This window comes from Microbulbifer zhoushanensis, assembly GCF_021729055.1.
GTDB lineage: Bacteria > Pseudomonadota > Gammaproteobacteria > Pseudomonadales > Cellvibrionaceae > Microbulbifer > Microbulbifer zhoushanensis.
The window spans coordinates 173,015-288,357 of record NZ_JAJSAO010000001.1 but is presented as its reverse complement, the minus strand read 5'-3'; the positions used below and the strand labels follow the sequence as shown (position 1 = coordinate 288,357).

The 115,343-nt window shown below is 61.6% G+C and carries 98 protein-coding genes, 1 tRNA gene and 1 pseudogene (2 of these 100 running past the window's edge); 48 read left to right on the top strand and 52 right to left on the bottom strand.

Translation table 11 applies throughout. From position 1 onward, the window contains the following. On the bottom strand, positions 1-617 hold the 5' portion of the coding sequence (gene serS, locus LVD10_RS01230; protein WP_237061446.1) for a serine--tRNA ligase. 661 nt of this gene lie to the left of the window's left edge; 617 of the gene's 1,278 nt are visible here — the first part of the coding sequence; its start codon is at positions 615-617; its stop codon lies off the left edge, out of view. Between the two features lie 17 nt (positions 618-634). Beyond that, complete coding sequence (gene crcB, locus LVD10_RS01225) at positions 635-1,009, bottom strand: fluoride efflux transporter CrcB (protein ID WP_232942455.1); 375 nt, start codon at positions 1,007-1,009, stop codon at positions 635-637. Positions 1,010-1,179: 170 nt separating this feature from the next. Between crcB and LVD10_RS17885 the strand changes: the two are divergent. Continuing rightward, positions 1,180-1,281: pseudogene (locus tag LVD10_RS17885) on the top strand (SDR family oxidoreductase); the annotation flags it as partial. Positions 1,282-1,347: 66 nt separating this feature from the next. On the opposite strand, the gene LVD10_RS01220 reads toward LVD10_RS17885, so the two are convergent. From LVD10_RS01220 to LVD10_RS01210, 3 genes are all read right to left on the bottom strand, one after another. Continuing rightward, entirely contained in the window at positions 1,348-2,709 is a 1,362-nt protein-coding gene (locus tag LVD10_RS01220) for a replication-associated recombination protein A (RefSeq protein ID WP_237061444.1), read from the bottom strand. Continuing rightward, the gene (gene lolA / locus LVD10_RS01215; protein WP_237061442.1) at positions 2,702-3,313 is read right to left on the bottom strand and encodes an outer membrane lipoprotein periplasmic chaperone LolA; all 612 of its coding nucleotides are present in this window, start codon (positions 3,311-3,313) and stop codon (positions 2,702-2,704) included. The genes LVD10_RS01220 and lolA overlap by 8 nt, the downstream gene beginning before the upstream one ends. A gap of 84 nt (positions 3,314-3,397) precedes the next feature. Further along, complete coding sequence (locus LVD10_RS01210) at positions 3,398-5,740, bottom strand: DNA translocase FtsK (protein WP_232942449.1); 2,343 nt, start codon at positions 5,738-5,740, stop codon at positions 3,398-3,400. 441 nt (positions 5,741-6,181) lie between these two features. Between LVD10_RS01210 and trxB the strand changes: the two genes are divergently transcribed. From trxB to infA, 4 genes are all read left to right on the top strand, one after another. Then, on the top strand, positions 6,182-7,126 hold the full coding sequence (trxB, locus tag LVD10_RS01205) for a thioredoxin-disulfide reductase (RefSeq protein WP_232942447.1): 945 nt from the start codon (positions 6,182-6,184) through the stop codon (positions 7,124-7,126). Positions 7,127-7,282: 156 nt separating this feature from the next. Continuing rightward, positions 7,283-8,011, top strand: coding sequence for a leucyl/phenylalanyl-tRNA--protein transferase (aat, locus tag LVD10_RS01200; RefSeq protein WP_232942445.1), 729 nt, complete (start codon positions 7,283-7,285; stop codon positions 8,009-8,011). Next, entirely contained in the window at positions 8,008-8,727 is a 720-nt protein-coding gene (locus tag LVD10_RS01195) for an arginyltransferase (RefSeq protein WP_237061440.1), read from the top strand. Before aat ends, LVD10_RS01195 begins: the two co-directional genes overlap by 4 nt. A 128-nt stretch (positions 8,728-8,855) precedes the next feature. Then, a complete protein-coding gene (infA, locus tag LVD10_RS01190; RefSeq protein ID WP_010130378.1) occupies positions 8,856-9,074 on the top strand; it encodes a translation initiation factor IF-1 in 219 nt (72 codons plus the stop codon). Positions 9,075-9,159: 85 nt separating this feature from the next. Here the strand turns inward: infA and clpA are convergent, their stop codons facing one another. Both clpA and clpS read right to left on the bottom strand, forming a co-directional pair. Beyond that, positions 9,160-11,436, bottom strand: a complete 2,277-nt coding sequence (gene clpA, locus LVD10_RS01185) for an ATP-dependent Clp protease ATP-binding subunit ClpA (protein WP_232942441.1) — start codon at positions 11,434-11,436, stop codon at positions 9,160-9,162. 112 nt (positions 11,437-11,548) lie between these two features. After that, positions 11,549-11,926, bottom strand: a complete 378-nt coding sequence (gene clpS / locus LVD10_RS01180) for an ATP-dependent Clp protease adapter ClpS (RefSeq protein ID WP_233006747.1) — start codon at positions 11,924-11,926, stop codon at positions 11,549-11,551. A gap of 276 nt (positions 11,927-12,202) precedes the next feature. Here clpS and cspD point away from each other — a divergent pair, with 276 nt between their 5' ends. Continuing rightward, positions 12,203-12,481, top strand: a complete 279-nt coding sequence (gene cspD, locus LVD10_RS01175) for a cold shock domain-containing protein CspD (RefSeq protein WP_305080392.1) — start codon at positions 12,203-12,205, stop codon at positions 12,479-12,481. A 267-nt stretch (positions 12,482-12,748) separates the two neighbouring features. Here the strand turns inward: cspD and icd are convergent, their stop codons facing one another. Beyond that, the gene (gene icd / locus LVD10_RS01170) at positions 12,749-13,999 is read right to left on the bottom strand and encodes an NADP-dependent isocitrate dehydrogenase (RefSeq protein ID WP_232942439.1); all 1,251 of its coding nucleotides are present in this window, start codon (positions 13,997-13,999) and stop codon (positions 12,749-12,751) included. A gap of 153 nt (positions 14,000-14,152) precedes the next feature. Here icd and LVD10_RS01165 point away from each other — a divergent pair, with 153 nt between their 5' ends. From LVD10_RS01165 to LVD10_RS01135, 7 genes are all read left to right on the top strand, one after another. Next, complete coding sequence (locus LVD10_RS01165; protein WP_232942437.1) at positions 14,153-14,740, top strand: pseudouridine synthase; 588 nt, start codon at positions 14,153-14,155, stop codon at positions 14,738-14,740. Between the two features lie 106 nt (positions 14,741-14,846). Next, entirely contained in the window at positions 14,847-15,983 is a 1,137-nt protein-coding gene (gene mnmA / locus LVD10_RS01160; RefSeq protein ID WP_237061435.1) for a tRNA 2-thiouridine(34) synthase MnmA, read from the top strand. Between the two features lie 80 nt (positions 15,984-16,063). Next, positions 16,064-16,699, top strand: coding sequence for a high frequency lysogenization protein HflD (gene hflD / locus LVD10_RS01155; protein ID WP_232942433.1), 636 nt, complete (start codon positions 16,064-16,066; stop codon positions 16,697-16,699). Positions 16,700-16,714: 15 nt separating this feature from the next. Continuing rightward, positions 16,715-18,088, top strand: coding sequence for an adenylosuccinate lyase (gene purB, locus LVD10_RS01150; RefSeq protein WP_232942431.1), 1,374 nt, complete (start codon positions 16,715-16,717; stop codon positions 18,086-18,088). 10 nt (positions 18,089-18,098) lie between these two features. Then, positions 18,099-19,265: a cupin domain-containing protein gene (locus LVD10_RS01145; RefSeq protein WP_237061434.1), complete on the top strand. Its 1,167-nt coding sequence runs from the start codon at positions 18,099-18,101 to the stop codon at positions 19,263-19,265. Between the two features lie 19 nt (positions 19,266-19,284). Continuing rightward, complete coding sequence (locus tag LVD10_RS01140; RefSeq protein ID WP_237061433.1) at positions 19,285-19,704, top strand: GNAT family N-acetyltransferase; 420 nt, start codon at positions 19,285-19,287, stop codon at positions 19,702-19,704. Then, positions 19,697-20,221, top strand: coding sequence for a DUF7931 domain-containing protein (locus LVD10_RS01135; protein ID WP_237061431.1), 525 nt, complete (start codon positions 19,697-19,699; stop codon positions 20,219-20,221). Before LVD10_RS01140 ends, LVD10_RS01135 begins: the two co-directional genes overlap by 8 nt. Positions 20,222-20,360: 139 nt before the next feature. Here LVD10_RS01135 and LVD10_RS01130 read toward each other — a convergent pair whose 3' ends face one another. After that, positions 20,361-22,538 carry a malate synthase G gene (locus tag LVD10_RS01130; RefSeq protein ID WP_237061430.1) on the bottom strand — a complete coding sequence of 726 codons (2,178 nt, stop codon included), beginning with the start codon at positions 22,536-22,538 and terminating at the stop codon, positions 20,361-20,363. A gap of 335 nt (positions 22,539-22,873) precedes the next feature. Between LVD10_RS01130 and LVD10_RS01125 the strand changes: the two genes are divergently transcribed. Next, a complete protein-coding gene (locus LVD10_RS01125; protein ID WP_237061429.1) occupies positions 22,874-24,004 on the top strand; it encodes a cyanophycinase in 1,131 nt (376 codons plus the stop codon). Between the two features lie 78 nt (positions 24,005-24,082). Here the strand turns inward: LVD10_RS01125 and LVD10_RS01120 are convergent, their stop codons facing one another. Next, the gene (locus LVD10_RS01120; protein ID WP_232942420.1) at positions 24,083-25,018 is read right to left on the bottom strand and encodes a LysR family transcriptional regulator; all 936 of its coding nucleotides are present in this window, start codon (positions 25,016-25,018) and stop codon (positions 24,083-24,085) included. A 115-nt stretch (positions 25,019-25,133) separates the two neighbouring features. On the opposite strand from LVD10_RS01120, the gene LVD10_RS01115 reads away from it, so the two are divergent. Together LVD10_RS01115 and aceA are read left to right on the top strand one after the other, a co-directional pair. Continuing rightward, on the top strand, positions 25,134-26,732 hold the full coding sequence (locus LVD10_RS01115; RefSeq protein ID WP_232942418.1) for an isocitrate lyase: 1,599 nt from the start codon (positions 25,134-25,136) through the stop codon (positions 26,730-26,732). A gap of 510 nt (positions 26,733-27,242) precedes the next feature. Further along, entirely contained in the window at positions 27,243-28,577 is a 1,335-nt protein-coding gene (aceA, locus tag LVD10_RS01110; RefSeq protein ID WP_232942416.1) for an isocitrate lyase, read from the top strand. Between the two features lie 56 nt (positions 28,578-28,633). Here aceA and LVD10_RS01105 read toward each other — a convergent pair whose 3' ends face one another. The 5 genes from LVD10_RS01105 to ppsA form a co-directional block, all read right to left on the bottom strand. After that, the gene (locus tag LVD10_RS01105) at positions 28,634-30,859 is read right to left on the bottom strand and encodes an acetyl-CoA hydrolase/transferase C-terminal domain-containing protein (RefSeq protein WP_237061428.1); all 2,226 of its coding nucleotides are present in this window, start codon (positions 30,857-30,859) and stop codon (positions 28,634-28,636) included. Positions 30,860-30,907: 48 nt separating this feature from the next. Continuing rightward, complete coding sequence (locus LVD10_RS01100; RefSeq protein WP_232942412.1) at positions 30,908-33,151, bottom strand: acyl-CoA dehydrogenase; 2,244 nt, start codon at positions 33,149-33,151, stop codon at positions 30,908-30,910. 313 nt (positions 33,152-33,464) lie between these two features. Beyond that, positions 33,465-33,944 (bottom strand): ribonuclease E activity regulator RraA, encoded by a 480-nt coding sequence (gene rraA / locus LVD10_RS01095; RefSeq protein ID WP_232942410.1) that lies wholly within the window; start codon positions 33,942-33,944, stop codon positions 33,465-33,467. A gap of 154 nt (positions 33,945-34,098) precedes the next feature. Continuing rightward, positions 34,099-34,668 carry a L,D-transpeptidase family protein gene (locus LVD10_RS01090; RefSeq protein ID WP_232942408.1) on the bottom strand — a complete coding sequence of 190 codons (570 nt, stop codon included), beginning with the start codon at positions 34,666-34,668 and terminating at the stop codon, positions 34,099-34,101. Between the two features lie 531 nt (positions 34,669-35,199). Continuing rightward, entirely contained in the window at positions 35,200-37,569 is a 2,370-nt protein-coding gene (gene ppsA / locus LVD10_RS01085; protein ID WP_237061427.1) for a phosphoenolpyruvate synthase, read from the bottom strand. A 170-nt stretch (positions 37,570-37,739) separates the two neighbouring features. Here ppsA and ppsR point away from each other — a divergent pair, with 170 nt between their 5' ends. The 7 genes from ppsR (at position 37,740) to LVD10_RS01050 (ending at position 44,378) form a co-directional block, all read left to right on the top strand. After that, complete coding sequence (gene ppsR, locus LVD10_RS01080; RefSeq protein ID WP_232942404.1) at positions 37,740-38,567, top strand: posphoenolpyruvate synthetase regulatory kinase/phosphorylase PpsR; 828 nt, start codon at positions 37,740-37,742, stop codon at positions 38,565-38,567. Between the two features lie 85 nt (positions 38,568-38,652). Beyond that, positions 38,653-39,990 (top strand): aminodeoxychorismate synthase component I, encoded by a 1,338-nt coding sequence (gene pabB, locus LVD10_RS01075; RefSeq protein ID WP_237061425.1) that lies wholly within the window; start codon positions 38,653-38,655, stop codon positions 39,988-39,990. A gap of 164 nt (positions 39,991-40,154) precedes the next feature. Next, on the top strand, positions 40,155-40,457 hold the full coding sequence (locus LVD10_RS01070; protein WP_237056531.1) for a hypothetical protein: 303 nt from the start codon (positions 40,155-40,157) through the stop codon (positions 40,455-40,457). A gap of 179 nt (positions 40,458-40,636) precedes the next feature. Next, a complete protein-coding gene (locus LVD10_RS01065) occupies positions 40,637-41,287 on the top strand; it encodes a TetR/AcrR family transcriptional regulator (protein WP_232942398.1) in 651 nt (216 codons plus the stop codon). Next, positions 41,280-42,332, top strand: a complete 1,053-nt coding sequence (locus LVD10_RS01060) for an HlyD family secretion protein (RefSeq protein ID WP_232942396.1) — start codon at positions 41,280-41,282, stop codon at positions 42,330-42,332. The genes LVD10_RS01065 and LVD10_RS01060 overlap by 8 nt, the downstream gene beginning before the upstream one ends. Continuing rightward, positions 42,322-43,275, top strand: a complete 954-nt coding sequence (locus LVD10_RS01055) for an ABC transporter ATP-binding protein (protein WP_232942394.1) — start codon at positions 42,322-42,324, stop codon at positions 43,273-43,275. Before LVD10_RS01060 ends, LVD10_RS01055 begins: the two co-directional genes overlap by 11 nt. Next, positions 43,272-44,378 (top strand): ABC transporter permease, encoded by a 1,107-nt coding sequence (locus tag LVD10_RS01050; protein WP_237061423.1) that lies wholly within the window; start codon positions 43,272-43,274, stop codon positions 44,376-44,378. Before LVD10_RS01055 ends, LVD10_RS01050 begins: the two co-directional genes overlap by 4 nt. A gap of 10 nt (positions 44,379-44,388) precedes the next feature. Here LVD10_RS01050 and cysB read toward each other — a convergent pair whose 3' ends face one another. The 5 genes from cysB to LVD10_RS01025 all read right to left on the bottom strand — a co-directional run bounded on the left by cysB (position 44,389) and on the right by LVD10_RS01025 (position 51,161). After that, positions 44,389-45,360, bottom strand: a complete 972-nt coding sequence (gene cysB / locus LVD10_RS01045) for an HTH-type transcriptional regulator CysB (protein WP_232942390.1) — start codon at positions 45,358-45,360, stop codon at positions 44,389-44,391. Positions 45,361-45,599: 239 nt separating this feature from the next. Next, on the bottom strand, positions 45,600-46,484 hold the full coding sequence (locus LVD10_RS01040; RefSeq protein ID WP_370636828.1) for a 5'-nucleotidase: 885 nt from the start codon (positions 46,482-46,484) through the stop codon (positions 45,600-45,602). Between the two features lie 20 nt (positions 46,485-46,504). After that, positions 46,505-47,191 carry a TetR/AcrR family transcriptional regulator gene (locus tag LVD10_RS01035; RefSeq protein ID WP_232942386.1) on the bottom strand — a complete coding sequence of 229 codons (687 nt, stop codon included), beginning with the start codon at positions 47,189-47,191 and terminating at the stop codon, positions 46,505-46,507. 132 nt (positions 47,192-47,323) lie between these two features. Beyond that, entirely contained in the window at positions 47,324-49,684 is a 2,361-nt protein-coding gene (locus tag LVD10_RS01030; protein ID WP_237061422.1) for a TonB-dependent receptor, read from the bottom strand. A gap of 169 nt (positions 49,685-49,853) precedes the next feature. After that, positions 49,854-51,161 carry an NAD(P)/FAD-dependent oxidoreductase gene (locus tag LVD10_RS01025; RefSeq protein ID WP_232942382.1) on the bottom strand — a complete coding sequence of 436 codons (1,308 nt, stop codon included), beginning with the start codon at positions 51,159-51,161 and terminating at the stop codon, positions 49,854-49,856. A gap of 220 nt (positions 51,162-51,381) precedes the next feature. On the opposite strand from LVD10_RS01025, the gene LVD10_RS01020 reads away from it, so the two are divergent. Together LVD10_RS01020 and LVD10_RS01015 are read left to right on the top strand one after the other, a co-directional pair. Beyond that, positions 51,382-52,716: a glutamine synthetase family protein gene (locus tag LVD10_RS01020; RefSeq protein ID WP_232942380.1), complete on the top strand. Its 1,335-nt coding sequence runs from the start codon at positions 51,382-51,384 to the stop codon at positions 52,714-52,716. A gap of 447 nt (positions 52,717-53,163) precedes the next feature. Beyond that, positions 53,164-54,999 (top strand): M4 family metallopeptidase, encoded by a 1,836-nt coding sequence (locus LVD10_RS01015; protein WP_237061421.1) that lies wholly within the window; start codon positions 53,164-53,166, stop codon positions 54,997-54,999. A gap of 91 nt (positions 55,000-55,090) precedes the next feature. Here LVD10_RS01015 and LVD10_RS01010 read toward each other — a convergent pair whose 3' ends face one another. The 21 genes from LVD10_RS01010 to LVD10_RS00910 all read right to left on the bottom strand — a co-directional run bounded on the left by LVD10_RS01010 (position 55,091) and on the right by LVD10_RS00910 (position 72,847). Continuing rightward, positions 55,091-56,749 (bottom strand): alanine/glycine:cation symporter family protein, encoded by a 1,659-nt coding sequence (locus LVD10_RS01010; protein WP_232942378.1) that lies wholly within the window; start codon positions 56,747-56,749, stop codon positions 55,091-55,093. Positions 56,750-56,868: 119 nt separating this feature from the next. After that, entirely contained in the window at positions 56,869-57,882 is a 1,014-nt protein-coding gene (locus tag LVD10_RS01005; protein WP_237061420.1) for a D-cysteine desulfhydrase family protein, read from the bottom strand. Between the two features lie 117 nt (positions 57,883-57,999). Continuing rightward, positions 58,000-58,332, bottom strand: a complete 333-nt coding sequence (yajC, locus tag LVD10_RS01000) for a preprotein translocase subunit YajC (protein ID WP_232942374.1) — start codon at positions 58,330-58,332, stop codon at positions 58,000-58,002. Between the two features lie 106 nt (positions 58,333-58,438). Beyond that, the gene (locus tag LVD10_RS00995; protein WP_232942372.1) at positions 58,439-58,885 is read right to left on the bottom strand and encodes a helix-turn-helix domain-containing protein; all 447 of its coding nucleotides are present in this window, start codon (positions 58,883-58,885) and stop codon (positions 58,439-58,441) included. A 565-nt stretch (positions 58,886-59,450) separates the two neighbouring features. After that, positions 59,451-59,927 carry a thioredoxin-dependent thiol peroxidase gene (gene bcp / locus LVD10_RS00990; RefSeq protein ID WP_232942370.1) on the bottom strand — a complete coding sequence of 159 codons (477 nt, stop codon included), beginning with the start codon at positions 59,925-59,927 and terminating at the stop codon, positions 59,451-59,453. Between the two features lie 184 nt (positions 59,928-60,111). After that, on the bottom strand, positions 60,112-60,630 hold the full coding sequence (locus LVD10_RS00985) for a DUF2244 domain-containing protein (protein ID WP_237061419.1): 519 nt from the start codon (positions 60,628-60,630) through the stop codon (positions 60,112-60,114). Between the two features lie 187 nt (positions 60,631-60,817). After that, positions 60,818-61,798, bottom strand: coding sequence for a malate dehydrogenase (locus tag LVD10_RS00980; RefSeq protein WP_232942366.1), 981 nt, complete (start codon positions 61,796-61,798; stop codon positions 60,818-60,820). 87 nt (positions 61,799-61,885) lie between these two features. Continuing rightward, entirely contained in the window at positions 61,886-62,515 is a 630-nt protein-coding gene (locus LVD10_RS00975) for a dUTP diphosphatase (protein ID WP_233006746.1), read from the bottom strand. Positions 62,516-62,542: 27 nt separating this feature from the next. Beyond that, complete coding sequence (locus LVD10_RS00970) at positions 62,543-63,319, bottom strand: TatD family hydrolase (RefSeq protein ID WP_232942364.1); 777 nt, start codon at positions 63,317-63,319, stop codon at positions 62,543-62,545. Between the two features lie 7 nt (positions 63,320-63,326). Further along, complete coding sequence (locus LVD10_RS00965) at positions 63,327-63,677, bottom strand: PilZ domain-containing protein (RefSeq protein ID WP_232942362.1); 351 nt, start codon at positions 63,675-63,677, stop codon at positions 63,327-63,329. A gap of 80 nt (positions 63,678-63,757) precedes the next feature. After that, complete coding sequence (locus LVD10_RS00960; protein WP_232942360.1) at positions 63,758-64,783, bottom strand: DNA polymerase III subunit delta'; 1,026 nt, start codon at positions 64,781-64,783, stop codon at positions 63,758-63,760. A gap of 37 nt (positions 64,784-64,820) precedes the next feature. Continuing rightward, positions 64,821-65,441, bottom strand: a complete 621-nt coding sequence (gene tmk / locus LVD10_RS00955; RefSeq protein ID WP_237061418.1) for a dTMP kinase — start codon at positions 65,439-65,441, stop codon at positions 64,821-64,823. A gap of 2 nt (positions 65,442-65,443) precedes the next feature. After that, entirely contained in the window at positions 65,444-66,541 is a 1,098-nt protein-coding gene (gene mltG, locus LVD10_RS00950) for an endolytic transglycosylase MltG (protein WP_232942356.1), read from the bottom strand. Beyond that, on the bottom strand, positions 66,535-67,296 hold the full coding sequence (locus LVD10_RS00945; protein ID WP_237061417.1) for an aminotransferase class IV: 762 nt from the start codon (positions 67,294-67,296) through the stop codon (positions 66,535-66,537). Before LVD10_RS00945 ends, mltG begins: the two co-directional genes overlap by 7 nt. Positions 67,297-67,359: 63 nt before the next feature. Next, positions 67,360-68,601 carry a beta-ketoacyl-ACP synthase II gene (fabF, locus tag LVD10_RS00940; protein WP_232942352.1) on the bottom strand — a complete coding sequence of 414 codons (1,242 nt, stop codon included), beginning with the start codon at positions 68,599-68,601 and terminating at the stop codon, positions 67,360-67,362. Between the two features lie 196 nt (positions 68,602-68,797). Beyond that, complete coding sequence (gene acpP, locus LVD10_RS00935) at positions 68,798-69,034, bottom strand: acyl carrier protein (RefSeq protein ID WP_067080870.1); 237 nt, start codon at positions 69,032-69,034, stop codon at positions 68,798-68,800. Positions 69,035-69,257: 223 nt separating this feature from the next. Then, the gene (gene fabG / locus LVD10_RS00930; protein ID WP_232942350.1) at positions 69,258-70,013 is read right to left on the bottom strand and encodes a 3-oxoacyl-ACP reductase FabG; all 756 of its coding nucleotides are present in this window, start codon (positions 70,011-70,013) and stop codon (positions 69,258-69,260) included. Between the two features lie 17 nt (positions 70,014-70,030). Next, complete coding sequence (gene fabD, locus LVD10_RS00925; protein WP_232942348.1) at positions 70,031-70,975, bottom strand: ACP S-malonyltransferase; 945 nt, start codon at positions 70,973-70,975, stop codon at positions 70,031-70,033. A gap of 24 nt (positions 70,976-70,999) precedes the next feature. After that, the gene (gene plsX / locus LVD10_RS00920; protein WP_232942346.1) at positions 71,000-72,034 is read right to left on the bottom strand and encodes a phosphate acyltransferase PlsX; all 1,035 of its coding nucleotides are present in this window, start codon (positions 72,032-72,034) and stop codon (positions 71,000-71,002) included. Positions 72,035-72,037: 3 nt separating this feature from the next. Next, a complete protein-coding gene (gene rpmF, locus LVD10_RS00915) occupies positions 72,038-72,229 on the bottom strand; it encodes a 50S ribosomal protein L32 (RefSeq protein ID WP_232942344.1) in 192 nt (63 codons plus the stop codon). A 75-nt stretch (positions 72,230-72,304) separates the two neighbouring features. Further along, complete coding sequence (locus LVD10_RS00910) at positions 72,305-72,847, bottom strand: YceD family protein (RefSeq protein ID WP_232942342.1); 543 nt, start codon at positions 72,845-72,847, stop codon at positions 72,305-72,307. Between the two features lie 108 nt (positions 72,848-72,955). Between LVD10_RS00910 and LVD10_RS00905 the strand changes: the two genes are divergently transcribed. Then, positions 72,956-73,564: a Maf family protein gene (locus LVD10_RS00905; protein WP_232942340.1), complete on the top strand. Its 609-nt coding sequence runs from the start codon at positions 72,956-72,958 to the stop codon at positions 73,562-73,564. 15 nt (positions 73,565-73,579) lie between these two features. On the opposite strand, the gene LVD10_RS00900 is transcribed toward LVD10_RS00905, so the two are convergent. Together LVD10_RS00900 and rluC are read right to left on the bottom strand one after the other, a co-directional pair. Then, complete coding sequence (locus LVD10_RS00900) at positions 73,580-74,224, bottom strand: HAD family hydrolase (RefSeq protein ID WP_232942338.1); 645 nt, start codon at positions 74,222-74,224, stop codon at positions 73,580-73,582. 39 nt (positions 74,225-74,263) lie between these two features. Beyond that, the gene (gene rluC / locus LVD10_RS00895; protein ID WP_237061416.1) at positions 74,264-75,256 is read right to left on the bottom strand and encodes a 23S rRNA pseudouridine(955/2504/2580) synthase RluC; all 993 of its coding nucleotides are present in this window, start codon (positions 75,254-75,256) and stop codon (positions 74,264-74,266) included. A gap of 770 nt (positions 75,257-76,026) precedes the next feature. Here rluC and rne point away from each other — a divergent pair. The 4 genes from rne to betA all read left to right on the top strand — a co-directional run bounded on the left by rne (position 76,027) and on the right by betA (position 83,995). Further along, complete coding sequence (gene rne, locus LVD10_RS00890) at positions 76,027-79,191, top strand: ribonuclease E (protein WP_232942334.1); 3,165 nt, start codon at positions 76,027-76,029, stop codon at positions 79,189-79,191. Positions 79,192-79,347: 156 nt separating this feature from the next. After that, positions 79,348-79,435, top strand: a tRNA-Ser gene (locus LVD10_RS00885). Positions 79,436-80,209: 774 nt separating this feature from the next. Beyond that, on the top strand, positions 80,210-82,276 hold the full coding sequence (gene betT / locus LVD10_RS00880; RefSeq protein WP_232942332.1) for a choline BCCT transporter BetT: 2,067 nt from the start codon (positions 80,210-80,212) through the stop codon (positions 82,274-82,276). 9 nt (positions 82,277-82,285) lie between these two features. Continuing rightward, positions 82,286-83,995, top strand: coding sequence for a choline dehydrogenase (gene betA / locus LVD10_RS00875; protein WP_232942330.1), 1,710 nt, complete (start codon positions 82,286-82,288; stop codon positions 83,993-83,995). 77 nt (positions 83,996-84,072) lie between these two features. On the opposite strand, the gene betB is transcribed toward betA, so the two are convergent. Both betB and LVD10_RS00865 read right to left on the bottom strand, forming a co-directional pair. Then, positions 84,073-85,536, bottom strand: a complete 1,464-nt coding sequence (gene betB / locus LVD10_RS00870) for a betaine-aldehyde dehydrogenase (RefSeq protein WP_232942328.1) — start codon at positions 85,534-85,536, stop codon at positions 84,073-84,075. A 127-nt stretch (positions 85,537-85,663) separates the two neighbouring features. After that, positions 85,664-86,425 carry a TorF family putative porin gene (locus LVD10_RS00865; RefSeq protein WP_232942326.1) on the bottom strand — a complete coding sequence of 254 codons (762 nt, stop codon included), beginning with the start codon at positions 86,423-86,425 and terminating at the stop codon, positions 85,664-85,666. Between the two features lie 221 nt (positions 86,426-86,646). On the opposite strand from LVD10_RS00865, the gene LVD10_RS00860 reads away from it, so the two are divergent. From LVD10_RS00860 to LVD10_RS00820, 9 genes are all read left to right on the top strand, one after another. Continuing rightward, complete coding sequence (locus LVD10_RS00860; protein WP_237061415.1) at positions 86,647-87,357, top strand: TVP38/TMEM64 family protein; 711 nt, start codon at positions 86,647-86,649, stop codon at positions 87,355-87,357. Then, positions 87,357-89,618, top strand: a complete 2,262-nt coding sequence (locus LVD10_RS00855) for a glucosidase family protein (RefSeq protein WP_237061410.1) — start codon at positions 87,357-87,359, stop codon at positions 89,616-89,618. The genes LVD10_RS00860 and LVD10_RS00855 overlap by 1 nt, the downstream gene beginning before the upstream one ends. Beyond that, positions 89,615-90,889 carry a glycosyltransferase gene (locus LVD10_RS00850; RefSeq protein ID WP_237061408.1) on the top strand — a complete coding sequence of 425 codons (1,275 nt, stop codon included), beginning with the start codon at positions 89,615-89,617 and terminating at the stop codon, positions 90,887-90,889. Before LVD10_RS00855 ends, LVD10_RS00850 begins: the two co-directional genes overlap by 4 nt. Positions 90,890-90,908: 19 nt before the next feature. Continuing rightward, on the top strand, positions 90,909-93,368 hold the full coding sequence (locus LVD10_RS00845; protein WP_232942318.1) for an endonuclease/exonuclease/phosphatase family protein: 2,460 nt from the start codon (positions 90,909-90,911) through the stop codon (positions 93,366-93,368). Positions 93,369-93,434: 66 nt separating this feature from the next. Further along, the gene (locus LVD10_RS00840; protein ID WP_237061406.1) at positions 93,435-94,112 is read left to right on the top strand and encodes a Bax inhibitor-1/YccA family protein; all 678 of its coding nucleotides are present in this window, start codon (positions 93,435-93,437) and stop codon (positions 94,110-94,112) included. A gap of 91 nt (positions 94,113-94,203) precedes the next feature. Continuing rightward, positions 94,204-94,596: a sulfurtransferase complex subunit TusD gene (tusD, locus tag LVD10_RS00835; protein WP_232942314.1), complete on the top strand. Its 393-nt coding sequence runs from the start codon at positions 94,204-94,206 to the stop codon at positions 94,594-94,596. A gap of 10 nt (positions 94,597-94,606) precedes the next feature. Next, positions 94,607-94,969 (top strand): sulfurtransferase complex subunit TusC, encoded by a 363-nt coding sequence (gene tusC, locus LVD10_RS00830; RefSeq protein ID WP_237061404.1) that lies wholly within the window; start codon positions 94,607-94,609, stop codon positions 94,967-94,969. A gap of 3 nt (positions 94,970-94,972) precedes the next feature. Continuing rightward, positions 94,973-95,254: a sulfurtransferase complex subunit TusB gene (gene tusB / locus LVD10_RS00825; RefSeq protein ID WP_232942310.1), complete on the top strand. Its 282-nt coding sequence runs from the start codon at positions 94,973-94,975 to the stop codon at positions 95,252-95,254. Further along, entirely contained in the window at positions 95,254-95,589 is a 336-nt protein-coding gene (locus tag LVD10_RS00820; protein ID WP_232942308.1) for a TusE/DsrC/DsvC family sulfur relay protein, read from the top strand. The genes tusB and LVD10_RS00820 overlap by 1 nt, the downstream gene beginning before the upstream one ends. Positions 95,590-95,804: 215 nt before the next feature. Here the strand turns inward: LVD10_RS00820 and LVD10_RS00815 are convergent, their stop codons facing one another. Both LVD10_RS00815 and LVD10_RS00810 read right to left on the bottom strand, forming a co-directional pair. Then, entirely contained in the window at positions 95,805-96,887 is a 1,083-nt protein-coding gene (locus LVD10_RS00815; RefSeq protein WP_232942306.1) for an alkene reductase, read from the bottom strand. A gap of 394 nt (positions 96,888-97,281) precedes the next feature. Next, positions 97,282-97,686, bottom strand: a complete 405-nt coding sequence (locus LVD10_RS00810) for a secondary thiamine-phosphate synthase enzyme YjbQ (RefSeq protein ID WP_232942304.1) — start codon at positions 97,684-97,686, stop codon at positions 97,282-97,284. A gap of 176 nt (positions 97,687-97,862) precedes the next feature. Here LVD10_RS00810 and trmA point away from each other — a divergent pair, with 176 nt between their 5' ends. Continuing rightward, positions 97,863-98,951, top strand: a complete 1,089-nt coding sequence (trmA, locus tag LVD10_RS00805) for a tRNA (uridine(54)-C5)-methyltransferase TrmA (RefSeq protein ID WP_233006745.1) — start codon at positions 97,863-97,865, stop codon at positions 98,949-98,951. Here the strand turns inward: trmA and bla are convergent, their stop codons facing one another. From bla to LVD10_RS00785, 4 genes are read right to left on the bottom strand one after another with little or no spacing between them, the layout of a single operon-like run. Then, positions 98,952-99,827 (bottom strand): subclass B3 metallo-beta-lactamase, encoded by an 876-nt coding sequence (gene bla / locus LVD10_RS00800; protein ID WP_232942302.1) that lies wholly within the window; start codon positions 99,825-99,827, stop codon positions 98,952-98,954. Positions 99,828-99,870: 43 nt separating this feature from the next. Further along, a complete protein-coding gene (locus tag LVD10_RS00795) occupies positions 99,871-100,335 on the bottom strand; it encodes a DUF2489 domain-containing protein (protein WP_232942300.1) in 465 nt (154 codons plus the stop codon). Positions 100,336-100,346: 11 nt separating this feature from the next. After that, positions 100,347-101,279, bottom strand: a complete 933-nt coding sequence (locus tag LVD10_RS00790; RefSeq protein ID WP_232942298.1) for an AEC family transporter — start codon at positions 101,277-101,279, stop codon at positions 100,347-100,349. 6 nt (positions 101,280-101,285) lie between these two features. After that, entirely contained in the window at positions 101,286-102,755 is a 1,470-nt protein-coding gene (locus LVD10_RS00785) for a DNA recombination protein RmuC (protein ID WP_232942296.1), read from the bottom strand. Positions 102,756-102,842: 87 nt separating this feature from the next. On the opposite strand from LVD10_RS00785, the gene murI reads away from it, so the two are divergent. The 7 genes from murI (at position 102,843) to LVD10_RS00750 (ending at position 113,693) form a co-directional block, all read left to right on the top strand. Further along, positions 102,843-103,775, top strand: a complete 933-nt coding sequence (gene murI / locus LVD10_RS00780) for a glutamate racemase (protein WP_237061402.1) — start codon at positions 102,843-102,845, stop codon at positions 103,773-103,775. 46 nt (positions 103,776-103,821) lie between these two features. Then, positions 103,822-106,590 (top strand): PD-(D/E)XK nuclease family protein, encoded by a 2,769-nt coding sequence (locus tag LVD10_RS00775; protein ID WP_237061400.1) that lies wholly within the window; start codon positions 103,822-103,824, stop codon positions 106,588-106,590. Further along, a complete protein-coding gene (locus LVD10_RS00770; RefSeq protein WP_237061398.1) occupies positions 106,587-110,105 on the top strand; it encodes a UvrD-helicase domain-containing protein in 3,519 nt (1,172 codons plus the stop codon). Before LVD10_RS00775 ends, LVD10_RS00770 begins: the two co-directional genes overlap by 4 nt. A gap of 202 nt (positions 110,106-110,307) precedes the next feature. Further along, positions 110,308-111,381: a 3-deoxy-7-phosphoheptulonate synthase gene (locus tag LVD10_RS00765; protein WP_232942289.1), complete on the top strand. Its 1,074-nt coding sequence runs from the start codon at positions 110,308-110,310 to the stop codon at positions 111,379-111,381. A 133-nt stretch (positions 111,382-111,514) separates the two neighbouring features. Further along, positions 111,515-111,970, top strand: a complete 456-nt coding sequence (gene trxC, locus LVD10_RS00760) for a thioredoxin TrxC (RefSeq protein ID WP_237061396.1) — start codon at positions 111,515-111,517, stop codon at positions 111,968-111,970. A gap of 137 nt (positions 111,971-112,107) precedes the next feature. Continuing rightward, positions 112,108-112,251: a DUF3096 domain-containing protein gene (locus LVD10_RS00755; RefSeq protein WP_232942285.1), complete on the top strand. Its 144-nt coding sequence runs from the start codon at positions 112,108-112,110 to the stop codon at positions 112,249-112,251. A gap of 449 nt (positions 112,252-112,700) precedes the next feature. Next, on the top strand, positions 112,701-113,693 hold the full coding sequence (locus tag LVD10_RS00750) for an endo alpha-1,4 polygalactosaminidase (protein WP_237061394.1): 993 nt from the start codon (positions 112,701-112,703) through the stop codon (positions 113,691-113,693). A 74-nt stretch (positions 113,694-113,767) separates the two neighbouring features. Here the strand turns inward: LVD10_RS00750 and nfuA are convergent, their stop codons facing one another. Beyond that, positions 113,768-114,370 carry a Fe-S biogenesis protein NfuA gene (gene nfuA / locus LVD10_RS00745; RefSeq protein ID WP_232942281.1) on the bottom strand — a complete coding sequence of 201 codons (603 nt, stop codon included), beginning with the start codon at positions 114,368-114,370 and terminating at the stop codon, positions 113,768-113,770. 296 nt (positions 114,371-114,666) lie between these two features. On the opposite strand from nfuA, the gene metH reads away from it, so the two are divergent. Then, positions 114,667-115,343, top strand: the beginning of a protein-coding gene (metH, locus tag LVD10_RS00740; protein WP_237061392.1) for a methionine synthase. It continues 3,019 nt past the right edge of the window; 677 of the gene's 3,696 nt are visible here — the first part of the coding sequence; it begins with the start codon at positions 114,667-114,669; the stop codon falls past the right edge of the window.

Genomic DNA, 115,343 nt, shown 5'->3' with positions numbered 1-115,343 from the left:
CCGAACAGCGAGTCGCTGTTGACGATCACCGGCACGTTGGCCTCGCGGTAACCGTGCTGATCAATGTGCACATCCAGCATGAACTGGGCCAGTGCGCGGTGCAGCTTGGCTACCTGGCCGGTCATTACCGCGAAGCGGGAACCGGTGAGCTTGGTTGCAACCTCAAAATCCAGGCCGTTCAGCTGGGCTCCCAGGTCGACATGGTCGCGAACTTCGAAGTCGAAGCTGCGGGGCGTGCCCCAGGTGCGGACCTCGACATTGTCGTCCTCAGTCTCACCCTCCGGTACGGCGTCATCCAGCAGGTTGGGGATCGCCGACAGGATCGCGTCCAGTTCCTCCTGCAGTTCGCCGAGCGCCTCCTTGGCCTCACCCAGCTGGCCGCCCAGGGACTCAACCTCCTTCAATAGCGGGGCGATATCCTCGCCCTGCGCCTTGGCCCGACCAATGTTCTTCGATTTGCTGTTGCGCTCACTCTGCAGGCTTTCGGTGCGAACCTGTAGTTCCTTGCGCCGCTCCTCCAGCTCCTGGAGGCGGGCAGTATCGAGTTCGAAACCGCGCTTTTTCAGAGTCGCGGCCACTTGGTCCATCTGGGTGCGAATGAGTTTGGGGTCGAGCATGGTGCTTTGATTACCGCTTATAGATATTTCATTGTCAGGGCGATAGCCGCGCCGGTGGCAGCCAGGCAGAGCACCAGGCTGATCAGAATATAGGCAAGGGCCATCAGGGGCTGGTTATTGTGCCACAACAGCAGTGTTTCCAGCGAGAAGGTGGAGAAAGTGGTGAGGGCGCCGAACAGCCCGGTCATCAGCAGCAGGCGCCATTCCGGGGAGAGCAGGCCCCGCTCGATGATCGCCACATAGACCACACCGATCAGGAAAGAGCCCATGATATTGACGATCAGGGTGCCGAGCGGAAAGCGCCCCTCGAATACCGGATAGCTCCAGACGCTAACCAGGTGGCGGATCAGGGCTCCGACCGCCCCACCCACTGCAATTGCCAGCCACTGCATTCGACTTTCCCGTGTCTATCGACGCTGTAGGGGAGAGAGCGCCGCCGTTGAACCCCCTGCCCGATTCCGGGCCGGTCATATGACCCGAATTCTACCGGAATTCGCCGCCACGGACACCGGGGCGGTCCGAATCGGCCGCCTGCTGTTACCCCACTGCCACCCGGTGCTTCATGGCACTGAAGCGCCATGGCCGCCCGGAAGAAGTGGCCGGGGTGGTGGCATTCCTGGCGGGACCGGAAGCAGCCTTCATTACCGGTTCGCACTACGACGTCGATGGCGGCTTCAAAGCCTGGTCGACCTTCCCACTCCTTCATCGAGGGGCCCGCATGTGCGGGCCCTTATTGTTTCTGCTGGTCTCCGCCATCCCGGCCATATCGCTGTTGTGCGCTGTCGCGGTTCAGCTGCCTCAATTTCTCCAGCTTGTCGCCGATCTTCAGCTCCAGCCCGCGGGGCACCGGGTGGTAGTAAACTCGCTCGTGGATTTGCTCGGGGAGGTAATTCTCGCCTGCGGCAAAAGCGTCGGGCTCGTCGTGGGCATAGCGGTACTCCGCCCCGTGCGCCATGCTCTTGGCCAGCTTGGTGGGGGCATTGCGCAGGTGAATCGGCACCTCGTAGCTGGGGTCCCGGCGCACGTCCGCCAGCACCCGCTTGTAGGCGCTGTAGACGGCATTGCTTTTCGGGGCAACCGCCAGGTAGGCAATTGCCTGCGCGATGGCCAGCTCCCCTTCCGGGCTGCCCAGGCGCTCCTGCACATCCCAGGCACCGAGGGCGACCTGTAATGCGCGCGGATCGGCGTTGCCGATGTCCTCGCTGGCCATACGCACTGCCCGCCGGGCGACATAGAGCGGGTCGCAGCCTCCGTCCACCATGCGCGCGAACCAGTAGAGCGCGGCATCCGGGTCCGAGCCGCGCACCGCCTTGTGCAGCGCCGAGATCTGGTCGTAGAAATAGTCGCCGCCCTTGTCGAAGCGCCGCACATCGGCGCTCAATACTTCCGCCAGTACCGCCTCGTCGATCACGTAGCGGCCGCCCTCTTCCCGCGACAGGTCACAGGCGATTTCCAGCAGGTTCAGGGCACCGCGGGCATCGCCATCGGCAGCCCGCGCAAGCTTGGCCAGTATCTCTTCGCCGATCTGTGGTTGCAGCATTTGCAGTGCCTCGTCTTCCGCCAGGGCGCGGTGCAACAGTTGCAGCAGTTCTTCTTCCGATAGATTGCGCAACATATAGACGCGACAGCGGGACAGGAGCGCGTTGTTCAGCTCGAATGAGGGGTTCTCCGTGGTGGCGCCGACAAAGGTGACAGTGCCCTCTTCCACGTAAGGCAGGAATGCATCCTGCTGCGCCTTGTTGAAACGGTGCACCTCATCCACAAACAGGATGGTGCCGCGGCCGGTCTGGGCCCGCTGCTGCTCGGCCTGGGCCACAGCCTGGCGGATATCCTTGACCCCGGCCAGCACCGCGGAAAGCGTGGTGAAATGGGCATCGCACTCCTCAGCCAGCAGGCGGGCAAAGGTCGTCTTGCCCACTCCCGGCGGCCCCCACAGGACCATAGAGTGCAACTGTCCCCGCTCCACCGCTTCCCGCAGTGGTTTTCCCGGGCCCAATAAATGCGTCTGGCCCATATACTGGGCCAGGTTGCGGGGCCGCATACGCGCGGCCAGGGGCTGGTTTTTCGGGGCGGACTGGAACAGGTCACTCATCGCGAATAATGTCGGTCCCGGCCGGTGGCTCGAAATTGAACAGGGCAGCGGCGAGGCTCGGGTTGGCCTTTACGCGACTGAATTTGATTTTAGTGGTCTGCCCCATGCTGTCGCGCACGGTCATCGCTGCGGGCAACCCGCTGTCGGCAAAGCGGATTTCCATGGCGCGGAAGGGTGCCGAGGCGCTTTTCGGGGTGAGCTGGAAGGCACCATCCTTACTCGCCACATTGAATGAGCTACGGATCTCACCGACCTTGCCACCCAGCAGCAGGGCCGGTGTCTCTTTCATGCGCTTGTCGACCGGGCGGATGGTTACCTGTTCCAGGTCCGGGTCATACAGCCACAACTTCTTGTTGTTGGTCACCAGGAGCTGCGGAAATGGCTCGCCGGTTTCCCAGCGCAGTTTCCCGGGACGCTCCACGGAAAAAGTGCCGCTACTTTTCTGCAACACCTCACCGCGCTCGTCGGTGAGGGTCTGGTGGAATTTACCCGAGATGGAAGCCAGGGGCTGCAGCAGCTGGCTCAGCTCGGCAGTGGCATCGGCCCAGGCAGAGCTGGCCTGTAATGCCGCGGAAGCCGCGAAGGCAGTGACAAATCGTTTCATAGCGAGACTCCAGTGCTGGTATTTTCCCTAAAGCCTAGCCGCCGGCATGTGAACAATAACTGAACCCGGCGGCCAGGCCGGCTATCAGGCGGGTGGCGGCGCCAGCACTTCGCGGTTGCCGTTGTGGCCGGCAGGGGAAACGACCCCGGCCGCCTCCATGGCGTCGATGATGCGGGCCGCGCGATTGTAGCCGATACGCAGCTGGCGCTGCACGGAAGAGATCGAGGCCTTGCGCGACTTGGTCACAAAGGCGACGGCCTCGTCGTAAAGCGCGTCTGTTTCCGGATCGTCGTCTTCACCGCCCTCGGACTGTAGCCCCGGCACCGGGATGCTGTTGTTGCTGTCATCGATGATGCCGTCGATAAAGTCCGGCTCGCCGCGGCGGCTCCAGTCAGCCACGACCTTATGCACTTCGTGGTCATCGACAAAGGCACCGTGCACCCGTACCGGCACGCCACTGCCCGGAGGCAGGTAGAGCATATCCCCGTGGCCCAGCAGCTGCTCGGCCCCACCCTGGTCGAGGATGGTGCGGGAATCCACCTTGGAGGAGACCTGGAAGGCCATCCGGGTGGGCACGTTGGCCTTGATCAGGCCGGTGATGACATCCACCGACGGGCGCTGGGTGGCAAGCAGCAGGTGGATACCGGCGGCCCGTGCCTTCTGCGCAATCCGCGCAATCAGCTGCTCCACTTTCTTGCCGACGATCATCATCATGTCGGCGAACTCATCGATTACCACCACGATGGCCGGCAGCGGCTTGAGGTGCGGCGGGGTCTGCTCCGCCTCCGGTACGCTGGAGGCCGGGTCCGGCTGCCAGGTGGGGTCCACCAGCGGCTCGCCGGCGTCGATCGCCTCGCGTACCTTGCGGTTGAAGCCGGCCAGGTTGCGCACACCCATGGCCGCCATCAGCTTATAGCGCCGCTCCATTTCGCCCACACACCAGCGCAGGCCATTGGCGGCATCGTTCATGTCGGTGATCACCGGCGTGAGCAGGTGGGGGATCCCCTCGTACACCGACAGCTCCAGCATTTTCGGGTCCACCAGGATCAGGCGTACCTCATCCGGTGTGGACTTGTACAGCAGGCTGAGCAGCATCACGTTGATGCCGACGGACTTACCGGAACCGGTAGTACCCGCTACCAGCAGGTGCGGCATCTTGGCCAGGTCCGCCACCACCGGCTGGCCGGAGATGTCATGCCCCAGCGCCAGGGTCAGCCGGGACTTGGCGTTGTCGTAGACATCCGCCGACAACACCTCGGAGAGGCGCACCATCTGGCGGTTCTCGTTGGGAATCTCGATACCCACCACGGATTTGCCCGGGATTACTTCCACTACCCGCACACTGATGACCGCCAGTGAGCGCGCCAGGTCCTTGGCCAGGTTGCTGATCTTGCTGACCTTCACACCCGGTGCCGGCTGGATTTCAAAACGCGTCACCACCGGGCCCGGCAGCACCGATACCACCTCTGCCACCACGCCGAAATCCTTGAGCTTGAGCTCCAGCAGGCGCGACAGCGCTTCCAGTGACTCGCGGGAGAAACCGGCTTTCTTGTTCTTGTCCGGGGGGTCCAGCAGCGACAGCGGCGGCAGTGTGCCGGTCACCGGTCCGCTGGAGAACAGCTCGCCCTGCTTTTCCTTGGCGGCCCGCGGACTGGGCTTGGGCGCTGGCAACGTGGGTTCGATTTTCGGTGGGATACGTTTCGCGGTGCGCTGCTTCTCCTCAGCCACCGCCGCTTTGCGCACCACGACAGCCTGCTGCGCCGCCCGCTTCTCCGCACGTTCCTGGCGCGCACGCTGGTAACGCTGGCCAAGCCAGGCGAGCAAACCCAGCAGGTTGCGGCCAATACTGTCCGCCAGCTTCAGCCAGGACAGGCCGGTAAATACGGTAATGCCAATGGCGAACAGCGCCAGCAGCAGGATGGTGGCGCCGACATACCCGAGGCTGGTTTCCATTGACTGGGCCATCGCCGCCCCGACAATCCCGCCATTGGAGAACGGCAGGGGATCCTCGGCCTGGGCAAAACAGAGGGTGGCGAGGCCGGCGCCGGTGGCCAGCAACACCGCCAGTCCGGTGACGCGCAGCGTGAAGAGGGGCCCGTGAAAGCGGGCGTTGCGATCCCGCAGGATCCCGAATGCGCGCCAGCCGATCAACAGGGGAAAGAGGTAAGCCATCCAACCCAGCAGGGACAGGCACACATCCGCCAGCCAGGCTCCGGTCGGGCCGATGGCGTTGTGTACCGACCCGCCCTGCCCGGTGTGGGACCAGCCCGGGTCCTGGGGGCTGTAGCTTGCCAGGCTGATGGCCATCAACAGGGCCCCGGCCAGCAGTGCGATCAGGGCACCCTCGCGCAAAAGCCGGGCGATCAGCGACTCGGGCAGGCTTCCGTCCTCGGTATCTGTTTTATCGGTTGCGCTCTGGGCCTTCACTGGCGTACCTCGATGATTCTTGTATTGGCCCCGGGGCATCGCCAGCCCCGAGGAAGTGCTCTGTGTACTACAGAGACGCCTGAAATACCACTCTCATGCTGCCTGAGAGTTTACTTTAAGATAGTTTTAATTCATACAAATCAATACGTTAGGGGATTTTCCTAAGTAGAATTGTGAGACAGTTCAACAAGTCTCTCGCCCGGCCCCACTGCTGCCCCGGGCTGCGGCCCCGAATGCGGCCATGCCGGCTGGCGCCGGGTTACCAACAGCGGGATAGTGGCGTGCAATCATTGAAATTGAGGCAAACTATTTCGCTACCCCCTGCCCTTCCCCTATGATACCGCTCAACCTGATAGCCTCGGCTGATCAATTATTGGCCGACTGCCGCCCGCATAACGGAGCGGATACACTGTTGTTAACGGATTTGTTGAAGAGCCATTTATGAGTGACAAGCATCATCAGCTGATTATTCTCGGTTCCGGCCCGGCCGGTTACACGGCGGCAATCTACGCCGCTCGCGCCAACCTGAAGCCGGTGGTAATTACCGGCATGCAGCAGGGTGGCCAGCTGACCACCACCACAGAAGTCGAGAACTGGCCGGGCGGTGTTGCCGAGCTACAGGGCCCCGACCTGATGGTGCAGATGCAGCAGCATGCCGAGCGCTTCGAGACCGAAATCATTTTTGACCATATTGATTCGGTAGACCTGAAGCAGCGCCCCTTCACACTCAAGGGCAATGAGACCTATACCTGCGATGCCCTGATCATCGCAACCGGCGCCTCCGCCCAGTACCTGGGCCTGCCGTCGGAGGAGGCGTTCCAGGGCCGCGGCGTTTCCGCCTGTGCGACCTGCGATGGCTTCTTCTACCGCGACCAGAAGGTCGCCGTGGTGGGCGGCGGCAATACCGCCGTGGAAGAGGCGCTCTACCTGTCCAACATCGCCAGTGAAGTTACCCTGATCCACCGCCGCGACGAACTGCGGGCCGAGAAGATCCTGCAGGATCGCCTGATGGACAAGGTCGAGAACGGCAATATCAATGTCTGCTGGCACAACACCCTGGACGAGGTACTGGGCGACGACAATGGTGTGACCGGTGTGCGCCTGCGCAGCACCAAGGACGACAGCACCCGGGAGCTGGAGGTTTCCGGTGTGTTTATCGCCATCGGCCACAAGCCGAACACAGACATCTTCGCCGACCAGCTGGAAATGAACGGTGGTTACATCATTGTCCAGAGCGGCCTCGACGGGAATGCTACCCAGACCTCCATCCCGGGCGTATTTGCCGCCGGCGATGTGTCGGACCACATCTACCGCCAGGCGGTCACCTCTGCCGGGACCGGCTGTATGGCTGCGCTCGACGCGGAGCGCTTCCTCGACAGCCTCTGAGCGCATCCCGGCGGCGCCGGTAAACGCAAACCAGTTAAAGGGCGATCTTTGTGATCGCCCTTTTCTTTTGTACGCTTTAGGTAATACAACGCCAGGTAATACAACGCCGCCAGCTGGCATTGTGCGACCAGTCCCGAGGAGCACATACGGAAAGAGATGACCGCGAACAGTGAAGAGCGCCTGAGCCTGCTGGGAGATGGGCAGCCGGAGTTCCCCCCCACCCACCTGGCACTGCGGGAGCCGAATGGCCTGCTGGCCGTCGGGGGGCGACTGAGCCCGGAATGGCTGCTGGCCGCCTACCGGCGTGGAATCTTCCCTTGGTATTCGGATGGCCAGCCAATCCTGTGGTGGTCCCCGACCCCGCGCTGCGTGGTGCTACCCGACCAGTACTCGATCGGCCGCAGCCTGCGTAAGACCCTGCGCCGGGGCCGCTATTCCGTAACCTTCGACCGCTGTTTCAGTGATGTGATCGATGCCTGCAGTGAGCCCCGCGCGGACGATGAGGGCACCTGGATAACCGGCGAAATGCGTGACGCCTATGTTGAGATGCACCGGCTTGGCCACGCCCACTCCGTGGAGACGTGGGAGGGAGACCGCCTGGTCGGCGGGCTTTACGGGCTTGCCATCGGCCGCGTATTCTTCGGTGAATCCATGTTCCACCGGGCTACCGATGCCTCCAAAGTGGCTTTTGCCCACCTGGTCCGCCAGTTACAATCCTGGGACTGCCCACTGATTGATTGCCAGGTAAGCAATCCGCACCTGGCCAGTCTCGGCGCAGTGGAAATCGAGCGCACGGCATTCGAACGGCTTCTGGCCAGGGGAACAGCAATGAGTGGGTTCCCGCGCCCCTGGACACTGTCGTGGAATATTGAGCAGGACTTATGAGCACGTACTCCCAGCTGGATTCGGTGCGGTTACTGGCCACCCTGCCCCACCCCTGCGGCTACCTGCCGGGGCGGGAAGCAACCACGGTATTTATCGACCCCCAGACGCCGGTCAACCAGCGACTATACAGCCAGCTCTCAGAGCTGGGCTTCCGGCGCAGTGGCGAGTACCTGTACCGGCCGCAGTGCGCCAGCTGCAAGGCCTGTGTCCCCGCCCGGGTACCCGTAGGCCTGTTCGTGCCCGACCGCAGCCAGCGGCGCTGCTGGAAGCGCAATCGCGACCTGGATGTCTTCCATGTCGACACCATCGATACCGACGAGCACTACCAGCTGTACGCACGCTACATTGAGCAGCGCCACCGGGATGGGGAAATGTACCCTCCCAGCCGGGACCAGTTCCGCGACTTCCTGTCCCCCGCCTGGGGCAGCACCCGCTATATCGAGTTCCGCGCCCGCGGACGCCTGGTGGCCACTGCGGTGACCGACCTCCTCACCGCGGGGCTGTCAGCGATCTATACTTTTTTCGACCCGGACGAGACCCGGCGCAGCCTGGGCAGTTACTGCATCCTCTACCAGGTCGAATGGGCCCGACGCCTGGGCCTGCCGAGCCTGTACCTGGGCTACTGGATCGAGGAATGCCAGAAAATGGCCTATAAAACCCGCTTTGAACCGGTGGAATTGCTGCGGGATAACCGCTGGCGCCTGAAGTCGGGCTAGCGGTCCCGGCACGGGGTTTTGCCCTGCCGTCTTTTTTCGTGCAAAATACGCGCCCGTCGCACCGCGGCCCGGCCTGTGTGCCGCCGGGGTAAAAGGTCAGATAAAGTTATTTTGAAGGTTACTGCCGCATGGCGAAAGACGATTACATTGAGATGGAAGGCGAGGTGATCGACACCCTGCCGAACACCACTTTCCGCGTAAAGCTCGAAAACGGACACGTGGTGATCGCGCACATCTCCGGAAAAATGCGCAAGAACTACATCCGCATCCTCACTGGCGACAAGGTCAAGGTAGAGCTGACTCCCTATGACCTGAGCAAGGGCCGCATCACTTACCGCGCCCGCTGAGGAAGCCGGTAACAGGCATGAAAAAGGCCACCCCTGGTGGCCTTTTTCGTTTGGGGGGCGTCGCCCCGCCCGGTCCGGGACCGGTTCAGGCGGGCACAGCGGTCTTGATCTGCAACTCGTCGTTCTCGACAGTGACCTCGACGCGACCGCCCTCCTCGGACAGGTCCCCGAACAGCACCGCCTCTGCCAGGGGCTTGCGCACCCTATCGCGGATCAGCCTGGCCATGGGCCGGGCACCCATTTTCTCATCGTAGCCATGGCGTGCCAGCCACTCCCGGGCCTCCTCGCTGACTTCCAGCGTAACGCTGGACTCATCCAGCTGGGCCTGCAGCTCCACAATAAACTTGTCCACCACGGTCTTCACAACATCGAAACTGAGTGCGCCGAACTGGATGATACTGTCCAGGCGGTTGCGGAACTCCGGGGTAAACATCTTCTTGATCTGCTCCATACCGTCGCTGGAGTGATCCTGCGAGGTAAAGCCGATGGACCGGCGGCTCATCAGCTCGGCACCGGCATTGGTGGTCATGATCAGGATGACGTTGCGGAAATCCGCCTTGCGGCCATTGTTGTCGGTCAGGGTGCCGTGATCCATGACCTGCAGCAGCAGGTTGAAGACCTCCGGATGGGCCTTCTCGATCTCATCGAGCAAAACCACACTGTGCGGGTGCTTGGTGACCGCATCGGTAAGCAGGCCACCCTGGTCGAAGCCCACGTAACCGGGGGGCGCGCCGATCAGGCGGGACACCGTGTGGCGCTCCATATACTCTGACATATCGAACCGGATCAGCTCGATACCCATCACCTTGGCCAACTGACGGCACAGCTCGGTCTTGCCCACACCGGTGGGGCCGGCGAACAGGAAAGAGCCGATGGGCTTCTCTTCTGCACCCAGGCCGGCACGGCTGAGCTTGATCGAGGTGCCCAGTGCACCGATCGCCTCGTCCTGCCCGAACACCACCATCTTGAGGTTGTCATCCAGGCGCGCCAGCTGCTCCTTGTCGGATGCAGACACACTCTTCGCGGGGATCCGGGCAATCTTGGCAATGACCGCCTCGATATCCTCTACCCCGATGACCTCCTTGCGCTCTTCCGCAGGGAGCAACGCCTGGAAGGCGCCTGCCTCATCGATGACGTCGATTGCCTTGTCGGGCAGGAAGCGCTCGGTGATATGGCGGCTGGACAGCTGGGCTGCCGCCTCCAGGGCGCCATCGGTGAAGTGCACCCGGTGATGATCCTCGAAGCAGGTCTTCAGGCCGCGCAGGATCTGTACCGTTTCCTCGATCGACGGCTCATTGACGTCGATCTTCTGGAAGCGCCGCGAGAGGGCCCGATCCTTCTCGAAGATGCCCCGGTACTCGGTGAATGTGGTTGAACCGATGCAGCGCAGGTGGCCACTGGAAAGCAGCGGCTTGAGCAGGTTGGATGCATCCATTACCCCGCCCGATGCCGCACCGGCACCGATGATGGTGTGGATCTCGTCAATGAAGAGGATGGCCTGGTCCCGCTTGCGCAGCTCGGCCAGCAGGGCCTTGAAGCGTTTCTCGAAATCACCCCGATACTTGGTGCCGGCCAGCAGCGAGCCCAGGTCGAGGGAGTAGATGGTGGCATTGCGCAGCGTCTCGGGCACGTCCTCGTCCACAATGCGGCGTGCAAGGCCTTCGGCGATGGCTGTCTTGCCCACGCCGGACTCGCCCACCAGCAGCGGGTTGTTCTTGCGCCGGCGTGCCAGCACCTGGGTTACCCGCTCTACCTCGGGGCCACGCCCGACCAGGGGGTCGATACGGCCCAGTATTGCCTCCTGGTTGAGGTTGGTAGCATAACTTTCCAGGGGGTCGGAGCCACCGGGCTCGCCGCCCGGAGCCAGATCCTCGTCCGTCTGCTCGGGAGAGGGTTCCGCGCTGTGGGTGTTGTTGCCACTGGAGCCCACCCGGGAAATGCCGTGGGTAATGTAATTCACCACGTCGATCCGGGCCACGCTCTGTTGCTTGAGGTAGTAAACGGCCTGGCTCTCCTGCTCGCAGAAGATCGCCACCAGCACATTTGCACCGGTCACCTCTTTCTTGCCCGACGACTGCACGTGGAACACCGCCCGCTGCAGTACACGCTGGAATCCCAGCGTGGGCTGGGTCTCGCGCTCGGTGTCGGACTCTGGAATCAACGGCGTGGTAGAGTCCACAAACTCCAGCAGTTCGCGGCGCAACGCACTCAGGTCGGCACCACAGGCGTGCAGCACATCGGCAGCGGATTCATTGTCGAGCAGCGCGAGCAGGAGATGCTCCACCGTCATGAACTCATGCCGTTTGGCGCGCGCACCTTTGAACGCCAGATTGAGCGTTACCTCTAAATCCTTGCTGAGCATCTAAACCTCGAACCCTCGTATGCCTTAATCACCCGCCATTCACCTGTCCAGTGCGCGCCGCGGAACGGCGGTTGTGAATGCGCCCGATTCCTTTCGGGCAACGGGACCTGAATCAATCTTCTTCGCTCTCATCAGCTTCGATCTCACACAGCAGAGGATGCTGGTGGTCCCTGGCAAATTGATTGACCTGTGCTGCCTTTGTTTCCGCTATATCTCGAGTATAGACACCGCAGATCGCTTTTCCCTCTGTATGTATCTGCAGCATCAGGCGAGTGGCGCGCTCCCGGTCAGCCCCGAAAAACATCTCCAGAATTTCCACTACGAAGTCCATCGGGGTGTAGTCATCATTGAGCATGACGACCTTGTACATGGGAGGACGCTTGACTCGCGCAGGCGCCTCTTCAAGCGCCAGATCACCGTCAAAATCGTCTTCGTAGGGAATGTCATTCCCGTCACCGGAACTGAGCTCAATCACACTATTCCTGCTCATAGCTATTTTCAATATATTGGTGGCAACCTTAAGTGCCACGGGCATTCCGGGCACCTTGCTTTATGGCGGCATTGTACCCTCATTTGCCTTGCCGGGCAGGCATCCAAACCCCTTGACATTAGCAGGTCAGTTAGCTACAAGAGGTAGTGCATGCCTCTCACTGAGGCTGCGCTACCGCAGGGACGCAAGCGGTAATCAAGCAACAAGCTTCGATAACGATAAAAGACACTCTGTAAGGCGGCCTGCAGTCGCCCCGGCAATTAGAGGGATTTCGCCATGCCTACCGGTACCGTCAAATGGTTCAATAATGCCAAAGGCTACGGGTTCATTCTCGCGGACGAAGGGGGTGAAGACCTGTTCGCGCATTACTCCGCGATCCAGATGGAGGGTTACCGAACCCTGAAGGCAGGCCAGCAGGTCAGCTTCGATATCATCAAGGGTGACAAGGGATTTCATGCGGCCAATATCAATGTTGGCGCAGCGGCCCAGCCCAGAAAGGACAGCTCCAGCGAAGAGAGCGGCCAGAGAGAGAAAGAGGCTGAAGCACTCGGCTGAGCCCGGGCGCATCACGCCCCGCCAACCCCACACCTTTTGCCACGAGCAGTGACTGCCGCAGGAAACCCGGCGGGCATCTTACAGCCCCGCCGGGATGAAACCCGCATCAGGCACCGCCCTCCTGGCAGGCCAGGTCACTGCACCCGGATATGCCGGGCAAGCCCGCATAACCCCCGCCCCGGCCAAGCAGGTAAATAACAGGCAAACAAAAAGCCCCGCCTCTCACGAGGCGGGGCTTTTTCGTCAGTCACTGTCGCGACTTACGGATCAGGCCATATGCTTGATCACTTCGTCACCAAACTCGGAGCAGGACTTCAGGTCAGCACCATCCATCAGGCGCTCGAAGTCATAGGTCACGGTCTTGGCAGCGATCGCACCTTCCATACCCTTGATCACCAGGTCGGCGGCGTCGTTCCAGCCCATGTGGCGCAGCATCATCTCGGCAGAGAGAATCAGGGAGCCCGGGTTCACCTTGTCCTGGCCGGCGTACTTGGGCGCAGTGCCGTGAGTTGCCTCGAACAGGGCCACTTCGTCGGAGATGTTCGCACCCGGGGCGATACCGATACCGCCAACCTGGGCTGCCAGGGCGTCGGACAGGTAGTCACCGTTCAGGTTCAGGGTCGCAATCACGTCGTACTCGGCCGGGCGCAGCAGCACCTGCTGCAGCATGGCGTCGGCGATTACGTCCTTGACCACGATCTCCTTGCCGGTGTTCGGGTTCTTGAAGCTGTGCCAGGGGCCGCCGTCCAGCGGCTGCGCGCCAAACTCGTCACGGGCCAGCTCGTAGCCCCAGTCGGCGAAGGCACCTTCGGTGAACTTCATGATGTTGCCCTTGTGTACCAGGGTCACGGAGTCGCGGTCCTGGTCTACGGCGTACTGGATCGCCTTGCGCACCAGGCGCTTGGTGCCTTCGGCAGAAACCGGCTTGACGCCGATACCGCAGTGCTCCGGGAAGCGGATCTTCTTGACGCCCATCTCTTCCTGCAGGAACTTGATGACCTTCTTGGCTTCGTCGGTATCCGCTTTCCACTCGATACCGGCGTAGATGTCCTCGGAGTTCTCACGGAAGATCACCATATCCACTTCGTTCGGCTTCTTGACCGGCGAAGGTACACCAGTGAACCAGCGAACCGGGCGCTGGCACACGTACAGGTCCAGCTCCTGGCGCAGGGCAACGTTCAGTGAGCGGAAGCCACCACCAACCGGGGTGGTCAGCGGGCCCTTGATGCCCACAGCGTATTCTTTCAGGGCTTCCAGGGTCTCAGCCGGGAACCAGTCGCCAGCGTAGGTCTCGGCAGCCTTCTCGCCGCAGTAGATCTCCATCCAGGAAATGGCCTTGTCGCCGCCGGAAGCCTTCTCGACCGCCGCGTCGATGACCTTGCGCATTACCGGGGTGATATCCACGCCGATGCCGTCACCCTCGATAAACGGTACGATCGGGCGATTCGGAACATTCAGCGAACCGTCGGAATTGACTGTAATTTTCTCGCCGTCTGCCGGCACTTGGATATGACCCATATCGTTTAAACTCCCAAAACTCTTTGACTATTTCGGTCGGGTGTTGCTTGCCCCGCCCTCTTCTTCTCCGCTGGCGGGATGAAAAATCGGCGGGATTATATCAGTATCCACTCATTTTTGTAGTTGGATTACAATACTCATTTAAACCGGCTTATGAGCAACATCATCCTTTTTAACAAACCCTACGGCGTTTTGAGCCAGTTCACGGACGAGCGGGGCCGCCCCACCCTGGCGGATTTCATCCGTCGCAAGGGGGTCTACGCCGCAGGCCGGCTCGACTTCGATTCCGAGGGGCTACTGCTGCTCACCGATGACGGGCGCCTGCAGCACCAGATCGCCCACCCGCGCCAGAAGCTGCCGAAGACTTACTGGGTACAGGTGGAGGGCGATATCGGTGCCGAGGCCCTGTCGGCCCTGCGCCGCGGTGTCGAACTGAAGGACGGTCGCACCGCCCCGGCTCGCGCGCGGCGACTGGACCCGCCGGACCTGTGGCCGCGGAACCCACCGGTACGCGAACGCAAGTCGGTCCCCACCAGCTGGCTCGAACTGACCATCCGCGAGGGACGCAACCGGCAGGTGCGGCGCATGACCGCTGCCGTGGGGCACCCGACCCTGCGCCTGGTCCGCACGGCCATCGGCAGCTGGCAACTGGGGACACTGCAGCCGGGCGAGCACCGCCAGGAAGAGGTATTCGCCGCACCGGTTGCGGCACCGGCGGCAAGACGACCCCGCCGCCGCTGAAGGATGGCCGGCTATAAGGGTAGAACAACCCAAACATGGCCACAGCGGCTTTTCGCGGTTAAAATTGCGCCCCTTTTTCAAGCAGTAACAGCCAGTCCCATCCAGCATGCCTGAATCTACAGTCAAACAGCCCCAGCGCGTCATCGTCGGCATGTCCGGCGGGGTAGACTCATCCGTGGCCGCCCTCCTGCTTCTGCAGCAGGGCTACCAGGTTGAGGGCCTCTTCATGAAGAACTGGGATGAGGACGACGGTACCGAATACTGTACGGCCAAGGCCGACCTCGCCGATGCCGAGGCCGTGGCCGCGCGCCTGGGCATCAAGCTGCATACCGCAAACTTCGCCGCCGAGTACTGGGATCACGTGTTCGAGTACTTCCTCTCGGAGTACCGCGCGGGCCGCACACCCAACCCGGACATCCTCTGCAACCGGGAGATCAAGTTCAAGGTCTTCCTGGAGTACGCGGAGATGCTGGGCGCCGACGCCATCGCCACGGGCCATTACGCCCGCCGCCGGGACATCGACGGCCACACCTACCTGCTGAAGGGCCTGGATGCCAACAAGGACCAGAGCTACTTCCTCCACGCTGTGGGCGAGGAAGAGTTCGCCCGCTCGCTGTTTCCACTGGGCGAGCTGGAGAAGCCTGAGGTGCGCCAGATCGCGGAAGAGAACGGCTTTGTAACCCACGACAAGAAAGACAGCACCGGCATCTGCTTTATCGGCGAACGACGCTTCAAGGACTTCCTGGAGCAATACCTGCCGGCCCAGCCCGGGGATATGGAAACGCCGGAGGGTGAGGTTATGGGACGCCATGCCGGCCTGATGTACCACACCATCGGCCAGCGCCAGGGGCTGGGTATCGGCGGCGTCAAGGGTGGCGGCGATGCCCCCTGGTACGTGGTGGGCAAGGACCTGGAGCGCAATGTGTTGATCGTGGCCCAGGGAGCGCACCATCCCCTGCTCTATGGAACCGGGCTGCACGCCTCCCAGACGCACTGGATCAACGGCAGCGCGCCCGGTGAGCAGTTCCGGGCCCGGGCCAAGACCCGCTATCGCCAGCCGGACCAGGACTGCAACGTCCGGGTCCTGGAAAATGGTGAGCTGGACGTCAGTTTCGATGAGCCCCAGCGGGCTATCACCCCAGGCCAGTCCCTGGTGCTTTACGATGGCGATATCTGCCTCGGCGGTGCCGTGATCGAGCGCGCCACCGGCGTCGGCGAGCGAGTGCCGGAGAAATACCGGTAAGCCCCGGGGAGCAGCAAGCAACGTTGGAGTGCGGTCGCCATGGCGATCGCCAACAGTACAGAGCAGTCTAAGGAGAGAACTTGAGCAAGTGGCGGGACCAGGCAATTGCCCTGGCGGGGATATTCCAGGCATCCATGCTCGTAGAGCGCCTGGCGAAAACCGGCAGTGCCCCCGATGAGCAGCTGCAGACGGCGGTTTACAGCCTGTTCCAGGTCAACCCCGATCGGGCCGACGATGTATTCGACGGCGCCGACAAGCTCCTGCCCGGACTGCGGGTCTCCAGCCAGTTGCTGCGGACACGCCAGCATCCGGAATATACCGACTGCCTGCGCTATGCCCTGTCCATACTGTACCTGCAGCGACAGCTGGCCAAGAAACAGGACCTGCTCGCCATCATTGGCAGCCGCCTGGACAAGGCGCGGGTACAGGCCGAGCATTTCAGCCTGACTCACGAGAACGTGTTTTCCAACCTGGCGAGCATCTATACGGACACCCTGAGCACTTTCCGTTTCCGTATCCAGGTACTGGGCGATTTCAATTTCCTGCAGCAACAGCGAATTGCCAACGAGATTCGCACCATGCTGTTTGCCGGCGTGCGCGCCGCGACCCTGTGGCGCCAGCTTGGCGGCAGCAGGCTGCACCTGATTTTCCAGCGCAAGAAGCTGCTGGCCGCGACCGAGCAACTGATCGCGGAACTTGAACAAGCCAATATGTAATTTCGGAGAAATATCATGACAGTCGAGTTATCCGCGCTGACCGCGGTCTCACCGATCGACGGCCGCTACGAAAGCAAGACCGCGGCCCTGCGCGACATCTTCAGTGAATACGGCCTGATTCGCGCGCGGGTTGAAGTTGAAGTGCGCTGGCTGCAACAGCTGTCACGCCACGATGAAATCGCCGAGGTCCCGGCTTTCAGTGCTGCCACTGACCAGTTACTCGACGACATCATTGCCAGGTTCTCGGTGGAAGACGCTGAACGCATCAAGGAAATCGAGCGCACCACCAACCACGACGTAAAAGCGGTGGAATATTTCCTCAAGGACAAGATCGCCGGCAATGAGGAGCTGGCCCAGGTCAGCGAATTCGTGCATTTCGCCTGTACTTCCGAGGATATCAATAATCTCTCCCACGCGTTGATGCTGCGCGCCGGCCGCGACCAGGTGTTGCTCCCCGCGATGAACCAGATCGTCAGCAAGGTGGCCGAACTGGCCCAGGACTTCGCCGACGTCCCGATGCTCTCCCGCACCCACGGCCAGACCGCCAGCCCCACCACCGTGGGCAAGGAGCTGGCAAACGTGGTGGCGCGCCTGCGCCGCCAGCTGAAACAGATCCATGAGGTGGAGCTGCTGGGCAAGATCAACGGTGCCGTGGGTAACTACAACGCCCACCTCTCCGCCTACCCGGAAATCGACTGGGAAGCCAATGCCGAACAGTTTGTGACCTCGCTGGGCCTGTCCTGGAACCCCTACACCACCCAGATCGAACCGCACGACTACATTGCCGAACTGTTCGATGCAGTCTGCCGCTTCAATACCATCCTGATCGACTTCGACCGGGATATCTGGGGCTATATCTCCCTGGGCTATTTCAAGCAGAAAGTCGTCGCCGGCGAAGTGGGCTCCTCCACCATGCCGCACAAGGTCAACCCCATCGACTTCGAGAACTCCGAGGGCAACCTGGGCCTGGCCAATGCGGTATTCCAGCACCTGGCGGCAAAACTCCCGATTTCCCGCTGGCAGCGCGACCTGACCGACTCTACCGTACTGCGCAATATGGGTGTGGGTGCGGGCTACGCAGCCATTGCCTACGCCGCCACCCTCAAGGGCCTGGGCAAGCTGGAGATCAACCCGGCCCGCCTCGAGGAAGACCTGGACAACGCGTGGGAGGTCCTGGCAGAACCGATCCAGACGGTAATGCGCCGCTACAACATCGAGGAACCCTACGAGAAGCTCAAGGCGCTGACCCGCGGCCAGGGTATCAACCGTGAGACCCTCAAGGCGTTTATCGACAAGCTGGAGATCCCCGAGGAAGCCAGGCAGTCCCTGCACGAGCTGACGCCGGCCGGCTATATCGGCAACGCCGTCGCCCAGGCGAAGAAGATCTGAGGAGCCTGCTGTGACCACTTCCCTGCCCCGGCCGCTCACCCATCTCGGCGAGATGCCGGTGGCGGAGTTCCTGCGCAATTACTGGCAGCAGAAACCGCTGCTGATTCGCAATGCCTTCCCCGATTTCGAGCCGCCAATCACCGGAGAGGAGCTGGCGGGGATGGCGCTGGAGGAGTCCGTAGAGTCGCGGCTGGTGCTGGAGCACGGTGACGAGGGTCCCTGGCAGCTGCGCAATGGACCGTTCACCGAGGAGGACTTCCTCTCCCTGCCCCGCAGTCACTGGACCCTGCTGGTACAGGCGGTGGACCAGTGGATGTCGGAGGTGGCGGACCTGAAGGAATACTTCCAGTTCCTGCCCGACTGGCGACTGGACGACGTGATGATCAGCTACGCCGCCGACCAGGGCAGCGTGGGCCCCCACTTCGATTACTACGATGTCTTCCTGCTACAGGCTGAGGGAAAGCGCCTCTGGCACCAGGGCCCGCGCGTGGACGACCAGAGCCCCCGCGTCGAGGGAACGCCGTTGAATATCCTCAGGGAATTCGAACCGGAAAACAGCTGGCTGCTGGAGCCCGGTGACATGCTGTACCTGCCACCACAGTACAGCCACTGGGGTATCGCCGAAGGCGGTTGCACTACCATCTCCATCGGTTTCCGTGCCCCGTCCGCAAAAACCATTCTCGAGGACCTGGCGGCGGAGCTGGCCCACGCCCTGCCGGACCACCTGCGCTACTCGGACCCCGGCCTCAAGCCCGCGACAGTGCCGGCTGAAATTGATCCCGCCGCAGTGGCACGCCTGCAGGGGCAGCTGGCGGAGTGGTTGCTGCAGCCGCAGAATATTGCCCAGTGGTTCGGCGCGGTGATGACTGAAGCCAAGTACCCGGATACGGTCGCGCTGGATGCCGGTGAAGCCACCGACTGGCGCGAACAGCTGCCCGATGGCGCCATGCTGGTACTCAACCCGGCCTCACGCTGCGCCTTCTGCCGCGACCCGGAAACGCTGTTCGTCGATGGGGAGTCATTCCCGGCACCGCTGGCCTTTGCCGAGCGCTTCTGTTCGAGCCACCAGGTCGACCAGGGAGATATTGACGATTTCCCCGAAATCGCCAGCGCGGACGGTCTGGTCGACCTGCTGGTGGCCCAGGGTACGCTGATCTATCCGCCGGAGGACTTCTGAAGTGGCAAACGGGGAAACAATGCTGGAAATCCGCACCGCCGACTGGGATAGCGACCGGGAGCACCTGCGCGCAATCCGCGACGCCGTGTTTATTCGTGAGCAGGGCGTAGACCCTGCTATCGAGTGGGACGACCAGGAAGATGCCGCCCAGCATTTCCTGGTGCTGCAGGATGGCGTTCCCGTAGGGACCGGCCGGATTCTGCCGGCCGGGAAGATCGGTCGCATGGCGATCCTGCCGGAGTTGCGGGGCACCGGGCTGGGCCTGAGGCTGCTGCAGAGCATCTGCACTTTTGCGCGGGGCAACGGCCTGCCGAAGGTCTACCTGCATGCCCAGCGCCATGCCGAGGCGTTTTACCGCAAGGCCGGGTTTGTCCCCGTCGGTGAAGAGTTCGAGGAAGCGGGCATCGCACACATCCGGATGGAGCGGACACTTGCCTGACCGCGACACGGAAGAACCTAACAGCGAAGCGGGACCCACTGTAGCTGCCAGGCCGCTGGAAAACGCCGGCGATTTCCGCACTGCTCTGGTCGAGCTGCTGCAGGGCGCCCGTCGCCGCGTGTTTATTTTCTCTGGCCACCTGGCACACGAGCTCTACAGCGACCACCTGGTGGCCGGGGCTATCTCCGAATTTGCCCGACGCAGCCGCTATGCCCAGCTGCAGATCCTGGTGCGGGACGGTGACAGGCTCGCCCGAGAATTCAACCGCACCCACAACCTGGCGCAACGACTCAGCAGCCGCATCCAGTTACGTTGCATCAATGCCACGGCGGAAACACCGCAGATGGAATTTGTGCTCGGTGACACCCGGGACGTATTGCTGCGCGAGGATCGCGAACAATGGCTTGGGGTTTACGCGGCGGATGACCGGGTGCGTGCCCGCCGGCTCGCAGAAACATTCCAGCAGCAGTGGGAACAGGCATCAGAGGATCCCGCCCTGCGCAGGCTGTTTCTCTGACCGGTGCGGGATAACAGGACGGTGGCCTGCCCGATGCCCATCCCTGGACGTCAGCCCCCGTTTTTTACTGCAGAGCTTTCACCGTCCCCGCCCACACCGGCCGCAGCCGGTGCATCCGGGCAGGAAAAAGCCGGGGTTATCAGGCGCGCTGCCTGGACTTGAACTCCCGGCGGCGACGATGCAATACCGGCTCGGTGTAACCATTGGGCTGTGCACAGCCCTCGAACACCAGTTCACAGGCCGCCTGGAATGCCACGCTCTGGTCAAAGTCCGGGGCCATATTGCGGTAGTTGTCGTCACCGGCATTCTGCCGGTCAACCACCGCTGCCATCCGCTCCATGGTTTCCCGGACCTGCGCCTCGCTGACAATGCCCTGCTTGAGCCAGTTGGCAATATGCTGTGAGGAAATACGCAGGGTAGCGCGATCTTCCATCAGCCCGACATCGTTGATATCCGGCACCTTGGAACAACCCACGCCCTGCTCCACCCAGCGCACCACGTAACCAAGGATGCCCTGGGCATTGTTATCCAGTTCGCGCTGGATCTCTTCGGCGCTCCAGCGGGTATCCTCTGCCACCGGCACCGTGAGGATATCGTCCAGACTGGCCGGCTCGCGCGCCGCCAGCAGTTCCTGGCGCTCGGCCACATTCACCCGGTGGTAATGCAGGGCGTGCAGCGTCGCGGCGGTGGGCGATGGCACCCAGGCAGTATTGGCTCCAGACATGGGGTGGCCAATCTTGGCCTCCATCATGGCCGCCATCTTCTCGGGCATGGGCCACATGCCCTTGCCGATTTGCGCTCGCCCCTTGAGGCCGGTAGCAAGGCCTACATCCACGTTCCAGTCTTCATAGGCATTGATCCAGGTGGACTGCTTCATGTCGCCCTTGCGGATCATCGGGCCAGCCAGCATGGAGGTATGGATTTCGTCCCCGGTACGGTCGAGGAAGCCAGTGTTGATAAATACCACTCGCTCCCGCGCGGCTGCAATACAGGCCTTGAGGTTGACGGTAGTGCGGCGCTCCTCGTCCATGATGCCCATTTTCAGTGTATTGCGCTCCAGGCCCAGGGCATCTTCGATACGGTCGAACAGGGTGTTGGCAAAAGCCACTTCCTCCGGGCCGTGCATCTTCGGCTTGACGATATAGATGCTGCCGCTGCGGGAATTCTTCTGCTCCCCGCTGCCGCGGATATCGTGCAGCGCGATCAGGCTGGTGATCATGCCGTCCAGGATCCCCTCAGGCACCTCATTGCCATCACCATCGAGGATCGCATCGTTCGTCATCAGGTGGCCGACATTGCGAACAAACATCAGACTGCGCCCGGGCAGGGTGAAGCTGCTGCCATCCCGCGCCTTGTATTCGCGGTCTGCGTTCAACTTGCGGACAAAGGTCTTGCCGCCCTTGTCGATGGACTCCTCAAGGTTGCCTTTCATCAGGCCCAGCCAGTTGCGGTACACCACAACCTTGTCTTCGGCGTCCACTGCTGCGACGGAATCTTCGCAATCCATGATGGTGGTCAGTGCCGATTCCATCAGGATATCTTTCACGCCCGCGGCATCTGTCTTGCCGATCGGGCTGTCCCGGTCAACCTGGATTTCAAAGCGCAGGCCATTCTGCTGCAGCAGGATGGCATCGGGAGTGTTGGCATCGCCGTTAAAGCCAAGGAACTGGCCACGGCTCTTGAGCGTGGCGATATCACCGTTGCGCAACAGAACCTCAACCAGGTTCCCATTAATCCGGTATTCCACTGCATCGCGGTGGCTGCCCTCGGTGAGTGGTGCCGCCTGGTCGAGGAACTCCCGGCCAAAGGCAATCACCTTCTCGCCCCGCACCGGGTTATAGCCTGTACCTTTCTCTGCCCCACCCTCTTCGCTGATTACATCGGTGCCATACAGGGCGTCGTACAGGCTTCCCCAGCGTGCATTTGCGGCATTGAGGGCATAGCGCGCGTTCATTACCGGCACCACCAGCTGTGGTCCGGCCATGGTTGCGATTTCCTCGTCCACGTTCTCGGTAGCGGCACTGAAATCAGCGGGCTCAGCGACCAGGTAGCCGATTTCGCGGAGGAATTCTTTATACCGATCGAGGTCCCGGTAAGCGCCGGGATTGTCGGTGTACCACTGGTCGATCTGCTCCTGGATTCTGTCGCGCTTGTCGAGCAGGGAGCGGTTAACCGGTGCCAGGTCCCGGACTATTTTTTCAAGCTCGGCCCAGAAATGGCCAGCTTCGACTCCCGTATCCGGGATCACTTCCTCGTCAATCAGTTGTTGAAGCTCCCTGGCTACCAACATCGTCCCGACTTTCACTCGCTCCGTCATTTCCAGGCCTCCTGCGGGTTAATGGCGATGGCATATTCTAAACAGTCACATCCACATAACACTAATTTATTGACTATATGCCCGCTATTCATGTTGTGAATTCCGGTGAGAATGGGCTACCGGCGTACTGTTAAATTTTCGCCCCATTCTGTCGAATTTTTTCCCCCGTGTGGATGGGCGCCACTCCTTCCCACTCCCTAATGCTAGCTTCTTCTCGATCCGGTCATGCATCCCTGCGGTGCAGGGGAGCAAAGACCACCGGAGGAGGACGGCCATACACGGCCGCCGCGCGAGAGAAGGCAAACTTAAAATAACTTGATAAGAAAGGTACCTCTATGAACCAAGGCAAGAAGCAAGTGACAATCGCTGCGATGGTAGCCCTGATGGCCGCCGGCGCCTGGGCCAAGCCGCCCCACGATGGCGGTGGCGGAAACGGCGGTGGCGGAAACGGCGGTGGAGGTGGCGGCGGTGGTGGCGGTGGCAGCTCCGAGTATTACCAGGCCTGCGGTACGCCCGACAACAGCACTTCCGTTTCCCGGGCCTCACTACTCATCGGGGGTGCTGAGGCCGGGGCCACCGGCGAGATCGCCGCTACCCAATGGCTGGTTGACCACGCCCGCGGCGGTGACTACCTCGTACTACGCACCGGCGGTACTGGTGGCCAGGCAGACTGGATGTGCGACACTTTCGGCCCGGACCTGGGCTCGGCGGCAGAGCTTTCAATCGACGACAGGAACTCCGCCAACGATCCCTCCCTGGTTTCATACATCCAGAATGCCGAGATCATTTTTATCGCCGGGGGCGACCAGAATGAGTATGAAGACTTCTGGAAGGATACCCTGGTCGAAGATGCCCTCAATGACCACCTGAACGTGAAGCGGGCGCCGATCGCCGGCACCAGCGCGGGCCTGGCCGTTCTCGGCCAGTCTTACTATGCGCCTGCCAACCTGGGCGTCCTGTCGAAGGAAATCCTCGACGACCCGTATCACGCCAACACCCAGGACATCAATCACGGCGATTTCCTCTTGCACCCGCAACTCGCCGGCGTGATCACCGACACCCACCTGGACCGGGTCACCGGAAATGGCCGCAAGGCTGAGACGCGCCATGGACGCACATTCGGGTTCCTGGCCCGCAGCATCCAGGACCGGAGCACCCTGGGCGAACGAGCCATCGGGCTGGAGGAAGCGACCTTCGTCGCCCTGGACGGCAACGGTGTGGCCACAGTCTACGGGGAAGGCGCGGCCTATTTCATGGAGCCCAACAGTTTTCCTGAGCGCATCACCGCTGGCGCCCCCCTGGTCTGGGACAACGGTGGCCAGGCCGCTACGGTCTACAGGATCCAGGGCGACGCGGACGGCCATGGCAGCTTCGACCTCAGTAACTGGAGCGGCTCTGGCGGTAGCAACAGCAGCTGGTATACCACTTCCGGCTACGACAACTTCAACTGCCAGACCGGCTGCTGAAGCGCCAGCCTCCAGGCCGGCCCGGGCGCTGGTAGCTCCGATGCCCCGGGGATAAGTGGCGTGGCTGGCGACTGCGCCCTATAGCTGCCGCCCGATATCCAGGATCAGCCGCCGCAGCCACCTATGCGGCGCACTCTGCTGCAGCAGCGGGCTCCAGGCCATCTTCAGCTCCAGTGGGGGGATATCCAGTGGCGGCTCGCGGCGCGCGATCCGGGGGTTGTCGCTGGCCAGCTGCGCCAGCCGGGTGGGCACCGTCACAATCAGGTCGCTCTGCTCCGCCAGCAGCATGGCAACCTGGTAGTGGCGGGTAAACACGGAGATATCGCGTTTCTCCCCCTGGCGCCCGATGGCCTCGTCGACCCAGCCCAGGCGCTGCACATCCTCGGGATTGACCCCCACGCCAACACCCATACCAGTCTTGCTGACCCAGATGTGCTGCGCCTTCAGGTACGACTGCAGGGTGTAGTCCTCCAGGATGGGGTTATCTGCCCGCATTACGCAGGAGAAGCTGTCCCGCCACACGGTGGCCTGGTGGAAGCTCTGGGGCATGCTGTCAAAGCGGTTGATCACCATATCCACCTTGCCCTGCTCCACGTCGACAAAGCTGACGTCACTGGGCGTCATGATGTCCAGGCTGATGCCCGGCGCCTGGTCCCGCAGGCGCCGCAGCAGCGGCGGGATCAGCGTGGACTCGGCGTAATCGCTGGCCATGATGCGGAAGGTCCGGCGGGCGCCGTCAGGCTTGAAGTCGCGGTTGGGCTGGATTACCCGGTCGATGGACGCCAGAGCTTCCCGCACCATCGGCTGCAGTTCCAGCGCCCGCTCGGTGGGCATCATGCCCTCGCGGGTGCGGACCAGCAGCGGGTCATCAAACAGCTCCCGCAGTCGCTTGAGGCCGTTGCTCATGGCGGGCTGCGACAGCCCCAGGTAATTGGCGGCGCGGGTGACATTGCGCTCCCGCAACAGCACATCCAGGTAGACCAGCAGGTTCAGGTCGGCTCTTTCCAGGCTCATAGTATTTATCTGACTGATAGTGAAAATAATGGCAATAAATTAGCCAAATTATGCCAAGGCCTCTAGCATATGCAACAACAAATCGCAGTCATCTCTTTTCGAGGAAACAAAGCCAATGTCTACTTACTCGCAAGAAATCGAAGCGGCAGCCAAGCTCCGTAAAGCCAATGGCAGCTCCTGGGATGCCATTAACCCGGAATCCGTGGCACGTATGCGCCTCCAGAACAAATTCCAGAACGGCCTCGAGATCGCCAGGTACACCGCCAATATCATGCGTAAGGACATGGAGGCTTACGACAAGGATTGCACCAAGTACACCCAGTCACTTGGTTGCTGGCATGGCTTTATCGGCCAGCAGAAAATGATTTCCATCAAGAAGCACTTTGAAGGCAACACCGATCGCCGTTACCTGTACCTGTCCGGCTGGATGGTCGCAGCACTGCGCAGTGAATTTGGCCCCCTGCCCGACCAATCCATGCATGAAAAGACTTCCGTCGCGGCCCTGATCGAAGAGCTGTACACCTTCCTGCGCCAGGCTGACGCCCGTGAGCTGGGCGGCCTGTTCCGCGAGCTGGATGCTGCCCGTGAGGCCGGCGACAAGGACGGCGAGAAAGCGATTATCGACAAGATCGACAATCACGTGACTCACGTTGTCCCGATCATTGCCGACATCGATGCCGGTTTCGGCAACGCGGAAGCGACTTACCTGCTGGCCAAGAAAATGATTGAAGCCGGTGCCTGCTGTATCCAGATCGAAAACCAGGTTTCCGACGAGAAGCAGTGTGGCCACCAGGACGGCAAAGTAACCGTTCCCCATGAAGAGTTCCTGGCCAAGATCCGCGCGGTACGCTACGCGTTCCTGGAACTGGGTGTAGAGGACGGCGTGATCGTCGCCCGTACCGATTCCCTCGGCGCCGGCCTGACCAAGCAGATCGCGGTGACCAAGGAACCGGGCGACCTGGGTGACCAGTACAACTCCTTCCTGGATTGCGAGGAAGTGGCCGCGGGCGACCTGGCCAACGGCGATGTAATCATCAACCGCGACGGCAAGCTGCTGCGTCCGAAGCGCCTGGCCTCCAACCTGTTCCAGTTCCGCCAGGGTACTGGCGAGGCCCGCTGTATCCTCGACAGCGTGACATCCCTGCAGAACGGCGCTGACCTGATCTGGATTGAAACCGAGAAGCCCCATGTCGGCCAGATCGGCGGCATGATGGACGAAATCCGCAAGCAGGTGCCGAATGCGAAGCTCGTTTACAACAACAGCCCGTCGTTCAACTGGACCCTGAACTTCCGCCAGCAAGTGTTCGACGCCTGGCAGGAGGAAGGCAAGGACGTTTCTGCCTACAACCGCGAAAACCTGATGAGTGCGGAATACGACGATACCGAATTGTCCCGCGAGGCCGACGACAAGATCCGTACCTTCCAGGCAGATGCAGCCCGTGAAGCCGGTATCTTCCACCACCTGATCACCCTGCCGACCTACCACACTGCCGCGCTGTCTACCGACAACCTGGCGAAGGAGTACTTCGGTGAAAAAGGCATGCTGGGTTACGTGGAAGGCGTGCAGCGCAAGGAAATTCGCCAGGGTATCGCCTGCGTCAAACACCAGAACATGGCGGGCTCCGACATGGGTGACGATCACAAGGAATACTTTGCCGGTGAAGCTGCCCTCAAGGCAGCGGGTAAAGACAACACCATGAACCAGTTCAGCTAAGCGCTGTCATCAGGCAGCAGCCCTGGCAGGCCCAGATACTGCCAACTGCTGCAGCTTATTCACTCACTTTTGGGGCCACTTGGTGGCCCCTTTTTTATGGATAGTGAAAAACCGGCCTTCTCCGGGAACCAGGCCACAGCAGCGGCCTTTTGTGTTTGCCTGCCCGAATCGGGGGGATATCGCGCCAGATTCGACTAGCCTTATGGGAGGACAGTGCCTATCTGGCGGAAGCTATGGCCACGCCAGGCCGTGTTCTGGTCTTTAATTCTGGCTGTTACCTGCTCAAGTTTGCCCTGCTCAATCCTCCCGGCGACATGCAGTGGCTGAGCGGTATCAGCAAGGCGCAGGCAAGTCCGGGCCTCTGCTCATGAGGAAGCACCCTGCGCCAGGAGCGCAGCCGGGTGCCGGGCGACGGCGCGACAGAGACCATGGAGACTGGCCAGCCGGGCCGTCCCGGCGCCAGATGCTCAATACCTAATTCGCAGCCACCATTTCGAGGGAAAGCAACCGATGACTACCGGCAACTATGACCGCAAGGCCGAAATAGCGGCCATCGAGAAAGACTGGGCGGAGAACCCCCGCTGGAAAGGTGTTGAGCGCACCTACAGCGCCGAAGATGTGGTACGCCTGCGGGGCTCCATCAAGCGGGAGAACACCATCGCCCGGCGTGGCGCGGAGCGGCTCTGGAAGCTGATCAACGAGGGTGGTCGGCCGGATTTCCGCCCGGAAAAGGACTTTGTCAATGCCATGGGCGCCCTGACCGGCGGCCAGGCGGTACAGCAGGTGAAGGCCGGCGTCCAGGCCATCTACCTGTCAGGCTGGCAGGTAGCCGCCGACGCCAACAGCTCGGAGACCATGTACCCGGACCAGTCCCTGTACGCAGTTGACTCGGTCCCCACCGTGGTGCGCCGCATCAACAATGCCTTCGAGCGCGCTGACCAGATTCAGTGGAAGACCGGCAAGAATCCCGGGGACGACGGCTATATCGACTATTTCGCGCCGATTGTCGCCGATGCCGAAGCGGGTTTTGGCGGCGTCCTGAACGCCTTTGAGCTGATGAAGAACATGATCCGTGCCGGCGCCTCCGGCGTGCACTTTGAAGACCAGCTGGCTTCCGTGAAGAAGTGTGGCCACATGGGCGGCAAAGTCCTGGTGCCGACCCAGGAGGCCATACAGAAGCTGGTAGCAGCACGCCTGGCGACAGATATTGAGGGGGTTCCCACTATTGTCCTGGCCCGTACGGACGCCAATGCCGCGGACCTGATGACATCCGACCACGACGAGCGCGATGCGCCCTTCCTGACCGGGGAACGCACCGCCGAGGGTTTCTACCGGGTCAAGGCCGGTATCGACCAGGCCATAGCCCGCGGCCTCTCCTATGCACCCTATGCCGACCTGCTGTGGTGTGAAACCGCCACCCCGAACCTGGAGGAGGCGAAGAAATTTGCCGAGGCGATCCGCAAGGATTACCCGGACCAGTTGCTGTCCTATAACTGCTCGCCCTCCTTCAACTGGAGAAAAAACCTGGACGACGACACCATCGCCAGGTTCCAGCGGGAACTGTCGGCCATGGGGTACAAATTCCAGTTCATCACCCTGGCCGGCATCCACAACATGTGGAATAGCATGTTCAACCTGGCTTACGACTATGCCCGTGAAGACATGTCTGCCTATGTGCGCCTGCAGGAGAAGGAGTTTGCCGACGCCGATAAAGGCTATACCTTTGTCGCGCACCAGCAGGAGGTGGGTACCGGCTACTTCGATGACATGACCAATGTCATCCAGGGCGGGCAGTCCTCAGTAACCGCGCTGACCGGCTCCACCGAGGAAGACCAGTTCAAGTAAGCCCCGTGCTGAAAATATCATTTCACTCACTTTCCGGGCCGCCCTGCGGCCCTTTCTTATGCATCACTGCCCCGGGGCGGCTCATCCACAGTCAGCGGTCGGCGCAAGTCCACAAAGCGACGCAGGGCCCCGGCAACCAGGTAACCCTCGAGGCGATGTTCGAAGGTATCCGTATCCTCGAATGCCATCCGCTCCAGGCACCGGTGGATGTAGTCCGCCTCCTTTGAGCGGTCCGCAGAGGCGCCCCGCCCGGCCAGCGCCAGGGGCACGACCTTCCACCATTTCTTGCTGTGCACTTTGAGCCGCCCCAGGGCCACTGCCAACAGGGCTTCTTCCTCCGTGAAATCGGTCCCCAGTGGAAAATAAGGCAACTGCGCCAGCCGCTCGTCAGTGTTATAGGCCGCGCGGATACGCTCAGGGGTGTTTTCCGTAAACTCCAGCGGAATGGTGAAGTCGGCCTCGATCTTGCCGGCCGACCTGGCCTTTTCCAGCAACTCTTCCTGGAAGCGTGAATCGCAGATGGCCAGCATTGCGGCAATCACGTCGCGGTCGCTTTTCCCCCGCAGGTCAGCAACGCCATACTCGGTGACCACAATATCGCGGAGATGCCGGGGAATGGTACAGTGGGGGTATTCCCAGACGATATTACTACGTGTTTCGCCATGACTTTCCCGGGTGCTGGCCAGGGCGATTGCGGAACGGCCACCTGGTAGCTGGTGCGCCTGGGCAACAAAGTTATATTGGCCGCCCACACCACTCACCACCTGGGCGTCCGCCAGCCCATCGGAAACCACTGCCCCATTCAGGGTTACCATCATCGCTGCATTGACGAAACGCGCCTGTTGCCGCTGTGCAATTTTAAGCTCGGTGTCGCCCAGCAGATCATTGATGAAATCGATTGCGGTCATATTGATGCCGGCAAGCTCGTCTTCCGGCATCTGGCGAAGTTCCGCATACATGGAAGACGGGCCCAGGTAAAAACCGCCGTGAAGCCAGGTGCCGCCGCGTAGCTTCTGTCCTGCACGGCTACCCAGCAGCCGCCGCCGGCCATGCGCACTATGGAGATCGCTCTCCTCCTCCTCGCCGTCCGGGCTCAGCAGCCTGTGACCACGCCAGCTGTAACTGGGATCGATGGCACCAATGGACTGCAGGAATTCAGTGTCCGCCTGCGTCAACGGGCAGCTGATCCTGCCGCAGTCCCTGAGCGCCAGCAGCAGCTGCTCATCGGCAATCGCTTCTACCGCTCCGCTGTCCAGCAGGGACTGCAGGCTGGCATCCGGGTACACCTCCCGGGTCAGTATCCCCTCGCGGCGCAGGTGCAGGAACCCGGGTGGAACCATCTCGCTGGCGCCGTACAGCCCCCGGTCAAAGGTCCCGGTCTCCATGGGCAGGCGCTGGCGATATTGCAGCGAGTCGTCCGAGGTCAGGTCCTGCAGGATGCCCCGGTAGAGATCATTGTGTTCATGGCGCAGGCGCAGCGCATGGCAGACAGCATCACCGATTGCGCCGATCCCCACTTGCAGGGTTCCGCCATCGGGTACCAGGCTGGCCACGTGGAATCCCAGGCTGTACTCGGTAAAGTTCACCGGCGTGGTGGGCGCGCAGAACAGCGGGGTATCAAAGGCATCCCCTTCCAGCAGAAAATCGAAATCACCGGCCTCCAGCACCGAGTCACCGGGCATAAAGGGCAGCTGCGGATTGACCTCACCGAGCATGTAGAGCTCATAGTCCTTCCGTGCCGCCGCCTCCCGCAGTATTGGCAGAGTCAGGTCGGGATTGCTGCTCAGGCTGTACGCGCCTCCAGAACCGTCCGGATCCGGGGCCACCATTTGCGCAACCACGTTCACCCCACGGTCGAAGAGGTCGCGGGTCACATGGGTATAGTTGGAGCTGACGTAACTCTGCTGCGCCGTGGCGTTGTGCACGTAGGCCCCGGGCTGCATAAAAAACTCGCAGACTTCTATGTTGGGCGGCAACTGGCCACGGTGGCGGGGATCTGTGAAAGCGAGATCCTGGTAATGGTTGTAGAGGCGGTCCAGCAGCGGCTGGATAAAGCGCCGCTGGATTTCCCCCTTGCCCCGGGGACGCTCCAGGGTCAGGGCAGTAAAAATCGTCAGGGAAATGGACTGGTCTGCGGCAGCCCTGGCATACAGGGCATTGGCAAAGTGGTTGGCCTTGCCGATACCCAGCGGCAGGCCCAGCACGATTCGTTTGCCCACTTTTTCCAGCACTGCATCGACGCAGGCCTCGGCGCAGTCTAGGCGCCGTGTTTCTTTCTCCACGGAATTGCTCCTGCCCTGCCCCGCCCGGTTTACGGGCGGGGTGCGGATTTACTCCTCGTGCTTCGCCTTGTCGCCGCAGGGGCTGAGGTGGTCGAAGTGATCCACCTGGATTGCCAGGTTGACCGCTTCGGCGGCTTCCTGCAATGCGCTGGCCTCTTCTTCGCTGATCACCTTCTTCTCCAGCGCCTTGTCGATACAGTCTGCGTTCAATTGCCGCAGCCCGGCTTTCTTCATCTTGTCGCGGGCTTCCTGGGTCGCACAAACTTTGTTGAAAGCCTGTTCCATGATGTCCACGCCGTCTCCCGGGTTACCCAGGAAGACTCCCCGGGTAAGCCGGTCCCGGGTCTCGGACGGCTCCATCAGGAGCTCGGCGCAGGCCCGGGCCTGGCGGTCTGATGCGGTATGCACGCTGTGGCCCCAGGGCATGGTGAGGAAATGCATCAGGTGGCCGAGGAAACGACGGGGGAAATTCTGGTAGACCTCCATCAGGCTGACCTCAATCTTGTGGAGACCGGCGCGCATGGAGAATTCCAGCAACGGCCTGTCTGCCTCCGGGCTGCCGTCGTCCTTGAATCGCTTCAGTGTCGAGCTGAGCAGGTAGAGCTGGCTGAGCACATCACCGAGGCGCGCAGAGATCAGCTCCTTGCGCTTCAACTCGCCGCCCAGGGACATCAGGGATATTTCAGTAGCCAGGGTCAGGATGGCGGAATAGCGGTTCAGCTGTCGATAGTACTTGGCCGCCGCGCCCACGCCGCGCGGGCTGCTGGCAAACAGGCCGACGGTCCAGCCATGGAAAAAGCCCCGGGCCAGCGTCTTGACCTGGAACCAGGCGTGCTTGGGCAACAGCTCGTCCAGCTCTTCCGTGCCGGCTTCCGTATCCTCATTTTCCGCCGCAAGCATCTCGTCCAGCAGGTAGGGATGGCAGCGGATGGCTCCCTGGCCGAAGATCATCAGGCTGCGCGTCAGGATGTTGGCCCCTTCCACGGTAATGGCCACCGGCACGGCCCGGTAGACATTGCCGATATAGTTAAGCGGTCCGTCCATGATCGCCTTGCCCGCATGGATATCCATCGCGTCATTGATGGCATTGCGCAGCCCGTAGGTAGCGTGGGCCTTCATGATTGCCGAAACGACCGCGGGCTTGAGCCCCTCGTCCAGGGCGCGGGTGGTGGTCTTGTGGGCGGAATCCAGCACGTAGGCGATGCTCGCGATCTCGGCCAGGCGGTGCTGTACACCCTCGAACTTGCCGATCGGGATGCCGAACTGCTCCCTCACCCGCGCATAGGCACCGGTGAGGCGTGCAGACATCTTCGCGCCACCGGTAGAGAGTGACGGCAGGGAAATACCGCGACCCGCAGCCAGGGCGCTCATCAGCATGTGCCAGCCGCGCCCCACATTCTCCTGCCCGCCAATAATCCACTCCATGGGGATAAAGACATCCTTGCCCCAGTTGGGTCCATTCTGGAATGCCTGCATGGCCGGCAGGTGGCGCTGGCCAATGGTGACACCCTCGGTATCGGTGGGTACCAGGGCCACGGTGATCCCCAGCTCCTCCTCGTCTCCCAGGAGGTGATCGGGATCATAAAGCTTAAAGGCAAGTCCCAGGATCGTTGCCACCGGCGCCAGCGTAATGTAACGCTTGTGCCAGTTAACCCGCATCCCCAGCGTCTTCTCACCATTGTATTCGCCGTAACAGACCACCCCGCGGTCGGTCATCGAGGCGGCGTCAGATCCGGCCTCCACACCTGTCAGGCCGAAACACGGGAGTTCCCGGCCGTCGGCCAGGCGCGGCAGAAAATAATCCTTCTGCTCCTCAGTACCGTGTGCCATCAGCAGCTCACCGGGGCCGAGGGAGTTGGGGACCATTACGGTGACGCCCACAGTAGTGCTGCGGGTAGAGATCTTGGTGACAATCTCGGCATGGGCCGTAGGCGAGAAACCGAGACCGCCATATTCCTTGGGAATAATGATGCCGAAAAAGCGCTCTTTCTTCAGGAACTCCCAGACCTCGTCGGGAATGTCGCGGTCCTCGAAGCTGATCTGCCAGTCGTCCACCATCTGGCAGAGCTCTTCAGTCGGGCCATCGAGAAAAGCCTGTTCTTCCTCGGTAAGTTTCGGTGGCCCCATGCTCAGGAGTTCGTCCCAGTTGGGCTTGCCGGACAGCAGTTCCGCATCCCACCACACTTCGCCCGCTTCCATGGCCTCACGCTCGGTTTCGGAGATGGGCGGGAGAACTTTTTTAATCAGGTTTAACAGTGGGCCGGTGAACCATTTTTTTCGCAGGTCGCTCATTGTTTCCTTCCGGGTGCTGGATGGGCGGGCACTGAAAGCCCCCGCGTATGCATGACGGTGTCAGCTCACATGATAGGCGACCGGGGCGCATTGCATCGCAGCGGAGGTCCGCGGCCTAACACATTTGACACTTATTTCGACGACGAAGGACGACAGACATCAGCGTCCTCCCGGGGATAAGGCCGCTCAAGGCCAGTTGGGGGAAAACATCCCCCGGGCACAACCATCCCCAGCCATGAGTCAGGCTAGGGAATGCTACGCCAGGGGTCAAATAACAGATCAGGTGCCAGCAAAGCTGCCCGCAAACAAGCTATTACAGAAGTGCTCCAGCACTCACAATCACACCGTTGTTATCCGCATAAACGAACTCACCCGGCGTAAATGTAACACCGCCGAATGTCACCGGAAGGTCCCGTTCACCGACTCCCTTTTTCTCGGTCTTCATCGGATGTGCACCGAGTGCCTGCACACCCAGGTCCAGCTCGCCAATCTCATCCACATCGCGGATACAGCCATACATCAATATGCCCTCCCAGCCATTGACCACGGCTTTCTCTGCCAGCTGGTCGCCAAGACAGGCCCTGCGCATGGATCCGCCAGCGTCGACCACCAGCACCTGCCCACGTCCCGGCTCCGCCACCAGCTCCCGCACCAGGGAATTGTCCTCGAAGCACTTGATGGTGACGATTCGGCCGCCGAAACATTCACGCCCACCGTAGTTCACCATCATGGGTTCCAGTACCTGAAGCCCATCTCCATGTTCATCACAAAGGTCCGGTGTGGAAATTTTCACAAGCTGCCCCCTTCCGCCTAGTCAGGAAAATACAGTAATTGCACTCCAGTATGCCGCCGCACCCGGCACTTGCAAGCAAGCACAAAAATACCGGGCATTATCCCCACGGATAGTACCCGGTATTGCAGCCGCTGATAGGTGTGCAGAGGCCCGATCAGTAGCTGACCCTCACTGGCGTTCCGATCCTGGCGTAGCGATAGAATATCTGCGCCATATGCCGCGGCATGCGAACACAACCGTGCGAGGCCGGGTAATTGGGTACGTGCCCCGACGCGTGCAGCCCAATCCCGCCATTAAAGCGAATGTAATAATGCATCTTCGCGCCACGGTAGTAAGTACCGGGAGGGCGGCGATCGGTACGGGTATTCACATCGGCTTTAACCACTCGCCCGGTCTGCTTGTCGACATAACTGCCGTAAATAGTGGAGCGATGGCGGGGATGTTTGGACAGCACCCGGAAATGCCCCGGGCTGGTCCTGTAGCCCTTCTTGCCCGAAGACACTTTGGACACCCCGACAAGGCGTCCGCCCTTGTAGAAGTAGGCGCGCTGCTCACTCAGGTTGATCTTGATTGATGGTGCACCGGAACTCGATGCCGCGGCCTGCTCATCGAACCAGTTTACGCCTCGCTGGTTAGCTGTGGCCGGAACCGACAGGAATGCGAGCAGTAAGAGCATCAGTCCCGCGTAGGCGAGTGGGGGCCATTCTCGTCTGATCGTGTGCATACATCACCTCACTTGACTCGACGCGGACATTGATCGCGCCTGCACGGGCGTCATCAGTTTTCATTCCCTGGTCCCTTCCGCGTATTCGTTGGCTTCTTCTTAACCCCACTGCCTGTTTGGCAAAAGTAAAGCGGCAGCAGGTCCATTCACTATTCGATTCTATTGCCGCCAGACGAGACCCTTAGACAGATTCCTTCTGTCACGGATGGCCGTTATTGAGGTGGTTTGGGGCACTGGTAATTACGACCGGGGAATGGCTTTCCACTGGTACAGGTTTCGTCGTTAGGGGGTAAAGAATGGGAAATTGGGTCGCTACCTGTCCCGGGCTGGTAACATTGGTATGACTCAGTGCCGGAATTCTTAACGGGGGGGAAAGGAAAGGGGTCGGCAGGCTACTTTGTGGGCCCAGAATAAAACTTTGATCCCCGCCGGTAATGCAGTGTGAACGTCCCGGGTAACACCGGGATCCGAACCTGGATTGATGTCAGGAATGCAGGCAAAAAAAAGCGGCCCTTACGGGCCGCTTTTGGGTTATTGCGCTTCAGGGTCACTGGCAAGGAACAGCCAGGTATCCACCGCGGTATCCGGGTTCAGGGATACGCTGTCGATACCCTCATCCATCAGCCAGCGGGCAAAGTCCTTGTGATCAGACGGGCCCTGGCCGCAGATGCCCACATACTTGCCGGCCTTCTTGCAGGCGCGGATCGCCTTGGAAAGCAGCAGCTTAACCGCCGGGTCGCGCTCATCAAACAGCTCTGCCACCAGACCGGAATCCCGGTCCAGGCCCAGGGTAAGCTGGGTGAGGTCATTGGAGCCGATCGAGAAGCCATCAAAGTGCTGCAGGAAATCCTCCGCCAGCAAGGCATTTGAGGGCAGCTCGCACATCATGATCACTTTCAGGCCGCGCTCACCACGCTTGAGACCGTTGTCCGCCATCAGGGACACCACTTCGGCGGCCTCTGCAGGTGTGCGCACGAACGGCACCATGATTTCAACGTTATCCAGCCCCATCTCATCGCGCACCTTCTTCAGTGCACGGCACTCCAGGGCAAAGCACTGGCGAAAGTCGTCAGAGCGATAGCGCGCGGCACCACGGAAGCCCAGCATCGGGTTCTCCTCGCTGGGCTCGTACAGCTGCCCGCCCACCAGGTGTGCGTACTCATTCGACTTGAAGTCTGACAGCCGCACGATCACCCGGTTCGGGGCAAAGGCCGCGGCCAGGGTTGAGATGCCCTCCACCAGCTTTTCGACAATAAAGTCTTCCGGGGAATCGTAGCCGCCAATGCGCTCGCGAATCGTTTTCTGCAGGTCTTCCGGCAGCTTGTCCAGCTCCAGCAGCGCTTTCGGGTGAATGCCGATCATGCGGTTGAGGATAAACTCGAGGCGCGCCAGGCCTACCCCTTCGTTAGGCAGGTGGCTGAACGCAAACGCGCGATCGGGGTTACCGACGTTCAGCATGATCTTGAACGGCAGCTCGGGCATATCCTGCACTTCGGTCTGCTCGCGCTCGAACTCCAGCTCACCGGACATTACGAAACCGGTATCACCCTCTGCACAGGAGACGGTAACCGGGGTGCCGTCCTGCAGCAGTTCGGTGGCGTTGCCGCAACCGACCACAGCGGGAATACCCAGCTCGCGGGCGATAATCGCAGCATGGCAGGTACGGCCGCCGCGATTGGTCACGATAGCGCTGGCCTTTTTCAACACCGGTTCCCAATCCGGGTCTGTCATATCGGTAACCAGGACCTCACCGTCCTGCATTGCAGCCATATCCTCGACTGAATCCAGCACCCGCACACGACCGGCGCCAATACGCTGGCCGATTGCACGGCCCTCGCACAGCACATCGCCGCGCTCCCGCAGGTGGTAACGCTCGATACTGGTGCCTTCGTCCCGGGAGCGGACCGTCTCCGGGCGTGCCTGGACAATAAACAGCTTGCCGGTTTCCCCATCCTTGGCCCACTCGATATCCATCGGCCGGCCGTAGTGTTCCTCGATCTTGCAGGCTTGCAGGGCCAGGCTGGTCAATTCCTCGTCAGTCAGCGAGAAGGTGAGCCGATCTTCCTCGGCCACCTGCTCGGTTTTGACGGAACGGCCGCATTCTCCCCCCTGGTCATAGACCATCTTTATCGCCTTGCTGCCACGGTTGCGGCGCAGGATTGCCGGGCGACCAGCCAGCAGTGCCGGCTTGTACAGGTAAAATTCATCCGGGTTCACTGCGCCCTGCACCACGGTCTCACCGAGGCCGTATGCGGAAGTGATAAATACCGCATCGCGGAATCCGCTTTCGGTATCCAGCGTGAACATAACACCGGCGGCACCGATATCGCTGCGTACCATATGCTGGATACCCGCGGAGAGGGCAACGCCGGCATGGGCGTAACCGGTGTGGACCCGGTAAGCAATGGCGCGGTCATTGTAGAGGGAGGCGAAGACCTCCTTCACCGCGGTCAGCACAGCATCGATACCGCGAATATTCAGGAATGTCTCCTGCTGGCCCGCGAACGAGGCATCCGGCAGGTCCTCGGCGGTGGCAGAGGAGCGCACTGCCACGGCGGTTTCACCACCGCCCAGCTTTTCGTAGCCATCGCGGATCTGTTGTTCCAGCTCCGCCGGGAACGGGGTCTCGATAATCCATCCACGGATTTCCTCCCCGGCTTCCGCCAGCGCCCTGACATCCTCGACATTGAGGGTCTGGAGGCGGGCGGCGATGCGCTCCTCGAGCTTTTCGTGGGCGAGGAAGGCGCGGAAAGCGTCAGCCGTGGTGGCAAAGCCACCGGGCACACTGACTCCGGCACCGGCGAGGGAAGAGATCATCTCTCCCAGGGAGGCGTTCTTGCCGCCGACCTTGTCGACATCGCCCATGCCCAGTTGCTCGAAGCTGATGGTAAAACTCGTCACTTGTGCGCCCTCTGCAGCAGGATTTGAGGCGCTGATTATAAGGATGGGTTTTGTAAAAAATACCCCGCAATTTGCGCCGAAAATGTTGTAATTTTTCTACAAGAACGCGCGCGAGACTACAAACAGGAAAAGCCGTAGCATGACCACCCAAACAGCTCCCGGGGACCCCCATGGCAAAGGATAAACGCACCGCATTCTTCGTTTCCGATGGCACCGGCCTCACGGTCGAGGCCATTGGCCACAGCCTGCTGGCCCAGTTTCGCAGCGAGCATGTGGAGCAGGTGACCCTGCCCTATATCGATTCCGCGGATAAGGTGGCACGGGTGATGGAGAGGATCGAGCGCGCCGCCCACGAGTCCGGGCGCCAGCCTATTGTCATCAGCAGTATCGTCGCTGATGAGTTTCGCGCGCAGCTCCACCAGAGCCCCGCGTTGATGCTGGATGTCTTTGAAAGCTACCTGACGCCACTGGCCAACCTCTTCGGCAGCGACCCCGCCCAGACGGTCAATGTGTCCCACGGTATTGCCAACGACAGCCGCTATACCGACCGTATCGAGGCCGTGCACTACGCTATGGACAACGACGACGGGCGCCGGGTACGGGAGTTTGACCGCGCCGATATCATCCTGGTGGGAGTCTCCCGTTCGGGCAAGACCCCCACCTGCCTGTACCTGGCGCTGCAGTTCGGCCTCCGCGCTGCCAACTATCCCATCACCGAGGAGGATATGGACTCCACCTCGCTGCCTAAAATCCTCCGCCCCTACCGGCGCAAGCTGTTCGGCCTCACCATCGATCCCGACCGGCTGATGTCAATCCGGCAGGAGCGCCGCGCCAACAGCCGCTACGCTTCACGGGAACAGTGCGAATTCGAGGTGCGCCAGGTAGAGCAGATGTTGCGGCGGGCGCAGATCCCCTACCTGGATGCCACCCAGCTGTCCGTGGAGGAACTGGCAACCCAGCTGATGTCCCAGGCCGGAATAGAGCGGCGCGTCGGCTGAATTTACGGTAAAGTAGCCGCCTTTTTTGGCCTGGGCAGCCCCAAAAGGGAAACCCGGGTCCCGCGTGGTGCGTATAGAAGCCTGAATGAAATCACTGCAGATCGTCGCCATTCCCTACTCGATCAACACGCCGATGGCCTTTCAGGCCATTGCGGACCTGCCCGCGCCTGTCTGGCTGGACAGCGGGCGCCCGGTAGCACCCGGCGGGCGCTTCGACATTATCAGCGCGGACCCGCTCGCGACGCTGGAGCTCGACGCCCACACCCGTGAACCCTTTTCCGAATTGGACGACCTGTTGTGCGAGCTGGCGCCACAGGACAGCGATGCGCAGCTGCCATTCTGCGGTGGCGCAATCGGCTACGCCGGCTACGAGCTGGGTATGGCGGAGAATTTTCTCGCCCCGGACCCGCGTCCCACCGGCCTTCCCGCCGGTTTTTTCGGGCTCTACAGCTGGGCGCTGATCGTCGATCACCAGCTGTGTGCCAGCCACCTGGTATTCCATCCGGCATGCACAGATATCCAGGTCCGCGACCTGATAGCGCGCTTTAACGCCGTGTCCTGGCAGGATGAAGCCAGCACCGGGCGCTTTGCCCTGGGGGCGCCGTTTGCCCATGAGTTCAGCCGCGATGATTACTGCCGGCGCATCGAGCGGATCCTCGACTACATCCGTGCAGGCGATATCTACCAGGCCAACTTTACCCAGCGTTTTACCGCTCCCTTTGAGGGGGATCCGCTGGCCGCCTACCTGGCCCTCCGCAGCCAGGTGGCTGGCCCCTTCTCGGCCTACCTTGACCTTGCGGGCGGGCAGATACTCAGCCTGTCACCGGAGCGATTTATCCACGCCGACGGCAGCAGCGTGCAGACGGAACCCATCAAGGGTACCGCACCCCGGCACCCGGACCCGGTCGAGGATACCCGGGTGGCCGAAGCGCTACAGCACAGCGTCAAGGACAGGGCTGAGAACCTGATGATCGTCGACCTGCTTCGCAACGACTTCAGCAAGCGCTGCCGCAGCGGCAGTGTGCGCGTGCCGGAGCTGTTCGAGCTGGCCACCTTTGCCAACGTGCATCACCTTGTCAGCCGCATTACCGGCGAACTGCCCAAGGGCAGCTATTTCACCGACCTGCTCGGCGCCTGTTTTCCCGGGGGCTCGATCACCGGGGCGCCCAAGCGCCGCGCCATGGAGATAATCCGGGAGCTGGAACTGAGCCCCCGCGGCATCTACTGTGGCAGCATCGGCTACCTGAGCAGCTGCGGCCGTGCGGATACCAATATTGCGATCCGCACCTTCAGCACCAGCGACGGACTTGTCACCGGTGCCGCCGGCGGGGGGATCGTGGCGGATTCAAGCCCCGCTGCGGAACACGACGAGTGCCTGAACAAAATCGGCATGCTGCTGGCCACGCTCGAGACGATGGCCTGACAAACGCTTTCAGCCCCCATAAAACCAGTAGTTATTACCGTATCTCACTTTGATATTTCCAGGTTATTAAAGCCTCTGCTAGATTCTGCGCCAGACAATGGATAGATACGCCCTACCCCTGCGGGAGGGAAGTTAGCCCTAAGGATGAAAGCAGGAGCCGGTTTATGCGCATTACCCTGGTAAAGAAGATTCTCAGTGACGGCTCCCCCTGCGCCAAGTGCCGCGACGTGGAGCAGAAGCTGCGCGACAACGACCAGCTGAGACTGATCGACGAGACCCTGGTTGCCGACGAGCGGGACCAGGCCAGTCCCGGCATGGTCCTGGCGCGCCAATACGGTGTTTCCCGCGCCCCCTTCTTTGTCGTCGAGGACAGTGCAGCTTCCGGGGAACCCCAGGTCTACACTGTCTATTTCAAGTTCGCCAAGGAAGTCCTGCAACCTCTCCAGCGTGCCGCCGAAGCGTCCTGACCGGGACGGGTTTCGTTTAAGTCCCTGACTCTCCCCCCAGCCCCGGGGCTTCCCCCTTTTCTCTCCAGGCGGGAAGCCCAGGGCCTGCGACATTGACTATAATTAAATTCAAATTTAATATTAAGCGGTCAGCTCCGGGTAGCACTGCTCAATTTCCATGCCGGGCTGGGGAGACACTGATGACCGGGAAGCGAACACCAGGAAGACCGCTACACCGTACCAGCACGGACCTCCGCCCGGCGATCATAGATGCCGCAGTACGGTGCTATTCCCAACGCGGGGTCGCTGCGACCGCACTGAAACATATCGCCGGGGAAGCCGGTGTCACGCCCGCCCTACTCCATTATTACTTTGGTTCTCGCGAGCACCTGCAGCAGGCGGTGTTGGACGAGCGTGTTCTTCCCCTCCTGAAGGAAGTCCAACAGCAGTTGGGCCCGGGGGGCCTCAGCGGCTCTCCCGAGGCCCTTGTGCGCCGGTTTATCTCAGCGGTGTCAGCAACCGTCGATCGGCATCCCTGGTGGCCGCCACTATGGACCAGGGAAGTACTTCTTGAAGGCGGCGTATTCCGTGCCCCCTTGATCGAACGAACCGGTAAACAGTTCTTCCAGCAGATCGTCGCGGCATTTTCAGCTGCAAAAGATCGGGGCCAACTCCCCCCAGACATCGATCCGCGACTACTCCTGGTATCACTGGTTGGCCTGACCCTGTTTCCGGCCGCGGCCGCCCCTGTCTGGCGAAACCTGATGGACACCAGGGATATCGATTCACAGGCCATGGAGCGGCACACACTGGCGCTGGTTTCACAGGGAATCGGGGGTCACCATGCCTGAGGGCTTTTTCAGCGGCTCAAGAACACTACGTGCGGCATTGGCCATGGCCGTGCTGGCCATTGCAGCCTGTGATAACAAACAACCGGGTGCCCTTGGCACACTGGAATGGGACCGCATCTCGGTACCGGCTCCCGCGGCAGAAAAAATCGAGGAAACCCTTGTAGTTGAAGGGCAGGATGTAGCCACAGGACAGCCTCTGATGCGCCTCGACGAGCGCGCCACCCGCGCCCGGCTGCAGGTTGCCCGGGCCGAGGTTGCGCGACTGCGGGCACAGTTGGATGAGCTTGAGGAAGGGCCGCGGATTGAGGAGATAGAGCGTGCCGAGGCTGCACTGGAGTCCGCCCGGGCGACACGCCAGGAAGCATACGACAACCATCACCGCCTGCTGGCACTGAAGGAAGAGGATTTTATTTCCCAGGCCGATATCGACCGGGCCCGCACGGCGCTGGATACCGCGGCGGCCGAGGTGGAATCGCGCACTGCCGCCCTGCTGGAGTTGCAACGTGGCTCCCGCGCGGAGCAACTCGCACAGGGGCGCGCAGCGCTGGAACGGGCCGAGGCCGAGGCGCGCCTCCAGGCGGTATTGCTCGATAAGCTTCAGCTCCAGGCGCCCCGCAACGGGCGCATCGACGACCTGCCTTTCCGGACCGGCGACGAGGCTCCGGTTGGTGCCCCCCTGGTCAACATGCTGGTTGGAAAAGCACCCTATGCCCGGGTTTACGTCCCGCAGTCGCTACGCCCCGGCGTCCAGACCGGTGACCGCGCACTGGTTTACATCGACGATGTCGCCGGAAGCTTCGAGGGACGGGTACGCACGATTCGCAGCGAGCCAAGCTTTACGCCCTACTATGCCCTCAGCGGCAAGGATGTCTCCCGCCTCAGCTACCTGGCGGAGATCCAGCTCGGTGCTGACGCAGCGCAGCTACCCTCCGGGCTGCCGCTGCGCGCCGAATTCACCTCCGGCGTGGCAACGACTGGCAACGCAGCGAAAGTGACGACGAAACCGATGCAAACTGACGGGGGGCCGCAGCCCGATGGCAAGTGAGGAGGCGGCCGTGATCGCCCGCGGGCTGACCAAGGTTTTCGGAGACCTGGTGGCAGTGAATGCCGTGGACCTGCGCATCGATAAACGGCAGGTATACGGTTTCCTCGGCCCCAACGGCTCGGGCAAGTCCACCACTATCCGGATGCTCTGCGGCTTGCTCACCCCGAGCGGGGGAAATATTGATGTACTGGGCATGGAGATCCCCAGGCAGGCAGAAGCGCTGCGGCGCCGTATCGGCTATATGACCCAGCACTTCTCGCTGTTTGGCGACCTGACGGTGCGGGAGAACCTGGAGTTTCTCGCCGCTGTCCAGGGCCTCGCGGCCGCCCCGGCACGGCGACGCGTGGCGGAACTGCTGGAGGAGTTCCACTTCTCCGGCATGGAGCGACAACTGGCAGCCACCCTGAGCGGCGGGCAGAAGCAGCGCCTGGCACTGGCCGGCAGCATTGTCCACGGCCCGGAATTATTGTTCCTGGATGAACCCACCAGCGCGGTGGATCCCGAGTCCCGGCGCGACTTCTGGGAGAAACTGTTCGAACTTGCCGACGCCGGCACAACCATACTGGTGTCCTCCCACTACATGGATGAGGCTGAACGCTGTCATCGCCTTGCCATCCTGGACCGCGGCACGCTGGTGGCCGACGGCACGCCCGCGGAACTTACCGGCTCACTGGAAGGGCGCACTATCGCCGTGGAGGCCCAGCAGCCACGCCGGGCCAAGGCCACCGTGCTGGGCCTGCCCGGAGTCATCAGCGCGGCACAGATCGGCAACAGCCTGAGGATACTGTGCGAGTCAGGTGACGGTATCGAGGAGCGCCTGTCCCGGGCGCTCGAGGAGGCTGGCCTGCAGGCGCGACTCACGGCGGCGCGCCCCACGCTCGAGGATGTCTTTGTCGCCGTCACCACTCACCGGGCACCGGGAGAGACCGCGAAAACACCATGAACCTGCGACGCCTCTGGGCGATTGTGATCAAGGAATTGCGACAGCTGCGCCGCGACCGGGTAACCCTGGCGATGATAGCGGGCATTCCCGTGATGCAGCTGGTCCTTTTCGGTTATGCCATCAACCTCAACCTGCGCCACCTGCCGACGGCAATCGTCGACGAGGCACAGACCTCTGCGTCGCGGCAGCTGGCAATGGACATGCTGGCGACGGATATCATCCGACCAGCGGCACACGCCACCACAGCCGAGGACGTCATGGCCCTGATCCACCGCGGCGAGATCAGTGTCGGCATCGTAATACCGCGGGACTTCGAGCGCCGCCTGGCGCGGGGAGAACCTGTGGCGCAGGTGCTTGTGGATGGGAGCGATACCGTTGTCCAGAGTGCGGCTGCCCAGCTGGCCCAACTGCCGCTGACAACGCCGGCCACAGAGCGGAACCGGGCCTCGATTCCCCTGCCCCGTGCACCAATCAGCGTAGTGAGTTTTTATAACCCCCAGCGCGTTTCTGCCATCAATATCGTACCCGGCCTGATCGGCATCATACTGACCATGACCATGGTGATGTTTACCTCGGTTGCGATTGTGCGGGAGCGGGAGCGGGGGAATATGGAACTGCTGATCGCCACCCCGGTGAGCCGCAGCGAACTGATGCTGGGCAAGGTACTGCCCTACGGCATTATCGGCCTGGTGCAGACCACGCTTATCCTGTTGCTGGGGATGTGGCTGTTCGGGGTGCCGGTGCGAGGGAGCGCCATCGACGTCTACTGGGCAGCGTTGTTGCTGATCCTCGCCAACCTGTCCCTGGGGCTGCTGATCTCGACCCGGGCCCAGTCGCAGTTCCAGGCCATGCAGATGACGTTTTTTGTCTTCCTGCCATCGATATTGCTATCGGGATTTATGTTTCCCTTCGAGGGCATGCCGCTACCGGCGAAATGGATTGCAGAGATCCTGCCGTTGACACATTTCCTGCGCCTGATCCGGGGCATCATGCTACGGGGCGCCGACCTGCACGAGTTGTGGCCTGAAGTGCTGGCGCTGCTGGCATTTATCACCCTGATGATGACCCTAGCAATCAGCCGCTTCAGCAAGCGCCTGGACTGAACCCGGCGGCTCAGTAAACCGGCAGTTCGAGGTTGGCGAACAGCTCATCCAGCTCTGCCCGGGAGCTGGCATGGGCCGCCTGGTCCACCAGCTCGCGGGTCAGGTGCGGGGCGAACTGCTGGATAAACTCATACATGAAGCCCCGCAGGAAAATGCCCTTGCGGAAGCCAATCTTGGTCACACTGGACTCGAACAGCTCACTCGCATCCAGCGCGACCAGGTCCTCGTCCGCCTCGTCTACCGCCATATCGGCGACGATCCCGATCCCCAGGCCGAGACGCACATAGGTCTTGATGACGTCGGCATCAGCCGCGGTGAAGACCACCTTGGGCGACAGGCCTTTCTCCATAAAGGCGTCATCGAGCTTGGAGCGGCCGGTGAAGCCGAACACGTAGGTCACGATCGGGTACTGTGCCACTTCCTCCAGCGTCAGTTTGCTGAGCTGGCACAGGGGGTGGTCCCTTGGCACCAGCAGGCAGCGGTTCCAGCGATAGACCGGCATCATCACCAGGTCACTGAACAGCTCCAGTGCCTCGGTGGCAATGGCGAAATCCGCAGTGCCATCCGCCGCCATCTCGGAAATCTGCATCGGCGTGCCCTGGTTCATGTGCAGGGAGACTTCCGGGTAGCGATTGATAAAGGACTTTATGACCGGTGGCAGCGCGTAACGCGCCTGGGTATGGGTAGTGGCAATCGAGAGACTGCCCTTCTGGTCGTTGCTGAACTCCTGCGCGACCTGCTTGATGTTCTCCACCTTGTGCATGATCTCGCCGGCGGTCTTGAGGATCGCCTCGCCGGCAGGCGTGATACGCGTCAGGTGCTTGCCGCTGCGCGCGAAAATCTCCACGCCGAGCTCGTCTTCCAGCAGGCGGATCTGCTTGCTGATCCCGGGTTGTGAGGTATACAGGCTCTGCGCGGTAGCGGAGACATTCAGGTCGTGGTGGGCAACTTCCCAGATATATCGCAACTGCTGCAGCTTCATGGTTTCTCCCTGGCATCAGGCCCCGGCACCCGGCATCAAGCCCGGACTCCCCCGGCCGCTCTCACGGCAGTTATAAAAACTATAAAAGTTTATGCGAGAAAAGAATAGCAGCGAATTCCCGGGACGGGCAAAGCCAATAACCGGCCGATCGGCCATGGTGTGACAGCAGACACGGCAAGTGTGGTTCCTGCCGCCATTCAGCGGCCCCGCCCGCGTCCCGGACGCTAATCAACAGGCTGTCAGGACTGCCCCTCGAGATTGGCGATGCCGTGGGGCACATGGCCGGTGGCGACATGCTCGGCGGCCGAAGCACAGTGTGCCGGCTGGTCATCAAAAAAGACATCCGCCCCAAAGGCGCGCAGGAATTCACCCTTGGGCAGGCCACCGAGGAATACTGATTCGTCGATCCGCACGTTCCAGGCCCGGAGGGTGCGGATAACCCGCTCGTGTGCCGGCGCCGAGCGGGCCGTCACCAGGGCAGTCCGTATCGGGCAGTTGTCAGGGGCAAATTCGGCCTGCAGCTGCTGCAGGGCTTCCAGGAAGCCCTTGAACGGCCCACCACCCAGCGGTTGCTGTGCCGAGGCCCGCTCTGAGGCTGCGAATGCGGCGAGCCCATCGCGCTTGAAAATCTGCTCGGCTTCATCGGAGAAAATCACCGCATCGCCGTCAAAGGCGAATCGCAGGGTGTCATCTTCCCGCCAGCGATCGCCACCCGCCACCAGGGTCGCGGCGGCCACGCCCTGCTCCAGCGCCCGGCGCACGTCCTGACCGTCAGTGGACAGGAACAGGTGGCAGCCAAATGGGGCGATATAGCGATAGGGACTGTCGCCGTTGCAGAAGGCCGCGCGGGTAATATCGAGACCGTAGTGCTCGATGGAATTGAATACCCGCAGCCCGGTGTCCGCACTGTTGCGAGACAACAGGATCACCTCGACCCGCGGATTCCCTTCCAGGCGCTGGTTGATCTGCAGGAACTTTTCCACCAGGGGAAAGGCATCGCCCTTCTCCAGCACGTCGTTCTCATGTTCCACCTGGTAGGCAGAAAACGCCTCCAGCCCCTGCTCTTCAAACACCCGGTGGCTGTCGCCCAGGTTGAACAGCGCCCGGGAGGAAATCGCAATCACCAGCTTGTCGGTGCGCGGCATTACGGCCCCTCCACGTCTTCGAGGCCGTTGGGGCGGCTGTCGTCGCGCCGGTCGCTGAGCAGGGTGAACAGCATTCGTTCCAGGTCCTCGCGGGTGCGATCGGAGCGCACGCCGCGCTGGTTGACGATCACCAGGAAGACCGCGTGGCAGGTTTCCAGTGTGGCCCGGGCCAGGCGGTTCATCTCATTGTCCGGACAGGCGAAGCCCATTCGCCGGAACATATCACTCAGGTGGGTGATGATCAGCTCGTCGTGGCGCTCGTCGAGTTCATGCAACTCGGGAATACCCCACATTGCCTGCACCAGCGGCAACAGGCCCCGCTGCTCGCGATAGACCTTCAGCAGGCGATCGACCAGCTCGGCGATAAACTCCTGCAGTGACATATCCTCCACACCGGACTGGCCGAGCTCTTCCAGGGCGGTGGTCATACTCGCGAGCCACTGCTCCCCCATCGCGTAGAGGATCGCGTGCTTGTTGGGAAAGTAGTGGTACAGGGAGCCCACCGAGACCCCCAGGTCCTTGGCGATCAGGATGGTGGTGAGGTCATTCAGGCCCACTTCTTCCAGCAGCCGCCCGGTGGTATCCAGGATCCTGCGGGTGCGTTCGCGGGCACGCGCCTGGACCGGCTCACGGCGTGGGGCGAGCTGGCTCTTGCGCTTGCGTTGTTCAGAGTTAGACAAATCCATGCCCCCATTCTCAGGTAACCGCAGTTTACCATCAATAGCTCCGGCGTCAGTCCCGACTGCACCATTCACGGGCATAAAAAAACCGGCGCGTTGCGCCGGTTTTTACACTCCCACCCTGTGAGCAATGGGGGATCAGAAGCGATAGTCCAGGTTGACGCCCAGTACGCGGCCCCGCGACGGGTCGGTCTTGGTTGCCGGCAGGTTGTACAGCGCCTCGGCGTAACCCCAGTGGTAGTACTCCTCACCGGTGAGGTTCTCGGCGTACAGGCCCGCGGTCCAGCTGTCATCCTGGGACGTGAGCGACACTCGCATGTTGAACACATTGCGGGCGTCCAGGCGCACTGCCTTGGTGTTCTCCAGGTCGGACCACTGCTCGCCGGTGTAGGTGTATTCACCGGAAACCGAGACTTCACCCATACCGGTCATCAGGTGGTAGGTGAGCACCGTGGCCGAGGAGAAGGCCGGCGAGAACGCCATCTCGTTGCCGTCACAGGTTTCACACAGCTCCGCCGGGGCACCGGTAAACTCGGTATCCAGCCACGCCAGGCCCATGTACAGGTCCAGGTTGTCGGTCAGCAGCCACTGGGCATCCACTTCCAGGCCCTGGCCCGTGGACTCGCCCACATTGCGGGTAATGGCCGCCGCACCGACGAAGAAAGCCTGCTGCAGGTCATCATAGGTGTACTGGAAAGCCGCGGCATTCAGGGCCAGGCGGTTATCCAGCAGGCGCGCCTTCACGCCCAGCTCGTAGGACAGGACGTTCTCCTCGTCGAACTTGCTCGGTTCGGCATTGCTGGCGTCTACCTCATAGCCCTGCTCGTCCAGCCACTCGTACTGGCTGTCGGCATCAGTGCCGTAGGCGGGATCTGTAACGTTGTAGCTCAGGTAATCAAAACCGCCGGACTTGTAGCCGGTGGCCACGCTGGCGTAAGCGGTGAGCTCGTCGCTCAGCACCTGGGTCAGGGTCGCTCGACCGGAGACGTTGCTCCAGGTGTTGTCCCCGATAATGGCACCGTTGGTGTACATGGCCTGGTAGTTCCAGCCGCCGGTCCAGGTATCGGGCCACGGGGAGTCCACGCTGTACATCTTGTCGTCTTCAGTGTAACGGACACCCAGGCCCAGGGTGGTGGATTCACCCAGGTCGTAGGTGGTATTGGCGAAAACGCCCCAGCCGGAGTATTCGCCGACAGTGTAGGCCTCTTCGATAGAGAGCATACCCGGGGCGTATTCCCAGGAATCGCCCTCGAAGCCGAAGGCTTCGTCCAGCACATCCTGCGGCAGTGCGTCACAGGTGACGAAGCTGTCGAGGCCCTCTTCCCACTCGTCGGCATAGATGCCGTCGCAGATAAAGTCCTCGTTGTCGACACCGGCAAAGTAGGTATCCAGCTCTTCCTTGTAGTAGGAGGCACCCAGCACGTAATTGAACGGGCCGCTGCTGTTGGAGGTCAGGCGGAATTCCTGGCTGAAGAAGTCACCCGACTGGTCGCGGTAGTAGGTATCGATCGGGGAAGGCGTCCCGTCGAAATCCTCTACATAGCTGTAGTCATGGGTCTTGTAGCCGGTAATGGAAGAAAGGGTGGAGCCACTGGCCAGATCGTGCTCGATGGTCAGGATCACATCGCCGATCTGCGACTCATCCTTGCCCCGCTCGTCGTTATAGACCTGGTCATAATCCCCTTCCGGGATCGGGTAGTTGTAACCTGCATCGGTGTCGAAAGCGCGGTAGATGGTGCCGTCGCTGATGCGGTCCTCATACTGGGCCAGCAGGGTTACCGTGGTGTTATCCATGCCGTCGTAGACAGTGGTAATGCGCATGGCATTCAGCTCACTGGCGCCCAGGTCGGGACCACCGGCGAGGTTCTCCACATGGCCGTCTTCCTGGAAGTGCTTGCCGGCGAACCGGACCGCGAGGTCCTCACCCACGGGCATGTCGAGCCCGCCCTCGATCTCGGTGCGCCCGTACTGGCCCGCGCCCACGGAAACCTCGCCGGCGACAGTATCGCCGGGCTTGCGGGAAACCATGGAGATGGCACCAGAGGCGGTGTTACGGCCAAACAGGGTGCCCTGCGGGCCCTTCACCACCTCAACCCGCTCCAGGTCGTACATGCTCGGGGTGGCACCGGTGCGGCTCTGGTAGACACCATCGAGGAAAATCCCCAGCGCCGGGTCACTGCCGCTGCCGAAGCTGTTGTTGTTTACCCCGCGCACGGAGACCGAATCGAAATAGGAGTCGGTGGTCTCGCCGGAAATACCGGGGGTCAGGGAGAACAGGTCCTTGAAGTCGCTCAGGTTACTGTTCTTGACCGTCTCCCCGGTAAAGGCGCTCACCGCCATCGGCACGTCCTTGAGGGACTCGGCACGCATCTGGGCGGTGACGGTCACCTCCTCGATCTGCGCCGCGCCGGCACCGGTACCGACAGCGAATACGGCGGCACCAACGGCCGAGGCCAGCAGGTGTTTCCGCGTGGAAAGTGTTTTATCTGTAACAGGCATGGTCGTCCCCGTCTTTGTTGTTATTCAGGGTTGCTCATCCAATACCGCCGATGGCAGTACCCCATCGAAAAGCTTGAGAGTGTGTTATCCCACAAACCGAATATTTATTCAAATTTCTATTTGGCAGTCAGTCGGTCCCCGGATCCCGGCGACCGTGAACGCACCAGAATCAGGCACCCAGCTTGTCTTTGAGGCTGTAGTAGAGCATCCCCGCTACCAGCCCCGGCCAGCGCAGCAAGGTGCCGCCCGGGAAGGTCGGTGTTGGAATTTGCGCCAGTATATCAAAACGCTCCTCCGTACCCGCGATCACCTCGGAGATTAATTTGCCGGCGAATGTCGCCGTGGGGACACCGTGACCGGAATAGCCCTGGCTGTAGTAGACATTGGGCTCCAGCCGTCCCAGGTGCGGCATCCGGTTCATGGTGATCGCCAGGGTGCCGCCCCAGCCGAAATCGATCCGCGTGTCCGCCAGCTGCGGGTAGACCGCCAGCATATACTTGCGCACAAACGCGCGGATATCCTGGGGGAACCGGGAGGTGTAATTCTCGCCCCCGCCGAAGATCAGCCGGTTATCACCGGACAGCTTCCAGTAGTCGATCACGAACAGGGTGTCCTGCAGTGCGTAGTCATTGGCGATCAAATCCTGTGCCAGCGCGTCCGGGAGGGGCTCCGTCGCCAGCACGAAATTGTTGATAGGCATGATCTTGCCTGCCATGCGCGGCTCCAGCTTGCCCAGGTAGCCGTTACAGGCAAGCACTACATTCCTGGCCCGCACCTGCCCTTTTGCGGTCTCGACCAGGCACGGGGAGCCTCCGCGGTAGCCTGTGACGCGGCTGTTCTCATAAAAGGTGACCCCCGCAGCAGCGGCGGCGTCCGCCAGGCCCAGGGCAAAGTTCAGCGGGTGCAGGTGCAGTGAGCCATCATCCACCTGGGCCCCGAAGTACCGCTCGGAACCCACCATCGTCCGGGCCTCGGCTTCATCGGCGTAGCGGATCTGCTTGTAGCCGTAACGCTCGCGCAGCAGCTCCACCTCCTGCTTCAGGTGCTCATTGTCGCTGCGCTTGGCCGCCAGGTGCAGGATGCCCCGCTTGAGGTCGCAGTCGATTCCATGCCTGTCGATCAGGTGCTCCACCAGCTGTACCGCCTCGACGCTCATGTCCCACAGCTGCCGCGCGGTGTCGAGCCCGAGCATCTTTTCCAGGTCCTCCTGCCCCTTGCGCTGGCCGACACCCACATGGCCGCCATTGCGCCCCGAGGCCCCCCAGCCGACCCGTTCCGCTTCCAGCACCACCACCTTGTAGCCCCGCTCTGCCAGGTGCAGCGCCGAGGAGAGCCCGGTGTAGCCGGCGCCAATCACGCAGACGTCTGCCTCCACATTCCCCTCCAGGGCCGGGTACACCGGTGCCGGGTTGGCGCTGGCTGCATAGTATGAGTCGGTGTGCCCGATCAACTTGTTCACTGTGCCGGTGGCCGTCATTTCATCATCTCCGCAGGTGGTCTCCGGGCATTGCCCGAAAACCGAATAATCGTTCAATTTATATTGAATAATAATTCGGTTTCTTGTCATAATCAAAGCCTGTGGCGAAACAGCGATTTCGCCGCCTCACTCAAGCCCCGGTGTGATGCTACCTGTCTCACACCGGGCGTATACTAATGCAACTCCACCAAGGGGCAGATCTTTTAGATCAAGGTGCAAAATGGACAAGATTAAACAGTGGCTCGCAGAACACGATATTTCCGAAGTGGAGTGTCTGGTGCCCGATATGTCCGGAAACGCGCGGGGCAAGTTTACCCCCACGGACAAATTCCTCACCCAGGACAGCCGCCTGCCGGAAAGTATCCTGGTACAGACCGTTACCGGGGATTACGTCGACGAGCATAACGAGCTCGTGGACCCGGCGGATACCGACATGCTGCTGGAACCTGATCCGGACTCAATCCGCCTGAACCCCTGGGCCAACGAGCCCACAGCACAGATAATCCATGACTGCTACACCCGGGACGGCAAGCCGCACCCCATCAGCACACGCAATATACTCAAGTTTGTATTGGAGAAATACGCTGAAATGGGCTGGAAGCCGGTGGTGGCACCGGAGGTGGAATTCTACCTGGTCAAGCGCAACCTCGACCCGGACGAGAAACTGTCAGCGCCGATCGGCCGCTCGGGCCGCACGGAGAAAACCCGGCAATCCTACAGTATTGATGCGGCCAACGAGTACGAACCCATCATTGAGGACATGTACGACTTCTCCGAGGCACAGGGACTGGATGTCGACACCCTGATCCACGAGTCCGGTACCGCCCAGATGGAAATCAACTTCCTCCATGGGGATGCGCTAAAACTGGCGGACCAGGTCTTTACGTTCAAACGCACCGTGCGCGAGACGGCCCTGCGCCATGGCATCTATGCCACCTTCATGGCAAAGCCGATGGAACAGGAACCCGGCAGCGCGCTGCATATCCACCAGAGCATTGTGGATATGGAGTCCGGGCGAAACATATTTGTCGACGAGGACGGCAGGGAAAACCAGACATTCATGCATTTTATTGGCGGGATGCAGAAGTACACCCCGGGCTTTATCAGTTTCTTCGCGCCCAATGTGAACTCCTATCGCCGCTTCACGCCGGAAATTGCCGCCCCCACCAGCCTGCACTGGGGGTATGACAACCGCACAACCGGCCTGCGGGTACCCGACAGCTCACCGCAGGGCAAGCGCCTCGAAAACCGCTTCCCCGGTGCGGACTGCAACCCCTACCTGGCGATCGCAACGTCTCTCGCCTGTGGTTACCTGGGCATTATCAATCGTATCGAGCCGAGCGAGCCCTATGCCGGGGATTGCTCGTCCGAACCCATTTCCCTGCCCCGCACCCAGGAGCATGCCCTCAGCCTGTTGGCGGAGTGCAAAGAGGCAAAGCAGATGTTCGGGGAAAAGTTCGTGCGTGCCTGGAGCGCCATCAAGCGCGACGAGTACGAGGAATTCAACCGGGTAATCAGCTCCTGGGAGCGTGAATACCTGCTGCTGAACGTCTGATTGACACGACAGCAGACACTTCCTGAAAAACGCCAATGCCGGAAAGGCCCCAATAAAGGGGCCTTTTTTGATTATAAATTTAATTTTTTTGCTGACTATTCGTGAAAATTAGGCAGATTTTTACGGAAAGATCCTTTCAGCGCAAAAAAACTTGACCCACTTTCCAAACCGCGAAATAGCTCTCCCGAGCCAATTGCCCCCCCTGTAATGCCCGCTAATCTGGATCACGCCTGTCACCAACAGGTGAACCGACCCGGGATGTGGGATCAGGGAAATGGAGCCAGGGGTCCCCTGCGCTGGTGCCCTCGTTCCCACAACCCCGGCCCAACCCAATGGCGGCGATATCGCAGGCGGCTGGCATTGCCGTTCCCCGCCTGTGCGTTGCGTGCGGAGGCGATCCCACCAAACGCAGCCTCGTCCTTCCGGATAGAAAAGGAATAATAAGCAATGAAGCACTTAATCGGTTTTAGCTGCGCGATTTCAATGACCCTGGGTGCCCATGCGGCCGACCGCATCCCGGCAACCCCGGACCTGCTGTCGAAAAGCATCCATTCAGCCCAGGCTGCCCAGGACGTCACCCTGGAAGAGGTAAAATCCCGGACCCTGCCCAATGGCAAGACCGTGACCCGCTACCGCCAGACCCACCGGGGTATACCGATATGGGGCGCTACCGTCACCAGCTCCGGTAAGGGCAACACTGCCCGGGTCACTGGCGAGGTGATTGCCGGACTCGACCTCGAAGTCCCCTCGACTCGCCCTACCATCAAACCGGAAAATGCCCTTGCGCGGGCCATGTCCCGGAGCATTGCACTGCGCATGGAATCCGGGCAGGCAACCCCCCAGTCTGCCAACGCCCTGAAGCTATCAGCAGCCAACCAGCGGCAGAAATTATACGTTTACCTGGATGAACAGGATCGGGCGCGCCTGGCCTACCTGGTGAGCTGGGTGGAGTATGGCGAGAACCCTGCCCGCCCCTTTTTCTTTATCGACGCGCTTACCGGGGAGGTACTCTCGCAATGGGACGGTCTCACCAATCGGGACGCAAACGGCCCCGGGGGTAACGAGAAAACGGGTCGCTACGACTATGGCAGTGACTTCCCCACCCTGCTGGTATCCAGTGACTGCCGGTACGATTCGCCAAACGTGGAAACCGTCGACATGGACAACCGCACCAGCGGCGGCAGTATTTTCGCGATCGACAGCTGCCCGGCAAGCGGCACCCCCTACAACGACTACCGCTACATCAACGGGGCCTTTTCCCCCCTGAACGACGCACACTATTTCGGCAACGTGGTGTTCGACCTGTTCAGCGACTGGTATGGCACCGCGCCCCTGACCCAGAAACTGCGCCTGCGGGTCCACTACGGCAACAGCTACGAAAATGCTTTCTGGGATGGCAGCCAGATGACCTTTGGTGACGGGGCTTCCCGCTTTTACCCCCTGGTCAGCCTTGACGTCACCGCCCATGAAGTGAGCCATGGCTTTACCGAGCAGAACTCGAACCTGCGCTACTCGGCACAGTCCGGCGGCATCAACGAGGCATTTTCAGATATGGCCGGTGAGGCTGCAGAATACTATATGCGTGGCAGCAACGATTGGCTGGTCGGGCAGGAGATTTTCAAGTCGAGCGGTGCACTGCGCTATTTCGAGGACCCCACCCGGGATGGCAACTCCATCGGTAATGCGGCCGACTACTACTCCGGCATGGATGTCCATCACAGCTCCGGCGTATTCAACCGGGCTTTCTACCTGCTGGCCAATAGCACCGGATGGGATACACGCAGGGCTTTCGACGTCTTCGTTCTGGCCAACCAGAGCTACTGGGGCAGCACTACAGACTTCAACCAGGGCGCCTGTGGCGTGGTTGAGGCCACCCGCGATTACAGTTACGACGAAGCCGATGTAATTGACGCGTTTGATGCGGTCGGCGTCTCCACTTCCGCCTGCACCGATACACAGCCACCGGTGGGATCAGAACTGGAAAATGGCGTTCCCGTCAGCGGCCTTTCGGGCAGCCAGGGGCAGGAGATTTTCTACACACTCGAAGTTCCCGCCGAAGCTACCAGCACCAGCTTTGAGATTTCCGGCGGTTCCGGCGATGCAGACCTGTACGTTAAATACGGTTCGGCGCCCACCACCTCCAGTTACGATTGCCGTCCCTACCGGAACGGCAACAGCGAGCTGTGCTCGTTCAGCAATCCCCAGTCCGGGACCTGGCATATCAGCATCCGCGGCTACCGTTCCTATAACGGTGTAACCCTGGAGGCCTCAGCCACACCATGATGCGGGCATTTACGACCGGCTTCCACAGCGGCCAGGCCTGAACGAAAAAGGGGCAGCTTGTCGCTGCCCCTTTCCTCGTCCAGTCCCGTGCTTACTTGTGACTGGGATCTTTCCAGTAATCCTTGACCGTATCTTTCATCTCCTTCGCAAGGATGCTGATACCAAACAGGTTGGGCAGCGTCATGATCACAATCGCTACAGCTGACAGGTTCCAGATGACCGTGGTGTCCTCAATCGCCGCCCAGAAGAAGGCAATGACATAAACCAGGCGGTACGGCATTACAGCTCTGGGACCAAACAGGTAGATCATGGAGCGGTCGCCATAGTAAGACCAGGCGATCGCGGTCGAGAAGGCGAACAGCAGGATCCCCAGCGTCACGATCAGGCTGCCGTAGTCACCAAAGAAACCGCGCTGGAAGGCAATATTGGTCAGCGCTACCGAGTGCACCAGTGAATTGCCCCAGATCTCAACATTCGGGTTGACGAAGCGCCCGTCGCTTACCGTCAGCACACCGCTGAAAGTGTCATCCCCTACCCGGAACTCAACATCCTCAGCCACCGAGCGCGCATTGATCAGGGTGAACTCGCCCTCATTCAGTGCACGGCCATCGGCAACCACGACAGAGCCATTGAACCGCTTCACCTCGCTGCCGCCGTTACTCAGGAAATTGAACAGTGTCTTCACATCCTCACTGTTCTGGTCAGTGTACTGCCCGGCCACAGCGACCATATCGGCGCGCTCGAAGCGATTGAAATGTTTCTCGGTCCATACGCCAGAGGAGAGGATCACCAGGCCGGTCAGGGTACAGATGATCAGCGTATCGATAAAAGGCTCGAGCAGCGAGACCATGCCCTCTGACACCGGCTCATCGGCACGGGCCGCGGCGTGCGCGATCGGCGCCGAGCCCTGCCCAGCCTCGTTGGAGAAGAGCCCGCGGTTGACGCCCCGGTTGAACGCGTAGGCGAAGCTCGCACCGAGGAAGCCACCGGCTGCAGCAGAGCCGTTAAACGCGTCACTGAATACTGCCGCGAACGACGGAATGATGTTTTCATAGTTGTACAGGATCACCGCCAGGGCGCCGATGACGTACAGCAGGGCCATCAGCGGCACAATGGTTGAGGTCACCTTGGCAATCCGGGTAATCCCGCCAATGATCACCATCCCCAGCAATATCGCCAATACCCCACCAGTCAGGGCCTTGTTGAGGCCGAAGGTGTCGTACATCGCCTGGGCGATGTTATTGACCTGCGGCAGGCTGCCGGTACCGAAGGAACAGATTACTGTGGCAACGGCGAACAGCACCGCCAGCCACTTCATGTTGAGTCGCCGTTCCATATAAAACATCGGGCCACCGGCATAGTAACCATCAGCGGCCTTGATACGGTATTTGTGTGACAGCGTCACCTCGACGAACTTGGTCGTCATACCCAGGAAGGCCGTCACCCACATCCAGAAAAGCGCAGCCGGCCCACCCAGGAAGATCGCCAGGCCAACACCACCGATGTTACCGGTACCCACGGTGCCGGATAGTGCAGTGGAAAGCGCCTGGAAGTGGGAGGTGTCACCAGGATCCCCCGGCTTGTCGTACTTGCCCCGTACAATCTTGATCGCATGACCAAAATACCGCACCTGGGGAAAGCCCAGGAAGATGGTAAAGAAAACGCCGACGCCAAGCAGGACATACGGGAACCACCATGCCGAACCGAGCATGCCGTCCAGTGACAACAGCAGATGATTGAAGGATTCCAAGTTGACCCCCACTACTCTGTATTATTTATTTCCGATTATTTTTACAGCTTAAGCTGCAGATAGCTGCGCAGATTAGCAGTTTCCGGGATGCTAGGGAAACTCTGAACAGCGATGCCACTTCATCCCAGGAATGAGAAATGCTCCCGGTGCGGGAAGAGCCCGTAATGCCCACCAGTGTGTACGAAGACCAGGTTCTCGCAGTCCCGGTAGCGGCCGCGGGCAAGCTCCCGCAGCAGCCCATCGAACGCCTTGCCCGTATATACCGGGTCCAGCAGCAGTCCCTCCAGCGCCGCGGCCTCAGCAATTGCCCGGTACACAGGTTCCTCGGCAATCCCGTAGCCCGGGCCGATATAATCGGCGTTCACGGCGATCCTGAGTGTTTTTTCATCAAACTGTTGATTATTACTACTCGCCCACTGGGCCACGTCTTCCTGTACCTTGCGGACAAAGTAGGACTCATCGTCGCACACCGCGTAACCGGTGACCTGCGTTTTCGCTCCCGCCAGGTGAAAGCCGAGCGTCAGGCCCGCCTGGGTTCCCGCGCTGCCGGTGGCGCAGACAACATGCTCCGGCTCAAAACCCTCCCGCCGGCAGTCTTCGAGCAACTCCCGTGAACCGTCGAGGTAACCCCAGATACCCAGGCCATCGCTGGCACCGGTCGGTATCAGCAGCGCCCTGTGGCCATGGTCTGCATAGACCTTTTCCCAGTGAGCGAAGATCTCCTGCTGCTCACGAAAATACTGGCGCTGGGGATAGAAGGACACTTTTGCACCGGCAAGCCGGTCCACCAACAGGTTCCCGTCCATCTCGCCGCTATGCTCGCCGCGCAGGATAAGGTGCACATTCAGTCCCAGCCGGGCCCCCACCAGGGCAGTGGTACGGCAGTGATTGGATTGCAGGCCCCCGCAGGTAATGAGCGTGTCACAGCCCTGCTCCAGCGCTGCACCGGCGATAAACTCCAGCTTGCGCAACTTGTTGCCGGACATCGCCGCCTCTGTCAGGTCGTCGCGCTTGACCCAGATACGCGGGCCGTCAAAGGGGGTGGAGTACTTTTCGGTAATACGGTCGAGGGGTTGCAGCGGGGTGGGCAGGCGCGCCAGTTGCACGCGGGCAGGAAAGTTCAGCTGGTCCATATGCACTCCCGGAAGGCATCAAAAATATTGTTGTTGATTACAAATCCGGCAACCCCCTGACATAAAAAACCCGGCTGAAGCCGGGTTTTCACGGAACCGTAGGGGGGCCCGCGCGCACTAGATCTTCTTGATCGTGCCCTTGGGCAGGATAGCGTGCACGGCTACCTTCTGGAACTTCAGCTGCATGTTGTCAGCCACTTCCAGAACGAGGTAATCCTCATCCACCTTCTCAACACGGCCCAGCATGCCACTGGTCATCACCACCTCATCACCCTTTTTCAGGGCGCTGACCAGCTCCTGATGCTCTTTCTGGCGCTTGCGCTGCGGCCGGATAATAAAGAACCACATAAACGCAAACAGGCCAGCAAACATCAGCAGGGTAACCATAGGATTTCCCTGGGGTGCCGGTGCGGCCTCCTGGGCAACCGCGGCAGGAATGAAAAAGCTCATTAATCAACCTCGAAAAGTCAGCCAATAAATTGTGGCCAACTCTAACGGGTTTATCCTGCCGAGGCAATCGGCGACCCCGCGGCAGTTGCCGTGGGGTCGGCCGGCATCAGAAGCGCTGGCGGACCTGGCGTCGATAACCGGTCGGGGACATACCGGTCCAGCGCTTGAAGGCGCTGGTAAAACTGGTCCGGTCGGAGAAGTCCAGGATCCGGGAAATGCCATCCACGCTCAATGCGGTGTCCTTGAGGAAATGCACGGCATGGCGGAAACGCACATGGTCGCGCAGGGCCGCAAAGCTGAGATTGTGCTCCTGCAGCCGTCGCTGCAGCGTGCGGGTGGACATGCTCAGGTCCGAGGCTACCGGCCGGATCGCCAGCGAGGCTTTACCGATCCGCTGTTCCAGCACATCGATCACGCGCGCGGCAATTCCAAAGCTGGTGGCTTCCGGCGGTGCCAGTAACTGGTCCAGGATATTGGGATCACCCGAGAGACGCGCCTGCTGCAGGGGCTTGTCCTCAGAGAGAGACGACTGGTCTGGCTGAATATGGTTCATGAGCTGCTCCTTAAATAAGTTCCGTGAGCCGCGGTTATTTTTCTACGCCCGCTTCCTGCGAACCCCAAACTTTCTAGCCCCTACCACTGACCTCAAGAGCCGAATACCACCCGTTGCGGGGATACACTTGAAACAGACCTCGAATCCATCGCAGAACTGTACAAAAACTAACCTTACCTCCGGCAACATCCTTCCAGGGAGGCTCCCTGTGCCGGCGCTTCTTTACACAAGCCAGTATAGACCAATCACGGAGAATGCAAGGCGCGACAGGCAACTTTTTTTTTAAAACACATAAATGACATCTTACTGGCTGAAATCCACGTGAGCTGGGGCGCCAGAAAGACAATAACGGTAGGAAAAAAGACCCACTGACAGGGCGACAACAGGTTCACTGAACCTGAAAGCAGGTTCGGGAAAGTCAGATGAATGCGCGCCGGACCAGCTTATCAAGGAAAGTCAGGAATGATCGAACGCTTGCGATATTGCCGGGACGATACTGCGGGGGAACCGGGCGCCGGGCCGGGACCGCGGCGCCCTACTCAACCCTGCGGCCCCGCGGTTGACCTCAGGCCAGGTTTTCGTCAATCCAGCCCAGCACGTCTTCATGGTGGGTCTTGGTCTTGACCTTATCGATGATATGGCGGAGCCGGCCACTCTTGTCGATGATAAAGGTGGTACGCAGCAACCCCATGTACTCCCGGCCCATAAATTTCTTCAGGCCCCAGCAGCCATACTTATCGGCTATCTTGTGGTCCTCATCGGCCAGCAGGTCGAAATTGAGCTCATGTTTCTCGATGAACTTCTGCAGCTTGGCCTCGGGGTCCGGGCTGAGTCCCAGCACCACCGTGTCACGGCTGGCAAACTCTTCCGCACTGTCACGGATTCCGCAGGCCTGGGTAGTGCAGCCGGGTGTCAGGGCTTTGGGATAGAAATAGAGGACCACATTTTTTTTATCGCGAAAGTCCTTCAGTGAAACCTTTTCGCCGTCCTGATTTTTCAGCGTAAACGCCGGTGCCAGATTGCCGATTTTGGGAAATGCCACAGATACCCCCTGAATTAAACATGTTTATTTTAGCGCAGCGGGATTATAACGGAGCCGCGCATGCGGCTCACGGAATTCGTTTTCACCCGCCATGTGAAACCCCGCTAGGCCCCTGCCCGGCAGCCCTTATCCACCCGACACATGTATTTTTGGATTGAACGCCCAGGGGGATACAGCGGTGGCGTCACAGCTCCAGCAGGCTGTATCCCCGCTCCCGCCGGGCAAAAATCCCACACTGGCTGAGCTTTTCCACCAGGGCGGCGCGCTCGGCATCTGTCAGGAAGTCACCTATCTCAAGGCACCCTTCCGGACCACTGAAACTGATTGATGCCGGTTCCGTATCACTGTCGATACGCACCAGGACTACCAGGCTGTCCCGCTCAAACTCCCGGTGATAGACAGACTGCTCCCGGTGCCCCCTGGAGCAATCCAGCACCACCCGCTCCCCGTTAATGCGGATCACCTCGCGACGCGAGCCCTCGGTGTAGACATAAAACAGCACAATGCCCAGCAACAGCATTTCCAGGCCCGCGAATGGCAATATCATCCATGCGCCGGCCAGTGCAAAGGCGGCACTGATCCCAAAGGATACGGCCAGCAGGGAGATAAATACCCACAGGTTTCCGGAGCTTGAGAGTGACTGGTTGGGCTGCAGCAGGATGCAGGCATTGGCACGGGAGACGCGACCGACTTCAGTAACCATGGTTCTGGGTTCCTGATACTACTTATCCCCAAGTGTAGTCAGGACGAACCGGGAGCCAAAAATGCCGCCGGTGGCGGGTCTGTATCCCTGCCGGGCAGGCATAAAAAAGCCCGCAACAGGTGCGGGCTCTTCTCTGTCCGATACCGGGCCGGTGCCATGCTGATGGCGGCCGGTGGCGTTGGACAGGTTACGGCAGCAGGTGCGCTACAGCGTCGCGCTCTTCCGCCAGTTCCTGCTCGGTGGCAGACATCTTCTCGCGAGAGAAATCATTGATGTCGACGCCCTGGACAATTTCCCAGTCACCGTTCTTGCAGGTGCACGGGAAGGAGTAGATCAGGCCTTCCTGGATGCCGTAAGAACCGTCACTGAAGACACCCATGCTGGTCCAGTCACCCTCGGCGGTGCCCAGCGCCCAGTCGCGCATATGGTCAATCGCCGCATTGGCAGCGGACGCCGCGGAAGAAGCACCGCGAGCCTTGATGATCGCCGCGCCGCGCTGCTGCACGGTGGGGATAAAGTCGTTCTCGTACCAGTCCTGTTCCACTTTATCCATGGCGCTGGCCCCACCGACCTTGACCTGGTGCAGGTCCGGGTACTGGGTGGAGGAGTGGTTGCCCCAGATAGTCATGTGGGTAATGTCGTTGACGCTGGAATCAGTCTTGTTAGCCAGCTGCGACAGGGCCCGGTTGTGGTCCAGGCGGGTCATGGCGGTGAAGTTGCGGGGATCCAGGTCCGGCGCGTTGCGCTGGGCGATCAGCGCATTGGTGTTGGCGGGATTGCCCACCACCAGCACTTTCACGTCGCGGGCAGCCACGTCGTTCAGCGCCTTGCCCTGTGCGGAGAAAATCGCCGCATTGGCTTCCAGCAGGTCCTTGCGTTCCATGCCCGGGCCACGGGGACGGGCACCGACCAGCAGGGCGTACTGTGCGTCCTTGAAGGCGACGTTGGCGTCATCAGACTGGACAATGCCCGCCAGCAGCGGGAAGGCGCAGTCTTCCAGCTCCATGGCCACGCCCTTGAGCGCTTCCAGGGCCGGGGTGATTTCCAGCAGTTGCAGGATAACCGGTTGGTCTTTGCCCAGCATTTCGCCAGAGGCGATGCGGAACAGCAGCGAATAGCTGATCTGGCCGGCGGCGCCGGTCACAGCAACACGTACAGGTGCTTTCACGATAGTTCTCCCTCGTCTGTAAGCGGCCCGCATTATAGAGACTTACGGATAAATTTCACCTGCGGCCCGCCGGGAATGTTCCCGGGTTCATACCAAAGCAGCAGTGGATTCCGCGTAGCGGCTGGCCAGGGCCCGGTAAAGCTGGTCACTGTAATCACTGCTGGCAGCGTCCAGGGCCGTGCTGAGTTCTGCCAGGTGCTCGTTGTCTTCACGCCCATCCCAGTTCTTCACGTAGCTGCCATCCTGGTAGCCGTTGTCCTGCCGGAAACGGTTGAGGACGTTCTTGCCGACATAGCGGCGGTAGAGCTCGTCGAAGGTCATACCGGTGTCCGCCAGTAGCTGGGCAAAGCCAACCAGGTCAAATTGCCTGCTGGCCAGGGTGTTCAGCGTGAAAGCCTCCAGATGCTCGCGAAAGTCACCCTGCCCGGGACGCGTTGCGGCCAGCTCGGCTGCCATATCGGTGGCAACTTTCTCCGGCGCCCCTTGCTGGAGCTCCAGGCTTAGGCCGAAATGCCAGATATCCACCAATTCGAGCTTTACCTGGTCCATATCCGGCTGCTGCTTTTTCCACCACTTCCAGCCATAGTGATCCAGCAGTTCGGCGCTCTCTATCCAGATAGCGCGGTACCAGGCAAAGTTCTGCTCACGCCAGTTATTGTTAACCAGCGTATTGATCTCGTCTTGCAGGGCCAGCATGGCCTGCAGCTGTTGTTGCATCATCGGGGATATTTCCTGCGTGCGGGCTCAGGCAGCCCGGGGGAAAAGTCGGTTAAAGTTGTCCGTGGTGATTTCGGCCAGTTCTTCCAGCGCCAGGCCGCGCAGGTCGGCAATAAATTCCGCTACCTCGCGCACATAGGCCGGGATATTCGGCTTGCCGCGATAGGGAACCGGCGCCAGGTAGGGAGAATCGGTCTCCACCAGCAGTCGTTCCAGCGGCAGCTTGCGGGCCACATCACGCAGCTCTTCGGCATTCTTGAATGTCACGATACCGGAAAGCGAAATGTAGTAATTCAGGTCGAGCGCCGCCCGCGCCATTTCCCAGCTTTCGGTGAAACAGTGCAGGACACCGGCATGGTCCGGGTCACCATGTTCGCGAATCAGCTCCAGGGTATCCTCGCGCGCATCGCGGGTGTGCACAATCACAGGCAGGCCGGCGCGACCGGCAGCCCGCAGGTGGGCAGCAAAGCTCTCGCGCTGTGTCTCCCGGGTATCGGTGCTGTAGTAATAGTCGAGGCCGGTCTCACCCAGCGCCACCACATTGGGCTTCTTTGAAAGCTCGATCAGCCGCTCTTCGGTGGCCAGTCCCGAGTCCACATCCAGCGGGTGGATGCCCACCGAGCAGACCACATCGGGATACTGGCCGGCAATCTCCACCACCCGGTCGACATTGTCCAGGCTGATCCCCACGCACAGGAACTTGTGCACGCCGCGCTCGCGGGCCAGGTCCAGTACGGCACTCAGGTCACCGTCGAACTTGTCGAGTTTCAGCCGATCGAGATGGCAATGGGAGTCAACAATCATGTATCAGTTACAACGTGTGGGTTGGCCGGCTGGATTCCAGTGAGCCGGCCAGGTAAGTTTCGATCTTGCTCTGCGCCTGGTTGTCCTTGTCTGTGAACTGCAGCCCCACACCCGGGGACCGGTTGCCCTGGGCACCGGCGGGTGTGATCCAGACCACCTTGCAGGCCACCGGGACCTTATCTGGCTCGTCCATCAGGTTCAACAGCAGGAAGACTTCATCGCCCAGGTTGTAGGGCTTGTCCGTTTTCAGGAATAAGCCACCGTTTTTCACGAACGGCATATAGGCAGCATAGAGCACCGACTTGTCCTGGATCTTGAGCGTCAGGATACCCCGGGCTCCCCCTCCCATGGCGGTCATAGTCCATCCTCGATTGTTGTCGTTGTATTTGCCGCTACGTTAGCCGAGCACGCCAAAGCTGTCCAGAAGCGGCCGCCCGGTCAGGCGGAAAAGAGCCTGGACCAGCGGATCATCAGTTCTTCAAGCAACAGGCGCTTGTTCGGGTTACTGCCGCCCACCAGTCCCTGCCGGGCCTGCTGCAACTGGTCGCTGAAGGCAAACAGGGATCGCAGGCTTTCGGTCCCTGTACCGGGCAGCCGCTGCAACAGGGCAACGACCTGTTCATCGGCGGTGAGGTCACAGCTGCGAGCGCGCATCATCAGCGCCACCCAGTGTTGCCAGAATTGCAGTAACTGCGTCAGCGCCACGCCCTCCGGGGGATTCTCCCAGCGCCCGGCAAGGGATACCGCACTCGCGCTAGCGCGGGTGAGCTCAGTCAGGTCGGTGAGAAATTGCTCGCGCGCCTCCCGTGCTTCGGGATCCGCCAGTTGCAGGGCCAGCAGCGGAGCACCACCAGCAAGATCTAGGGCGCGCTGGGCACCCTGCCCGTCCAGGCCGCCCTCTCCCAGCCAGCGCAACGCTACGTCCGGGGATGGTGCCGGGAACGGCACGGTCTGGCAGCGGCTGCGGATAGTGGGCAAAAGGCCCGAGGGAGCGTCCGAGATCAGCAGGAACAGCACAGCGGGTGCCGGTTCCTCGAGGTTTTTCAGGAGCGCATTGGCAGCGTTGACGTTCATTGCCTCGGCTGGTGCCAGCCAGACGACGCGCGCGCCTTCCCGGCCGCTGGTGCGGCTGACAAAACTGCCCAGCTGGCGCACCTGCTCGACTTTCAGCGGACCGCCGGGTTTTTCCGGTTCCACCCTCAGGAAATCAGGATGCGAGCCGGCCTGCCACAGGCGACAACCACGGCAATCCCCGCAGGCAAGCCCGTCCCGGGGCTGTTCGCACAGCACCAGTGCTGCAAAGGCTTCGGCAAAGCGCCGCTTGCCAAGGCCACCCGCGCCGCTCAGCAGCAGCGCATGGGGGCATCGCCCGGCGCGCCACTGGGCGCCCAGCCGCTGCCATTGCTCCCCCTGCCACGGCAGGGGAGATGGAATACTGGTGCTCGCTGATGTGGTGTCTGACACGCGTGTGCTGCTCCCGCGAATAATCCTCTGCCCGCCCTCAGGAGACGAGCGCTTCCAGGTGCTGCCGTAGGCCCGCCTGCACCTGCTCCAGTGGCTGGCTCGCATCGATCACCGCATAGCGGTCCGGGGCAGCATCCGCGCGCGCCCGGTAGGCATCCCGCACCCGGCGAAAGAAGGCAAGCTGTTCGCTCTCAAAGCGGTCAGCGGCGCCCGTGCTGGCCGCACGCTCAAGCCCCAGCTCTGGATCCAGGTCCAGCAACAGTACCCGGTCGGGGCGCAGGTCGCCCTGGACAGTCTGTTCGAGCTGCGCGATAAGTTGCCGGTCCAGCTGCCGGCCACCGCCCTGGTAGGCATAGGTGGCGTCGGTAAAGCGGTCACAGATCACCCACTCGCCCCGTGCCAGGGCCGGCCGTATGACCTCGGCCAGGTGCTGTGCCCGCGCGGCGAAAACCATCAGCAATTCTGCCGTGGGGTCCACCGCTTCCTCGCGGTGGCTAAGCAGCAGCTCTCGCAATTGCTCTGCCAGCGGCGTGCCACCGGGCTCCCGGGTCTGCACGAAGGGAATACCCTGCTCCTCCAGCCAACTGGTCACAAACCGGAGGTTGGTGGACTTGCCGACGCCCTCACCGCCTTCGAGCGTGATGAACTTTCCCCGCACGATTACTCTCCCTTGTCCGGGCTTGAGCGATAGTCCGCACGGCGCTTGAGCTGGTACTCGCGCACTGCCCGGTTATGCTCGGCTAGCGTCGCGGAGAAGTGGTGATAGCCGTTGCCCTTGGCAACAAAGTAGAGGCTGTCACCGTCCTTGGGGTTCAGGGCCGCACGGATGGCCTCCCGGCCCGGCAGGGCTATGGGAGTGGGCGGCAGCCCGTCGATTACATAGGTATTGTACGGGGTCGCCTGGCGCAGGTGCACGCGCCGCAGGTTTCCATCGTAATCCTCACCGAGGCCGTAGATCACCGTGGGGTCTGTCTGCAGGCGCATGCCCTTGTTAAGGCGGCGCACGAATACCCCGGCAATCTCATCGCGCTCGGATGGCTGCCCGGTTTCTTTCTCCACCAGCGAGGCCATGATCAGTGCCTCATAGGGACTGCTGTAAGGCAGGTCCTCGTCCCGTGCCTGCCACTCCTCATCCAGCACTTTCTGCATACGCTGGTAGGCCTGGCGCAACAGCTCGATATCGCTGGTGCCCGAGCGATAGATGTAGGTATCGGGGAAAATCCAGCCCTCAGGGCTCTCGCCCTCAAAGCCGAGGGCTTCGGCCGCGGTCCCCGGCTCGGCCGCTACCTCGGTCTGGACTATATTGCGACCGGCCCGCACCTGCGCCAGGGCCTGGGCGAAAGTCCAGCCCTCCACCAGGGTCACGCGGTAGCGGGTGACATCCCCGGTGTGCAGCCGCTCCACCAGGTCCATCGCGTTGCTGCCATGCGGAAGCAGGTATTCCCCGGCGTGGATTCCGGTCTTGTCCATGTAGTAGGCATAGAGCAGAACCACTTTGGGCAGGCTGACCACACCCTCACTGTGCAACTGGTCGAGCGCTTTCGACAGGCTCCCACCGCTGGCCACCTCAAAACGCAGGCCCTCTTCGCCCACGGCCAGTGGCTCAACCAGGCTTTTCTGGTAGGCCCAGAGGGCACCACCTGCCGCCACCAGCGCCAGGACTGTACCCAGCAGAAGGTAACGCCAGGCCCTTCCACCTCGCTTTGGTGTGGCCTTTGCCGGCTTTTCCTGCTTCGCACGCTTGTTTTTCTTTACCACAATTCTTCCGTCACTAACTGCTGTAACCTGCGGGTCTCCGGCCCGGCCGGCCCCAGTACCTGCCCATCCAGCTCTACTACCGGCAGCACACCGCGCACACCGTTGCAGAGCGCCAGTTCATCGGCCTGCTCGAGCGCGGCCCTATCAATATCGACCTCGTGCAGCGCTATCCTCTCCGCGAGCCAGTCTCGCATCACCCCCCGCACACCGCAACGGCCCAGGTCGGGCGTCAGCCAGTCGCCAGCCAAATGCACCAGCAGGTTGCAGCGGGTAGTCTCAATTAGCCTTCCGGCGCGGTCTCGCAGCAGGGCATCAACCGTAATCCCGGAATCGTGCAGCTCGGCGCTGGCACGATTATACAGCCCGCGCTGCAGCAATTTGCAGCCGGGGTTGGCAGTTTCAGTGGCTTCCAGGCGTGTTTCGCTCAGATAGAGCCGTACTCCCTGCATCCCCTCCCGCGGATCCAGCGGATGAACCGCGAGGTCCCAGTAGGGAGGCGCCGCCCCGGCAGCCAGCCGCAGGCGCAACCTGGCTGCGCCGGGCACCTCGCCCAGCTCCTGCAACAGGGCCTCGACCTCACGGAGAGATTCAACCGTAACCCGGCCACTGCGCAACAGCCGCCGCCGGTGCAGGTACCAGAGCGGGACGCAACCGCGGTCGAGCCGCATGGTTTCCAGCAGGCCATCCCCCAGCCCGGCATCCGGCGGGAGCTCGCTGGCGGGGATTCCATTGCGGAAATACAGGGGCAGGTTCACAGGGAGGGCACCGGGCCAGGGAAAGCGTCGCCCCGCCGCCTCGCGGCGACGGGGACAACAGGATCAGGCACGCTTGAAGACGAGCGAGCCGTTGGTGCCACCGAAACCGAAAGAGTTGGACAGCACAGCGTCAATGTCCATCTTCTGGGCCTCCCACGGCACCAGGTTGATACCACTGCAGGCTTCGTCGACATTGTCGAGGTTGATGGTGGGCGGCGCCACCTGGTCGCGCACGGCGAGGACAGAGAATATAGCCTCGATAGCGCCGGCCGCACCCAGCAGGTGACCGGTCATGGACTTGGTGGAACTTACCGCAAGCTGCTCCGCCACATCGCCGAATACCGAGCGCACCGCCGCTACTTCCGCCTTGTCGCCGAGTGGGGTGGAGGTGCCGTGGGCATTGATGTACTGCACCTGGCCTGCCGTCAGGGCGGCGTCATGCAGGGCGTTGCGCATCGACAACGCGGCACCGGCGCCGTCCTCGGGCGGTGAAGTCATATGGTGGGCATCGCCACTCATGCCAAACCCGGTAAGCTCGGCATAAATCCTGGCACCACGAGCCTTGGCACGTTCGTACTCCTCAAGCACCAGGACACCGGCGCCCTCCCCCAGGACGAAACCATCGCGATCGCGATCCCAGGGACGGCTGGCGGACTTCGGATCGTCATTGCGCGTGGAAAGTGCACGCGCCGCGCAAAAGCCGCCCAGTCCTACCGGGGTGGTTACCATTTCTGCACCGCCACAGACCATCACATCAGCGTCGCCGTACTGGATCGTGCGCAGGCCCAGGCCAATGGCATGGGTACCGGTAGTGCAGGCAGTAGTGGTGGAGAGATTGGGCCCCTTGAGGCCGTACTTGATCGACAGGTTGCCGGACACCATATTGATGATGGCTCCCGGCACGAAGAACGGGGAGACGCGGCGCGGGCCCTTTTCCGCGATCAGGAAAGCATTATCCTCGATCGCGCCAATGCCACCCATACCGGAGCCGATGCAGGCTCCCATGCGCGGCGCATCCTCTTCAGTGACTTCCAGGCCGCTGTCCTCGATTGCCTGGATACCCGCAACCATGCCGTACTGGAGGAAGTCGTCCATCTTGCGCGCTTCCTTCGCGGGCATGTAGGGCGTCGGGTCAAAATTCTTTACGGTCGCCGCGAAACGTGTGGAAAACGCGGAAACATCAAAAGACTCGATCGGTCCGGCACCGCTGGTGCCCGCCAGCACCCCGGCCCAGGTCTCGTCTACGGTATTGCCCAGCGGGCTCACCATGCCCATGCCGGTTACGACTACTCTTCTGCGCGACACTGTTGCTCCCCCGAAAATCAATACTGCACTGACGGACTTTCTACGTGCGGCCTACGGACGAAGATCAATCCGGCAGTCACATTTTCCTAGTGGCAATAAAAGGAGAGCCGAACTATGGGACATAGAACGGCTCTCGCGATATTCAAGCGACCGGGACGATCATGTGTCGACCCGGCCTTATTCCATCCAGCTCGGATTAACCAAGGTTTTCCTTGATGTAATCGATGGCGAGCTGAACAGTAGTGATCTTTTCGGCTTCCTCGTCCGGAATCTCGGTCTCGAATTCCTCTTCCAGGGCCATTACCAGCTCAACTGTGTCGAGGGAGTCAGCGCCCAGATCTTCAACAAAAGAGGCTTCAGGCTTTACGTCTTCTTCCTTTACGCCCAGTTGTTCAGCAACAATCTTTTTGACGCGCTCTTCAATGCTGCTCATGATTCAATTTAACTCCTAGTGGATGAAAATCTGTATTAGTCGTTATTCTTTTAAGCCGCTGTTTGATGCGGTTATAACGACCGGCTCACACAGCTTATGGTTAATGCGAGGCGGCATTGTACCCTGATTTCTCCGGTATGTAATGCACCGCCGGCCCCAGCCATAAACTACTCTATAAAATCTTTATCAATCAATCAGTTAGGGTTGGTTTTTGAGAACCAACTCAAGCCATGTACATGCCGCCATTCACATGAATGGTCTCACCGGTCACATAGCCACCGGCTTCACTGGCTAAAAATGCGACAACCGATGCAATCTCTTCGGGCTGCCCGAGGCGACCCAGGGGAATCTTGCTCATCAGCACTTCGCGCTGCTCCTCCGGCAGGACGCGGGTCATGTCGGTATCGATAAAGCCGGGCGCCACGGTATTGACGGTGATACCACGGGAACCGACCTCGGCAGCCAGGGAGCGGGCAAAACCAGCCACACCGGCCTTGGTGGCGGCGTAATTGCTCTGGCCCGCGTTGCCCATACTGCCGACAACGGAACTGATATTGATGATGCGTCCCCAGCGGGCCTTGGTCATATCCCGCAGGCACCCCTTGGTGACACGGTAGACGGCACTCAGGTTGGTGTCGATGACCGACGCCCACTCTTCATCCTTCATCCGCATCAGCAGGTTGTCCTTGGTAATACCTGCATTATTGACGAGGATGGTGGGCGCACCAAACTCCTCTTTAATCGCCGCCAGCAGGCTGGCAAGGCTGTCGGCACTGGTCACATCCAGGACCTTGCCCGCACCCTTTATGCCTTTTTCCGCCAGGCGGGCACTGATCTTCTCAGCGCCGGCCTCGCTGGTCGCGGTGCCGATCACCGTGGCGCCGAGGCTGCCCAGGGTATCGGCGATCGCGGCGCCAATGCCGCGGCTCGCGCCGGTAACCAGGGCAACCCTGTCGTTAAGGGACGTTGTTATTGTCATTACTGCTCCAGGATCGCTTATTCAGCGGTTGCCAGCGCCGCCTCGGAAAGCTGCGCCGGGGTTTCAATATTCATTGCGGTAAGGCCGCGGTCGATTCGCTTCGCCAGCCCGGCAAGAACCTTGCCCGGGCCGCACTCCACCAGCTGCTCGGCGCCATCCGCCGCCATCGCCTGCACGCAGGCGGTCCAGCGGACAGGGCTGTAGATCTGCTCAACCATCAGGGACTTGATGGCCGCGGGATCCATTTCCCTGCGCGCATGCACATTGTGTACCACCGGGATTTCCGGCACGTGAAACTCAGTCTGCTCGATCTTTGGGGCCAGCTTTTCCGCCGCTGGCCGCATCAGCTCGGTGTGGAACGGCGCGCTGACCGGCAACGGCATGGCGCGCTTGGCACCCGCGGCCTTGCAGCCCTCGATTGCCCGCTCGACGGCAGCCTTGCTGCCGGCGATTACGACCTGGCCGGGCGAGTTATAGTTCACAGCCGCGACGACTTCACCCTGGGCAGCCTCGCTGCAGGCTGCTTCCACCGCGGCATCATCCAGCCCGATCACCGCCGCCATGGCGCCCTCGCCCGCCGGCACGGCTTCCTGCATCAGGCGCCCGCGCTCACGCACCAGGGCCACCGCATCGGTAAACGCCAGGGTGCCGGCACACACCAGCGCGGACCACTCACCCAGGCTGTGGCCCGCCATCAATGCCGGGCGGGCACCACCCTTCGCGCTCCAGGCGCGATACAGGGCGACACTGGCTGTCAGCAGCAGTGGTTGCGTACGTTCGGTGAGATTGATTGCGGCCTGTTCGCCGTTCTGGCAGAGATCCCAGAGGTCGTAACCGAGCACCCCTGAAGCCTCTTCGAAAGTGGACCGGATTTCCGGAAATTCAGCCGCGGCCTCGGCCAGCATGCCAATCTGCTGGGAACCCTGGCCGGGAAAGACGAATGCGAGCCTTGCATTGGTCATGGGACATCCTTACACCTGGTTGCATTATTGGTGCGGGACCTGCCGGTGCATCTCTGACATGGCGCGGCCTACCCGGCCGGCGAGATCCGCATCAGCGCACTCTTTGGCGGTAATCATGGCCCGGAAAAATGCCTCACTGCTGGCACCACCGTGGCTCTTGATTACGTTGCCCCTCACCCCTAAAAAGCTGGCGCCATTATAGCGGGCGGGTTCCACCTGTGTACGCCATTTTCGCAACAGCTTTATGGCTAACTGGCCAAAAAAACGCTTAAACGGCGTCTTTTTCTCGATCGTAAACGCTTTTTGACCCATAAGTCTAATGACGCCCTCGGCGGACTTCATTGCCACATTTCCCAGCAGCCCGTCACAGACCACCACATCCACGCGCCCGGTGAAAATATCGTGCCCCTCGACGAAACCCGCGTAATGGATTTCCGGGTCGGCCTCGAAAAGTTCTGCCGCGCGGCGAATCTCCTCGGTACCCTTGTGCGCCTCGGCACCAATATTGAGCAGCGCCACCTGCAGGTCGCACTTGTCCGCATGCACACGCTGGGCCTCAATACCCATGCGCGCGAACTGGAGCAGGTCCTCGGCAGTACAATCGATATTGGCACCCAGGTCGAGCAGGAAGCACGACCCCCTCTCGGTGGGCAGGGACTTGCCCAGCGCCGGCCGGCGGACGCCGTCAATGGTCCCCAGGATACTGCGGGAGAGCGCCAGCAGTGCACCGGTGTTGCCAGAGCTGACCACGGCCTGCACCTCGCCATCCGCGAGCGCCTGTAACGCGCGCCCCATGGAAGAATCACGCTTGCGGCGCACCGCCTGGATGGGATTGCATTGCTGGGTAATGACCTGCTCGCAGTCCACCACCTGCAGGCGACGGATCAGGGAAGGCTTGTGCTGCTCCTCAAGGAGCCGGGTAAGGAGTTCGCGGGGGCCGAAGAGCTTCAGCTCCGCCTCGGGGAAACGCTGGAGAAACCTGACGCAGGCCGGAACGACAGAGCGGGGACCTAAGTCCCCGCCCATCGCATCCACGGCCAATCGTAATTGGCTGGACAAGACTTACTCTTCTTCAGAGCCGCCGACATCAATCACCTTGCGACCACGGTAAAAGCCGTCTTTGGTCACGTGGTGACGACGGTGCTTCTCACCGGTCGTCGGGTCGACGGAAAGAGCCGCACCAGAGTCCAGGGCGTCGTGTGAACGACGCATACCGCGACGGGAACGGGTCTTTTTGTTTTGTTGAACAGCCATGGCTTGCTCCTAAAATCAACAAGTTACACTGGAACCGGGGCGCCTACCGGCGAGCCCAAACTCGGCGGGAGCCTGTTACGACTTACCCGACGAACCCTTCAACTGTTCCAGCACTTTAAAGGGGTTTTCACGCTGCTCATCCTCCCCCGCTGACTCTTCACCAGCGTGGAAGTGCTCGCTGGCGACACACTCCTCATCGTGGTAAGCCACCATCGGCAGGTTGAGCAAAATCTCATCTTCCAACACTTCATACAGTTCCAGTTCGTCACTGTCCTGTATGACCGGGTCGAGGTCCTTGGGCAGCGCCTTGCCCCGCTCCTCGGACCAGACAATCCCCCAATGGAACTCTCCCTCCACCGGCACCGGCATGGGCTGCAGGCAGCGCTGGCAAAGCAGCGTGACCGCGCCGTGCAGATGCCCGGTTACGGTAAAGTGACCGTGCAGGTCCCTGGCGAACTCCAGGTCTGCCTGCACATCCTCTTCCACAGACTCCACCGCTGCCTTCAGTCGCTCCAACTGGGCCAGGGGAACCGTGCCCGAAAGCTTCTGCTCTCGCTGCGCCAGCTTGCGTGCGTCCAGGCGGCGCGGCAGCTCTGATTTAGAGGGGGGTATCGACATAAGCGCGCAATTCTATGGACTCGCCCCACCCTTGTCAAAACAATTCAGTCCGCCCAATATCCGGACTGCAAACCGACTCCGGCAGCCATGCAAGGACCAACCAAAGCCATGCCCCACTCCCTGATTCTAGCCTCCAGCTCACCTTACCGGCGCGCCCTGCTCCAACAACTCCAACTGCCTTTCGAAAGCGCCTCGCCCCATATAAATGAAGCAGCACTGCCGGAAGAGACTGCAGCCGCGCTCGCCGCCCGGCTGGCAGCAGAGAAAGCCAGCGCCCTTGCCGGCCGCTACCCCCGCGGACTGATCATCGGCTCGGACCAGGTGGCCGAGTGCGCCGGCACCCTGCTGGGCAAGCCCGGCACCGGCGATAACGCCATCGCCCAGCTCACCGCCTGTAGCGGCCGCCGCGTGACCTTCCACACCGGCGTCAGCCTGCTGGAACCAGGCAGCGGCCGCCAGCTGACCGAAGTGGAAGCCTTCACCGTAACCTTCCGCAACCTGTCGCAGGAGCAAATCCGCAGCTACGTAGAGCGCGAACAACCGCTGGATTGCTCCGGTTCGTTTAAGGCGGAAGGTCTGGGGATAGCACTATTCGAAAAAATGGAAGGGTCAGACTACAACAGCCTGATTGGCCTTCCATTAATTCGACTAATTAAATTGCTGGGGGAGTTTGGCATCGACCCACTCTCCGGCCCTGAAGCCCCCACAGGGGAGTAACCATGGCGCCGGAATTCAGGGTACGAGGGGCGGCCAGCGCAATAATTCTGAGAAATGATCGATAATGGCGCGGGGCTTCCAGGCCTGGAGGCGCTCGGGCTCATGCACCCCATAGCTGACCCCGATGGACGGCATCTGCAGGGCCGCCGCCATCTCGAGGTCATAGACGGTATCTCCCACCATCACCGCCTCTTCCGCCCGGCAACCGGTCTCTTGCAGGATTTCCTGTAGCATCCGCGGGTCCGGCTTGGAGGCCGTTTCATCGGCACAGCGACTGGAGCGAAACAGATCGTGAAGGCCGCGCTCACCGAGTTCGCGATCCAGGCCCCGACGACTTTTCCCGGTCGCCACCGCCAGGTGGTGACCACTGCCCAGCAGCCTGTCCAGGGTCGGCAGCACGCCATCGAACAGGGGGAGCGGCTCGCCACGGGCAGCAAGCCACTCTTCCGAGTAAAACTCGCGCATCTGCTGGCGCTGCCCGCTGTCAGCCTCGGGGAACAACGCCGCCAGCGCCTCCGGCAGGCCCAGGCCAATAATGTTGCCAATCGCCTCCGGGGCGAGAACCGGCAGGCCGGCACGCTCGGCCGCCCGCTGCATACACAGCACGATCCGCTCTGCGGAGTTACAGACAGTCCCGTCCCAGTCCAGAATTACCAGCATTCCCGTCACCTGCTCTACATCTTTTAGCCAACTGCCGGGTCAGCCCCGGCGCAGTGTCGCCAACACCGCCTCCAACTCCCCGGAAAGCGGAGCTTCAACTTTTACCGACTCCCCACCAGGCAGGGAGCAGGACACGCTCGCCGAGTGCAGGAACAGGCGCTTCAGGCCCAGCTCCCGGAATCGGCGATTATCCTCATCCGGCGTGTACTTGGAGTCCCCCGCCAGCGGGCAACCGACAAATTGCGCGTGTACACGAATCTGGTGAGTGCGCCCCGTGACCGGCTCCGCAGACACCAGGGTCGCCCCGGCAAATCGCTCCAGCACCTGGAAGCGCGTCTGGGACGGCTTGCCATCCGCAGCCACCGACACCATGCGCTCGCCGCTCTTGAGGGTATTCTTGCGCAATGGCGCTTCCGCCAGCTTGCGCCCACGCGGCCATTTACCACAGGCCAGCGCCAGGTACGACTTGCCCACCCGGCCGGCACGGAGCTCCGCCTGCACGTGCTGCAGGACCGAGCGCTTGCGCGCCACCATAATGGCGCCACTGGTATCCCGGTCCAGCCGGTGAACCAGCTCGATAAAGGGGCTCTGCGGAAACATCTGCCGCAGGACCTCAATCAGGCCCAGGCGCACACCGCTGCCACCGTGTACCGCAAGGCCGGACGGCTTGTTGATCACCATCAGGCCCTTTTCATCATAAAGTATGGATTGCTCCACGAGGCTCCGCAGGGACTCCCCGGCCACGGCGGGCGGGGCCTGCTCGGCGGTCCGGATCGGCGGCACGCGCACCTGGTCACCCGCCTGCAGCCGGTATTCCGCCTTTACCCGCCCCTTGTTTACGCGCACCTCGCCCTTGCGCAGGATCCGGTAGATGCGGGAGCGCGGCACCCCCTTCAGGCGCGCCTGCAGGAAGTTGTCGATACGCTGGCCCGCAAGGTCGGGCGGAACTGTCAGGAACCGGACGCCAGGAGAGCCTGCACTGGTGGAATCGGTGGCCGGGTTGGCCTTGCCGGAGGGGTCATTACTTCGCATGGGGCGCATGATAGCCGCAGAGCGACCGCAATTGAAGCAACATCCGGGCCATGCTATATTCGGGCAGCCTGAATTGGGCTGGTTTTCGGCGATGCGCGGCTCCCGTAGTTGTGGGCTCAGGCATCGCTCAAGAGAAAATACCGCCAATCGGCCGGTGCGCGGACAACCGCGACATCAACAAAACTCTGTCGATGAGGCAAGCCCCACTACCAGAATGTATCGGGCACCTCGTCGGCTTTTGACCCCCGCCTGAACGGCGGGCATTTATCGCGAAGGTAAGACGGGCTGAGGCCCGCAGCGCTTGAAGAAAGACTCAGGACACTTTACGTCCCGCTCTGTTTCAGCTGGCCAGCGATCGAACTGGCCCACCGGGCAGCATATGAAGACCAGGCATGCCCGGGCGACACAAATACAGAAATGAAGGGGCCCGGCCACAAGCCGGAAACAACAGAGCCAGACGACAAAAGTTATCCCCGCCGCCCGGTTAGCGTGTGACACACCAGCTACAGGGCGGTCCTGCCGGTAGCGGAAATCCCCGCGGCCCGGCGGGCGGTGCGCATTACAGCACCGGAGGTCCGAAGGCTGCACAGCCAATTGCGTGTGGCCCGAGGTACGGCAGTGAGACCAGCGGGTCATCGCCACCCTGCCCCTGCGGCAGAGGCGCACCCCTGTACCCTGCGACGCTATGCGGACGGTTCTGCATCGCACCTGACAACAAGCCTGCGACCCCAGTGTGTCCCCTTTGCGCAACGCAAGGATACAAGACACGCATGAAGAGAATGCTGATCAACGCAACTCAACCTGAAGAGTTGCGCGTAGCCCTGGTCGACGGCCAGTGGCTGTACGACCTGGATATCGAAAACCGCACCCGCCAGCAGAAAAAAGCCAATATCTACAAGGGCAAGATCACCCGCGTCGAGCCCTCCCTGGAAGCTGCCTTCGTCGACTATGGCGAGGAGCGCCATGGCTTCCTGCCCTTGAAAGAAATCTCCCGCGAATACTTCGTAAAGCAGCCCAAAGACATCGAAGGCCGCATCAAGATCAAGGATGTGGTCAAGGAAGGCATGGAAGTCATTGTCCAGGTGGACAAAGAGGAGCGCGGCAACAAGGGTGCCGCCCTCACGACTTTCATCAGCCTGGCGGGCCGCTACCTGGTCCTGATGCCGAACAATCCCCGCGCCGGCGGCATCTCCCGCCGCATCGAGGGTGACGAGCGCTCCGAGCTGCGCGACGCCCTCTCCAGCGTGGAAGTCCCCTCCGGTATGGGCATTATCGTCCGTACTGCCGGCGTTGGCCGCAGCGGTGAGGAACTCCAGTGGGATCTCAACTACCTGCTGCAGCTGTGGGAAGCAATCAAGACTGAAGCAGATGAAACCAAGGCGCCCCACTTCCTGTTCCAGGAAAGCAACGTCATTATCCGCGCGATCCGCGATTACATGCGTGACGATATCGGTGAAGTCATCGTTGATGACAAGGGTGCTTACCAGCTGGCCGCCGAATTCGCGCGCCAGGTAATGCCCCACTACAGCAACAAGGTGAAGTACTACGAAGACGCAATCCCGCTCTTCAACCGTTACCAGATCGAGAGCCAGATCGAGACCGCCTTCGAGCGCGAAGTGAAGCTGCCCTCCGGCGGTTCCATCGTTATCGACGTGACCGAGGCCCTGATTTCCATCGACATCAACTCCTCCCGCGCCACCAAGGGCGGCGACATTGAGGAGACCGCACGCTCTATCAACCTGGAAGCCGCGGACGAAATCGCCCGCCAGCTGCGTTTGCGGGATATGGGCGGCCTGGTGGTGATCGACTTCATCGACATGCAGAACAAGTCCAACCAGCGCGAAGTCGAGAAGCGTATGGAGAAGGCACTGAGCATGGACCGGGCACGTGTCCAGATCGGCCGCATCTCCCGCTTCGGCCTGCTGGAGATGTCTCGCCAGCGCCTGCGCCCGTCCCTGGGTGAAACCACTTTCCGTGTCTGCCCGCGCTGTAGCGGCCAGGGCACCATTCGTGGCACCAAGTCCCTGGCGCTGTCCATCCTGCGCCTGGTGGAGGAAGAGGCCAAGAAAGAGCGCAGTGCCGAGATTCGCGCGATCTGCCCGGTCAATGTCGCCACCTACCTGCTGAACGAAAAGCGAAAGGCGATCTCCCAGATCGAATCGCGCAATAACACCCGCGTGGTGGTAGTACCCAACGCCGACCTGGAAACCCCGCATTTCGAGGTGCAGCGCCTGCGCGACGACGAAACTGCGACGCTGGAGACCTCCTACAAGATTGCCGGCACCCTGGAAGAGGCACCGGACAAGGAAGAGGAACCGGCTCGCGCCCCGGCCCAACCGGCGGTTCAGCAGATTGCCCACACCGCACCTGCGCCCACGCCCACCGAGAAGCCGGCAGCTCCCGCCAAGAAGGCAGAGCCGGGCCTGGTCGCACGCCTGATCAGCGCGATCTCCGCCCTCTTCTCCGGTGGTGAGGAAGAGGACAAGACCAAGAAGCACAAGAAGACCAAGGGCGGCGGCAAGAACTACCAGAAGCGCGGCCGCGGTGGCAGCCAGCGCGGTAACCGTGGTGGCCGCTCCAGCCGTGGTGGTCGCCGTCGCGACGACTCCCGCCGCGAGGAAAAGCAGCCCGAGAAGCAGGCTGAAAAACGTGAAGGTAAACGCCAGGACAAGCGTGAGGAGAAGCGCGAGGAAAGGCCCGAAACAGCCAAGCGTGATGAGGCCCAGGGCGCCGAGCGTCCGCAGCGTCGCCGCCGCCGCCGTCGCGGTGGTGAAGGTCGCCGCCGTCGCGAGGAAGGCCAGCAGCAGACCGCCGAGAAGGCAACGGTAGAGGAAGCGGTAGAAGCTCCCGAGACTACAGCTGAAACCGAAGGCCAGGAACGTCCCGCACGCCGCCCCGGCAATGTGCGCGGCCGGCCCCAGCCCCGTCGTCGCGGTCGCCGCGGTGAAAACAAGGCAGCAGCTGCCGTAGCCCAGAGCCAGGAAGAGCTGGATCGTGAAGTCAATGAAGCCATTGACGAAGCCGAGGGCGAAGCCAAGAAATCTGCCGACAAGCAACAGCAGGCCACTGTAGAGGCTGCTGCCGGCCAGAAGCCGGAGGCCGCTACGGAAGGCAAGCGTGAGCCGAAGGCAGAGCGCCAGCCCCGGAAGTCGAAGGAAGCCCGGGCGGAAGAGACTGCCAAGTCCGAGAGCGACAAGGGCAAAGGTAAAGCCGAGGGCGAGGCCGCGGAAGAAAAGGTCGAGCGGAAACCCCGTCGCCAGCGGGAAGCACGCAAGGATTCCGGCGAGGAGGCGGAGCGCTCCGCGAAAGCCGCTGAGCCCAGTGGCGACAGGGACGAGCAGCGCCCACAGGAGGCTCCGGCGCCGAGCCCGGCAACTGCCGAGGAGGAAACTGCAGGTGCGCCCGCCAAGGCTCCGGAAGCCGAGAGCAAGGTCACCACTGCCGAGGTCACTGCCGAAGAGGAAGCCGCCAAAGCGCCGCGTGCCGATACCGCGCAAGCCGAAGCGCCTGAAGCAGCCGCAATGGCACCTGCGCAGCCCGAGCCTGAGGAAGCTGCCGAATCGGCGGCAGAGGTCCAGCAACCGGAAGCAGTGGCTCAAGAAGCTGCTGAGGCACCCGCAGCTGCAGAGCAGCCAGAGGAGCCGGCTGCTGAAGCACCCACAGCAGCCCCGGTTGCAGCTGAGCCGAAGCAGGCAGCCCCGACCGGTGCTACGCCCGCTCGAGCCAGCAACGATCCGCGCGTGAACCCGAAACCGCTGGGTACACTGGCGATCGTAACGGAGCAGCGCGATATGGGACTCAAGCAGCCGCTGGACACGTCCACCCCGGCCGCTATTGAGCACAAGCCCCGCACCATCGCCCGCCCGGCCAACGACCCACGTGTTGCCCGGGAAGGAAGCCAGGCGAACGACGACGGTTCAGCCCAGGCGAGCTAAGCAGACAGGAGGCCCGTGCCCGCCACGGGCCTCCAACGTCACTCGAGCCAGGCGCCGAAATTGCTCAAAAATACAGCTAACTTATTGAACTACTTAAAAAAATTATCCACGCTCTTGTACCCGACAACCACGTCGGTATAATGCGCCGGACAATCTGGTGGGGTGGCTGAGTGGTCGAAAGCGGCGGTCTTGAAAACCGTTGACTGTAACAGGTCCCAGGGTTCGAATCCCTGCCCCACCGCCATATAAAGAAACCCGGCTTCATGCCGGGTTTTTTTATATGGTGGCGGGGTAGATCTGGATGAGAGCCCCCGTTCGAGCCGGAGCGGGCGCAAGCCCGCGGAGACCAGTGAGCGCAGCGAGCTCATCCCTGCCCCACCGCCATATAAAGAAACCCGGCTTCATGCCGGGTTTTTTTATATGGTGGCGGGGTAGATCTGGATGAGAGCCCCCGTTCGAGCCGGAGCGGGCGCAAGCCCGCGGAGACCAGTGAGCGCAGCGAGCTCATCCCTGCCCCACCGCCATACAAAAGAGCCCGGCTTTATGCCGGGCTTTTTTGTGTGGTGCTGGGGTAGATCTGGATGAGAACCCCGTTCGACTCGGAGGGCGACGCCCAGAGAGCCGCGAGAGAAGCGAAGCGCATCCCTGCCCCACCGCCATATAAAGAAACCCGGCTTCATGCCGTGTTTTTTATATGGTGGCGGGGTAGATCTGGATGAGGCCCCTCGTTCGACCCGACCAACTTGTCTCGCAAACTGGGGCACCGAAGTTCACGACGGCAGGACACAGTCCCGAGCGAATTTTTCGAGGCCACTGCACAGCCAGCGAAGCCGCCCACTCCCGGAGCATATTCACGCCACTTCCGCGGGCAGGAAACCATCAGGCACCCCAGAGCCCACATCCTGTAATGAAATACTCCCGCCATCGTCTATAAAGTAAGTTTGTACCCTATTCCCATGCCCTCTCGCCAAGCGGGCATGGTCTATCCTCATGTCACCCAATATCGCGAGTAGCGTATATGCACGATCCCAAGTCCTCCGAGGCGTCCTCAAAGGCGACAGCTGAAGAAGCAAAGATCAAGTGGCTCGTGTTTCTGAGCTCGGTCATCGGTATCTTCCTGTTCTCACTCTGGGCGATGATCTTCACGGAACAGGCCAGCAACGTCATTTACGGTGTGCTGGCATGGATCTCCGGCAGTTTCGGCTGGTTCTACTTCCTGGCCGTCGTGGCCTACCTGGTCTTCGTTATTTTTATCGCCGTATCCAAGTATGGTGATATCAAGCTGGGGCCGGATCATGCAGAGCCGGAATTCAATGTTGTCACCTGGGCCGCAATGCTCTTCGCCGCCGGTATCGGCATTGACCTGATTTTCTACTGTATTGTGGAGCCGGTAACGCAGTTTATGACGCCTCCTGTCGGTGAAGGCGGGACCGAGGAAGCCGCTCGCAATGCCATGGCCATCACTTTCCTGCACTGGGGCCTATCCGGCTGGGGCGTGTACACGCTGGTGGGGATGTCACTGGCGTTTTTCAGTTACCGCCATGGACTGCCCCTGACAATCCGCTCCTCGCTTTACCCCCTGTTTGGCAACCGGATATACGGACCAATCGGGCATGCCGTGGATATCGCCGCCGTACTGGGTACCGTGTTCGGCGTCGCCACCAGCCTGGGCATTGGTATCATCCAGCTTAACTTCGGTCTCAAGTACATGTTCGGCGTACCGGAGGGCACGTTCACCCAGTCGGTCCTGGCCATCCTGATTGTTGTGTTTGCGGCAATCTCTGCAGCCACCGGGGTGGAACGCGGCATTCGCCGCCTGTCGGAATTCAATATGTTGCTGGCCATCATCCTGATGCTGTTCGTGCTGTTCAGTGGCCAGACGCGCTTCCTGCTGGACGCCTTTGTTACCAATATGGGCGACTACATCCAGAACTTTATCGAGCTTTCATTCAATACTTTTGCCTTCGACCCGCCGCAGGACTGGTTGAATGCCTGGACCATCTTCTTCTGGGCCTGGTGGATTGCCTGGGGCCCGTTTGTCGGCCTGTTCCTGGCACGAATTTCCCGGGGCCGCACCATCCGCTCGTTTGTCGCCGGCACCCTGATCCTGCCCTTCATGTTCATGGCCGCGTGGATGGCAATCATGGGTAACTCCGCGATTGACATGGTGCTGGGCGGGGCCACCGAGTTTGGCGCCCAGGCAATTGAGAAGCCCGGGTCTGCCATCTACCTGTTCCTGGAACAGATGCCGTGGACCATGCTGACCACCATCGCAGTCACTATTCTCTCAATCGTTTTCTTTGTCACTTCAGGTGACTCCGGGTCACTGGTACTCTCCAACCTGACCTGCCGGCTCTCCGACCCGAACCACGACGCCCCCCCATGGATGCGGATCCTCTGGGCCGCAATCATTGGTATCGTTACTGTAGCGCTACTGATGACCGACGGGCTGGCAGCCCTGCAGAGCGCAGTAGTGATCATGGGCCTTCCATTCGCATTTGTGTTGATCATGATGATGATGGGCCTCAACAAGGCGCTGCGCCTCGAGAGCCTGAAATCCGAGAGTATGCAGGACGTGCTGGCAGGACACCTTTCGGGCCGTACCGTCGCGGGTGAGGGGGCGACCAACTGGACACAGCGGCTCTCCCGGGCCATCAGCTTCCCCACCCTCAAGCAGGTAGAGCAGTTTATTGAACGGACCGCGAAGCCCGCGTTCGAGGCCGTCAAGGAAGAGCTTGAGGAGCGCGGGCACCCGGTGCGTATTTCGGGCGGGAGTGGCGATGAGTTGCACCTGTCACTGGATGTGGACATGGGTGATGAAGTCGACTTCACCTACCAGATCTGGCCACGCCAGTGCTCGATGCCGGCGTTTACCATGCGGGCGGAAAAACCACGCTCCAGTTACTACCGCCTTGAACCACACCTGCGGGTCGGCGGCCTGACATACGACCTGATGGGCTATTCAAAAGAGCAAATGATTGGCGATATCGTCGACCAGTTCACCGCCCATATGCAATACCTCCACATGAAGCGGGAACTGGCAAACCGTACACCCGGTGAAGAGGGTGAGCCAGGTCCGGCCTAGGGGAAAGTGATGACAGAAAAGAAGTTCGACCAGACCTTTGACTACATCGTCGTCGGCGCCGGCTCGGCGGGCGCCGTGGTCGCAACCCGGCTCACCGAGGACAGCAATACCAGTGTGTTACTGCTGGAGTATGGCGGCAAGGATAACTCCATCTTTATCCGCATGCCGTCTGCCTTCTCGATACCCCTCAATATGCCCAAGTATGACTGGGAGTTTTACACCGAGCCTGAGCCCGGCCTTCACGGGCGGCGTATCCACCAGGCCCGGGGCAAGGTGATCGGTGGCTCCTCCTCAATCAATGGCATGGCCTTTGTCCGTGGATGCAAGGGCGACTTCGACGAGTGGGTAGAGCACGGCGCCGAGGGCTGGGGCTATGCCGATGTGCTGCCCTATTTCCGCCGCTCGGAAGACTGCGTCTATGGCGCTGACGAGTACCGTGGCGACAAGGGCCCGATAACCGCCTGTAACGGTAATAACATGAAGAACCCCCTGTATCGCGCCTTTATCGAGGCCGGCAAACAGGCGGGATACGGCTATACCGAGGACTATAACGGTTACCGCCAGGAAGGATTCGGGCGCATGGACATGAGCGTGCGCGACGGCGTGCGCTGCTCAACAGCCCTGGGCTACCTGAAGCCGGCATTAAGCCGCAGTAACCTTGAACTGAAAATGCACGCCCTCACCACCCGGGTGATCATGGATGGCAAGAAGGCAATCGGCGTGGAGTACCAGCAGGGCGGCAAGACATTCCGCGCCCGTGCCAACCGCGAGGTGATCCTCTCTGCCAGTGCCTTCAACTCGCCCAAATTACTGATGCTTTCGGGTATCGGTCCGGCAGAACATCTCAAGGAACATGGTATTGACGTGGTGCACGACCTGCCGGGCGTGGGCCAGAACCTGCACGACCACCTGGAGGTCTGGGTGCAGCAACGCTGCAAGCAGAACATCACACTCAACGGCTCGCTGGGTCCGCTTTCCAAGGCTTGGATTGGTATCAACTGGCTGCTGTTCAAGCGCGGGCTGGGTACTTCCAATCAATTCGAGTCCAACGGCTATATCCGCAGTCGTGCCGGCCTCAAGTATCCCGATATCCAGTACCACTTTCTCGCCGGCGCCATCGCCTATGATGGCTCCAGTGCAGTCAAGGGGCATGGTTTCCAGGCACACCTGGGCTGTAACAAGCCACTCAGCCGCGGCTGGGTCAAGCTCAAATCCGCAGACCCCAGGCAGGCACCGGAGATGGTCTTCAACTACTTTGCCCGCGAAGAGGACAAGCAGGCATTCCGGGCCGGCCTGCGGTTTACCCGCGAGATCTTCGCCCAGCCAGCGATGGACCCCTATCGTGGTGACGAGGTTTCACCCGGCCCGGATGTGCAATCCGATGAGGAGATCGATAACTGGCTGGCCGAGACCGCGGAAACCGCTTATCACCCGGCGGGGAGCTGCCGCATGGGCACGGACGAGATGGCCGTGGTAGATCCCGAATGCCGGGTGCACGGTGTGGAAAACCTGAGGGTGGTGGACTCCTCTATCATGCCAACAGTAACCAACGGCAACCTGAATGCGCCGACAATCATGATTGGTGAGAAAGGCGCGGACCATATCCGCGGCAAGGGTATGCTGGCCCCATCCAGGGCCGACAGCTATTTTGCAGAGGGTTGGGAGGACAGCCAGCGGGAGGGGAGTGCCGACCGCGCGCTCGATAAAAGCTCTGGCTGATCGCCCTGGTTGATCGCTGGTACAGGGCACCGGGGCCGGCCAGTGCAATACGACGGGCCCCGGCAACGCGCTGATATTCAGTATGGTGCTTCCACGTCCCCTTCCGCGACATACACTGTTTTCAGCCGGGTGTAATGTTCGAATGCACGGCGGCTGTTTTCCTTGCCAATGCCGGATTGCTTGAACCCCCCGAATGGCATCTCCACCGGGGTCAGGTTGTAATGATTGATCCATACAATACCCGCATCCAGGGCCGCGGCCACACGGTGTCCCCGCTGGATGTCGCGGGTAAAGACTCCCCCGGCCAGGCCAAACTCGGTATTGTTGGCCCTCTGCAACACTTCTTCCTCGCTGGAGAAGCTGAGCAACGACAGCACCGGCCCGAAGATCTCCTCCCGTACAATCGTCATGTCATCGTTAAGGCCGTCAAAAACGGTCGGTTCGACAAAATTGCCATTCTCCAGCCCATCCACCTTTGCCCGGCCGCCACCGATCAGCAGCTTGCCGCCCTCTTCCTTGCCTTTCTCCATATAGGCCAGCACACCTTCCATATGCTCGGCACTGACCATGGGCCCAACGTCTGTTGCAGGATCCAGGGGATCGCCGACTCGCATTTTCCCGGTGCGCTCCAGCAGCTTCTCCACAAACGCATCGTGGATGGATTCCTGCACAAAAACACGGGTACTGTTGGTACAGATCTGTCCCTGCGTGTAGAAGTTACCCAGCAGCGCGGCACCTACAGCGTTGTCCAGGTCGGCATCGTCAAACACGATCAATGGCGACTTGCCGCCCAGCTCCAGGGTCACCGCCTTGAGTGAGTCAGCGGCTGCGCGCATTACCGCCTTGCCGGTGCCCACTTCACCGGTCAGCGAAACCTTGGCAATGCCCGGATGTGCGGTCAGCGCCTTGCCGGTCTCGGCAAAGCCCTGTACCACATTGAAGACACCGTCAGGAAGTCCCGCCTGCTTGAACAGCTCAGCAAGCCGCAGGGCTGACAGCGGCGTTAGCTCAGCCGGCTTGAATACCATCGCGTTTCCCGCTGCCAGTGCCGGCGCCGATTTCCAGGCTGCGATCTGGATCGGGTAATTCCAGGCACCTATACCGGCACAGATGCCCAGGGGTTCTGGCCGGGTATAGAAAAAGCCTCCGGGCACAGACTGGTACTCGCCATGCAGCGACGCCGCCTGCCCGCCGAAATACTCCAGGCAGTCTGCTGCAGAGCCGACATCCGCTTCCGGGGTTTCCGCAATTGGCTTGCCGCCATCGAGCGACTCCAGGCGGGCAAGCTCGTCGCAGTGTCCTCGCAGCAGGTTCGCGGTCTCCACCAGCACCCTGCCCCGCTCTGCGCCACTCATGGCCGCCCATTCGGCCTGCCCCTTCCGTGCAGACTCCACAGCACGGTCAACATCCGACTCGCCGGCCTGCGCGACCCTGCAGATCACCTCACCGGTGGCCGGGTTTAGGGTATCGAAAAATTCCCCCTCGACAGGGGCGACATATTCACCATGAATCCAGAGTAGGCGATCATTGGAATCCGACATTGGCTGCTCCCGGAGGCCAGAGTAGTTTCATGTGAAGAGTTTAGGAGAGTAAACAGGAATTGCCGGCAACAGGCCGGCGTACCCTGGGCCATCCGGGCCAGGAGTCCTGTGCCGATAACAGGGCCGACTAGAAGCTGCGGGTGATACTAAATACCCATTCGCCATCAGCCAGTTTGGGATTGGCGAGGAATGGGTCTACGCCGTCCGTGTCATACCAGCGCAGGTCCATCGTCCAGTCCTCGATCGTATAATCCATGCCCAGGTCGTAGTAGACATAATTAAGGTTGTCAAATGCAGACTCGAATGTCTGCTCACCCACCCGCACAGACGCGGAAAAGTTATCGGGAAGCTGGTAAGCGAGGGTCACCTCATACGCCAGGGCCGAAACCTCATCGAGGAAGTCTTCACCAAAATAGTTGTCCGCGTACCAGACACTGGGGGTAATGGAGAAATCATCCAATGTCCAGGTGACATAGACATAAACTTCCCCGTAGTTCAGAGAGAACTCGGAGCCGGGATAGTTGTACGACCAATAGCCGATGTCGTAACTGAAGTTGCTTTCGCCGAAATTACCGGCCATGCCCACATAGGGATCCAGCTCCATGCTGTTTCCGGCGCCACCAAAGTCGGTATTGGAGGCCCACACACCCAGGTAAAAACCCGCATCGTGGGACCAGTTCATATCCGCCTGGACCTGTGGCCGCAGGTTGGAGTTCGAAATGCTCCGGAACATGTAGTCACTGGCAAGCATGGCACTACCACCGAAGGTGCCAAAGGAGGGCTCTTCACTTTCCTCCTCTTCAGGCTCCTGGGCGAAGGACGCCAGCGGCAGCAGCGCTGCGATCAGGGCTACCGAAACGAGTAAATTGTGGCCTGTTGAGAGATGCATGCGTGTCTTCCTTGATATGCCTGCCGTCATGCGGGAACGCCTTTCTCTGGCAGGTAGGCTACATATAGGCAAAGGAGGCAATTTTTCAAGGAACTGGCGACGCCCTCCTCTTTTTTCAGCTCCAGGCGGGATATTGCTGCCAACAAAACAGCCGTCACTTGGCTAGGCTTATGTGGAAGAGCGCGAAAGTTGTTCTTCCGTAATCCTTTTTGAGCGAACCTATGGCAGTCAAGTACGCACCCGTCTGGATCATCGTGCTCTGCACCATCGGGGTGGGGATTGGCCTTGGGCTGCTTTTTTACTTTGACCTGGACGACCGGCTGATTGAGCTTCTGCAGTGGATGGAGAGCCGTGGCTGGCAGGCCAGCCTGCTCTTCATCCTGGTCATTGCACTGGCCATCGTGGTGCTGGCCCCGGGCGTGATATTCACCATGGGAGCGGGATTTGTTTTCGGCGTAATCAAGGGAACCGTACTGGTAGTCGTGGGTACCGTCCTCGGCGCCACCATTGCCTTCCTGATCGCCCGCTACCTGTTTGGCCCACGGCCATCAAGGTGGCTGATGTCACATGTGAAGCCACCCCACCTGGGGGAGGTGATCAAGGATGAGGGCTGGCGCCTGGTAATGCTAACCCGGCTGGTGCCTCTTTTCCCTTTCAAGCTGTCAAACTATTTTTTCGGTTTGACGCCAGTGCGGTTAAGGGATTTTGTCATTGGTAACTCCATCGGCATCATCCCGTTGACCGTTCACAATGTATATGTCGGCTCCATCGCTTCGGACCTGGCCACACTGGGAGCGATGGAGTCGGAGCGCACGCCGGTAGAGTGGACACTATATGGTATCGGCTTTGTACTGGCGGTCGTGGCGCTGATCGGCATCACCCGTATTGCAAGGCGCGCCCTCGCACAGAAAATCGAACGGGAGGATCTGTAATGCCCTGGATGAAATGGCTGCCCTGGCGTTTCTTTGTCCGCAAATTTGCCACCTCCCACGGCTTTCTAGACCCGCTGTCAGTCATGGCGCACCTGCAGCGTTTTGCCCAACCGTCAGAGGTAGCTGAACCGATCGAGCTATTGCGTGCCGGGGTGATCTTCCATGCCCGCGCACTGATCAACAGCAAGGTAATCCAGCATAACCTGGACTGGGTCTGGCCCTACTGGGTCGAACGCCAGTTCGACCCGCTGGACCAATCATTCATACCCCGCGCGTTTTCCATTACGCACTGCAACCTGAGTCACCGGAACTGGACCGCCGTGGGCCTGCCGGACTACGAGGAAATGCCACTGGTGGATCCGCGCGGGCTGCTGACCCCCCACTACGACGGCTGGTCAATCGACACATGGGTGGTCAGCGAGAGCGGTGAACAATTGATACCCTCGCGGCTGGAACAGTGCCGCCAGGAGCTGTTGCTGGGCGACAACATCAGCGTCCTGACCGAGTCCAGCCATGCTGATATGCACCTGCGCAACCACGCCATGGTGGAGAGTTCCAACGGCGACAAGCAGTGCCTCCTCGACCTCCAGGCAGAGAGCGGCGCCGGCGGCTGGCTGGTAGTGGCGCTGCGTCCCTATAACCCGGAAGGGGTGAGTTTCGTCCACAAGGTGCGGCTGGATAATGACCGGCGCAAATGGCTGATTGAGAAAAAATTCGCTGTCGAGTTCGATCGTGCCCTGGAACGACACCTGGCTTCGGACTACCACCATGGTGATATCTACCTGCACCTGCACGATGAGGGCGGCCGCACCCATGGTGAGTGCGAAGTGGGCATGGCGACGGCCGCCGCCATGTTCCGCATCGAGCCCGGTAAGCCCCTCGATGTACAGGTGAAAATTCCGCTGGAACCTGACCCGGTGAGCCGGTCTGGCAGCCCCGCCGCCACTAAACCCGGCAACTGGGGTGAGACCCTGGCCAACCACTGCGCAATGGTGGTGCCGGACCAGAAGATGCAATTCCTTTACGACGCCGCCATCCGCACGCTGATCCTGCACTCACCCAAGGATGTTTACCCCGGCCCCTATACCTACAAGCGGTTCTGGTTCCGGGACGCGGCATTCATGATCCAGTCCCTGCTGTATGCCGGCCTCGTGGACCGGGCCGAGCGGGCCCTGGACCAGTTCCCGCACCGGCAGAAACGGGATGGCTTTTTCCATTCCCAGGATGGTGAGTGGGACTCCAACGGCGAGGCGCTGTGGATCTTCGATCTCTTCTGCCAGCTTACAAACCGGCGGCTCAAGCCCGGCTGGAGGGACGCCGTGCTGCGCGGGGCCAGCTGGATCGACGACAAGCGCCTGCCCAAAGATGGAAGCCGTTGCGGTGGACTGCTGCCCGCAGGCTTCAGTGCCGAGCACCTGGGTCCAAATGACTGCTATTACTGGGATGATTTCTGGGGCGTGGGCGGCTTGCATGCCGCCGCAGACATGTGCGAGCGCGAGGGGCTTCACAACGACAGCACCCGCTTTGCCGCCCAGGCGAAGGATTTCCAAAAAACCATCGATGACAGCCTGGCCGCAGCTGCCGAGCGACTCGGCCGCCCGGCGATGCCGGCGTCGCCCAACCGGCGACTCGACCCTGGCGCCATCGGCTCCATCGCCGCCGGCTACCCGCTCTCACTCTACCCAGCGGAGGACCCCCGCCTGCTCGACCTGGCGGAATTCCTGATGGAAAAGTGCTTTGTCAGCGGCGGCTTTTTCCAGGATATGATCCATTCCGGCATTAATGCCTACCTCACCCTGCATATCGCCCAGGTCCTGTTGCGCGCCGGCGATGCCCGTTGTGTGGAGCTGATGCGCAATGTCGCCCAGCTTGCGTCCCCGACTGGCCAGTGGCCCGAAGCCATCCACCCGCACTCGCTGGGCGGCTGTATGGGCGACGGCCAGCACGCCTGGGCCGCAGCCGAGTGGGTGGCAATGCAGCGCAACTGTTTTGTGCGCGAGGAGGGAGACACACTGGTGCTTGTTTCCGGCCTGCCCCCCGAGTGGCTGAGCGACCAGACCGCCACTGCGCCGGTCCGTTTCGGGCCCGCACCAACACGCTTCGGACGCATTACTGTCGAGGTGATACCCGGTATTGTCCCGCGGGTCAGCTGGATGGCCGAATGGCACGGTGAAGAGCCCCCGATCGAAGTCCGGGCGCTGGGGTTTGCCCCCGCCAGGGTAGCGCCCGGCTCCCAGGAAGTGGAGCTCACCGCCCAGTGAACATTGTCATGCTCACCAATACCTACCTGCCCCATGTAGGCGGCGTGGCGCGCTCGGTAGCGGCATTTGCCGAAGAGTACCGGGCGCGCGGGCACCGGGTATTGATCGTCGCACCGGAGTTTTCCCAGTACATCAAAGGTGAACAGGATGTAATACGCATCCACGCCATCCAGAATTTCAATGGCAGCGACTTTTCCGTGGCCCTGCCCTTCTCCGGCCACCTGAGCGAGCGCCTGGACGACTTTCAGCCGGATATCGTCCACTCTCACCACCCTTTCCTGCTGGGCATGACAGCGGTGAGGATTGCCCGCTCCCGCGGGCTTCCCCTGGTGTTTACCCATCACACCCTGTACGAGCGCTACACCCATTATGTGCCGGCGGATTCCCAGGCCCTCAAACGATTTGTGATCGAGCTGGGAACCCGTTATGCAAACCTGGCAAGCCTGGTTTTCGCGCCCAGCGAGAGCATTGCGCACATTCTGCGCGAGCGGGGTGTTACAACCCGGATCGAGGAGATGCCCACGGGCCTGCAGGAAGAGCAGTACCTGCCAGGTAACGGCGCGAGCATACGGTCCGAACTGGGCATACCGGCCGGGGCTTTCGTAGTCGGCCACCTGGGCAGGCTTGCGGCGGAGAAGAACCTCGAGTTCACCGCAGCAGCAGTTGCAGACTTTATGCAGGCACATGCGGACAGCCATTTCCTGCTGGTGGGCAGTGGTCCAAGCAGTACAGTCATCGAAAACCTGTTCAGTGCCCGCGGTATGGCCGACAGGCTCCATATGCCCGGAACCCTGCAGGGTGAACGCCAACGCGATGCCTATGCCGCGATGGACACCTTCGTCTTCGCCTCCACCAGCGAAACCCAGGGCATGGTCCTGACCGAGGCCATGGCAGCCTCGGTGCCGGTAGTCGCCCTGGATGCCAACGGCACCCGCGAGGTGGTTCGCGATGGCATCAACGGGCGCCTGGTAATGGCCGAAAACCGGGAGGAATTCCGCCGGGCCATCGATTGGCTCCACAGTCGCGGGGCCGACGATCGCCGGCAGCTGTGTGCGGGGGCCCTGGAAACCGCCCGGGGATTTTCCATGGACCGCTGCGCGAGCCGGGCCCTCGACCTGTACCAGCCACTGCTGAAAAAAAGCTGGTCCCTCGACGACTCCGTTTACGACCAGTGGATGCGGCTGCGCAACCTCATCGCCGCCCAGTGGGATATTCTCGAAGGCGTAACCAGTGCCGCAGGTGCCGCCTTCGGCCAGCCGCCGCGCCGCTAGTGCCAGGTTTTTATTGCCTATGATGAGCCGTATCGAGACAGCCCTGCGCCGCCTGCGCCGCCGCTTCAGCCGCAGCGCCTGGATGGCCCGGCTGCTCAAACTCCCCACCAGCGACAGCCATCCCAGTGACCACGGCCTGATCCTGATCCAGGTAGACGGACTGGCCTACCCGCAGCTGCAGAAGGCGCTCGCCAGAAAGAGAATGCCCTTCGTGCAGAAACTGATTCGCAAGGAACACTACCAGCTCGATCACCTGTTTCCCGGCGTGCCCTCAACCACTCCCGCCGTACAGGCGGAGCTCTTTTATGGCGTGCGCGCAATTGTGCCCGCATTCGGCTTTATGATGCGCGACACCCAGCAGCTGGTGCGTATGTACGATCCCGATGCCGCCTGCGCCGTGGAGGAAAAACTCGAGGCGCGTGTAGACGACCCGTTGCTGAAAGATGGCAGCTGCTACCTGAGCCTGTTCCGAGCTGGCACGTCTGACGGCGAGGCACACTTCTGCCCGGCGTCCCGTGGCTGGGGCCCGGCCCTGCGGGAGGCCGGCCCACTCACGGTGGTCCTGCTGATCCTGAGTAACCTCTGGGGCCTGGTCCGTACCGGCGCACTGCTGCTGGTGGAACTGGTACTCGCGGTGATCGACTCGATTCGCGGTGTTTTTGCCGGGGAGAACTTCTGGCGCGAGCTGATGTTTATTCCCACCCGTGTGGCGGTCACCATACTGATGCGCGAGCTGTGCACTTTCGGGGTCAAGATTGATATCGCCCGGGGCCTGCCGGTGATTTACGTCAACCTGCTCGGGTATGACGAGCAATCACACCGGCGCGGTCCCAATTCTGCTTTCGCCCACTGGGTGCTGAAGGGTATCGACGATGCCATCGCGCGAATCTGGCGGGCCGCACACCGCTCTGATAAACGCCAGTACGATGTGTGGATCTTCTCCGACCACGGCCAGGAACAGGCGGAACCCTACGAGGTGCGCCATGGCCGCAGCCTCGGTGAGGCCCTGTCCGAATCACTGCGCGACCTTCCCGGAGACAATGCCAGCTATCGCAGCACCGGACGCCGCGGGGTGCAGCTGGAGCGCGCGCGCATGTTCGGCAGTGAGTGGATCGAGAAAATCATTCCCCCGGACGACTCCGACGTATCGGCCTCCGAGCCTCCGCTGGCCCTGGCGGCGCTGGGACCGGTGGCCATGCTCTACAACCTGCGCACCAACGGCACGCCCAGGGCCGAGATAGCGCGAATGATTGTGGAGCGCGCAGCGGTGCCGCTGGTACTGTACCGGGCTTCTGACGAGGACGATGCCCCGGTGCATGGCTGGTGGCGCGATGGCGCCGTGGAGTTGCCCCGGGACGGCCTGCGCCTGATGGGTGACGAGCATCCCTTCGCCGAGCAGACCGCCATCGACCTGGCGCGCCTGTGTCACCACCCGGATGCCGGCGACTTCATCATGTGTGGCTGGTGCGCGGGTGAAAAGCCCATGACCTTCGCGGTCGAAAACGGCAGCCACGGCGGCCCCGGCCCCAATGAGACCAATGCCTTTGCCCTGTTGCCCAAGGATATCCGGCGCCCCTCCCAGGGCTACTGGCGTGCCGGGGACCTCCGCCGTGCCGCACAGCAGTTCCTGCATCACTATTACCCGCTGGTACCGGTGCACCGGCCACAGGCGGTGAAAACCCTGCGGGTGATGACCTACAACGTGCACAGTTGCCTGGGCATGGACGGCAAGTATTCGGCCCGCAGGATCGCCCGCGTAATCGCCCGCTACCAGCCGGACGTGGTGGCATTACAGGAGCTGGATGTCAGCCGTCCCCGCAGCGGTGGCGAGGACCAGGCGGAACGGATCGCGCGCTACCTGCAAATGGATTTCCAGTTCCACCCGGCGATCCACCTGGAGGAGGAGCGCTACGGCGATGCCATCCTGTCCCGCCTGCCCATGCGAGTGATCAAGAAGGATATATTGCCGGGCCCGCCGGAAGCAGCGCCCCTGTCCCTCCTGCCCACTGTGGACGAGCCCCGCGGGGCGGTCTGGGTAGAGGTGGACCACAACGGGGAGAAAGTGCAGATCGTTAACACGCACCTGGGCCTCAGCAAGGCGGAGCGGCTGCGCCAGGTGGACGCGCTGCTGGGCCCGGACTGGCTGGGTCACCCGGAATGCACCGGGCACAAGGTGCTGCTGGGCGACTTCAATGCCCTACCCAATTCCGCGGAACACAAGCGCCTGACAGAGCACCTGCATGATGCCCAGGTGCACCTCGCCAACCACCGTCCCCGTGGAACCTTTCCCAGCCGCCTGTCCCGGGCAAGGATTGACTACATATTCATTGGCAGGCGCATGAAAGTGTCCAAGGTACTGGTCCCGCGCACCGAACTCACGCAGGTTGCGTCGGATCACCTGCCACTGGTGACCGACCTGGCCTTCCCCGGACAGGGAGACGACAAGGGCGCCAGCGACACCGCGACGGAAGAAGCGTGAACTAACTTGATGGTCCTACCCAGCACCTATATGATTTGGCCAATCGTTCAATAGCAGGAGAAGCTAATGCAACCGCAAGTATATTCACCCTCAGGCGCCCTGGACCGCGCTGAATCGGCCAAGGTGCTGCGTAATACCTACGCACTGCTCGCCATGACCGTGCTGTTCAGTGCCTTCACCGCGGGTGTCGCCATGGCCCTGGGCATGGGCCGCGGTATGGGGCTGATGTGCTCCATCGCCGCGATTGTGCTGGTATGGTTTGTCCTGCCGCGCACCGCCAATTCCGGTGCAGGCGTGGGCGTGGTATTTGCGTTCACCGGCCTGCTGGGGGCCTCCCTGGCACCGCTGCTGAACTATTACGTTGCCGCCGGCATGGCCCAGGTGATCACCCAGGCGCTGGGTACCACCGCACTGATCTTCTTTGCCCTGTCCGCCTACGTGCTGACCACCCGCAAGGATTTCAGCTTTATGGGCGGCTTCCTGTTCGTGGGCCTGATCGCAGTCCTCGTATGTGCCCTGGGCATGATGATTGCCGGCTTCTTCGGCGTGCATATGCCCCTGGCCAGTGTGGTACTGAGCGGTGTTATCGCCCTGCTGTTCTCAGGCTTCATCCTGTATGACACCAGTGCGATCATCAATGGTGGTGAAACCAACTACCTGATGGCCACCACCCGCCTGTACCTGGATATCCTGAACCTGTTCACCGCACTGCTGCACATCATCGGCTTCGCTTCCGACGATTGATCCAGCCACTGGCTGAACAGTTCCAACGGGGCCCCGCTTTGAGCGGGGCCTTTTGTATCCGGCCATTTCTGATACCCCCAACCGAGCTGCCATGAAATTCTCCCTCGCCGTCTATGCCGCCCCACACTCAAGCCAGTCAGCCGCCAGTGCACTGCGCTTTGCGCAGGCGCTGCTGGGCCAGGGGCACGAGCTGTACCGGGTGTTTTTCTACTGCGACGGGGTCCACAACGGCAGCAGCCTTGCCACCCCACCTCAGGATGAGCCCGACTTGCTGCCCGCCTGGCAGGCCCTGCAGGCCGAGCACGGCCTGGACCTGGTAATCTGTATCGCCGCAGCCCAGCGGCGCGGGGTGCTGAGCGACAGTGAGGCGAGGAGGCTGGAGCGGCCCGCCGCCAACCTGGCCGAGGGCTTCGTGCTGGCAGGACTGGGACAACTGGCCGATGCGGTAGCCCATTCCGACCGCCTGGTGACATTCGGCAGCTGAGGAGAACCCCATGGCCCGACGAACCCTCGCCCTGTGCCGCCAGGCACCCTACGGCAACGCCCTCGCCCGCGAGGGCCTGGAGGCCGTGCTGGCAGCATCGGCGCTGGAACAGGCTCCGGACCTCCTGTTCTGCGGGGATGGCGTGTTCCAGCTGGTGCCCGGCCAGCAACCGGCCGAGATCGACCAGAAGAGCCTGCAACGCAACCTGCAGGCGCTACCCATCTTTGATATCGAGCGTGCCTTTGTCTGCCAGCGCAGCCTGGCGCAACGGGGCCTGTCCCTGGATGACCTGGCAAAGGATGGCCCAGCACTGCACCCCGTAGCCGACACCGGCAGGCTGATCGCCGGCTACGACACCGTACTGAGTTTTTGAATCATGACCCTGCACATTGTCAGCAAATCGCCCTATTCCAGCACCGCGCTCGCGGACTGCATTGCCGCTTTTGCCGAGGGGGACGCCCTGCTGCTCATCGAGGACGGGGTTTACGCCCTGGCCGGAGCCCTCACCGATACACCAGTGGTACAACCGGTTTACTGCCTCGGCGCTGATGCGCGGGCACGTGGCCTGGCAATTCCTGGTAAAATCGAGGCAATCGACGACGCCCAATGGGTGTCCCTGTGTACCGAACACAACCCAATCGTCAGCTGGTTCAAGTGATGGGCAAGATAACTATTGAGGGGCGGGATATCCCGCTGGACAAGGAAGGTTTCCTGCGCAACCGGGACGACTGGAGCCCGGCTGTGGCCGAGGCCCTGGCACAGGCCGAGGGAATTGAGCTGACCGGGGAGCACTGGGAGGTTATCCGCCTGCTACAGGACTTCTATCGGGAGTTCGAACTGTCCCCCGCCATGCGACCGCTGGTGAAATATGTGGCCCTGCACCTGGGTCCTGACAAGGGCCGCAGCATCTACCTGATGCGCCTGTTCCCGGAGAGCCCGGCCAAGCTCGGCAGCAAGATCGCCGGCCTGCCCAAGCCCACCAATTGCCTCTGAGGCGACTTACTCCCTATACCCGAATTTGCGCTGTGCGTGCGGAAAGCTAGCAACTTCCTCAAGGGCTTCCCGGCCTGGTCGCCGGGTACCCACAGGACCTGGATGCACTGGACAGCGTCATCCCTGTTACCGGGGCGTGTCTTGATCATTGGCAACAACATCAAGCGTCAAAATGCCCCGGAACTGCGGGAGACACTTGTCTCCCGCAGGCTCGATCAAGCCTCGACCAGCTCTTCCAGCGCCGGATAGTCGATATAGCCTTCCCCGCCCTGGGTGTAGAAAGTCGAAGGATCCGCCTCACTCAGCTCCGCGCCTTCGCGCAGGCGACGGGGCAGGTCCGGATTGGCGATAAACGGCACGCCAAAGGCCACCGCATCCGCCTGGCCCCGGGCGATTACGGCATCGGCCTCCGCACCGCTGTATCCCATATTAACAACCAGGTTGCCACGGTAGTGATCCCGCACGGGCGATATCACATCTGCCTGCTGTTCACCGAAAAAGTCGGCACGCATCAAGTGCAGATAAGCGAGGCCATATTCATTCAGGCGCTGCGCCAGCCAGGTGACCAGGCCGACAGGATCGCTGTCTTTCATGCTGTTGAAGCTGTTCAGCGGCGACAGGCGAAGCCCGACCCGGTCCGCGCCCCATACGTTACAGACGGCATCGAGTACTTCCAGCAGCAGGCGCGCGCGGTTTTCAATCGGGCCACCATAGGGCCCCTCCCGGAGATTCGCGCCATCGCGCAGGAATTCGTCCAGCAGGTAGCCGTTGGCTCCGTGTACTTCAACGCCATCAAACCCCGCGCGTTTGGCATTCTCCGCGGCGATCGCAAAGCCCTCGACAATTTCCGGAATCTCGTCATCGCGCAGCTCACGGGGGACCGTGTAGGGCTTTTTACCGGCCGGGGTATGGACTTCATCGTTGGTAATCGGCAATGCACTTGGGGCGACCGGCTCACGGCCGTCGTTTAGCAGTGGATGACAGGCGCGACCACCGTGCCAGATCTGCAAAAAGATTTTGCCACCCTTCGCGTGTACGGCATCGGTAACCTTCCGCCATCCGGTCACCTGAGCTTCGGAGTAGATGCCCGGCTCGCGCCAGAACGCCGAAGCCCCCTCCATTGCCATGGTGGCTTCCGCAATGATCAGGCCGGCAGTGGCCCGCTGGCTGTAGTATTCCACCATCAGGTCCGTAGGCACATGCTCTGCATCGGCACGGCAGCGTGTCAATGGCGCCATCAGGACCCGGTTTTCCGCCGCAACGGCGCCAAGTTTCAGGGGAGTAAAGAGATCGCTCATATCTGTTCTCATCCTCGATAATGCGCCCTGCCCCTCCAAGTCCTGTTCGGGACAGAGTGGCACAGAGACTTCTTCGACCTTACGGTGCTGGAGAGCACTGGTGCAGTGCTCACCGGGTCAATCGAAGGTATTCACGGTAAAAAAGGATTGTGGGCGATAGAGCGAAATTTTCGGTAACTGGAACCTGCCCCATGATTGCTCAATTCTACAACTGGGATGCTCTCTGAAAAGCTGCTTATCGAGCCTGCTGCAGTGGTAAGCAGAGAAAGCCATGGGTGATTTTATTTTGCCGCTTCAGAACGGTGACCGCAGGAATCGTCCAATTGCATTGCGGGCGCTCTCGCAAAGCTACGGCATGCCCTTCTTCACAGGGCAATGTTCAGGCCTCCTGCTATTAAACATGCAGGATCACCCGGCGCCGTCCCCGATGGTGGCGGTGTTCCCACAGGAAAATCCCCTGCCAGGTACCGAGCATCAGGCGGCCATCCTTCACCGGCACCGACAGGCTGGTGGCGGTCAACGACGCCTTGATATGGGCCGGCATGTCGTCGGGGCCCTCCATGGTATGGGTATAGAGCGGGTCATTCTCCGGCACCAGGCGGTTCAGCCACTGCTCCAGGTCATGGCGGGCCGAGGGGTCCGCATTTTCCTGGATCAGCAGGCTTGCCGAGGTGTGCTGGATAAAGAGAGTGCACAGCCCCTCGCTGGCTCCCTGTGCCGCCAGCCAGCGCTCTGCCTCGGCGGTGAATTCATGCAACCCCTGTCCACTGACTGCGACTTCTATCTCTCCTACTGCCACGGGCAACCTCCTTCCTGTCGTGGAACGAATTTACTGGTACGGGGCCATTCATACGGGAACGGCTCCTGCGCCGGACTATCTTTATGGGGGATTATACGGCCGGGCTGCAGATCGTTATAATCCGCGCCCCTGTTCCCGGCCACAGCGACTGGCCCCTGTTTGAGACTGTTACCGGTATGGCCCTGCATCGAGTAAACACCGACGATTATCCCGCCCAGCTGCAAGAGAAGGCGGAACGGCTGCGCGAGCGCTACAGCGCCTATACCGACCTGGCCCCAGAGGTGTTCCCCTCCCCGCCCAGTCACTACCGGCTGCGCGCGGAATTCAAGGTCTGGCAGGAAAAGGGTACTGCGAACTATGCCATGTACCGCCAGGGGGAATACAAGCAGCCCTTTATCATCGAGGAGTTCTCGGTTGGTTCTGAACTGATGAACCGCCTGATGCCTCAGGTGCTGGAAGCGGTGAATGCCAGCGAGATACTGCGCAAGCGCCTCTTCTCGGCGGAGTTCCTCACCACCCTGAGCGGTGATGCACTGGTTACCCTGATCTACCACAAGAAGCTGGATGAGGAATGGGAGCGCGAGGCGCGGGCCCTGCAGGAGCGGCTCGGCTTCCCCATCCTGGGCCGCTCACGTAAGCAGAAGCTGGTGCTGGAACGGGATTACGTCATCGAGAAGTTGCAGATCGGGGACAGGACCTACCAGTACAAGCAGGTCGAGGGCAGCTTCACCCAGCCCAACGGGGAAATCTGCCGGGCCATGATCGGTTGGGCCATGGATGCCTGCCGGGACAGCGAAGGCGACCTGCTGGAACTCTACTGTGGTAATGGCAACCTGACCATTCCCCTGTGCGAGCACTTTGACAAGGTACTGGCAACGGAAATCTCCAAGGTCTCGGTCGCTTCCGCACAGGAAAACATTCGCGCGAACGGCATCACCAACCTGGATATCGTGCGCCTGTCCAGTGAGGAGTTCACCCAGGCGATTGACAAGGTGCGACCGTTCCGCCGCCTGCGGGATATCGACCTCGACAGCTATGACTTTTCCACCGTGCTGGTGGACCCGCCGCGCGCGGGGCTGGACGCGGACACCTGTGCCATGGTCGCGCGCTTCCCGCGCATCCTGTATATCTCCTGCAATCCCGACACCCAGCTGGAAAACCTGGCGGCGCTGAGCAAGACCCACCGCATAGAGCGTTTCGCGCTGTTCGACCAGTTTCCCTACACCGACCATACCGAGACCGGCCTGCTGCTGGTGCGGCGTTAGTCAGCGGCCGCCCTGTGCCTGCGATTCCCGTTGCAGGCGTTTTTCCAGCCGCTGCCGGGCCGCCGCAGCGTATTCCTCACAGGCAGACTGGTTCACCAGCGGCTCGGTGGCGCCGGGACCCAGCCGTTGCCACAGGCGGCTGGCGGAGGGATGCGTTGTCACCAGGATATCGCAGTCCAGCTCCCCTACCCGCTCAAGGGTCTCCCTGAGCGCCGGCAACAGATCGGAATCCGTGTAGCGGAATACATCGTCCGAAATCGCGGTAAGGCTGTCGGCATAGACCATCGACCGGCAGTTGCCACTGCCATCGCAGCTTTGCCAGGTCCAGCTGGTGCCGCCCGGGGTATGCCCCGGGGTCGCAACTGCCTCCAGCTCCAGTGGTCCCAGCCGCAGGTGGTCCCCGTCCGCGATGCGCCGTACGGATGAAACCGGGGCGAACTCTTGCAGGCTCAGTAACTGCGGGTCACCGCGATCGCTGGCGCCCCGCTCGAGCACCTCTGCCGCGGGCGCCCGCGCCACCACAGTGGCACCCGTGCGCCGCTGCAACTGTGCGATCCCACCGGCGTGATCGAAATGTTCGTGGGAGTTCAGAATAAAGCGGACATCCCCGGGACGGAATCCCAGCGCGCGGATACTGTCCTCAACCAGCGGCGCGGCGCCGGCGGTGCCACCATCCAGCAGGATATGACCATCCGCCGAGGTGACCAGCACCGCACTCAGCCCACAGGTCCCCACATACCAGGTATTGGCAAAAATCCTTGTTGCCGGTGCCGGGGACTCCCAGCCATCATCATTCCGGCACTTTTCACTGGCCGCCTGCACAGTGCCGGCCAGGCAGAAAGTCACACAGATCGAAACCAGCATTTTCGGCAACATAGGATTTCCCTTTTTCTTATTTATTTCGGGCCAGTGGCAATTGTCAGAACTGCCTGCCCAGGATCCGTTTGGCCGCGTCCAGGGCAAAATCCCGGTATTCCTCTTCCAGCGCCACCATTTCATTTTCAAACCTGAACCGCTCTTTCGGCGAGAGCTTTTTCCACTCCTGCAGGATGGGGATATGGTCAGTCTTGTCGGCAATGGTGTAGAAAGCCACAAATTCATCTTTCACCGCCTGCTCCACCTGCAGCGCGTCGAGCAACACGCGAATACGGATTGCGGCCTCGGTCATGCCGACCCCCTCGTCCAGCAGTGTCCGCGCGATGATCTGGATACTGTCGTTGACCCGCTGGCGCTGCTCTTCTGCCGCCTGCTCCAGTTCGGCCAGCTGCTGTTTCTGTTTCCGGGTCGCTAACTGCAGGCGGCGCACGTAGTAGCCCGCCACCGCGGCCAGCGCAAAGATGATCAGCGCTGCCAGTACCAGCAGCCAGGTGGGAAACTCGGTCATAACAACCCCTTCTACGACAGGATGGATTCCAGGATCGCCAGCCCCAGGCTGGCGGTGATAATCGACAGCAATGTGCTGAGCGCGACAATATTGGCGGCCAGCTGGCTGTTGCCGCCGAGCGCGCGCGCCATGATAAACGAAACCGTGGCGGTGGGGGCGGCAGCCATCAGGAACAGTACCCCCAGTGACTGTGATGGCAACGCCAGCAGCCAGCCACAGCCGAGCAGCACCAGCGGCACCAGCAACAGCTTGAATGCCGATGCGCCCACCGCCCCCGCGGAACTCTGGCGCAACTGGCTCAGGTCCAGGCTGGCGCCGATGCACAGCAGGGCCAGTGGCAGGGTGATGGAAGCCAGGTAATCCCCGGTCTGCAGCAGGATTTCCGGCAATCGCAGGCCCAGCTCGCGGAAAACCAGTGCCAGCACAATGGCGATGATCAGCGGGTTCTGGGCAATATCCCGCAACAGGCGCCGCCAGCTGAAGCGGGTTTGCAGGCTGTAGGCCGCAAACAGTGTCACGGCCGCCAGGTTGTACAGGATCGTGACCACTGCCATCAGCAGTGCCGCCTGCGCCAGGCCACTGTTGCCGTAGGCATTCAGCGCCCAGGCCAGGCCGATAATCCCCAGGTTGCCGCGGAAGGCGCCCTGGATAAATGCGCTGCGGTCCCCGTGTGCGAGCGGTCGTGCCGCCAGCCATGCCAGCGGCATCGTCAACAGGGTGCCGGCGGCCCCGGCCAGCAGCAGCGGCCACTGCTCGGCCAGCTCCGCACCGGAAGTGAAAATATTGATAAACAGCAGCACCGGCAGCGTGATCAGGTACACCAGCTGCGACGCATCGTCGACAAACGATTCCCGCAGCAGGCCCACCTGCGCCAGGCAATAGCCGATCAACAGGGTAAGGAAGATGGGGCCGGTAACCGACAGCGCAAAGGCGAAAGTTTCCATCGGCAATCAGCTTTCCAGCTCGGGCGATTCCCCGGTACTCACTTCCAGCTCTGCCTCTGTCTCTGTCTCTGCTTCTGCCTCCGGTTCCGGTAGCGCGGCCCGGTGGGCGTCTTCCGCCTTCTCGCGCAGGGCCGGGTCGATTTGCTTGCGGGTCTTGGCACCCAGCTTGCGCAGGCTGTCGATTCGCTTGACCGCATTGCCGCGCCCGCTGGCAAGCCGCTTGTAGGTCTGCTGGTAGGCTTCCTCGGTCTGGCGGATGCGGTTGCCCAGCTCGTCCAGGGCCGCCAGCACCATAGAGAACTGGTCGTGCAGCTTGCCCGCCTCGGCGGCAATCTTCTCCGCGTTTTTGTTCTGCTTCTCGTAGCGCCAGATGTTTTCCACCGTGCGCAAGGTGGCCATCAGGCTGGTGGGGCTCACCAGCACGATATGGCGGTCATAGGCATAGCGGAACAGGCCCGGGTCGGCCTGCATGGCGAGCATGTAAGCGGCTTCGATGGGCACGAAGATAAAGACGAAGTCCAGCGAGCGCACACCCTCGAGCTGCTCGTACGCCTTCTTGTTCAGCCCTGCGATATGGGCCCGCAGGGAGTTCACGTGCTGCTTCAGGGCCTGGGTACGCTGCTCGTCGGTCTCCGCCGAGGCGTAGCGCTCGTAATCGGTCAGTGAGACCTTGGCATCGATGATCAGGTCCTTGTTTTCCGGCAGCCGTACGATCACATCCGGCTGGCGACGCTTGCCGTCACTGGTAATGGTGACCTGGGTCTCGTATTCACGCCCCTTCTGCAGGCCGGACTCCTCCAGCAGGCGCTCCAGCACCACCTCGCCCCAGTTGCCCTGGACCTTGCTGTCCCCCTTGAGGGCCGAGGTCAGGTTGAGGGCCTCATCGCTGATACGCTGGGTCTGCTCGCGCAGCGCCTTGATCTGGCCCAGCAGGGAGTTGCGCTCGGCATTCTCCCGGTCGTAGACATGCTCCACCCGCTTGCGGAAATCCCCCAGCTGGCGCTCCAGTGGGTCCAGGCTCTTGCGCAGGCTGTCCTCGCTGCGCCGCACGAATGCCTGCTGTTTTTCCTCAAAGATCCGGTTGGCCAGGTTCTCGAACTGCTCCGCCATTGCCTTGCGGGTCTGCTCCAGCAGCTGGCGTTGCTCCGCCAGCGCCGCCTCACTCTTTTCCACCAGTACCTGGCTGCGAACCAGGCGCTGGGACTTGTCCGCCAGTTCCGCCCGCAGCTTGTCCTGCTCGGTTACCAGCTGTGACTCGCGCTCGCGGCTGCCCTCCAGCCGCGCCCGGGCCACACCCAGCTCGTTGCGGCAGGCCTCCAGCTCCGCCCGCTGGGTTTCAGTGTCGCTGCGCACCTGCTCGAGTGCGCGCAGCGGCCCGCGGCGCACCAGGGCACAAAGGCCAATGGCTAACACCAACACCACCAGTGCGGCGGCCAGGACCTGTTCCGCGTTCAACTGCAGGGGAAATACTTCCATAGGGGGACTCTGTTTCTGGTTTATTGCGTCCGGATGGAATGGATCCTTGCGGGAGCCGAAGCCGCGTGGACACGCCGGGATTTTGGTATGCTTTCGGCCAAGCGGACCCGAGTGATGCAACTGGATGCCATTCCATTGAGCGACGCACATTCTAACAAGGGCGGCAATCGCCCCCCAAGTGCCTTGATTTTCGATTCCGGGGTGGGTGCCATCAGCATCGCCCGGGAGATACGCACCCTGCTGCCGGGCCTGACCCTGCACTTCGGGGTGGATAACGGCTTTTTCCCCTACGGCGACAAGAGCGAGGAGCAACTGCGCCCGCGGATCGTGGCCACTGCGACTGCGATGATGCAGCGCTGCGGGGCGGATATCCTGGTAGTGGGCTGCAATACCGCCAGCACCCTGGCCCTGCCGGAGCTGCGCGCCGCCCTGCCCGGCCCCGTGGTCGGCGTGGTGCCGGCAGTCAAGCCGGCGGCCCGGGCCAGCCACACGGGCACTATCGCCCTGGTGGCGACCGAGGGTACGGTGAATCGCGACTACACGCGCGGGCTGATCCGGGATTTTGCCGATGGCGCACAGGTCATTAACGTCCCGGCACCGGAACTGGTACGCCTGGCCGAGGCGAAGCTGCGCGGCGAACCGGTCTCCCGCAACCAGCTGGCGCCGGTGCTGGCGCGAATCTTCGACGTGCCGGGCGGCGACCGGGTTGATACGGTAGTGCTGGCCTGTACCCATTTCCCGCTGCTGCGGGAGGAACTGGATCGCTACGCGCCGCAACCGGTAGAGTGGCTGGATTCCGGTGCCGCGATTGCCCGCCGGGTACAGTGGTGGCTGGGGGAGCTGGAGCTTACCCTGGCCGGGACAGCCAGCGACGGCGCCCTGCTGATGACGGCCGCGGACACCGGGGGCCGTATCGCCACCGCCTTCAGCGAGTTCCCGCTGCACAATGAGACCATCGGCCCCGGACCCGCTGCGCCCGCTTCGGCGCCGGATCGCAAACCACAACAGAAACACCAATAACCCACCGGTCGGGGACCATCCCATGCTGCAACCGGCGTTTCCCGCGTTGGACATCCTATCCCAGCTGCCCGAGGGCGGGCTGCTGCTGACACCCAATAATCGACTGCGCAATCGCTGCCAGCAGGTCTATGCGAGCAGCCAGCGAGACCGGCAGAACTGGGCGCCCCCGGCTGTGGAATCGCTACAGGGCTGGCTCGACAGCACCTGGTTCCGGCTGCAGCAACAGGGCTGGCAACCCGCGTGGAAACCGGTACTCAACCCGGAACAGCGCCAGCTGCTGTGGCAGCGCGCCCTGGACCAGACCATCGAGCGCCAGCTGCTGAACAGCCAGCAGCTGTGCCGGGACGCCGATGCCGCCCTGTCGCAGCTGCTCCAGTGGCGCATCCTCGACCTGGGACAGCTCCAGGGCGAGGCGTTGGAAGACGCCATCGGCCCGCACCTGGAACAGTTCGCCCTGGCCCGCGACGCCTTTCCGCTGTTCGACCTGGTGCAGGCCTTTATCCGCGAACTGGGTGAGCGCGATGCCATCACCCCCGACATGCGCGACCTGCTGCTGGCGCGCGCGTTTACCGAGGGCGTGCTGCCCCCCCTGCCCCGCATCGCCATGGCGGGATTTGCGCAGGTCTCACCGCTGGCTGAACATATCATTGGCTCGGCTGCCGCTACCGTCGAGCGCCACCCGGTTACACGCCTCGACAGCCGGGTCAGCATCGTCCCCTGCGCCGACCTGGAGGAGGAGCTTTACAGCGCCGCGCGCTGGGCCGCCCGGCACCTCTCCCGGGATTCCCATGCCAGCCTGGGCATCGTGGTCAATAACCTGGGCCAGTGCCGGGCCCTGGTGGAAACCATCTTCGCGCGGGTACTGGAACCCCAGGCCCTGGACCCCGACCAGCCCCGCTACACCCTGCCCTTCAACTTTTCCGCGGGTACTCCCCTGGCCCAGACGCCGGTTGGCGGCGGTGCCCTGCAGTTACTGGAGATCCTCCAGGACCAGTGGGACTACTCGCAGCTGCGCAACCTACTGTTCAACCCCTTCTGGGGCGCAGCCAGCGAGGTTCAAGATGGCCAACCCGGCCCCGCGGCTGCCGATGAGGACAGCGAGACCGCCCTGCGTTGCGCCCTGTTCCGCCAGCTACAGAAACGCGAGCTGTGGCAGGTGCGCGGCGACACCCTGCGCTACTGCGCCGAACAACTGGCGGAAAAGCTGGAACTGGCGCAGCCGGTCCTGCCCCGGCAGCTGGAGACGGTTGGGGACTGGGCGCGCCGCTGGCACCAAGCCCCGGCGGAAACCTGGGCAGAGCGATTCTCCCGCGTGCTGGGTGCCCTGGGCTGGCCCGGGCCGCGCAACCCGGACAGCCAGGAGTACCAGCAACTGAGCCTCTGGGAGCAGGTACTGGAAGAGCTGGCGGCACTGTCGCCCTTCACCGGTATCCTGACCCTCAACCAGGCGCTGCAGCACCTGCGGCGCATTGCCAGCCGCACCCCCTTCCAGGCGGAAACCCGCGACGGGCCGGTACAGATCCTCGGGGTCCTGGAGGCCGGCGCCCTGTCCTTTGACCACCTGCGGCTGGTGGGATTTGGCCAACAGCAGTGGCCGCCGGCCCCGGCGCCCAATCCACTGTTGCCGGTACAGTGGCAGAAACACTGGCAGATGCCCCGCGCCAGTGCCGAGCGCGAACTGGAACTGGCGGCGGAACTCACCGCCGACCTGCTGGGCGCCAGCGGTGAGGTCGACGTCAGCTATGCCCGCGAGGCCGACGGCGTCGAGCAGGGTTTGAGCGCCCTGTTCCCCCCGCAGCCCCCCTCCACCCGGCAACCGGAAAGCGGTGTGGACGGCGACAGCGACGCTGCAAGCGGCTATACGCTGGCGCAACACTACCGCGCACTGGCGCAGTCCGCCCAACTGGAAACCGTGCCGGACCCTGTGTTTCCCGCCCTGCGCCCTGCCGAGTGCGCCCCGGTACGGGGCGGCTCCGGGGTGCTCAAGGCCCAGGCCCTGTGCCCACTCAACGCGCAGCTGCATTACCGGCTGGGGGCCGTGACTTACAACGCACCGACCCTGGGCCTCAACCCGGCCGAACGGGGCAAGCTGATGCACGAGGCGCTGGCGGAATTCTGGCAACGCTGCGGCGATTCTTCGCAGCTGCACCAGCTTTCCGATGAAGCGCGGGACAGCACCATCAGTGCGTCCGTCACGGAGGCAATTCGCCAGGTCCGCCGTCACCAGGCACACCTGCCGGAAGGCTTCTGGCGCCTGGAACAGCAGCGCCTTGAGCGCCTGCTGGCACAGTGGCTGGAGCTGGAAATGACCCGGCCGGGATTCCGTGTGGAGGCCACCGAGTTCCAGCAGGCAATGGAAATCGGCGGGCTGCGCTTCGAGCTGCGCCTGGACCGCCTGGATCGCCTGCCGGATGGGGCTGCCATGGTGATCGATTACAAGAGCCGCCAGCCATCGGTAAGGGACTGGCAACAGGAGAGGCTGCGCGAGCCACAGCTGCCCATGTACGCACTGGCCCGGCCCGATGCCCGTGCCATCGCCTTCGGCCAGGTACGCTTTGGCGAATGTACCTGGAGTGGCACCGGCGAACTGGAGCAACCGGTGGCCGGCATCAAGGCCGTGGGCGACCTGGAGAAAGACGGCCCCTTCGGCAACTGGGCACAGCTGGCGGAGCACTGGCAGCAGAGCCTGGAAATGCTCGCCACCGAATACCGCACCGGTCATGCCTCGCTGCAGTTCGACCGCATCAAGAGTGACAATTACGAGAACCTCTGGCCGCTCAACCGCTGGCCGGAACGGGAGCAGTCCCAATCATGAGCGAATTCGACCTGGTACAACCGGGCCCTCAGGCACCGGAAGGGAGCGATACCCTGGCAAGCACAGCCGGTGAGACCCGCCGGCCGGCCGATGCCGACGCCCGCGCCGCCGCCCTGGATATCACCCGCAGCTTTGCCGTGTCGGCGCCGGCCGGCTCCGGCAAGACCGGGCTGCTGACCCAGCGTGTACTCAAGTTGCTGGCCCACAGCCGCCAGCCCGAGGATGTCCTCGCCATCACTTTCACACGGAAAGCCGCTGGCGAGATGCGCGAGCGCCTGGTCCGGGCGCTGCTCCAGGCCCGCGATGAACCGCGCCCGGGCAACCCCCACGACGCCGTCACCTGGGACCTGGCCCGGCAGCTGCTGGAGCAGGACCAGCGCCATAACTGGCAACTGCTGAAGGCGCCCCAGCGGCTACGCTTCCAGACCATCGACGGCCTGTGCCGCAGCCTGGCCAGCCAGCTACCACTCGACAGCGGCCTGGGTGCGCCCGGGGAGCCGCTGGAACAGCCGGCTGTCGCCTTCCAGATGGCCGTGGCAAAACTGCTGGAGGGGCTCGCCAGCGAATCTCCCGACCCGGCATTGCAGCGACTGCTGCTGCACCTGGACAACGACCTGGGCCAGCTCGACAAGCTGCTGCAGATGCTGCTGGAGAAACGCGAACAGTGGCTCGGCCAGCTGGTGGGTATTGGCAGCAGCGACAGTGCCGACGCACGCGAATACTTCCATTTCGTCGTGGACGAAATGACAGCGGAAAACCTCGAGCGGCTGCAAGGCGCACTGGGTAGTGTCACCGGCGAACTGCTGCAACTGGCGGACTACGCCGGCGGCAACCTGCAGCGGGACAACCCGGCCCATCCGCTGGCCCGCTGCGCCGGCATCAGCGGCGCCCCACCGACCGACCACGGCGGGCTACCCACCTGGACGGCGCTGACAGAGTTACTGGTGACGGCCAGGGGCGAGTGGCGCAAGGGCGGCGGCCTGAACAAGAAACTGGGTTTTATCTCCCCCGCCAGGACCGACCCGGGGTACGACCGCGCCCAGGCGAACAAGGCACGCATGAAGGACCTGCTGGCAGAACTGGCGGACAACGACGCACTGCTGGCGGCAATCAATGAAGTGCGCCGCCTGCCCTCGGCACTGCCGCAGCAACAGTGGGACCTGCTGGAAGCCATGGCGGAAGTCCTGCCACGGCTGGTGGCCCAGCTGAAGCTGGTATTCCAGCAGCTGGGCGCCACCGACTATACCGAAGTGGCGCAGGCGGCACTGGTAGCACTGGGTGACAGCGATGCGCCCACCGACCTGGCGCTGAAACTCGACCTGCAGGTGCAGCATATTCTGGTCGACGAGTTCCAGGACACATCGCAGATGCAATTGCAGCTGCTGGAAAAACTCACTGCCGGGTGGCAGCCGGAGGACGGTCGCACCCTGTTTATCGTCGGCGACGGCATGCAGTCCTGTTACGGCTTCCGCAACGCCAACGTGGGAATCTTCCTCGAGGCCCGTGCCCACGGGATTGGCGAGGTAGCGCTGGAGCCGCTGGACCTGCAGGTAAACTTCCGCTCCGAAAGCGCGGTGGTGGACTGGGTGAACCAGGTATTCCGGGGTGCTTTCCCGGCGCAGGACAATATCGGCCGTGGCGCCGTGCGCTACCTGGATTCCATCGCCTTCCGCGGCAATGGCTGGCCCGCCCCTGCGGTTCAGTTCTACGGTTGTATCGAAGACCCGGACCGGGCGGCGGAAGCTGCGCAGGTAACCCGGCTGGTGCAGCAACTGCAGCAAAATGATCCCGGCGGGCGCATTGCCATCCTGGTACGGAAGAAAAAACACCTCGACCAGGTACTGCCGGCACTGGCCGCTGCAGGCATCCCCTACCAGGCTCCCGAACTGGCGCCGCTGGCCAGCAAGATGGTGATCCTGGACCTGCTCAGCCTCACGCGTGCGTTGCTCGACCCCAGCGACCGGCTCAGCTGGCTCGCTGTGCTGCGCGCCCCCTGGTGCGGGCTCAGCTGGGCCGATCTCCACACCCTGGCCAACTGGGGCAACGGTGAGCGCCCGGCTACAGATGCCACAGCCCTCCCACTGCTTGCGGCCATTGCCAGTGCAGGCACCATCGAGGGCCTTTCCAGTGACGGGCGCGAACGCCTGCAGCAGGCGGGCAATGTGCTGCTGCGTGCCCGGCAACAGCGTGGCCGCAAACCCCTGCGCCTCTGGATTGAGGGCCTGTGGCTGGCATTGGGTGGGCCCGCCTGCATTGCCAGGACCACCGAGATCGAGAACGTGGAGGATTATTTCCGGCTGCTGGAACGACACGACCAGGGTGGGAGCATCGGAGACTGGCAGCAGTTCCAGCTGGCGCTGGAGAAGCTTTTTGCCCGCCCGGGCGAGGACGCGGCAGTCCAGGTAATGACGATCCACAAATCCAAGGGACTGGAATTCGAACATGTGTTGATTCCCGGACTGGACCAGGGCGGCAAACCCGGCGGCGACCAGTTATTGCGCTGGGCCGAGTGGCTCAACAGCGACGGTGACAGCCGCTTCCTGCTGGCTCCCAAGAGTGCCCGCGGGGAAAAGGACCCACTGTTCGATTACCTCAAATACGACAATAACGAACGCGAGCGCCTGGAGGGCACACGCCTGCTCTACGTGGGTTGCACCCGGGCCATTCGCTCCCTGCACCTGCTGGCCTGTGTCCAGCGCGAAGACAAGAAACCGGGCTTCAAGGCCCCCGGCAGCGCCGCGCTACTGGCTGGTATCTGGCCCGCTTTGTCAGAGTCCACGGAATGGTGTCACTGGATTGAGCCGGATGAAATAACGGCGAACGAGCCTGGCGGCGACAGTTCGTCCGGCGAGCGGGACTTTTTCCTGCGCCTCCCGGCACGCTGGCAGGCACCAGCAATCCCGGCAACCGAATGGCTGGCGCCCTACCGCATGCCAGACTATCGCCCGCGGGAAAGTGACGAACCCAATATCCCGGAGCTCGGCCGGGTCGCGCAACGCTGGCTGCGCCACGCCGGCACCGTCGCCCACGAAACCCTGGCCACCATCGCCGAAACCGGACCCGGTCAATGGGATGACAACCGTATCGAGGCGCAACGCCCGCTGTGGGACCTGCGCCTGCGCCAGCTGGGCCTGCACGGTAACGGCCTGGCGACGGCGCGGGAAAAGGTGGAGCTCGCCATCCGCAATGCCCTGGGGTGCACCCAGGGCCGCTGGCTGCTGGACCACAACCACCGCGATGCGGCCAGCGAACTGGAAATTCACAGTGGCGGGCGACAGTTGCGACGCCATATTGTGGATCGCACCTTTATCGATACCGATGGCATCCGCTGGATTGTGGATTACAAGACAGCAGAACCGCTGGACGGGCAGGATGAAGCGGAGTTTATTGCGGCCCAGGTAGAGCGCTACCGGGGCCAGCTGGAGAATTACCGACGGCTATTCTTCGAGCGGGGCGAGCGGGATATCCGCTGCGCCCTGTACTTCCCCCTGCTGCGACGACTGGCGGAGTTCTGATCCCGGCTGCGCCACAATACCGGCATGGAGCCTAAAGGTTCATCCTAATCAACGGCGCAAAACTGGTTTCACCTGAAACACTCGCCCTTGTCGCCGGCTGTGAGTAGGATATGCCTTCCCTGGGGGTCGCGGCGCGGCCCTGTATAACAGGCACGGTTCAACAGGGCCGGTTCCACAGAGAGTAACAGCGAAAGTTAGTACCATGACCACACAGCAGTTCGACGACCTGAATGTCGTCTCCCAGGAAATCCTGATCAGCCCCGAACAGCTCAAGGCCGAGCTGCCGGTGTCCCCGGCCGCCGAGGCAACCGTGGCAGCCGGTCGCGCCGCCGTACGCGATATCCTTGACCGCAAGGACCATCGCCTGATGGTGGTAATCGGCCCATGCTCTGTTCACGACGTCGACGCCGCCATCGACTACGCGCAGCGCCTGAAAAAAGTGGCCGACCAGGTCTCCGATACCCTGCTGATTGTCATGCGTGTCTACTTTGAAAAGCCCCGCACGACGGTTGGCTGGAAGGGACTGATCAACGACCCCTTCCTGAACGATTCCTTCAAGATCCAGGACGGACTGCATATCGGTCGCAAGCTGTTGCTGGATATCGCCGAGCTGGGCCTGCCTACCGCCACCGAGGCGCTGGACCCGATTTCCCCGCAGTACCTGCAGGACCTGATCTCCTGGTCTGCCATTGGCGCGCGCACCACCGAATCCCAGACCCACCGGGAAATGGCCAGCGGCCTGTCTTCCGCTGTGGGCTTCAAGAACGGAACCGATGGCAGCCTGGATGTGGCCATCAATGCGCTGCAGTCCACCGCGAACCCCCACCGCTTCCTGGGTATCAGCAAGGACGGCCAGGTTTCCATCATCCATACCGCCGGCAACCGCTATGGCCACGTGGTACTTCGTGGGGGCAACGACAAACCCAATTACGATTCCGTCAGTGTCGCCATGTGCGAACAGGAACTGGAGAAAGCCGGCCTGGTCCCCAACATCATGGTCGACTGCAGCCACGCCAACTCCAACAAGAACCACGAGTTGCAGCCACTGGTGGTGGAGAATGTCGCGCACCAGATCATCGACGGCAACAATTCCATCATTGGCATCATGGTGGAAAGCAATTTGAAGGCGGGTAACCAGAAGATCCTGGAGGACCACAGCCAGATGGAGTACGGCGTCTCTGTTACCGACAAGTGCATCGACTGGGAAACCACGGAATCGCTGCTGCTCAAGATGGCGGAACAACTGCGCGATCCCCTGCAGGCGCGGAACAGCTAGTGCCTCCCGTGCGGGCCCGCCAACGGGCCTGCCCCCTCCCTCAACCGCCTTCCCATACCTCTCCCGGGGCCGACTTGAACCCCCGGGGCTGGCTTGCCATTATTTGCCTGGCTGCGCCAACAGGGACCCCGGCATGACAGACAAATCTCCCCTGCAAATACTCTGCCCCGCATGCGGTGCCATCAACAGGATTCCCCCACAGAGGCTCGCTGACCGCCCCCTGTGTGGTAAGTGCCGCACGAGGCTGCTCACCGGTAAACCCATAAGCGCGTGGGACGCCAATTTCGGTCGCCTGGTCGGCGAAACCGGACTGCCTCTGGTGGTGGATTTCTGGGCCTCCTGGTGTGGGCCCTGCCAGCAGTTTGCACCGGTCTTCAGTGACGTAGCCAGCCAAATGGCGACCCGCGTCATATTCGCCAAAGTCGATACGGAGGCCAACCCCCGGACCTCCACGAACTACCAGATTCGCTCCATTCCCACACTGGTGCTGTTCTATGGTGGGAAGGAATTCACGCGGCTTTCCGGCGCCCTCCCCCGGGCACAATTCCAGCAATGGCTGGAGCAACAGCTGGCTACTCTCGGCTTATAGCACTGCAGGAACGATTGCCCCACCTTGCGGGTAAACCCGCCCCTTGCGAAATCCCGAGATCACCACACGGTCGCTTGCTTCATTTACGAATCAGCGTTTACCCTCTTGGCACATAACAACACCAAAGGGTATTTGATATGACCTTACACCTCGAACTCGCTCCTGTTCTCGCACTGTTGGCTGGCGTGGCTATTCTGATCAAGCCGAAGTTACTGAATTACATCGTTGCCGGTTACCTCATTGCCATCGGCCTGATCCAGATTCTCAACATCCACATCTGACCCACCTGCGTCCTACAGCTTGTTCAGCAACCGTGTGTACCGGGTCCACAGTCCCGGTGCATGCCGGTTGGCGGGAGCCGTAACACCTCCCGCATAGCCAAACCCCGCTGGTGCTTTCCCGGACTACTGGCGCCATCCCCCTCCAACCCAACCTCTCGCCCCTTGCCGTACTGTGCTACCTGGAATCCCCACGACGCGGTAACCAGAGAGCAGCGAGCGGCCTGGCCCGCACCCCCGGGTTCCGCCAGGACCAGAAATGTGCACCGCATCAGGTATCACCACGCTTCTCCTGTTAGTGTTTCAGGCAGCTATGATGTCGAAACCGGGGTGCTGGCAATAGCGCGCCAACGACGAGCCCGGAACACTGCCAGACAGCCACGTGAGCGCCCGCAAATTCTGCGTGGGGACGGAGAGGCATTAACCGGGGCGGAACAGGGAAGATAGGAGAATTGAAAAGATACCTGGTGTTACTGCTGGTACCACTGCTACTGGTCGCCTGCGATTTCGACGATCTGCCCGAGTTCAGATTCCAGACCGAAAAACGCAATTACCGCATCGACATGCGCAACCTGGTGCGGGACATCAGCACCTACGCCAGGGATATCGAAGAGGACTTTATTGTTGTCCCACAGGGTGGCACCGGACTGGTTACCAGTGACGGGCGGAGCACCGGGACAATCCAGGGGGCCTACCTGGATGCGGTGGACGGCCTCGGGGTCGAGGGACTGTTTTTCGGTGCCCAAAACGTCGACCAGCCAACGCCCGATGAGGAAAGCCAGCGGCTGCGCGACCTGCTCGACCTGGCGGTCGACAATGCCAGTATCACTGTCCTGGTAACCGACTTCGCCAACAGCCAGCGCAATATCGACGAAGCGTATCGCCTGATCGAGGATGCCGGTTTTACCGGCTTTGTGGCCCCCAGTCGCCAGCTGGATAGCATCCCGGACTACCCGGCCGAGATCCCCGGCCTGAATCGCCGCGATATCGATACGCTGGCGCAGGCCCGCAACTTCCTGCACCTGACCAACCCCCGGCTTTATTCCACGCGCCAGGAGCTTATCGATGCGCTCGCCGCAACGGACTATGACCTGCTGATCCTGGATTTCTTTTTCAACGGCCAGCCGTATACCGCCGCCCAGCTGCAACAGCTGCAACTCAAGCCCGATGGAGGCCGGCGACTCCTGCTGGCCTACATGAGCATCGGCCAGGCCGAGAGCAACCGCTTTTACTGGCAGAACAGCTGGCCCACCAACCCGCCAACCTGGCTGGTGGAGGAAGTGGCCGGTAACCCGGGGAACTACCACGTGCGCTATTGGGAGGACGGGTGGCGGGACATCCTGTTCGGTTCAGGCGATGACTATCTCGACCGGATCCTGGATTCCGCGTTTGACGGGGTCTACCTCGACTACGTGGATGAATACGAGTTCTTTGAGGAGGAATAATCCCGGAGGCATGAACCGGCAAAAAAAAGGCGGGCCCCCTGGGGCCCGCCTTTCGTTTCATGCCTGGAGACGGCTCAATAGTAAGCCTGGGACTTGTCGGTGTGGTCAGTGATGTCCTTCACCCCGACCACTTCCGGAACCTTCTCCTTCAGCGTTTTCTCCACACCCTCTTTCAGGGTCATATCCACCATGCCGCAGCCCTGGCAACCGCCACCAAACTGCAGGACCGCATAGTTGTCCTCGGTGAACTCCACCAGGCTCACCTGGCCACCGTGGGCAGCGAGGCCAGGGTTGATATCGTTGTAGAGGACATAATTGATGCGGTCCTCGATCGGGCTGTCATCAGTGATCTTGGGCATGCGCGAGTTGGGCGCACGGATGGTCAGCTGGCCACCCATCTTGTCCGAGGAGTAGTCCACCTTGGCCTCGTCCAGGTACGGCACAGAACGGCCCTCGAAGAAGGCCTTGAGGCCGTCCAGCTCCATCATTACATCGTCTTCCTGTTCCTCGCCCGGGCGGCAATAGGCAATACAGGTTTCTGCGTTCGGTGTACCCGGATTGGAGACAAACATGCGTATGGCGATGCCCTCGCAATCCTGCTTCTCCAGCAGCTCGCGCAGGTACTCCCGGGCGGACTCTGTAATGGTGACATTCAGTTCTGCAGGTTCTTGTGACATATAACTTCTCAAATAACCGAGTTTCCTTGTCGGGTATTTTACTCTCACTTGCGCCCGAGTTAAACCTGGGCAGTCGCCAGATCGCACCAAATCCGCCCAAATAACCAGTAACTTCCCTTTAAGATCAAGCGGTTATATCGAACCCCAATCACTTTCCGGGCAATGCAGGCGGGCTCCTCCGTGTTAATATGGCCGCCCTGAAATGACTCAGCGACCACAAAGGTTCAGAGCCCATGGCCCAGAGCCAGGCAGCCCGAACACCGGTCCAGACCCGAATGCTTAGCAAGGAATCGTCAATGTCCCAGCAGTCCCGCCGTGAACGCCTCGAGCAACTCCAGTCTGCGCTCGCCCAGCGCATCGTTATCCTGGACGGCGGCATGGGCACCATGATCCAGCGGGAGAAACTGCAGGAAGACGACTTTCGCAGCGCCCGGTTCGCCGACCACCAGGGCGACCTCAAGGGCAATAACGACCTGCTGGTGATCACGCGGCCGGAGCTGGTCGAGCGCCTCCACCGCGACTACCTGGCGGCAGGCGCCGACATTATCGAGACCAACACCTTCAACTCCACCCGCCTGTCCCAGGCCGATTACGACCTGGAAGACCTGGTTCCCGAGCTGAACCGCGCCGCTGCAGAGCTGGCCCGGCGCGTGGCCGATGAGGTGGCGACACCGGACCGGCCCCGCTGGGTCGCCGGTGTACTGGGCCCCACCTCGCGTACCGCAAGTATTTCCCCGGACGTCAATGACCCCGGTGCCCGCAATGTGACTTTCGACGAACTGGTGGAGAACTACCGCGAGGCCGGGCGCGCGCTGATCGAGGGCGGCAGTGACCTGATCCTGATCGAGACCATCTTCGACACCCTGAACGCCAAGGCCGCCATCTACGCCCTGCACAGCCTGTTCGACGACCTGGGCCACGAACTGCCGATCATGATATCCGGCACCATCACCGATGCTTCCGGCCGCACCCT

Coding starts and splice junctions, on each gene's coding strand:
- crcB (WP_232942455.1), bottom strand. CDS start 1,009: ATGCAGTGGCTGGCAATTGCAGTGGGTGGGGCGGTCGGAGCCCTGATC.
- LVD10_RS01220 (WP_237061444.1), bottom strand. CDS start 2,709: ATGAGTGACCTGTTCCAGTCCGCCCCGAAAAACCAGCCCCTGGCCGCG.
- lolA (WP_237061442.1), bottom strand. CDS start 3,313: ATGAAACGATTTGTCACTGCCTTCGCGGCTTCCGCGGCATTACAGGCC.
- trxB (WP_232942447.1), top strand. CDS start 6,182: ATGAGTGACAAGCATCATCAGCTGATTATTCTCGGTTCCGGCCCGGCC.
- aat (WP_232942445.1), top strand. CDS start 7,283: ATGACCGCGAACAGTGAAGAGCGCCTGAGCCTGCTGGGAGATGGGCAG.
- LVD10_RS01195 (WP_237061440.1), top strand. CDS start 8,008: ATGAGCACGTACTCCCAGCTGGATTCGGTGCGGTTACTGGCCACCCTG.
- infA (WP_010130378.1), top strand. CDS start 8,856: ATGGCGAAAGACGATTACATTGAGATGGAAGGCGAGGTGATCGACACC.
- clpA (WP_232942441.1), bottom strand. CDS start 11,436: ATGCTCAGCAAGGATTTAGAGGTAACGCTCAATCTGGCGTTCAAAGGT.
- clpS (WP_233006747.1), bottom strand. CDS start 11,926: ATGAGCAGGAATAGTGTGATTGAGCTCAGTTCCGGTGACGGGAATGAC.
- cspD (WP_305080392.1), top strand. CDS start 12,203: ATGCCTACCGGTACCGTCAAATGGTTCAATAATGCCAAAGGCTACGGG.
- icd (WP_232942439.1), bottom strand. CDS start 13,999: ATGGGTCATATCCAAGTGCCGGCAGACGGCGAGAAAATTACAGTCAAT.
- LVD10_RS01165 (WP_232942437.1), top strand. CDS start 14,153: ATGAGCAACATCATCCTTTTTAACAAACCCTACGGCGTTTTGAGCCAG.
- mnmA (WP_237061435.1), top strand. CDS start 14,847: ATGCCTGAATCTACAGTCAAACAGCCCCAGCGCGTCATCGTCGGCATG.
- purB (WP_232942431.1), top strand. CDS start 16,715: ATGACAGTCGAGTTATCCGCGCTGACCGCGGTCTCACCGATCGACGGC.
- LVD10_RS01140 (WP_237061433.1), top strand. CDS start 19,285: ATGCTGGAAATCCGCACCGCCGACTGGGATAGCGACCGGGAGCACCTG.
- LVD10_RS01130 (WP_237061430.1), bottom strand. CDS start 22,538: ATGACGGAGCGAGTGAAAGTCGGGACGATGTTGGTAGCCAGGGAGCTT.
- LVD10_RS01125 (WP_237061429.1), top strand. CDS start 22,874: ATGAACCAAGGCAAGAAGCAAGTGACAATCGCTGCGATGGTAGCCCTG.
- LVD10_RS01120 (WP_232942420.1), bottom strand. CDS start 25,018: ATGAGCCTGGAAAGAGCCGACCTGAACCTGCTGGTCTACCTGGATGTG.
- LVD10_RS01115 (WP_232942418.1), top strand. CDS start 25,134: ATGTCTACTTACTCGCAAGAAATCGAAGCGGCAGCCAAGCTCCGTAAA.
- aceA (WP_232942416.1), top strand. CDS start 27,243: ATGACTACCGGCAACTATGACCGCAAGGCCGAAATAGCGGCCATCGAG.
- LVD10_RS01100 (WP_232942412.1), bottom strand. CDS start 33,151: ATGAGCGACCTGCGAAAAAAATGGTTCACCGGCCCACTGTTAAACCTG.
- LVD10_RS01090 (WP_232942408.1), bottom strand. CDS start 34,668: ATGCACACGATCAGACGAGAATGGCCCCCACTCGCCTACGCGGGACTG.
- ppsR (WP_232942404.1), top strand. CDS start 37,740: ATGGCAAAGGATAAACGCACCGCATTCTTCGTTTCCGATGGCACCGGC.
- pabB (WP_237061425.1), top strand. CDS start 38,653: ATGAAATCACTGCAGATCGTCGCCATTCCCTACTCGATCAACACGCCG.
- LVD10_RS01070 (WP_237056531.1), top strand. CDS start 40,155: ATGCGCATTACCCTGGTAAAGAAGATTCTCAGTGACGGCTCCCCCTGC.
- LVD10_RS01065 (WP_232942398.1), top strand. CDS start 40,637: ATGACCGGGAAGCGAACACCAGGAAGACCGCTACACCGTACCAGCACG.
- LVD10_RS01060 (WP_232942396.1), top strand. CDS start 41,280: ATGCCTGAGGGCTTTTTCAGCGGCTCAAGAACACTACGTGCGGCATTG.
- LVD10_RS01055 (WP_232942394.1), top strand. CDS start 42,322: ATGGCAAGTGAGGAGGCGGCCGTGATCGCCCGCGGGCTGACCAAGGTT.
- LVD10_RS01050 (WP_237061423.1), top strand. CDS start 43,272: ATGAACCTGCGACGCCTCTGGGCGATTGTGATCAAGGAATTGCGACAG.
- cysB (WP_232942390.1), bottom strand. CDS start 45,360: ATGAAGCTGCAGCAGTTGCGATATATCTGGGAAGTTGCCCACCACGAC.
- LVD10_RS01035 (WP_232942386.1), bottom strand. CDS start 47,191: ATGGATTTGTCTAACTCTGAACAACGCAAGCGCAAGAGCCAGCTCGCC.
- LVD10_RS01030 (WP_237061422.1), bottom strand. CDS start 49,684: ATGCCTGTTACAGATAAAACACTTTCCACGCGGAAACACCTGCTGGCC.
- LVD10_RS01025 (WP_232942382.1), bottom strand. CDS start 51,161: ATGACGGCCACCGGCACAGTGAACAAGTTGATCGGGCACACCGACTCA.
- LVD10_RS01020 (WP_232942380.1), top strand. CDS start 51,382: ATGGACAAGATTAAACAGTGGCTCGCAGAACACGATATTTCCGAAGTG.
- LVD10_RS01015 (WP_237061421.1), top strand. CDS start 53,164: ATGAAGCACTTAATCGGTTTTAGCTGCGCGATTTCAATGACCCTGGGT.
- LVD10_RS01005 (WP_237061420.1), bottom strand. CDS start 57,882: ATGGACCAGCTGAACTTTCCTGCCCGCGTGCAACTGGCGCGCCTGCCC.
- yajC (WP_232942374.1), bottom strand. CDS start 58,332: ATGAGCTTTTTCATTCCTGCCGCGGTTGCCCAGGAGGCCGCACCGGCA.
- LVD10_RS00995 (WP_232942372.1), bottom strand. CDS start 58,885: ATGAACCATATTCAGCCAGACCAGTCGTCTCTCTCTGAGGACAAGCCC.
- LVD10_RS00985 (WP_237061419.1), bottom strand. CDS start 60,630: ATGGTTACTGAAGTCGGTCGCGTCTCCCGTGCCAATGCCTGCATCCTG.
- LVD10_RS00975 (WP_233006746.1), bottom strand. CDS start 62,515: ATGCAACAACAGCTGCAGGCCATGCTGGCCCTGCAAGACGAGATCAAT.
- LVD10_RS00970 (WP_232942364.1), bottom strand. CDS start 63,319: ATGATTGTTGACTCCCATTGCCATCTCGATCGGCTGAAACTCGACAAG.
- LVD10_RS00965 (WP_232942362.1), bottom strand. CDS start 63,677: ATGACCGCCATGGGAGGGGGAGCCCGGGGTATCCTGACGCTCAAGATC.
- acpP (WP_067080870.1), bottom strand. CDS start 69,034: ATGAGCAGCATTGAAGAGCGCGTCAAAAAGATTGTTGCTGAACAACTG.
- fabG (WP_232942350.1), bottom strand. CDS start 70,013: ATGACAATAACAACGTCCCTTAACGACAGGGTTGCCCTGGTTACCGGC.
- fabD (WP_232942348.1), bottom strand. CDS start 70,975: ATGACCAATGCAAGGCTCGCATTCGTCTTTCCCGGCCAGGGTTCCCAG.
- rpmF (WP_232942344.1), bottom strand. CDS start 72,229: ATGGCTGTTCAACAAAACAAAAAGACCCGTTCCCGTCGCGGTATGCGT.
- LVD10_RS00910 (WP_232942342.1), bottom strand. CDS start 72,847: ATGTCGATACCCCCCTCTAAATCAGAGCTGCCGCGCCGCCTGGACGCA.
- LVD10_RS00905 (WP_232942340.1), top strand. CDS start 72,956: ATGCCCCACTCCCTGATTCTAGCCTCCAGCTCACCTTACCGGCGCGCC.
- LVD10_RS00900 (WP_232942338.1), bottom strand. CDS start 74,224: ATGCTGGTAATTCTGGACTGGGACGGGACTGTCTGTAACTCCGCAGAG.
- rluC (WP_237061416.1), bottom strand. CDS start 75,256: ATGCGAAGTAATGACCCCTCCGGCAAGGCCAACCCGGCCACCGATTCC.
- rne (WP_232942334.1), top strand. CDS start 76,027: ATGAAGAGAATGCTGATCAACGCAACTCAACCTGAAGAGTTGCGCGTA.
- betT (WP_232942332.1), top strand. CDS start 80,210: ATGCACGATCCCAAGTCCTCCGAGGCGTCCTCAAAGGCGACAGCTGAA.
- betA (WP_232942330.1), top strand. CDS start 82,286: ATGACAGAAAAGAAGTTCGACCAGACCTTTGACTACATCGTCGTCGGC.
- betB (WP_232942328.1), bottom strand. CDS start 85,536: ATGTCGGATTCCAATGATCGCCTACTCTGGATTCATGGTGAATATGTC.
- LVD10_RS00865 (WP_232942326.1), bottom strand. CDS start 86,425: ATGCATCTCTCAACAGGCCACAATTTACTCGTTTCGGTAGCCCTGATC.
- LVD10_RS00860 (WP_237061415.1), top strand. CDS start 86,647: ATGGCAGTCAAGTACGCACCCGTCTGGATCATCGTGCTCTGCACCATC.
- LVD10_RS00855 (WP_237061410.1), top strand. CDS start 87,357: ATGCCCTGGATGAAATGGCTGCCCTGGCGTTTCTTTGTCCGCAAATTT.
- LVD10_RS00845 (WP_232942318.1), top strand. CDS start 90,909: ATGATGAGCCGTATCGAGACAGCCCTGCGCCGCCTGCGCCGCCGCTTC.
- LVD10_RS00840 (WP_237061406.1), top strand. CDS start 93,435: ATGCAACCGCAAGTATATTCACCCTCAGGCGCCCTGGACCGCGCTGAA.
- tusD (WP_232942314.1), top strand. CDS start 94,204: ATGAAATTCTCCCTCGCCGTCTATGCCGCCCCACACTCAAGCCAGTCA.
- tusC (WP_237061404.1), top strand. CDS start 94,607: ATGGCCCGACGAACCCTCGCCCTGTGCCGCCAGGCACCCTACGGCAAC.
- tusB (WP_232942310.1), top strand. CDS start 94,973: ATGACCCTGCACATTGTCAGCAAATCGCCCTATTCCAGCACCGCGCTC.
- LVD10_RS00820 (WP_232942308.1), top strand. CDS start 95,254: ATGGGCAAGATAACTATTGAGGGGCGGGATATCCCGCTGGACAAGGAA.
- LVD10_RS00815 (WP_232942306.1), bottom strand. CDS start 96,887: ATGAGCGATCTCTTTACTCCCCTGAAACTTGGCGCCGTTGCGGCGGAA.
- trmA (WP_233006745.1), top strand. CDS start 97,863: ATGGCCCTGCATCGAGTAAACACCGACGATTATCCCGCCCAGCTGCAA.
- bla (WP_232942302.1), bottom strand. CDS start 99,827: ATGTTGCCGAAAATGCTGGTTTCGATCTGTGTGACTTTCTGCCTGGCC.
- LVD10_RS00795 (WP_232942300.1), bottom strand. CDS start 100,335: ATGACCGAGTTTCCCACCTGGCTGCTGGTACTGGCAGCGCTGATCATC.
- LVD10_RS00790 (WP_232942298.1), bottom strand. CDS start 101,279: ATGGAAACTTTCGCCTTTGCGCTGTCGGTTACCGGCCCCATCTTCCTT.
- LVD10_RS00785 (WP_232942296.1), bottom strand. CDS start 102,755: ATGGAAGTATTTCCCCTGCAGTTGAACGCGGAACAGGTCCTGGCCGCC.
- murI (WP_237061402.1), top strand. CDS start 102,843: ATGCTTTCGGCCAAGCGGACCCGAGTGATGCAACTGGATGCCATTCCA.
- LVD10_RS00770 (WP_237061398.1), top strand. CDS start 106,587: ATGAGCGAATTCGACCTGGTACAACCGGGCCCTCAGGCACCGGAAGGG.
- LVD10_RS00765 (WP_232942289.1), top strand. CDS start 110,308: ATGACCACACAGCAGTTCGACGACCTGAATGTCGTCTCCCAGGAAATC.
- trxC (WP_237061396.1), top strand. CDS start 111,515: ATGACAGACAAATCTCCCCTGCAAATACTCTGCCCCGCATGCGGTGCC.
- LVD10_RS00755 (WP_232942285.1), top strand. CDS start 112,108: ATGACCTTACACCTCGAACTCGCTCCTGTTCTCGCACTGTTGGCTGGC.
- nfuA (WP_232942281.1), bottom strand. CDS start 114,370: ATGTCACAAGAACCTGCAGAACTGAATGTCACCATTACAGAGTCCGCC.